Source organism: Dactylosporangium sp. CA-233914 (assembly GCF_050942935.1).
GTDB lineage: Bacteria > Actinomycetota > Actinomycetes > Mycobacteriales > Micromonosporaceae > Dactylosporangium.
This window is the reverse complement of sequence record NZ_CP192030.1, coordinates 6,263,855-6,375,309: the sequence shown is the minus strand read 5'-3', so window position 1 is coordinate 6,375,309 and position 111,455 is coordinate 6,263,855. Positions and strand designations below refer to the sequence as shown.

The 111,455-nt window shown below is 73.5% G+C and carries 111 protein-coding genes and 1 riboswitch (2 of these 112 running past the window's edge); of the genes, 38 read left to right on the top strand and 73 right to left on the bottom strand.

Annotated features, from left to right (window positions below; all coding sequences use genetic code 11):
- The 3 genes from ACQPY0_RS28490 to ACQPY0_RS28480 form a co-directional block, all read right to left on the bottom strand.
- Nucleotides 1–1,164: the 5' portion of a PrsW family intramembrane metalloprotease gene (locus ACQPY0_RS28490; protein WP_432994575.1), read on the bottom strand. The gene continues 6 nt to the left of window position 1, outside the view; only the first 1,164 of its 1,170 coding nucleotides appear in the window; its start codon is at nt 1,162–1,164; its stop codon lies off the left edge, out of view.
- Nucleotides 1,161–1,805: a hypothetical protein gene (locus ACQPY0_RS28485; protein WP_432994573.1), complete on the bottom strand. Its 645-nt coding sequence runs from the start codon at nt 1,803–1,805 to the stop codon at nt 1,161–1,163. Before ACQPY0_RS28485 ends, ACQPY0_RS28490 begins: the two co-directional genes overlap by 4 nt.
- 374 nt (nt 1,806–2,179) lie before the next feature.
- The gene (locus tag ACQPY0_RS28480; RefSeq protein ID WP_432994571.1) at nt 2,180–2,761 is read right to left on the bottom strand and encodes a DUF2231 domain-containing protein; all 582 of its coding nucleotides are present in this window, start codon (nt 2,759–2,761) and stop codon (nt 2,180–2,182) included.
- 71 nt (nt 2,762–2,832) lie between these two features.
- Between ACQPY0_RS28480 and ACQPY0_RS28475 the strand changes: the two genes are divergently transcribed.
- Nucleotides 2,833–3,306: a hypothetical protein gene (locus tag ACQPY0_RS28475; RefSeq protein WP_432994569.1), complete on the top strand. Its 474-nt coding sequence runs from the start codon at nt 2,833–2,835 to the stop codon at nt 3,304–3,306.
- Between the two features lie 76 nt (nt 3,307–3,382).
- Nucleotides 3,383–4,633: a PP2C family protein-serine/threonine phosphatase gene (locus ACQPY0_RS28470; RefSeq protein ID WP_432994567.1), complete on the top strand. Its 1,251-nt coding sequence runs from the start codon at nt 3,383–3,385 to the stop codon at nt 4,631–4,633.
- A 77-nt stretch (nt 4,634–4,710) separates the two neighbouring features.
- On the opposite strand, the gene ACQPY0_RS28465 is transcribed toward ACQPY0_RS28470, so the two are convergent.
- The 7 genes from ACQPY0_RS28465 to ACQPY0_RS28435 form a co-directional block, all read right to left on the bottom strand.
- Entirely contained in the window at nt 4,711–5,340 is a 630-nt protein-coding gene (locus ACQPY0_RS28465; protein ID WP_432994565.1) for an AAA family ATPase, read from the bottom strand.
- Nucleotides 5,321–5,467, bottom strand: a complete 147-nt coding sequence (locus ACQPY0_RS28460; RefSeq protein ID WP_432994563.1) for a hypothetical protein — start codon at nt 5,465–5,467, stop codon at nt 5,321–5,323. Before ACQPY0_RS28460 ends, ACQPY0_RS28465 begins: the two co-directional genes overlap by 20 nt.
- A gap of 229 nt (nt 5,468–5,696) precedes the next feature.
- Entirely contained in the window at nt 5,697–7,244 is a 1,548-nt protein-coding gene (locus ACQPY0_RS28455; RefSeq protein WP_432994561.1) for a sensor histidine kinase, read from the bottom strand.
- A gap of 88 nt (nt 7,245–7,332) precedes the next feature.
- Nucleotides 7,333–8,664, bottom strand: coding sequence for a histidine-type phosphatase (locus tag ACQPY0_RS28450; protein ID WP_432994559.1), 1,332 nt, complete (start codon nt 8,662–8,664; stop codon nt 7,333–7,335).
- Between the two features lie 200 nt (nt 8,665–8,864).
- Nucleotides 8,865–9,242 carry a hypothetical protein gene (locus ACQPY0_RS28445; protein ID WP_432994557.1) on the bottom strand — a complete coding sequence of 126 codons (378 nt, stop codon included), beginning with the start codon at nt 9,240–9,242 and terminating at the stop codon, nt 8,865–8,867.
- Nucleotides 9,239–10,729, bottom strand: coding sequence for a caspase, EACC1-associated type (locus ACQPY0_RS28440; RefSeq protein WP_432994555.1), 1,491 nt, complete (start codon nt 10,727–10,729; stop codon nt 9,239–9,241). The genes ACQPY0_RS28445 and ACQPY0_RS28440 overlap by 4 nt, the downstream gene beginning before the upstream one ends.
- A complete protein-coding gene (locus tag ACQPY0_RS28435) occupies nt 10,726–11,103 on the bottom strand; it encodes an effector-associated constant component EACC1 (protein ID WP_432994553.1) in 378 nt (125 codons plus the stop codon). The genes ACQPY0_RS28440 and ACQPY0_RS28435 overlap by 4 nt, the downstream gene beginning before the upstream one ends.
- Nucleotides 11,104–11,247: 144 nt before the next feature.
- Between ACQPY0_RS28435 and ACQPY0_RS28430 the strand changes: the two genes are divergently transcribed.
- The 3 genes from ACQPY0_RS28430 to ACQPY0_RS28420 are packed head-to-tail and all read left to right on the top strand — an operon-like array spanning nt 11,248 to nt 13,126.
- Nucleotides 11,248–11,940, top strand: a complete 693-nt coding sequence (locus ACQPY0_RS28430; RefSeq protein ID WP_432994551.1) for a helix-turn-helix domain-containing protein — start codon at nt 11,248–11,250, stop codon at nt 11,938–11,940.
- Between the two features lie 50 nt (nt 11,941–11,990).
- Nucleotides 11,991–12,722 carry an aquaporin gene (locus ACQPY0_RS28425; RefSeq protein ID WP_432994549.1) on the top strand — a complete coding sequence of 244 codons (732 nt, stop codon included), beginning with the start codon at nt 11,991–11,993 and terminating at the stop codon, nt 12,720–12,722.
- A complete protein-coding gene (locus tag ACQPY0_RS28420; protein WP_432994547.1) occupies nt 12,719–13,126 on the top strand; it encodes an arsenate reductase ArsC in 408 nt (135 codons plus the stop codon). Before ACQPY0_RS28425 ends, ACQPY0_RS28420 begins: the two co-directional genes overlap by 4 nt.
- Nucleotides 13,127–13,228: 102 nt before the next feature.
- On the opposite strand, the gene ACQPY0_RS28415 is transcribed toward ACQPY0_RS28420, so the two are convergent.
- A complete protein-coding gene (locus ACQPY0_RS28415; RefSeq protein ID WP_432994545.1) occupies nt 13,229–13,330 on the bottom strand; it encodes an RICIN domain-containing protein in 102 nt (33 codons plus the stop codon).
- A gap of 170 nt (nt 13,331–13,500) precedes the next feature.
- On the opposite strand from ACQPY0_RS28415, the gene ACQPY0_RS28410 reads away from it, so the two are divergent.
- A complete protein-coding gene (locus ACQPY0_RS28410) occupies nt 13,501–14,718 on the top strand; it encodes a ricin-type beta-trefoil lectin domain protein (RefSeq protein WP_432994543.1) in 1,218 nt (405 codons plus the stop codon).
- A 118-nt stretch (nt 14,719–14,836) separates the two neighbouring features.
- Here ACQPY0_RS28410 and ACQPY0_RS28405 read toward each other — a convergent pair whose 3' ends face one another.
- Together ACQPY0_RS28405 and ACQPY0_RS28400 are read right to left on the bottom strand one after the other, a co-directional pair.
- Nucleotides 14,837–15,103: a hypothetical protein gene (locus ACQPY0_RS28405; protein ID WP_432994541.1), complete on the bottom strand. Its 267-nt coding sequence runs from the start codon at nt 15,101–15,103 to the stop codon at nt 14,837–14,839.
- Between the two features lie 239 nt (nt 15,104–15,342).
- Nucleotides 15,343–15,762 carry a cellulose binding domain-containing protein gene (locus tag ACQPY0_RS28400; RefSeq protein WP_432994539.1) on the bottom strand — a complete coding sequence of 140 codons (420 nt, stop codon included), beginning with the start codon at nt 15,760–15,762 and terminating at the stop codon, nt 15,343–15,345.
- Between the two features lie 173 nt (nt 15,763–15,935).
- Between ACQPY0_RS28400 and ACQPY0_RS28395 the strand changes: the two genes are divergently transcribed.
- The 4 genes from ACQPY0_RS28395 to ACQPY0_RS28380 are packed head-to-tail and all read left to right on the top strand — an operon-like array spanning nt 15,936 to nt 21,935.
- Nucleotides 15,936–16,118 (top strand): hypothetical protein, encoded by a 183-nt coding sequence (locus ACQPY0_RS28395; RefSeq protein ID WP_432994538.1) that lies wholly within the window; start codon nt 15,936–15,938, stop codon nt 16,116–16,118.
- A gap of 11 nt (nt 16,119–16,129) precedes the next feature.
- On the top strand, nt 16,130–17,893 hold the full coding sequence (locus ACQPY0_RS28390; protein WP_432994536.1) for a thiamine pyrophosphate-dependent enzyme: 1,764 nt from the start codon (nt 16,130–16,132) through the stop codon (nt 17,891–17,893).
- Nucleotides 17,894–17,896: 3 nt separating this feature from the next.
- Entirely contained in the window at nt 17,897–20,866 is a 2,970-nt protein-coding gene (locus ACQPY0_RS28385) for an FAD-binding and (Fe-S)-binding domain-containing protein (protein ID WP_432994534.1), read from the top strand.
- A complete protein-coding gene (locus ACQPY0_RS28380; RefSeq protein WP_432994532.1) occupies nt 20,856–21,935 on the top strand; it encodes an enolase C-terminal domain-like protein in 1,080 nt (359 codons plus the stop codon). Before ACQPY0_RS28385 ends, ACQPY0_RS28380 begins: the two co-directional genes overlap by 11 nt.
- Before the next feature lie 148 nt (nt 21,936–22,083).
- On the opposite strand, the gene ACQPY0_RS28375 is transcribed toward ACQPY0_RS28380, so the two are convergent.
- Both ACQPY0_RS28375 and ACQPY0_RS28370 read right to left on the bottom strand, forming a co-directional pair.
- On the bottom strand, nt 22,084–22,521 hold the full coding sequence (locus ACQPY0_RS28375) for a TIGR03618 family F420-dependent PPOX class oxidoreductase (RefSeq protein WP_432994530.1): 438 nt from the start codon (nt 22,519–22,521) through the stop codon (nt 22,084–22,086).
- Nucleotides 22,522–23,027: 506 nt separating this feature from the next.
- Nucleotides 23,028–23,684, bottom strand: coding sequence for an NADPH-dependent F420 reductase (locus ACQPY0_RS28370; protein ID WP_432994528.1), 657 nt, complete (start codon nt 23,682–23,684; stop codon nt 23,028–23,030).
- A 238-nt stretch (nt 23,685–23,922) separates the two neighbouring features.
- A riboswitch (cyclic di-AMP (ydaO/yuaA leader) is annotated at nt 23,923–24,066 on the top strand.
- Between the two features lie 255 nt (nt 24,067–24,321).
- On the opposite strand from ACQPY0_RS28370, the gene ACQPY0_RS28365 reads away from it, so the two are divergent.
- A complete protein-coding gene (locus tag ACQPY0_RS28365) occupies nt 24,322–25,128 on the top strand; it encodes a hypothetical protein (RefSeq protein WP_432994526.1) in 807 nt (268 codons plus the stop codon).
- A gap of 34 nt (nt 25,129–25,162) precedes the next feature.
- Here ACQPY0_RS28365 and ACQPY0_RS28360 read toward each other — a convergent pair whose 3' ends face one another.
- Both ACQPY0_RS28360 and ACQPY0_RS28355 read right to left on the bottom strand, forming a co-directional pair.
- On the bottom strand, nt 25,163–25,303 hold the full coding sequence (locus ACQPY0_RS28360; protein ID WP_432994524.1) for a hypothetical protein: 141 nt from the start codon (nt 25,301–25,303) through the stop codon (nt 25,163–25,165).
- A 37-nt stretch (nt 25,304–25,340) separates the two neighbouring features.
- Entirely contained in the window at nt 25,341–27,260 is a 1,920-nt protein-coding gene (locus tag ACQPY0_RS28355; protein ID WP_432994522.1) for a GAF domain-containing protein, read from the bottom strand.
- Between the two features lie 94 nt (nt 27,261–27,354).
- Between ACQPY0_RS28355 and ACQPY0_RS28350 the strand changes: the two genes are divergently transcribed.
- A complete protein-coding gene (locus ACQPY0_RS28350; RefSeq protein WP_432994520.1) occupies nt 27,355–28,704 on the top strand; it encodes a condensation domain-containing protein in 1,350 nt (449 codons plus the stop codon).
- A 295-nt stretch (nt 28,705–28,999) separates the two neighbouring features.
- On the opposite strand, the gene ACQPY0_RS28345 is transcribed toward ACQPY0_RS28350, so the two are convergent.
- Nucleotides 29,000–29,950, bottom strand: a complete 951-nt coding sequence (locus ACQPY0_RS28345) for a quinone oxidoreductase family protein (RefSeq protein WP_432994518.1) — start codon at nt 29,948–29,950, stop codon at nt 29,000–29,002.
- Nucleotides 29,951–29,964: 14 nt separating this feature from the next.
- Nucleotides 29,965–31,071, bottom strand: a complete 1,107-nt coding sequence (locus tag ACQPY0_RS28340) for an LLM class flavin-dependent oxidoreductase (RefSeq protein WP_432994516.1) — start codon at nt 31,069–31,071, stop codon at nt 29,965–29,967.
- Between the two features lie 209 nt (nt 31,072–31,280).
- Here ACQPY0_RS28340 and ACQPY0_RS28335 point away from each other — a divergent pair, with 209 nt between their 5' ends.
- The 3 genes from ACQPY0_RS28335 to ACQPY0_RS28325 are packed head-to-tail and all read left to right on the top strand — an operon-like array spanning nt 31,281 to nt 33,195.
- Complete coding sequence (locus ACQPY0_RS28335; RefSeq protein WP_432994514.1) at nt 31,281–31,457, top strand: hypothetical protein; 177 nt, start codon at nt 31,281–31,283, stop codon at nt 31,455–31,457.
- The gene (locus tag ACQPY0_RS28330) at nt 31,454–31,900 is read left to right on the top strand and encodes a CBS domain-containing protein (protein WP_432994512.1); all 447 of its coding nucleotides are present in this window, start codon (nt 31,454–31,456) and stop codon (nt 31,898–31,900) included. The genes ACQPY0_RS28335 and ACQPY0_RS28330 overlap by 4 nt, the downstream gene beginning before the upstream one ends.
- Nucleotides 31,897–33,195, top strand: a complete 1,299-nt coding sequence (locus ACQPY0_RS28325; protein WP_432994510.1) for an ArsB/NhaD family transporter — start codon at nt 31,897–31,899, stop codon at nt 33,193–33,195. The genes ACQPY0_RS28330 and ACQPY0_RS28325 overlap by 4 nt, the downstream gene beginning before the upstream one ends.
- Here the strand turns inward: ACQPY0_RS28325 and nhaA are convergent.
- The 3 genes from nhaA to ACQPY0_RS28310 form a co-directional block, all read right to left on the bottom strand.
- Nucleotides 33,177–34,406, bottom strand: coding sequence for a Na+/H+ antiporter NhaA (gene nhaA / locus ACQPY0_RS28320; RefSeq protein ID WP_432994508.1), 1,230 nt, complete (start codon nt 34,404–34,406; stop codon nt 33,177–33,179). The genes ACQPY0_RS28325 and nhaA overlap by 19 nt on opposite strands.
- A 115-nt stretch (nt 34,407–34,521) precedes the next feature.
- Entirely contained in the window at nt 34,522–35,202 is a 681-nt protein-coding gene (locus tag ACQPY0_RS28315; RefSeq protein ID WP_432994506.1) for a response regulator, read from the bottom strand.
- Between the two features lie 21 nt (nt 35,203–35,223).
- A complete protein-coding gene (locus ACQPY0_RS28310) occupies nt 35,224–36,399 on the bottom strand; it encodes a sensor histidine kinase (RefSeq protein ID WP_432994504.1) in 1,176 nt (391 codons plus the stop codon).
- Nucleotides 36,400–36,532: 133 nt separating this feature from the next.
- On the opposite strand from ACQPY0_RS28310, the gene ACQPY0_RS28305 reads away from it, so the two are divergent.
- Complete coding sequence (locus ACQPY0_RS28305; protein ID WP_432994502.1) at nt 36,533–38,629, top strand: MMPL family transporter; 2,097 nt, start codon at nt 36,533–36,535, stop codon at nt 38,627–38,629.
- 11 nt (nt 38,630–38,640) lie between these two features.
- On the top strand, nt 38,641–38,871 hold the full coding sequence (locus tag ACQPY0_RS28300) for a hypothetical protein (RefSeq protein WP_432994500.1): 231 nt from the start codon (nt 38,641–38,643) through the stop codon (nt 38,869–38,871).
- A 158-nt stretch (nt 38,872–39,029) separates the two neighbouring features.
- Here the strand turns inward: ACQPY0_RS28300 and rox are convergent, their stop codons facing one another.
- From rox to ACQPY0_RS28285, 3 genes are all read right to left on the bottom strand, one after another.
- Nucleotides 39,030–40,457 (bottom strand): rifampin monooxygenase, encoded by a 1,428-nt coding sequence (rox, locus tag ACQPY0_RS28295; protein ID WP_432994498.1) that lies wholly within the window; start codon nt 40,455–40,457, stop codon nt 39,030–39,032.
- 148 nt (nt 40,458–40,605) lie between these two features.
- On the bottom strand, nt 40,606–41,142 hold the full coding sequence (locus ACQPY0_RS28290; RefSeq protein ID WP_432994496.1) for a putative immunity protein: 537 nt from the start codon (nt 41,140–41,142) through the stop codon (nt 40,606–40,608).
- Between the two features lie 121 nt (nt 41,143–41,263).
- A complete protein-coding gene (locus tag ACQPY0_RS28285) occupies nt 41,264–41,671 on the bottom strand; it encodes a four-helix bundle copper-binding protein (RefSeq protein ID WP_432994494.1) in 408 nt (135 codons plus the stop codon).
- 175 nt (nt 41,672–41,846) lie between these two features.
- On the opposite strand from ACQPY0_RS28285, the gene ACQPY0_RS28280 reads away from it, so the two are divergent.
- On the top strand, nt 41,847–43,298 hold the full coding sequence (locus ACQPY0_RS28280; protein WP_432994492.1) for a diguanylate cyclase: 1,452 nt from the start codon (nt 41,847–41,849) through the stop codon (nt 43,296–43,298).
- Nucleotides 43,299–43,316: 18 nt separating this feature from the next.
- On the opposite strand, the gene ctaD is transcribed toward ACQPY0_RS28280, so the two are convergent.
- The 5 genes from ctaD to ACQPY0_RS28255 form a co-directional block, all read right to left on the bottom strand.
- The gene (gene ctaD, locus ACQPY0_RS28275) at nt 43,317–44,975 is read right to left on the bottom strand and encodes an aa3-type cytochrome oxidase subunit I (protein WP_432994490.1); all 1,659 of its coding nucleotides are present in this window, start codon (nt 44,973–44,975) and stop codon (nt 43,317–43,319) included.
- Nucleotides 44,968–46,527: a cytochrome bc1 complex cytochrome b subunit gene (gene qcrB, locus ACQPY0_RS28270; protein ID WP_432994488.1), complete on the bottom strand. Its 1,560-nt coding sequence runs from the start codon at nt 46,525–46,527 to the stop codon at nt 44,968–44,970. The genes ctaD and qcrB overlap by 8 nt, the downstream gene beginning before the upstream one ends.
- Nucleotides 46,524–46,940 carry an aa3-type cytochrome oxidase subunit IV gene (ctaF, locus tag ACQPY0_RS28265; RefSeq protein WP_432994486.1) on the bottom strand — a complete coding sequence of 139 codons (417 nt, stop codon included), beginning with the start codon at nt 46,938–46,940 and terminating at the stop codon, nt 46,524–46,526. The genes qcrB and ctaF overlap by 4 nt, the downstream gene beginning before the upstream one ends.
- Entirely contained in the window at nt 46,930–47,484 is a 555-nt protein-coding gene (locus ACQPY0_RS28260; RefSeq protein ID WP_432994484.1) for a vitamin K epoxide reductase family protein, read from the bottom strand. Before ACQPY0_RS28260 ends, ctaF begins: the two co-directional genes overlap by 11 nt.
- A 118-nt stretch (nt 47,485–47,602) precedes the next feature.
- Entirely contained in the window at nt 47,603–47,971 is a 369-nt protein-coding gene (locus tag ACQPY0_RS28255) for a DUF3618 domain-containing protein (protein WP_432994482.1), read from the bottom strand.
- A 225-nt stretch (nt 47,972–48,196) separates the two neighbouring features.
- Here ACQPY0_RS28255 and ACQPY0_RS28250 point away from each other — a divergent pair, with 225 nt between their 5' ends.
- Nucleotides 48,197–49,222: an AI-2E family transporter gene (locus ACQPY0_RS28250; RefSeq protein WP_432994480.1), complete on the top strand. Its 1,026-nt coding sequence runs from the start codon at nt 48,197–48,199 to the stop codon at nt 49,220–49,222.
- 4 nt (nt 49,223–49,226) lie between these two features.
- Here ACQPY0_RS28250 and ACQPY0_RS28245 read toward each other — a convergent pair whose 3' ends face one another.
- The 5 genes from ACQPY0_RS28245 to ACQPY0_RS28225 form a co-directional block, all read right to left on the bottom strand.
- Nucleotides 49,227–49,649, bottom strand: coding sequence for an SHOCT domain-containing protein (locus ACQPY0_RS28245; protein WP_432994478.1), 423 nt, complete (start codon nt 49,647–49,649; stop codon nt 49,227–49,229).
- 28 nt (nt 49,650–49,677) lie between these two features.
- Complete coding sequence (locus ACQPY0_RS28240; RefSeq protein ID WP_432994476.1) at nt 49,678–50,229, bottom strand: DUF308 domain-containing protein; 552 nt, start codon at nt 50,227–50,229, stop codon at nt 49,678–49,680.
- An 84-nt stretch (nt 50,230–50,313) separates the two neighbouring features.
- The gene (locus ACQPY0_RS28235) at nt 50,314–50,892 is read right to left on the bottom strand and encodes a transcriptional regulator (protein WP_432994474.1); all 579 of its coding nucleotides are present in this window, start codon (nt 50,890–50,892) and stop codon (nt 50,314–50,316) included.
- Nucleotides 50,892–52,007 (bottom strand): PEP/pyruvate-binding domain-containing protein, encoded by a 1,116-nt coding sequence (locus ACQPY0_RS28230; protein WP_432994472.1) that lies wholly within the window; start codon nt 52,005–52,007, stop codon nt 50,892–50,894. The genes ACQPY0_RS28235 and ACQPY0_RS28230 overlap by 1 nt, the downstream gene beginning before the upstream one ends.
- Entirely contained in the window at nt 52,004–52,390 is a 387-nt protein-coding gene (locus tag ACQPY0_RS28225) for a DNA-binding protein (RefSeq protein ID WP_432994470.1), read from the bottom strand. Before ACQPY0_RS28225 ends, ACQPY0_RS28230 begins: the two co-directional genes overlap by 4 nt.
- 144 nt (nt 52,391–52,534) lie before the next feature.
- Here ACQPY0_RS28225 and ACQPY0_RS28220 point away from each other — a divergent pair, with 144 nt between their 5' ends.
- Complete coding sequence (locus ACQPY0_RS28220; RefSeq protein WP_432994468.1) at nt 52,535–52,762, top strand: hypothetical protein; 228 nt, start codon at nt 52,535–52,537, stop codon at nt 52,760–52,762.
- Here ACQPY0_RS28220 and ACQPY0_RS28215 read toward each other — a convergent pair.
- Nucleotides 52,755–52,979 carry a hypothetical protein gene (locus ACQPY0_RS28215; protein WP_432994466.1) on the bottom strand — a complete coding sequence of 75 codons (225 nt, stop codon included), beginning with the start codon at nt 52,977–52,979 and terminating at the stop codon, nt 52,755–52,757. The two genes, ACQPY0_RS28220 and ACQPY0_RS28215, sit on opposite strands and share 8 nt — an antisense overlap.
- A 125-nt stretch (nt 52,980–53,104) precedes the next feature.
- Between ACQPY0_RS28215 and ACQPY0_RS28210 the strand changes: the two genes are divergently transcribed.
- Both ACQPY0_RS28210 and dpgD read left to right on the top strand, forming a co-directional pair.
- Nucleotides 53,105–53,386 (top strand): hypothetical protein, encoded by a 282-nt coding sequence (locus ACQPY0_RS28210; RefSeq protein ID WP_432994464.1) that lies wholly within the window; start codon nt 53,105–53,107, stop codon nt 53,384–53,386.
- Between the two features lie 676 nt (nt 53,387–54,062).
- On the top strand, nt 54,063–54,875 hold the full coding sequence (gene dpgD / locus ACQPY0_RS28205; RefSeq protein WP_432994462.1) for an enoyl-CoA-hydratase DpgD: 813 nt from the start codon (nt 54,063–54,065) through the stop codon (nt 54,873–54,875).
- Nucleotides 54,876–54,909: 34 nt separating this feature from the next.
- Here the strand turns inward: dpgD and ACQPY0_RS28200 are convergent, their stop codons facing one another.
- Genes ACQPY0_RS28200 through ACQPY0_RS28180 form a run of 5 tightly spaced genes read right to left on the bottom strand, consistent with a single transcriptional unit; the run spans nt 54,910 to nt 59,901 of the window.
- Complete coding sequence (locus tag ACQPY0_RS28200) at nt 54,910–55,167, bottom strand: phosphopantetheine-binding protein (protein WP_432994460.1); 258 nt, start codon at nt 55,165–55,167, stop codon at nt 54,910–54,912.
- A gap of 13 nt (nt 55,168–55,180) precedes the next feature.
- Nucleotides 55,181–56,716, bottom strand: coding sequence for an amino acid adenylation domain-containing protein (locus ACQPY0_RS28195; RefSeq protein ID WP_432994458.1), 1,536 nt, complete (start codon nt 56,714–56,716; stop codon nt 55,181–55,183).
- Nucleotides 56,717–56,736: 20 nt separating this feature from the next.
- Complete coding sequence (locus ACQPY0_RS28190) at nt 56,737–58,059, bottom strand: peptide ligase PGM1-related protein (RefSeq protein WP_432994456.1); 1,323 nt, start codon at nt 58,057–58,059, stop codon at nt 56,737–56,739.
- The gene (locus ACQPY0_RS28185; RefSeq protein WP_432994454.1) at nt 58,004–58,864 is read right to left on the bottom strand and encodes an alpha/beta fold hydrolase; all 861 of its coding nucleotides are present in this window, start codon (nt 58,862–58,864) and stop codon (nt 58,004–58,006) included. The genes ACQPY0_RS28190 and ACQPY0_RS28185 overlap by 56 nt, the downstream gene beginning before the upstream one ends.
- Nucleotides 58,861–59,901 (bottom strand): methyltransferase, encoded by a 1,041-nt coding sequence (locus ACQPY0_RS28180; RefSeq protein ID WP_432994452.1) that lies wholly within the window; start codon nt 59,899–59,901, stop codon nt 58,861–58,863. Before ACQPY0_RS28180 ends, ACQPY0_RS28185 begins: the two co-directional genes overlap by 4 nt.
- 359 nt (nt 59,902–60,260) lie before the next feature.
- On the opposite strand from ACQPY0_RS28180, the gene ACQPY0_RS28175 reads away from it, so the two are divergent.
- Complete coding sequence (locus tag ACQPY0_RS28175; protein ID WP_432994450.1) at nt 60,261–62,264, top strand: KedN5 family methylcobalamin-dependent radical SAM C-methyltransferase; 2,004 nt, start codon at nt 60,261–60,263, stop codon at nt 62,262–62,264.
- Here ACQPY0_RS28175 and dpgC read toward each other — a convergent pair.
- From dpgC to ACQPY0_RS28065, 22 genes are all read right to left on the bottom strand, one after another.
- On the bottom strand, nt 62,248–63,528 hold the full coding sequence (dpgC, locus tag ACQPY0_RS28170) for a (3,5-dihydroxyphenyl)acetyl-CoA 1,2-dioxygenase DpgC (protein WP_432994448.1): 1,281 nt from the start codon (nt 63,526–63,528) through the stop codon (nt 62,248–62,250). The two genes, ACQPY0_RS28175 and dpgC, sit on opposite strands and share 17 nt — an antisense overlap.
- The gene (gene dpgB, locus ACQPY0_RS28165) at nt 63,525–64,226 is read right to left on the bottom strand and encodes an enoyl-CoA-hydratase DpgB (RefSeq protein ID WP_432994446.1); all 702 of its coding nucleotides are present in this window, start codon (nt 64,224–64,226) and stop codon (nt 63,525–63,527) included. The genes dpgC and dpgB overlap by 4 nt, the downstream gene beginning before the upstream one ends.
- A gap of 50 nt (nt 64,227–64,276) precedes the next feature.
- Nucleotides 64,277–65,296, bottom strand: coding sequence for an LD-carboxypeptidase (locus ACQPY0_RS28160; RefSeq protein ID WP_432994444.1), 1,020 nt, complete (start codon nt 65,294–65,296; stop codon nt 64,277–64,279).
- A gap of 3 nt (nt 65,297–65,299) precedes the next feature.
- On the bottom strand, nt 65,300–66,898 hold the full coding sequence (locus ACQPY0_RS28155) for a non-ribosomal peptide synthetase (RefSeq protein ID WP_432994442.1): 1,599 nt from the start codon (nt 66,896–66,898) through the stop codon (nt 65,300–65,302).
- The gene (locus ACQPY0_RS28150; RefSeq protein ID WP_432994440.1) at nt 66,895–67,635 is read right to left on the bottom strand and encodes a thioesterase II family protein; all 741 of its coding nucleotides are present in this window, start codon (nt 67,633–67,635) and stop codon (nt 66,895–66,897) included. The genes ACQPY0_RS28155 and ACQPY0_RS28150 overlap by 4 nt, the downstream gene beginning before the upstream one ends.
- A complete protein-coding gene (locus tag ACQPY0_RS28145; RefSeq protein WP_432994438.1) occupies nt 67,635–70,013 on the bottom strand; it encodes a non-ribosomal peptide synthetase in 2,379 nt (792 codons plus the stop codon). Before ACQPY0_RS28145 ends, ACQPY0_RS28150 begins: the two co-directional genes overlap by 1 nt.
- Nucleotides 70,010–71,551: an amino acid adenylation domain-containing protein gene (locus ACQPY0_RS28140; RefSeq protein ID WP_432994436.1), complete on the bottom strand. Its 1,542-nt coding sequence runs from the start codon at nt 71,549–71,551 to the stop codon at nt 70,010–70,012. The genes ACQPY0_RS28145 and ACQPY0_RS28140 overlap by 4 nt, the downstream gene beginning before the upstream one ends.
- A gap of 26 nt (nt 71,552–71,577) precedes the next feature.
- Nucleotides 71,578–72,957, bottom strand: a complete 1,380-nt coding sequence (locus ACQPY0_RS28135) for a class I adenylate-forming enzyme family protein (protein WP_432994434.1) — start codon at nt 72,955–72,957, stop codon at nt 71,578–71,580.
- Complete coding sequence (locus ACQPY0_RS28130) at nt 72,954–73,472, bottom strand: hypothetical protein (protein ID WP_432994432.1); 519 nt, start codon at nt 73,470–73,472, stop codon at nt 72,954–72,956. The genes ACQPY0_RS28135 and ACQPY0_RS28130 overlap by 4 nt, the downstream gene beginning before the upstream one ends.
- Nucleotides 73,469–74,596: a beta-ketoacyl synthase N-terminal-like domain-containing protein gene (locus ACQPY0_RS28125; protein ID WP_432994430.1), complete on the bottom strand. Its 1,128-nt coding sequence runs from the start codon at nt 74,594–74,596 to the stop codon at nt 73,469–73,471. The genes ACQPY0_RS28130 and ACQPY0_RS28125 overlap by 4 nt, the downstream gene beginning before the upstream one ends.
- Complete coding sequence (locus ACQPY0_RS28120) at nt 74,593–75,072, bottom strand: 3-hydroxyacyl-ACP dehydratase FabZ family protein (protein ID WP_432994428.1); 480 nt, start codon at nt 75,070–75,072, stop codon at nt 74,593–74,595. The genes ACQPY0_RS28125 and ACQPY0_RS28120 overlap by 4 nt, the downstream gene beginning before the upstream one ends.
- Nucleotides 75,032–75,556 (bottom strand): acyl-CoA thioesterase, encoded by a 525-nt coding sequence (locus ACQPY0_RS28115; RefSeq protein ID WP_432994426.1) that lies wholly within the window; start codon nt 75,554–75,556, stop codon nt 75,032–75,034. Before ACQPY0_RS28115 ends, ACQPY0_RS28120 begins: the two co-directional genes overlap by 41 nt.
- Complete coding sequence (locus tag ACQPY0_RS28110; RefSeq protein WP_432994424.1) at nt 75,553–76,974, bottom strand: aminotransferase class III-fold pyridoxal phosphate-dependent enzyme; 1,422 nt, start codon at nt 76,972–76,974, stop codon at nt 75,553–75,555. The genes ACQPY0_RS28115 and ACQPY0_RS28110 overlap by 4 nt, the downstream gene beginning before the upstream one ends.
- A 17-nt stretch (nt 76,975–76,991) precedes the next feature.
- The gene (locus ACQPY0_RS28105; RefSeq protein WP_432994422.1) at nt 76,992–77,258 is read right to left on the bottom strand and encodes an acyl carrier protein; all 267 of its coding nucleotides are present in this window, start codon (nt 77,256–77,258) and stop codon (nt 76,992–76,994) included.
- A gap of 176 nt (nt 77,259–77,434) precedes the next feature.
- Nucleotides 77,435–78,496 carry a 3,5-dihydroxyphenylacetyl-CoA synthase DpgA gene (gene dpgA, locus ACQPY0_RS28100; RefSeq protein ID WP_432994420.1) on the bottom strand — a complete coding sequence of 354 codons (1,062 nt, stop codon included), beginning with the start codon at nt 78,494–78,496 and terminating at the stop codon, nt 77,435–77,437.
- A gap of 23 nt (nt 78,497–78,519) precedes the next feature.
- Nucleotides 78,520–79,665 carry a glycine amidinotransferase gene (locus ACQPY0_RS28095; RefSeq protein ID WP_432994418.1) on the bottom strand — a complete coding sequence of 382 codons (1,146 nt, stop codon included), beginning with the start codon at nt 79,663–79,665 and terminating at the stop codon, nt 78,520–78,522.
- A 54-nt stretch (nt 79,666–79,719) separates the two neighbouring features.
- The gene (locus tag ACQPY0_RS28090) at nt 79,720–80,877 is read right to left on the bottom strand and encodes a cytochrome P450 (protein ID WP_432994416.1); all 1,158 of its coding nucleotides are present in this window, start codon (nt 80,875–80,877) and stop codon (nt 79,720–79,722) included.
- Nucleotides 80,874–81,869, bottom strand: a complete 996-nt coding sequence (locus tag ACQPY0_RS28085; protein WP_432994414.1) for a ParB N-terminal domain-containing protein — start codon at nt 81,867–81,869, stop codon at nt 80,874–80,876. The genes ACQPY0_RS28090 and ACQPY0_RS28085 overlap by 4 nt, the downstream gene beginning before the upstream one ends.
- Nucleotides 81,870–81,895: 26 nt before the next feature.
- Nucleotides 81,896–82,081: a hypothetical protein gene (locus ACQPY0_RS28080; RefSeq protein ID WP_432994412.1), complete on the bottom strand. Its 186-nt coding sequence runs from the start codon at nt 82,079–82,081 to the stop codon at nt 81,896–81,898.
- A gap of 33 nt (nt 82,082–82,114) precedes the next feature.
- The gene (locus ACQPY0_RS28075; RefSeq protein ID WP_432994410.1) at nt 82,115–83,371 is read right to left on the bottom strand and encodes an MFS transporter; all 1,257 of its coding nucleotides are present in this window, start codon (nt 83,369–83,371) and stop codon (nt 82,115–82,117) included.
- A gap of 1,106 nt (nt 83,372–84,477) precedes the next feature.
- Nucleotides 84,478–85,788 carry an LLM class flavin-dependent oxidoreductase gene (locus tag ACQPY0_RS28070; protein ID WP_432994408.1) on the bottom strand — a complete coding sequence of 437 codons (1,311 nt, stop codon included), beginning with the start codon at nt 85,786–85,788 and terminating at the stop codon, nt 84,478–84,480.
- A complete protein-coding gene (locus tag ACQPY0_RS28065) occupies nt 85,785–86,777 on the bottom strand; it encodes an LLM class flavin-dependent oxidoreductase (RefSeq protein ID WP_432994406.1) in 993 nt (330 codons plus the stop codon). Before ACQPY0_RS28065 ends, ACQPY0_RS28070 begins: the two co-directional genes overlap by 4 nt.
- A gap of 240 nt (nt 86,778–87,017) precedes the next feature.
- Here ACQPY0_RS28065 and ACQPY0_RS28060 point away from each other — a divergent pair, with 240 nt between their 5' ends.
- The gene (locus ACQPY0_RS28060; RefSeq protein WP_432994404.1) at nt 87,018–87,164 is read left to right on the top strand and encodes a hypothetical protein; all 147 of its coding nucleotides are present in this window, start codon (nt 87,018–87,020) and stop codon (nt 87,162–87,164) included.
- Nucleotides 87,164–87,718, top strand: coding sequence for a GrpB family protein (locus ACQPY0_RS28055; RefSeq protein ID WP_432994402.1), 555 nt, complete (start codon nt 87,164–87,166; stop codon nt 87,716–87,718). The genes ACQPY0_RS28060 and ACQPY0_RS28055 overlap by 1 nt, the downstream gene beginning before the upstream one ends.
- Here ACQPY0_RS28055 and ACQPY0_RS28050 read toward each other — a convergent pair.
- Together ACQPY0_RS28050 and ACQPY0_RS28045 are read right to left on the bottom strand one after the other, a co-directional pair.
- Complete coding sequence (locus ACQPY0_RS28050) at nt 87,666–88,739, bottom strand: SDR family NAD(P)-dependent oxidoreductase (protein ID WP_432994400.1); 1,074 nt, start codon at nt 88,737–88,739, stop codon at nt 87,666–87,668. The two genes, ACQPY0_RS28055 and ACQPY0_RS28050, sit on opposite strands and share 53 nt — an antisense overlap.
- Nucleotides 88,739–89,512 (bottom strand): SDR family NAD(P)-dependent oxidoreductase, encoded by a 774-nt coding sequence (locus ACQPY0_RS28045; protein ID WP_432994398.1) that lies wholly within the window; start codon nt 89,510–89,512, stop codon nt 88,739–88,741. The genes ACQPY0_RS28050 and ACQPY0_RS28045 overlap by 1 nt, the downstream gene beginning before the upstream one ends.
- A 91-nt stretch (nt 89,513–89,603) precedes the next feature.
- On the opposite strand from ACQPY0_RS28045, the gene ACQPY0_RS28040 reads away from it, so the two are divergent.
- The 12 genes from ACQPY0_RS28040 to ACQPY0_RS27985 all read left to right on the top strand — a co-directional run bounded on the left by ACQPY0_RS28040 (nt 89,604) and on the right by ACQPY0_RS27985 (nt 101,195).
- Nucleotides 89,604–90,539, top strand: a complete 936-nt coding sequence (locus tag ACQPY0_RS28040) for a MetQ/NlpA family ABC transporter substrate-binding protein (protein WP_432994396.1) — start codon at nt 89,604–89,606, stop codon at nt 90,537–90,539.
- Between the two features lie 2 nt (nt 90,540–90,541).
- The gene (locus tag ACQPY0_RS28035; RefSeq protein ID WP_432994394.1) at nt 90,542–91,564 is read left to right on the top strand and encodes a methionine ABC transporter ATP-binding protein; all 1,023 of its coding nucleotides are present in this window, start codon (nt 90,542–90,544) and stop codon (nt 91,562–91,564) included.
- A 1-nt stretch (nt 91,565) separates the two neighbouring features.
- Complete coding sequence (locus tag ACQPY0_RS28030) at nt 91,566–92,225, top strand: methionine ABC transporter permease (protein WP_432994392.1); 660 nt, start codon at nt 91,566–91,568, stop codon at nt 92,223–92,225.
- 593 nt (nt 92,226–92,818) lie between these two features.
- Nucleotides 92,819–93,196 (top strand): winged helix-turn-helix transcriptional regulator, encoded by a 378-nt coding sequence (locus tag ACQPY0_RS28025; protein ID WP_432994390.1) that lies wholly within the window; start codon nt 92,819–92,821, stop codon nt 93,194–93,196.
- A 7-nt stretch (nt 93,197–93,203) separates the two neighbouring features.
- Complete coding sequence (locus ACQPY0_RS28020) at nt 93,204–93,482, top strand: ATP-binding cassette domain-containing protein (protein WP_432995417.1); 279 nt, start codon at nt 93,204–93,206, stop codon at nt 93,480–93,482.
- A 267-nt stretch (nt 93,483–93,749) separates the two neighbouring features.
- Nucleotides 93,750–95,375: an ABC transporter substrate-binding protein gene (locus tag ACQPY0_RS28015; RefSeq protein WP_432994388.1), complete on the top strand. Its 1,626-nt coding sequence runs from the start codon at nt 93,750–93,752 to the stop codon at nt 95,373–95,375.
- 13 nt (nt 95,376–95,388) lie between these two features.
- The gene (locus ACQPY0_RS28010; RefSeq protein WP_432994386.1) at nt 95,389–96,411 is read left to right on the top strand and encodes an ABC transporter permease; all 1,023 of its coding nucleotides are present in this window, start codon (nt 95,389–95,391) and stop codon (nt 96,409–96,411) included.
- A complete protein-coding gene (locus tag ACQPY0_RS28005) occupies nt 96,411–97,322 on the top strand; it encodes an ABC transporter permease (protein ID WP_432994384.1) in 912 nt (303 codons plus the stop codon). Before ACQPY0_RS28010 ends, ACQPY0_RS28005 begins: the two co-directional genes overlap by 1 nt.
- On the top strand, nt 97,319–98,884 hold the full coding sequence (locus tag ACQPY0_RS28000; protein WP_432994382.1) for a dipeptide ABC transporter ATP-binding protein: 1,566 nt from the start codon (nt 97,319–97,321) through the stop codon (nt 98,882–98,884). The genes ACQPY0_RS28005 and ACQPY0_RS28000 overlap by 4 nt, the downstream gene beginning before the upstream one ends.
- A complete protein-coding gene (locus tag ACQPY0_RS27995; protein ID WP_432994380.1) occupies nt 98,881–100,089 on the top strand; it encodes a dipeptidase in 1,209 nt (402 codons plus the stop codon). Before ACQPY0_RS28000 ends, ACQPY0_RS27995 begins: the two co-directional genes overlap by 4 nt.
- Before the next feature lie 87 nt (nt 100,090–100,176).
- Entirely contained in the window at nt 100,177–100,878 is a 702-nt protein-coding gene (locus tag ACQPY0_RS27990) for an AzlC family ABC transporter permease (protein WP_432994378.1), read from the top strand.
- A complete protein-coding gene (locus tag ACQPY0_RS27985; protein ID WP_432994376.1) occupies nt 100,875–101,195 on the top strand; it encodes an AzlD domain-containing protein in 321 nt (106 codons plus the stop codon). Before ACQPY0_RS27990 ends, ACQPY0_RS27985 begins: the two co-directional genes overlap by 4 nt.
- Before the next feature lie 13 nt (nt 101,196–101,208).
- Here the strand turns inward: ACQPY0_RS27985 and ACQPY0_RS27980 are convergent, their stop codons facing one another.
- The 8 genes from ACQPY0_RS27980 to ACQPY0_RS27945 form a co-directional block, all read right to left on the bottom strand.
- Nucleotides 101,209–102,171 carry an ABC transporter substrate-binding protein gene (locus ACQPY0_RS27980; protein WP_432994374.1) on the bottom strand — a complete coding sequence of 321 codons (963 nt, stop codon included), beginning with the start codon at nt 102,169–102,171 and terminating at the stop codon, nt 101,209–101,211.
- A gap of 15 nt (nt 102,172–102,186) precedes the next feature.
- Nucleotides 102,187–102,951, bottom strand: a complete 765-nt coding sequence (locus tag ACQPY0_RS27975) for an amino acid ABC transporter ATP-binding protein (protein WP_432994372.1) — start codon at nt 102,949–102,951, stop codon at nt 102,187–102,189.
- Nucleotides 102,948–104,321, bottom strand: coding sequence for a GNAT family N-acetyltransferase (locus ACQPY0_RS27970; protein WP_432994370.1), 1,374 nt, complete (start codon nt 104,319–104,321; stop codon nt 102,948–102,950). The genes ACQPY0_RS27975 and ACQPY0_RS27970 overlap by 4 nt, the downstream gene beginning before the upstream one ends.
- An 84-nt stretch (nt 104,322–104,405) precedes the next feature.
- The gene (locus ACQPY0_RS27965) at nt 104,406–105,635 is read right to left on the bottom strand and encodes a sulfate adenylyltransferase subunit 1 (protein ID WP_432994368.1); all 1,230 of its coding nucleotides are present in this window, start codon (nt 105,633–105,635) and stop codon (nt 104,406–104,408) included.
- A gap of 2 nt (nt 105,636–105,637) precedes the next feature.
- Nucleotides 105,638–106,546: a sulfate adenylyltransferase subunit CysD gene (cysD, locus tag ACQPY0_RS27960; protein ID WP_432994366.1), complete on the bottom strand. Its 909-nt coding sequence runs from the start codon at nt 106,544–106,546 to the stop codon at nt 105,638–105,640.
- On the bottom strand, nt 106,543–107,289 hold the full coding sequence (locus ACQPY0_RS27955; RefSeq protein WP_432994364.1) for a hypothetical protein: 747 nt from the start codon (nt 107,287–107,289) through the stop codon (nt 106,543–106,545). The genes cysD and ACQPY0_RS27955 overlap by 4 nt, the downstream gene beginning before the upstream one ends.
- Nucleotides 107,286–108,272 (bottom strand): aldo/keto reductase, encoded by a 987-nt coding sequence (locus tag ACQPY0_RS27950; protein WP_432994362.1) that lies wholly within the window; start codon nt 108,270–108,272, stop codon nt 107,286–107,288. Before ACQPY0_RS27950 ends, ACQPY0_RS27955 begins: the two co-directional genes overlap by 4 nt.
- Before the next feature lie 17 nt (nt 108,273–108,289).
- Nucleotides 108,290–109,462, bottom strand: coding sequence for an argininosuccinate synthase domain-containing protein (locus tag ACQPY0_RS27945; RefSeq protein ID WP_432994360.1), 1,173 nt, complete (start codon nt 109,460–109,462; stop codon nt 108,290–108,292).
- Nucleotides 109,463–109,803: 341 nt separating this feature from the next.
- Here ACQPY0_RS27945 and ACQPY0_RS27940 point away from each other — a divergent pair, with 341 nt between their 5' ends.
- A protein-coding gene (locus ACQPY0_RS27940) for a non-ribosomal peptide synthetase (RefSeq protein WP_432994358.1) crosses the window boundary here: on the top strand, nt 109,804–111,455 show its 5' portion. The gene runs 1,501 nt beyond the window's last position; the window shows 1,652 of its 3,153 coding nt (coding positions 1–1,652); it begins with the start codon at nt 109,804–109,806; the stop codon falls past the right edge of the window.

Genomic DNA, 111,455 nt, shown 5'->3' with positions numbered 1-111,455 from the left:
GGGACCGGCGGCCTGCCGCTGCCGGAGCAGCTCGACGCGCGCACGGTTGACCCGCCGGGTCTCCTGCCCGCCCGCGTGCGCGATCTCGCGGGCCAGGGCGCCGGCGGCCCTGATGAGGCGGCGTGCCGCGCGGCGGCTGTGCACCCTGCGGCGGTACACCTTGCGCTCCCTGCGCAGGCCGGTGACCGCGTCGAGCAGTGCCGGGTCGAGGACCCCGGCCTCGGCCTCGGGGGCGAGCATGCTCCTGATCCAGGCGCGCTCCTGCCGCGCGGCGCGGCGCCGGACGTAGAACAGCACGACCAGTTCGACCGCCGCGAGGACGAACGGCAGCACCAGCGCCAGGAGCCCGTAGCCGACGAGACCGGACATGTCGTCCCAGGTGAAGTGGAACACCATCGCCACCAGCATCGTCAGCACGCCCCGCGGCACGTTGCGCTCCCCCGGCACGCGGCTGACGACCCACATCATCCCGGCGCAGAAGATCGCGCTGAACAGCGCGTGGGAGACGATCCCGGCGGCGCCCCGCACGAGCAGGATGTGCAGCGTCGAGCCGACCTGGTCGACGCCGAAGGCCTGGGTCGCGGCGTTGTACGTGTAGAGGACGTCCTCGAACACCTGGAAGCCCAGGCCGATGAACGCGCCGATGATGAACCCGTCGTAGGCGCCGCGGACCAGGCGCGGCGCCAGCCCGATGAGCAGCACGAGGCCGAGCGCCTTGGCCCACTCCTCGTTGATCGGGGCGGTCAGCCCGGCCGACCAGCCGGCCGCGAAGGCGGTGCCGCCGATCTTGGTCCACAGCTCCAGCAGCGCGGTGTTGGCCGGCAGCGCGATCCAGAAGGTCGCGGCGACGCCGCCCCAGACGAACCCGGTCGCGAGCAGGCCGGCCGGCTGGGCGGTGTACCGGTTGTTCCAGCGCAGGAGCAGCAGCCACGGCACGAGGTAGAGCCCGAACAGCAGCACGCCGCCGGCCAGCGCGGGCGTGTAGAAGCCGGCCCCGCGGCCGAAGAAGCGCAGCATGTTCACCGCGCCGACCACGACGCCGAACAGGTAGACCCAGAAGGCGGCGTTGCGCGGCTGGACGAGGCGGAACGGCTGCCCCCAGCCCGACTCCTCGATCGCGGCGAGCTGCGCCCGCCGGGCGTCGGGCGCGATGCCGCCGGTCATGGTCGCGGCCCCGGCGCGATGCTGTGCAGCAGGGCGGTCACGTCGCCGCGGTACTGCTCGAACTGGCCCGGCGCGGTGCGGACCCGCACCAGCAGCGCGGGCGCCGCCCGCGCGTCCTCGTCGTTGCCGACGGCCATCTTGAACGCGGCGTCGAGCCCGTCGCCGCCGGGTCCGCGGCCGGCCTGCACGACCCCGACCAGGCCCGCGCCGGTGGTCAGCGCGGCCCGCGGCCCCAGCACGCCCGGCCCGGCCACGCCCTCCGCGCGCTGCACCTGGGTCAGGAACTCCTCCGCCGTGCCCGAATACGCCGTGCCGCGCAGCTCGATCGTCGCACCGCCCTTGACGAGCACGACCTTCAGCGCCTCCGGGCTCGCGCCGGCGGTGCCGGTCAGCACCCCGTCCTCCAGCTGCCAGCCGACCGGCGGGACGGCCGTCGCGCTGTCGCCGAGGTCGAGCACGTCACCGGGCTTGATCTCGTTGTGCCACGGGACCACGGTGTTCAGCGCCGGCCATCCGTAGATCAGCAGGACGCCGACCAGCAGGACGACCAGGGCCGGCCCGAGCGTCCGGCGGTCGAGCCCGAACCACCGGCGCCGGGCCGGGCCCCAGTCCTGCGGATGCTCTCCCACCGGCGTTGTCACGCGACCGCCCCCGTAAACGAAAGCTACCCCGCGATGCCCGCGTCCGTGATGTACGGTATGTAGGAATACAGCGCCAATGCGTGATTTGTTATACCGCTGTCCACAGCTGTGGACAGCGACGGCCCCCATCTGTGGATAACCGTCTGAGCTGCTCGAACACCGGACCAGGCGGGGGTTCGTCCCCCGAGAAATACACAGGCACCGAGACTGCAACACGATGCCGGTTTCGGCGGGCTGCACGGCGGATTTCCGAACGATGAACGAGATCGGGCGAACGACCCCGGCACCCGATCCACTCAGCTCCGCCGCGTGACGGCCCGGCGGTTGCGCGTCGAGGAGATCTTCACGCCCGCCCGGGCGGACACCTGAGGCGATCAGTGGCGGGCGGCCGAGGTGGCCAGCTCCGCCGAGGTCGGTGCCGCTGACGGCCCCGCGTCCCGCTGCACCCCGGCGCCCTGCGCGAACGTGAGGTGGCCGCCGAGGTAGGCCCCGACGCCGGCCACGCCCAGCCCGGTGCGGCTCAGCGCGCGGCCCCACCCGTGGCGGCCGAGCACCCGGGCGAGCACCGACGCCGCGAACAGCCCCAGCGCGGTGGCGTTGGCCGCCGAGTGTACGACCGCCACCCGTCGCTGGGCCGGGTCCAGGGTCGTGTATTCGGCCGTGCCGGTGGCGACGGCGGGCAGCGCGCCCGCGCAGCCGGCGGCGACCAGGGCCGTCGCCGCGTGCCGGGCGCCGGGCGTGTCGCGGCCGGGCAGCGCGTCGAGGACGACGGCGCTCATCCAGGCACCGACCGGGAACTGCACCACGGCCGGGTGCAGCGGGTGGCCGAACCAGTCGCCGTGCAGCGCCGGCCTGAGCCGGTCCCGCCCGGCGGTGGCCCGCGCCAGCCGCCGCAGCACCCCGGCGGCCGGGTCGAGTGTTCGGGCACCTTCGAGCCTGTTCAGGAGTCTGCGCATGGCACCCGCGTGCCCCACCGGCGGCGGGCGAAACACCGTTTGCCCGTACCGCGGACGGGTACCGGTCCGCGATGACCTCCGGATTCTTGCGGGGCGCGCTCGCCGGCGCCGCCGGTACCACCGCGCTCAACGCCGCCGGCTACCTCGACATGGCCGCCCGGGGCCGGCCCGCCAGCTCCGCGCCGCAGGACCTGGTCGAGAAGGCCGCCGGAGACGTCGGGCTGGACGTGCCCGGGGCCGGTGAGACGCGCCAGAACCGGCTGCGGGGCCTCGGGCCGCTGGTCGGCACCGCGGTCGGCGTCGCCGTCGGCGCGCTCGCCGGCGCGGCGGACGCGGCGCTGGCCCGGCAGCGCCGGTCGGTGCCCGCCGCGGCGGGGGTTGCGCTCATCGGCGCGGCGGCGATGGCGCTGGCGGACGTGCCGCTCAGGCTGTTCGGCATCAGCGACCCGCGGACCTGGTCGGCCCAGGAGTGGGCCTCGGATGCCGTACCGCACGTGCTCTACGGCGCCGTGACGTACGCGACGCTGGCCGCCACGCGCGAGTGAGGGACCGTCGACGGGCGCGGGCCAGGTGCCGCCGGTACGATCGGCGCATCGCTCGACCCAGCGCGCAGGAGGACCTATGCCATTGCGGCGCTCCGGGTCCGCCGAGGCTCTCGCGGGCCGCGAGGATCAGCTGAGCCGCATCCAGCAGATCACCGACACGGCCCTGTCCCGGCTCGGGCTGGAGGACCTGCTCGACGAGCTGCTGGTGCGGGCGCGGGCGTTGCTGCAGGCCGACACCGCCACCGTGATGCTGCTCGACGCCACCGGCACCGAGCTGATCGCGACCGCCGCCAGCGGGCTGGAGCCGGAGGTGTACCAGGGCGTGCGCGTGCCGGTCGGGCGGGGTTTCGCCGGCCGGGTCGCCGCCGCGGCGGGCCCGGTCGTCATCGAGCACGTCGATGACACCAACGTGGTCAGCCCGGTCCTGCACGCCGAGCACATCGCCTCGCTGCTCGGCGTACCGATGATCACCGAGGGGCGGGTGATCGGGGTGTTGTACGTCGGCACCCGCACCCCGCGCCGGTTCTCCCCGCCCGACGTGGAGCTGCTGCAGCTCGTCGCCGACCGGATCGCCCCGGCCACCCAGGCCCGGCTGCACAGCCTCGACCGGGCCGCCGCCCGGGCCCTGCAGCGCAGCCTGTTGCCGAGCCGGCCGCCGAGCATCGCCGGGCTGGACGTCGCCGTGCGATACGTGCCCGGCGCCGAGGTCGGCGTCGGCGGCGACTGGTACGACGTGTTCGAGCTGCCCTCCGGCTGCATCGGCCTGGCCGTCGGCGACGTGGCCGGCAACGGGCTGCGCGCCGCGGTCGTCATGGGCCGGATCCGCTCCGCGCTGCGCGCCTACGCCCTGGAGACCGACGATCCCGCCGACGTCCTGGCCCGCCTGGACCGCAAGATCCAGCGGTTCGAGCCCGACGCGATGGCCACCGCCATCTACGCCGTGATCCCGCCCGGCCTCGACACGGTCACCATCTCCAACGCGGGCCACCTGCCGCCCGTCGCGGTACACCCCCACGGGCCGGGCGTGCTCACCACCGTGCGCCCGGATCTGCCGCTCGGGACGTACCCCGACATCGAGCGGCGCACCACCACGCTGCCGCTGCCGCCCGGCACCGGGCTGATGTTCTACACCGACGGGCTCGTCGAGCGCCGCGACCGGTCCATCGACGCCGGCCTGGCCCGGCTGACGGCGGCGGCCACCCTGGCCCCGGCCACGACCTTGCCCCCGGCGGAAACGCTGTGCAGCACCGTCATGGCGGCCATGCTCGGCGACCACGCGCCGACGGACGACATCGCGGTCCTGGCCCTGCGCCGCACCACCGGATAGTCAGTGGGGCCGCGCCGCCTTGCGCCCCCTGCGGTCCCCGCTCGGCGAGCGCGACGCGGGACGACACTCCATCAGTCTTACCCAACGCGGACCCCGCGCGCCTCGGCGAGCTCCGGTGTGGCCGGGCGGAACCGGATGGCGCTCAGATGCGCCGCGCCCGCCCGGTCGATGAGCGTGACGGTCGCGGCCTCGCGGTGCTCGCCGTGCACGACGTGTTGCCAGTTGCGGCAGTGGGTGGCGAACGCGGCCGGCCGGACCCGCCGGCCCCGGGCCTGCTGCCCCGCCAGCGCGTCGGCCGGGCTCACGTCGAGCAGCAGCAGGTGGACCCGGCGCCGGGAGCGGCGCGCGGCGGCGAAAATCAGGCGCCGGGCCCAGGGCCGGGTGGCGCACTCGTGCACGACGAGCGGCTCCGCGCGGCGCAGTGCGCGCAGCAGCCTCAGGTAGTGGGTGGTGTGGACGATCGGCCGCCAGTACCGGTACGGCAGCCGGCCGAGGTAACGCCGCCACCACGTCCGCGCGTGGTCGGAGTCCAGCACCCGCACGCCGGCGCCGCCGGACGGGAACAGGCGCCGCAGCAGCGTCGTCTTGCCCGCGCCCGGGACGCCGGCCACCACGAGGACGGCGTCGGCGCCGTAGTGCAGCTCGGCGACCAGGCTGCCGCGCAGGTCGTGGCCGGCGCCGGGGTGCTCAACCGCGGCGGCGTGCACGGGCCACGACCTGCTGCAGACGGCGGCGGTTGGCGGGCTTGCGCAGCTCGTCCTGTGCCCGGTTGATGAGCTGCTGTCCCTGCGGGCTGCGCAGGAACCGGCGGATACGCTCGGCGAGCGTCGGCATCGGGTGTCCTTCCCGCCGCTGACGAGAGTCGAACTCTCGCGCACAGCCGAGACCTCGACCCTGTCCGCGGCAACGTGTCGTCACCGGCTGGGTCGAAGGTCTCGTCCACCCCGGTGGCGGGGCCCGGCCACCGGGAACCACAAGGGCTCCGAACTGGCGATGAACCGGCGAAGGACTACTCCCCCTCAGCCGACAAGGGTACCCGACCTCCGCACCAGTGCCAACGTCGTCAGGCTCGGTCCAGCGGGAACTCGGCGTCCAGGCGGGTCCCCTCGCCGGGCGGACCGTCGAAGCTGAGCGTGCCGCCGAGGGCATCGACGCGGTCGGTCAGGCCGATGAGGCCCGTGCCGCGCCGTGGATCCACGCCGCCGACGCCGTCATCGCTGATCGACAGATGCAGGCGGCTACCTCGCACGTACGCGCTGACCGAGACCACGGTGGCCTCGGCGTGCTTGGCGGCGTTGGTCAGCGCCTCCGCCACGACGTAGTACGCCGCCACCTCGACCGGCTCCGGCAGCCGGCCGTCCACCTGCACGTCGAGTTCGACGGCGACCGCCGAGCGGCGCGCCAGCGCCCGCAACCCGGGCCGCAGGCCGCCCTCGGTGAGGATCGCCGGGTGCACGCCCCGGGAGAGCTCCCGCACCTCGTCGGCGGTGCCGTTCAGCCCGGCCACCACGCCGGAGAGCCGGTGGCGCACCCCGGTCAGCTCTGGCGGCACGTCCGCCTCGGCCCGGCGGATGTCCAGCGCCAGCGCGATGAGCCGCTGCTGGACACCATCGTGCAGGTTACGCTCGAGCTGCCGGCGGGCGTCGTCGGCGGCGAGCACGAGCCGCGTCCTGGACGCCACGAGGCCGGCGCTGCGCGCGAGGGTGACGGCCTGGCGGACGACCAGCAGCACAATCACGACGGTCGCGGCGAACCCGGCGACGCCGTCCGGGGCGATGCCGCGCGCCCGCTGCACAACCAGCGCCACGGCCATGGCGGCGACAGGAACGTACGGCAGCAGCAGCCAGCCCCAGCGGGGCTCCGGGCGCATCGTCCAGCCGGGCGGCTCCCCGGCCACCGTGCCCGCCGCGAGGGCGACGAGGCAGAACCCGGCGACGAACCCGGCGTCGGCGAGGGGCGGGATACCGTGCGCGCCCACCGACACCTGGTAGGCGAAGACGCTGTCGGACAGCGCCAGGGCGAACAGCCCGGCGCCGAGCAGGCTGAGCTGCGTGCGGGCCGCGGCCGACGAGGCGCCGATGAGCAGCACGACGATGACCGCCAGCAGCAGGTCGGTGACCGGGTAGGCGAGCGCGACCCCGTTGGTGAGCGGGCCGGCCCCGCCGGCGTTCACCACCGGCCCCAGCACGGTCAGCCAGCTGAGCACGAACAGCGCGCCCACGATGACGAACCCGTCGAGGACCGTCACCAGCTGCCCCGCCGGGTGCCGGGGCGGGTGCTGCACGGACGGGCCGGCGGCCAACGCGGCGAGCGCCGCGAGCGAGAACAGTGGCAGGACCAGGTATCCGGCGTCCGCGAGCGACGGTGACGGCAGCCCGACGCCGCGGACGAGCTGATACCAGGTCCAGGCGACCTGGCCGAGCGCCCAGCCGCACGCCGCGGCCCCCATCCACAGCCGCCACCACCGCTGCGCGCCACTGTGCCGCCCGGCGGTGAGCCAGCACGCCAGCGTCGCGGCGAGCGCGGCGAAGAACTGCGCCGCGTCGTCGACGACCACCGACCACCACGGACTCAGCAGGCCGGAACTGTCCAGCCCGACGACCGCGGCCACCAGGACGGCGACAACAATCCCCCGTCGCAGGTGCTCAGAGCTACACCTACGCAAAGGTACCGCCGGGCCGGCCTCATGCCACGGCTGATCAGCGGTGGAAGCAGCGCTCCAGTTCGTTCAGGCGGTAGAAGTAGCTGCCTTTGGCGATCGGGTGGCAGGACGGCGGGAAGGCGGTCTCGCGCTCGTTGTACAGCATCCGGACCAGGTATGCGTCGCCCTTGGCATACAGGTCCCACTGGATGTTCGCGGCCATCGGTGCCACGGTCGCGCCGCGCCACGGGTTGTTGTGGTACGTGTACGGCTGGTTCAGCGGCGCCTGCTTGGTGCTGCCCGGCAGCTGCAGCAGGACGGCGAGCGGCTCGATCTCCTCGGCGTGCGTGAACCGTAGCACCGCGCCCTTGCCGCTGGTGCCGTCGGCCTTCGCCTCGACCTGGGCGAACAGGTCGTCGAGGAGGACGCCGGCCATCTTGTACGTGATGTCGCGCCCGGCGAACGCGGGGCCGCTCTGATAGAACTCCTCGGCGTCGTCGAGGTACGCGAGCCACGCCGCGTCGCCGGCGGGCAGGAACGGGTCGAGGTCCACCCGGGGTGCCTCGACGCTCAGGTCCGGCGCCGAGCAGTACAGCTCGAACAGCGAGCGGGCGAACGAGATCTGCTCGTCGGCGGGCAGGCCGGCCGCGAAGCGCGGGGTGAACAGGCGGGACACGACGTGCCGGGCCACCTGGGCGGTGCGCGGCTGGCCGTCGATGCGGGCGAGCACCGCGGCCAGGTCCGGGTCGCCGTCCACGTATGCCCGATAGTCGGCGTTCTGCGGCTGCTTGTGGAAGTACAGCACATCCTTGTTCGTGACCGGGGCCTGGACGAGCCCGGTCAGGGCCGGGGCGGCGGAGGTCAGGCCGCCGGTGAACGCGTTGGCGCTGTCCACGGCCCGGGTGACGCCCGAGGTCTGGACCTCGATCGGCCGGCGCTGGGCGGCGATGTCGGCGAAGAGCCGGGGCAGGCGGGCCTGCATGCGCTGCGCGGTCTCGCGCTGCTCCCGCGCGCCGAGGCCGGACAGATTGCCGTATCCGACCGACGCTCCGGCGTCGAGCAGCGTCCGCACCTGCGGGACGAGCGCGGAGCCGAGCCCGGTCAGCCCGCCCTCGGCCTGGGCGCGCTGCAGGACGGCCAGCAGGGCGTCGCCGTCGTCGCTGTCGGACATGGCCCGCGAGCCGTGCCGCGCGACGTTCTCGGTGAAGACCGGCACGAAGCCGCGCGGAACCGGCTGGTAGTCCCGCAGCCGCTCCTGCGGCGAGTAGGGCGTCTTGGTCGTGTAGTTGTGTGAGACCGATCCCGCACCGTGCGCCTGCGCGGTCGAGGGGACGGCGAGCACCAGCAACGTGAGGGCCAGCGCGGCGCCGGCGCGAGCGGTTCGTTTCACCGCCGCACTGTGGCAACCGGGGCGGGCCCGCGGCCGTGGATGCGGTGAGCGGCCAATGAACTTCACGCGACGCTTCGCCGCGCCCTCGGCCCCTAAGCTAAGTAACTGCCTGGCGTCAGCGGCGCCGGCCGGGCCGCCCCGGCCCGGATGACCGCCGCCCACCGCGTCCCCCGGCTGCGGAACGTGCCGGCAATCTCCGCCTACGGCTGCGGGATGACACCGCGGCGGTCGCCCGGGGCCGGGCCGGCGGGCTGGTCCGTTTCCGGTGCGGCCCCGTCGCGAAATGCGGCCTGGAGGGCTTTGGTGTCAGCGTCCTGATCGGCGACCACGATGGCGATCTCCAGGTCGTTGATGCCGAACACGATGACCCGCCGCCCGTCGAGGTCCACCTCCATGACGGCACCGGGGTCGGCCCGGTCCTCGAACATCCTGCGCAGCGACTCGGCGAGATTGAACGCCGACGTGCCGGCGGCAGTGAACCGATCCCGCAGGTATGGGTCCACGTCCACGGTCCGCGAAGCGCGGACCTCGAGGCCGTCCACGCTGGCCACGACCCACGACAGCAGGCCGGCGGTCACGATGTCCCCTCCGTAGCGTAGGTCACGGCGCCCCAGTTGCCGTGACCGCCCGGGTAGAGGCGATCACGCAGGTCGGCGGCGTCGATCGGGCCGAGGACGGCCAGGTTGGCGGCTGCGCCGGCGATGAGCTGGCGGTCGAATTCGTGCGACCGGCCGGCCGGCACGAACGCGCAGAGGAGCAACTCGTCCCGGACCGGGTGCAGCACGACCGTGCCCGCGGTGAACCGAACCGATGCTGACGCCGACCGGCGGCCGTCGAGGATCGAGGCCAGCCCGCCGGCGGTGGACAACAGGGTCGCGGTCGCGGCGGAGAAGCGCTCGACGTCCTCCTCACGAAGCCGATCGTCGAACATCGCGCACGGCAGGCCGTCGGCGCAGACCAGGCCGATCACGGTCCGGTCGGGCAGGCCGCGCCGCAGGGACATCAGGATTCGCCTGATCTCGTCCGCGACGCCGCGTGGGGTGCCGATCCGGTTGAGCGGCGACTCGGGGCGCGGCCGGGTGCTGTTGAGGCGCACCAGGTATCGCACCATGCGCACGTCGCCGGAGCGCAGGTCGTGGATCTCGATGGTGGCCCGGTTGGCGCCGGGCTCGGGCCGGAACCGCAGCTCCACGAACGTGTCGCCGGGGCGCAGGTCGACCCACTCGGCCAGGGTTTCGGCGCGCCACTTGCCCGCGGGGATCTGTGCGTAAAGGCGCTCCGGCGGCAGGCTGTCGCCCGGCTCCAGGGTGCCGAGGTCGATGAGTTCCGTCTCGGTGATGGCCGGTGCCGGCCTCGTCAACCGTCGCGCGATCACCACGTCGCCGTCGCCGTCGAAGCGGCGCTGCGGGATGATGGTCGCGGCCCGGGTCAGTTCGCCGTGGACGTACTGGTACAGATCGCCGACGGTGATGTCGCCCGTCTGCGGCGCGCCGGCGATCTCGGTGCCGAGGCCCTTCACGAGGTACGACGTGAAGAGGCTCAGCCCGTCCTGCTCGGCGGCGTCGGGGCTGCGCTGGCGCGCCCGGGAGCTGGTGAGGACGTAGCGGCCCCGCCCGGCCAGCGGCCCGGCGCCGTCGCCGCTCTTGAACGCGCCGCTGTAGCAGCAGTCCAGGACGAGCACGACGTTGCGCACGACGCTGGCGTCGATCATCGCCGAGATCTGGGTCGAGCTGACCATCGTGGACACGGGCAGGTCGGTGCGGCTGTCGTGGCCGGCCAGGAACAGCGCCTCGCCGGTCAGGCTCGTCATGCCGTGCCCGCTGTAGTAGACGAGCAGCACGTCGTCGTGGCGCGCGGCGGAGAAGAACCGCTCGAGCGCCTCGACCAGCTCCCGCGCCGGCCGGTCGACGACCGTCGTCACCTGCGCCGGTTCGAAGATGCCCGACGCCCCGGTCAGGACCTGTGCGACCTGCACGACGTCGTTGCGGGGACCGTACAGCTCGGGCAGGTTGGCCTGGTCCATCGGAAACCGGCCGTTGCCGATCAGCAGCGCGCGGTGCGTCACCCTCGCGGGCCGTCCGGCCGGTGGGCATCGAGCGCCCGGGCCAGGCGCTCGAACGCCGGCCCGCTCAGGCCCGCGCTGTCGATCTCGATCTCCTGGACGGCGTCGCCGTCGCGCCAGGTGATCCGCACGCGGCGGGTGCGGTCCCGCTGCAGCCAGGCCCGGAAGCAGGCGACGGCGGCCCGGAACGCGCCCGCGGACCCGAGGGCCAGCACGACGGTGTCGAGCGCGCCCTTCTGCCCGGCGGCGGCCGTGCGCACGACGGAGACCTCACCGACCTCCTCGCGCAGGCTGCCGAGGAGATCAGCCTCGGCGGCGAGCCATCGCTCGTCGTCGGCGTCGAGTCGCTCGCTGACGAGCTCCAGCCCGATCTGCATGGCGCCCATCGTAGAGCGATCCGGCAACCGGAGGGGCCGCGGCAGTAGTACGCCGGGTCGGCGGTCCGGCGCGATCCGGGCCGCCTGACCCCGTGCCGTGCGGACGGCTTGACACTCGAAAATAGGTCAATAATCATTGAGTCAATGAACGGTGACCTTTCTTCGTTGCCGGCGCGGGCTCGGGTGCACGCCGCGCTCGGCGAGCCCGCGCGTCTTGCCATCGTCGACACGCTCGTGCTGGGTGACGCCTCGCCGGGCGAGGTCGGCCGGCAGCTGGGCCTGCCGACCAACCTCGTGGCCCACCACGTGAAGGTGCTCAGCGACGCGGGCCTGGTGACCCGTATCCGATCAGAGGGCGACCGGCGCCGCACCTACCTGCGGCTCGTCCCGGAGGTCTTCGCATCCCTCGCCCCGCCATTCCTGGACCGGGCGGAGCGGGTGGTGTTCGTGTGCACGCACAACTCGGCCCGCTCGCAGCTGGCCGCCGCGCTGTGGCGCGAGCGGGTCGGCGAGCCGGTCGCCTCGGCCGGGACGCACCCGGCCCCCCGGGTGCACCCGCGGGCGGTGAAGGTCGCACATCGACACGGCCTGACCCTCGACCCGGCCGGCACCGCGCACGTCGCCGACGTCGTGCACGACGGCGACCTCGTCATCGCGGTCTGCGACAACGCCCACGAGGACCTCGCCGCCCCGGACGCGCCGGTCCACCCGAGGCTGCACTGGTCGGTGCCGGACCCGGCCCGCGCGGACACCGACGACGCGTTCGAGGCCGCCTACGCCGATCTCTCCGACCGGATCACCCGACTCGCGCCGGCGGTCATGCCCGTCCCGCGCTGACACGACTCCGCCCGCTGATCCATCCCGACCCGCAGAAGGATCCCCACCTCGTGAACCCGACCCTGTGGCGGCGCCTGCTGGCCGAGTTCGCCGGCACCGCGCTGCTGGTCACCGCCGTCGTCGGCTCCGGCATCATGGCCACCACCCTCAGCCCGTACGACGCCGGCCTGCAACTCCTGGAGAACTCGGTCGCCACCGCGTTCGCCCTCGGTGCGCTCATCCTCACCTTCGGCCCGGTCTCCGGCGCGCACTTCAACCCGGTCGTCTCAGCCGCGGACTGGTTCCTCGGCCGCCGGAGCGGGTCCGGGCTGGCCGGCCGGGACGTCGGCGGCTACGTCCTCGCGCAGCTCGGCGGCGCGATCGCCGGCGCCGTCCTGGCCGACCTGATGTTCAACCTCCCGGCCGTGGACTTCGCCACCAAGGTCCGCACCGGCGGGCACCTGTGGCTCGGCGAGGTCGTCGCCACCGCCGGTCTGATCCTGCTCGTCTTCACGCTCGCCCGCTCCGGTCGCGCCACGGTCGCACCGGCCGCCGTCGGTGCCTACATCGGCGCGGCCTACTGGTTCACCTCCTCCACCAGCTTCGCCAACCCCGCCGTCACCATCGGCCGCGCGTTCACCGACACCTTCGCCGGCATCGCGCCCGCCTCCGTGCCCGGCTTCATCGCCGCCCAGCTCGCCGGTCTCGTCGTCGGCGTGGCGCTGGTGCTCGCCCTGTATCCATCCGCCGGCGAGTCCGTCCGCTCTCGAACGCCCGAACGCCTTGAAGGAACCCGCAGATGAGCGCCAGGCCCGCCGTCCTGTTCGTGTGTGTGCACAACGCCGGGCGCTCCCAGATGGCCGCCGGCTGGCTGCGCCACCTCGCCGGTGACACGGTCGAGGTCCGCTCCGCCGGCAGCGAGCCGGCCGACCGGATCAACCCGGTCGCGGTCGAGGCGATGCGCGAGGTCGGCATCGACATCACCGCGAACACCCCACGCAAGCTCGACTGGGACACCGCCGAGTCCTCCGACGTGCTCATCACCATGGGCTGCGGCGACGCCTGCCCGGTCTTCCCCGGCAAGCGCTACCTCGACTGGCAGCTCGACGACCCCGCCGGGCAGGACATCGAAGCCGTGCGCCCGATCCGCGACGAGATCCGCCGCCGCGTCGAGCGGCTGCTCACCGAACTGCGCGCCGCCCGCTGATACCCGCGCTCGGCCCAGGTGGGCGGGCGACGCCGGCAGCCAGGAGCCGTGGCGGGCGCGGGCAGGTCCAGGAACACGGTCAGCCATCGGATCGCGACGCCGTCACGATGCCAGCGATGTGGCGCCGGCGAAGCAGTCCCAGATCTGCAGCCGCGAGCCGTCGGCCGAGCCGTTGTCGGTCACGTCGAGGCACCTGCCCGACACCGGGTTGCGCAGGGTGGCCGGGTCGTCCGGGGCGCGGGTGCGTTGACAGGTGCTGCGACTTTGTCAATGTAGCTCTTGAATTAAGTCCTGTATTGACCGATCGCGTGGCTCGGCATAGCCTCCGATAAATCTGTTAAGTGGCCGAACAGTTCGGCAAGGGAGGTGTTCAGGTGCGGAGACTGAGGTCGTTGGCCTCCGCCGCGCTGGTCGCGTCGATGATGGCGACCGGTCTGGCGATCGTGTCGGCCCCGGGCGTCGCGCAGGCGGCGGTCGTGTGGAACGAGGACTTCAACGGCGCGTCGGGCCAGGGCGTCGACTCGTCCAAGTGGAACTTCGACACCGGCGGAGGCGGCTTCGGCAACTCGGAGCTCGAGTACTACAACAGCGGCACCAGCAACGTCTACCAGGACGGCCAGGGCCACCTGGTCATCGAGGCGCGGCGGGAGAGCGGCGGGCACAGCTGCTGGTACGGCACGTGCCAGTGGACGTCCGGGCGCATCCAGACCGCGGGCAAGTTCACCCAGCAGTACGGCCACATCGAGGCCCGTATCCAGGTGCCGAAGGGCAACGGGCTGTGGCCCGCGTTCTGGATGCTCGGCGGCGGCAACTGGCCGGGCGACGGCGAGATCGACATCATGGAGAACGTCGGCCGTGATCCGAACACCGTCTACGGCACCATCCACGGCCCCGGTTACTCCGGCGGCAACGCGGTCGGCGGCACCCGCAACATCGGGCAGGCGCTCGGCAACGCGTACCACACCTTCGCCGTCGACTGGTCCCCGAACCTCATCATCTGGACCATCGACGGATCGGAGTACTTCCGCGCCACGCCCGCCAGCGTCCGCGGCAACGCCTGGGTGTACGACCACCCGTTCTTCATCATCCTGAACCTGGCTGTCGGCGGGAACTTCCCGGGCAGCCCCGACGGCAGCACGCCGTCGGTCAACCGCATGCTCGTGGACTACATCCACGTCAGCACGTCGAGCACCACCCCGCCGACGGGCAGCACCGGCGCCCTGCGCGGCAACGAGAGCGGCCGCTGCATCGACATCCCGTCGGCCAACCCGGTCGACGGCGCCCGCCTGCAGGTCTACGACTGCAACGGCACCGGCGCGCAGCAGTGGACGATCGGCTCGGACAACACCGTCCGGGCGCTGGGCAAGTGCATGGACGTGGCCGCGGCCGGCACCGCCAACGGCACGGCGATTCAGCTGTACACCTGCAACGGCACCAACGCCCAGAAGTTCACCCTGTCGGCCGCCGGCGACCTGGTGAACCTCGGCGCGAACAAGTGCGTGGACGTGGCCGGCCACGGCACCGCCAACGGCTCGCAGCTGCAGCTGTGGGACTGCACCGGCGGCGGCAACCAGAAGTGGACCAGGGTCTGAGCGCAGCACGACCGGACGGCCCCTGACCCGCCCCGCGGCGTTCAGGGGCCGTGCGTTGTCCGGCCCGCACGCGGGGTCGGCCCGGGTTTCACCAAAGTTGGCCAGGTCAGGGCCGCCGTCACACCGGGCCGGGGCCGCCCCCGCAGCCCTCCACGATGTAGGTGGAGTAGCCGGCTTTGATGCCCCAGTCGAGGACGACACCTTCACAGTTCGTGGTGTGCCCGCCCTGCTGGTGGGTGCGCGCGGCATCGGAGAAGAAGAGCCAGCCGCACATCGTGTTGGCCGGACACGCACTGTATGCGGCAGCCGGCGTGACCGGCGCCAGCACAAGCGAACCTACGCCAACGGCGGATGCCAGCGCGAAGCGACGGAGCAATGAAGTCATGTAACGATGCTCGACAATGTAGTACCGAAGCGCAAGAGTTCGGGACCCTCGCACCTGCCTGCGCCGGTCCGGTCGCCAGCACCGTGCAATCACTGATGAACTCGCACTCCGGTGCGACCGCCGCCGCGCGGTGCTCACGCATTCCTCCGGCGCCGTCGATCACCGCAGGCCGGTACGGGCAGGGCCCCGCGTCGCGCGCGGAGCCCACATCCCGTCAGGTGTCAGAGATAGGTCGGCGGCTACTCACTGAAGGTGCACGGCGTGCCGCGGGTGACGCAGTTGAGCGGCCAGCTGAGACCGACGACGATGAGGCCGGTGTTGATGGAGTTGCCCGGGGCCAGCACGGCCGGGTTCTTGTTTTGCAGGACGAAGTGCTGGCCCGTCTGCGTGACCTGGATATCGAACGAGAACAGGCCCACAGCGTATTCACCCGGGGGCAGATCGAACTCCAACCGCCAGCCGTTTATCGGAGCGTTCGTGTCATTCGTGATCGTGAATCTTAGGTTGTACGACGCCGGCCCGAGTGGCCGCCGGCTCAGGGTCGCGGTGTCCGCCGACGCCGCGCCCGGTGCGAGCAGCGTCGCTCCCCCGATAAGCGTGGCGACCAGCGTGGCCAGTGTGGCAAGTCGCAGTCGCCACCGCTTTGTGTTGTTGTGCAACGTCTTCCTCCTGTGAGATGGGTACGGCGATTGTTCCGGCGGACAGTTCGCGCGAGCGGCACTTTGCCGTCGCCGCGTCCGTGCCCGACGGAGCGAGCCTTTCACGAACGTCGATGTTACCCGGAACTCGTACCCGCCACTGATGGGCCGTTCACCCGATTTCTTTACGACACATGGTGTTCGCCGTGCTCGCCCGCGAGGCCCGCCGCCGCTCCGACCACGCCACGATCGTCCAGGTCAGCTCGGCCCACACGAACTGGGCTGATACCCGCGACACCCCGGCCACCTACCGGCCCGCGAGCGGGTCGGACCGGCACGTGGCAAGGGGGCAGTTTGACCTGCTCCCGGGCGGGTAGCGGAAATTGTCATGGGTGCGATTACGGCTGAGGTACTGATCTCCCGGCTGGCCGAGTGGGGCGTCGACACGGTGTTCGGGCTGCCCGGCGACGGCATCAACGGAATCATGGAGGGGTTGCGGCGTAACGGGGACAAAGTGCGCTTCGTGCTGGTGCACCACGAGGAGGCGGCCGCGTTCATGGCGACCGCCCATGCCAAGACGACCGGGAGGATCGGCGTGTGCCTGGCCACGTCCGGGCCGGGCGGCATCCATCTCGCCAACGGGTTGTACGACGCGAAGCTCGACCACGTCCCGGTGCTCGCGATCACCGGGCTGCAGGAGTCCAGCGTGCTGGGCACCGGCTACCAGCAGGAGGTCAACCTCGACCGGCTCTACGAGGACGTGGCCGAGTACGACCAGATCATCATGAACCCGGCCCAGCTGCCGGCGCTCGTCGACGTCGCGATCCGCACCGCCTACGCCCGCCGCGGGGTGGCACACCTGACGATCCCGAACGACATCCAGGTCGCGCCCGCCGGGGAGGACCCCTACCAGACGGTGGCGCCGGTCAGCCCGCCCGAGACCGCCCCGATCTACCTCGCACCGGCGATCCGCCCCCGCGACGCGGACCTGCACGCCGCCGCGGACGTGCTCAACGCCGGCCGCAAGGTCGCCATCCTGGCCGGGATCGGCGCGCGCGGTGCCGGGCCGCTCGTCGAGCGGGTCGCGGACACCCTCGCCGCGCCGATCGTCAAGACGCTGCCCGGCAAGATGGTGGTGCCGGACGACTCGCCGTACGTCACCGGCGGACTCGGCCTGCTCGGCACCAAGCCGAGCGAGGATCTCATGGAGGAGGCCGACGTCCTGCTGATGCTGGGCACGAACTTCCCGTACACCAAGTTCCTGCCCAAGCCCGGCGCCGCCAAGGTGGTGCAGGTCGAGATCGACCCCACCCGGGCCGGCACCCGCATCGCCACCGACGTGCCGCTCGTCGGCGACGTCACCGCCACCCTCGAGGCGCTCCTGCCGCTGCTGAGGAGCAAGGACAAGGAGCATCTGCACCGGTACCAGGAGAAGGTCCGCGACTGGCACGAGCAGATGGCCACGCTGGAGTCGCCGGAGCGGGACCCGATCGCCCCGCAGTACCTGGCCGGTGAGCTGAACCGGCTGGGCGCCGACGACGCGATCCTCACCTGCGACTCGGGCACGATCGCGACCTGGGCCGCGCGGCACTGGCAGATCCGCGGCGCCCGGGAGTTCTACCTGTCCGGGACGCTCGCGACGATGGCGCCCGGCCTGCCCTATGCGGTCGCCGCGCAGCACGCCAACCCCGGCCGGCAGGTCATCGCCTTCGTCGGCGACGGCGGCTTCGCGATGCTCATGGCCGAGTTCCACACCGCCGTGCGGTACCACCTGCCGATCAAGGTGGTCGTGAACAACAACAACTCCCTCGGCCAGATCCTGTGGGAGCAGATGGTCCTGGGCTATCCGGAGCACGGGGTGCGCTTCGGCGAGCCGGTGCCCGACTACGGCGCGATCGCCCGCGCCTTCGGCGGCTTCGGCGCGCGCGTGGACAAGCCCGGCGACCTGGACACGGCGCTGCGGGAGGCGTTCGCCCACGACGGGCCGGCGCTGGTCGACGTCGCGGTGGACCCGAACGAGCCGCCGCTGCCGGCGAGCGTCACCTACGAGCAGGCGAAGAAGTTCGCGACCGCGTTCCTCAAGGGCCAGCCGCACCGCGCGGCGATCGCCACCACCCTGTTCAAGGACAAGATCCAGAAGCTGAAGGGCTGAGTGATGGCGGTCGTATCCCTGCCCACCCCGGCCGCCCGGCGCCAGGCGCCCGCCGTCGCGCCCCGCGACGCCGCCGAGCTCGAGGCGGCGCTGCGCCGGGCGGTCCGCGGCGACGTGCGCTTCGACGCCGGAGCCCGGGCCGCGTACTCCACCGACGCCTCCAACTACCGGCAGGTCCCGATCGCCGTGGTGTGCCCGCGCGACGTCGAGGACACCGTCGCCGCCGTGCGGGTCTGCGCCGAGCACGGCGTGCCGATCCTCGCTCGCGGCGGCGGCACCAGCCTCGGCGGGCAGTGCTGCAACGTCGCCGTGGTGCTGGACCTGTCGAAATACGTGCACGGCGTCGAGTCCGTCGACCCGCAGGCCCGCACCGCGGTGATCCTGCCCGGCACCCCGCTCGACGACGCCAACGCGGCGCTCGCGCCGTACGGCCTCGTGATCGGCCCCAAACCGGCGACCCACTCGCACTGCACGATCGGCGGCATGGTCGGCAACAACTCCTGCGGCGCCACCGCGCAGTGGGCCGGCACGACGGGCCAGAACATCGAGCGCCTCGAGGTGCTCACCTACGACGGCGTCCGGATGTGGGTCGGCCCGACCTCGGAGCACGACTTCGAGCAGATCCAGGCCGAGGGCGGCCGGAAGGCGGAGATCTACCGGGCGCTGCGCACGCTGCGGGACACCTACGCGGAGCAGATCGCCACCCGCTTCCCCGACATCCCGCGCCGGATCTCCGGCTACAACCTGCCCGATCTGCGCGACGACCACGGCTTCCACGTCGCCCGCGCCCTCGTCGGCACCGAGTCCACCTGCGTGATCGTGCTGCGCGCCGAGCTGCGCCTGCTGCCCAGGCCGGCCCACCAGGTCACCGTCCTGCTCGGCTTCCCGGACATCGCCGCCGCCGGCGACGCGGCCCCGCGCGTGGCCCGCCACGCCCCGATGCAGCTGGAGGGGCTGGACGAGAAGCTGCTGCGGTACGAGCGCGAGGAGCACCGCCCGACCGAGATCCTCGCGGCGCTGCCCGACGGCGGCGCCTGGCTGACGGCCGATCTCGCCGCGGACACCGAGGACGAGGCCCGCGCCAAGGCCCAGGCGGTCATCGACGACGTCGGTCACGGCACCATCCTCGAAGACGACGACATGCGGCAGCGCCTGACCAAGGTGCGGGAGGCGGCGCTGGCCACCACCGCGCGCACCCCGAACGGCCCCGACGCCTGGCCCGGCTGGGAGGACTCCGCCGTCGACCCGGAGCGGCTCGGCGACTACCTGCGGGCCCTCGGCGGCCTGCTCGACGAGTTCGGGTACGGCGCCACCAGCCTCTACGGGCACTTCGGCCACGGCTGCGTGCACTGCAGCATCCCGTTCGACCTCACCAGCGCCCCCGGCATCGCCAGGTATCGCGAGTTCGTCCAGCGCGCCGCCCGGATCTGCGTCGAGCACCGCGGCTCGCTGTCCGGCGAGCACGGCGACGGCCAGGCCCGCGGCGAGCTGCTGCGCATCATGTACGGCGACGACGTCGTGCGGGCCTTCGAGGAGTTCAAGGCGATCTTCGACCCGGACGGGATGATGAACCCCGGCAAGGTCGTGCACGCCCGCCCGCTCGACGTCGACCTGCGCCTCGGTGCCGACTACGCCCCCGCCCAGCCCGCCACCGCGTTCCGCTACGCCGAGGACGACGGCGCGTTCTCCCGGGCCGCGCTGCGCTGCGCCGGCGTGGGCGACTGCCGCCGCAGCGGCCCGGACGGCGGTGTCATGTGCCCCAGCTACCAGGTCACCCGCGAGGAGGAGCACTCCACCCGCGGCCGGGCCCGGCTGCTGTTCGAGATGGTCAGCGGCGGCGTGATCGACGACGGCTGGCGCAGCACCGCCGTGCGCGACTCCCTCGACCTGTGCCTGGCCTGCAAGGGCTGCCGCAGCGACTGCCCGGTCCAGGTCGACATGGCCACGTACAAGGCCGAGTTCCTGCATCACCACTACGCCCGCCGCATCCGCCCCCGCGACCACTACTCGCTGGGCTGGCTGCCGCTGATCGCCCGGGCGGCCGCCGTCGCGCCCGAGATCGCCAACGTCGCGACCCGGCTGCCCGGCGCGAAACGGCTCGCCGGCATCGACCGGCGGCGCGAGGTGCCCCGGTTCGCGCCCGCCCGCATCGACCGCTGGCTGCGCCGCCGCCGGCCGCGCGGGACCGGCGAACGCGGCAAGGTGCTGCTCTTCCTGGACTCGTTCACCACCGCGTTCGCGCCCGCCGTCGCCGCCGCGGCCGTCGGGGTGCTCGAGGCCGCCGGCTTCGAGGTGGTCGTGCCGCCCAAGACCGTCTGCTGTGCGCTGACGTGGATCTCGACCGGGCAGCTCGGCGTCGCCGAACGGGTGCTGCGGCGGACCGTGAGCACGCTCGCGCCGTACATCCGCGAGGGCCTGCCGATGGTGGGCCTGGAGCCGTCGTGCACCGCCGTGTTCCGCTCCGACCTCGGCGAGCTCTTCGGCCGCGACCAGGACGCCGACCGCCTGGCCCGGCAGACCGCCACCCTCGCCGAGCTGCTCACCGACCGGGCACCGGACTTCGCACCGCAGCTGCCCGGCGGGCCGGAGGCGATCGTGCAGCGCCACTGCCACCAGCACGCGGTCCTCGGCGCCGACGCCGACCGGCGGGTCATGGCGGCGATCGGCGTGCGGGCGGAGGACCTGGACTCGGGCTGCTGCGGCCTGGCCGGCAACTTCGGCATGACCGAGGGCCACCGCGAGGTGTCGCTCGCCTGCGCCGAGCAGGCCCTGCTGCCGGCCGTGCGCACCGCGGACACGGGCACGCTCGTGGTCGCCGACGGGTTCTCCTGCCGCACCCAGATCGAGGACGCGCACACCGGCCGCCGCGCCGTCCACCTCGCCGAGGTCCTCAACGCGGCGGTGCACGGCACGATCCTGGGCGCGTATCCGGAGCGGCGGATCTCCCACCGGCCCGGCGATCGTGTCCGCTGAGGTCCGGTCGCTGCGTTGGGCGGCGTACCGCATCCCGACCGACGGGCCCGAGGCCGACGGCACCCTGGAGTGGGACGCCACCACCATGGTCGTCGTCCACGTCGAGGCGGCCGGCGGCACCGGCCTGGGCTGGACCTACGCCCCGGCCGCCGCCGGCCGGCTCGTCGAGGAGCTGCTCGCCGCCCACGTGGTCGGCCGGTCCGCGTGGGACGTGCCGGCGGCGAACGCGGCCATGGCCCGGGCGGTGCGCAACGCCGGCCGCCCGGGCGTGGCCGCCACCGCGATCTCCGCGGTCGACGTCGCCCTGTGGGACCTCAAGGCCCGGCTGCTGGGTGTACGGCTGGCCGCGCTGCTCGGCCCCGCCCGCGACACGGTGCCGATCTACGCCAGCGGCGGCTTCACCACCTGGGACGACCGCCGCCTCACCAGGTGGCTCGACGAGCACGCGGACATCCCGCGCGCCAAAATCAAGATCGGGGGCGAGTCCGAGGCCGCGGACCTGCGCCGCATCCACGCCGCCCGCGAGGCGCTCGGTCCGCACCACGAGCTCTACGTCGACGCCAACGGCGCCTACACGGCCAAGCAGGCGATCCGCCTCGCCGCCCGGTTCCCGGACGTGCGCTGGTTCGAGGAGCCGGTCTCCTCCGACGACCTCGACGGCCTGCGCCGCGTCCGGGCCGCCGTCGCCGCGGACGTGGCGGCCGGGGAGTACGGCTACGACCTGCAGTACTTCGCCCGCATGGCCGGCGCTGTGGACTGCCTGCAGGCCGACGCGACCCGCTGCGGCGGCATCACCGAGTGGCAACGGGTCGCCGGGCTCGCCGCCGCGAACGGCCTGGAGCTGTCCGGCCACTGCGCCCCGGCCCTGCACCTCGACGCCGCCCTGGCCACGGCGAACCTGCGCCACCTGGAATACTTCCACGACCACGCCCGCATCGAGTCGATGCTCTTCGACGGCGTCACGGCCCCGCAGCCCGGCGGCGTCCTGCGCCCGGACCTCGACGCCCTCGGCCACGGCCTGACACTCAAGACCGCCGTCGCCGAACCGTATCTGGTCGCCGCGGGCTGAACCCCACGACCGCGCGCGACGCAGAACGTGGTCTACATCTCGTGGATGCGAAGTACACAACGCCGCTCGGTGATGAGGTCACCGTCCTGCGCGACGCCTCGCTTGCTCAACCGGGCTCGTCACCCCCGCCTCCGGTGCCGAGCCCGGCTCACGTGCCGTACACCCGGGCCGGGTCGAGCAGCACGACCGTGCGGCGCTGCTCGGCCATGACCCGGTCGTACTCCTCCCAGTCGTCGTGGTTGCCGCCGGCGGCGGTGAACACCTCGCGCAGCAGCAGCCGCAGCCGCTCGGCGTCGATGCCCGTGGCCGGGTCGTCCGGGCCGATGAGGGTGGCCGGCCCCTCGACGGTGGCCCACTCCCAGCCGGACCGGGCCGTCACCGTCAGCCGGGGCCGGGCCCGCAGGTTGGCCAGCTTGACCGGGCCGTAGGTGACGAACCCGAGCACCGTGCCACCGCCGGCGGGGTGCGGCAGGAGCCCCGCGTTGACCACGGAAGCCTGGACGGTGCCGTCGGCCCGGACCGTCGAGACGACGACGAGCCCGTGTTCCCGTGCGGCGAGCGAGGCGAATTCCTCCAGCGTCGTCATACACCCGAGTTTAGGCCCGCGCGGCGAAGCAGCGTCGCCGAGGCCGTCTGCCCGGTGTCGCGGACCGGCCGGTGCGTCAACGACACCGACGGCGACTTCGCGGCGGTGCTGCGACGGGCGCACGCAGCGGCGCGCGCGGCTCTCGAGGGCGGCGACCTCGGCCGCGCGCGACGGCGGGGGCCGGCTCGAGGCGACCCCGCTGCTGTTCCAGGTGGCCGCGCGGGGCGGCGCGTGCCCCAAGCGGAGCCGGCCGAAGACGCCGCTCGGCCGGGCGCAGTCGGCGCAGACGAAGGTTTACGACCGCCGCGACCTCGATCGCGTCCTGGCCGCGGCGGCCGCCGACCGCGGACCCGGACCCCGGCTCGACGTCAGCCTCAACGACCGCCGCTTCGGCCCGCAGCGCTCGTGGACTCGCCGCCGGGCGCGCTGCTCCTCAACGTCGACGGCTCCGACGAGGCCGTGGCCGAGGCGCTGCTGTGGACGATGGAGGAGATCTCGGTGAAGGCTCAGGAGCGCCGCGCCTCGGCGAGCCGCGCGCGGATGATCGCGGCCGTGGCCGGGGTGCTCTCGCCGTACGGCTTGACGTAGACGGGCTGGTCCCGCTCGGCGCGCCAGCTGTCGGCGAGCGGGCCCGCGTCGACGGTGTCGTAGCCGATGGCGTCGAAGAACGCGGTCACGGTCGCCTTCGCCGCGGCGTCGTCGCCGGCGATCGGCAGCGCCGTGCGGTCGGGCGTGCCGGCGGGGCGGCCCAGCTCGGCGAGGTGCTTGAACCAGATGTTGTTGAAGCCCTTGACGACTTTCGCGCCGGCCAGGTGCTGCTGCAGCAGCCCGCTGGTGGTCGCGGTCGCGTCGTCGAGCCGCGGGAACCGGCCGTCGCGGTCCGGGTAGTAGTTGTTGGTGTCGACGACGATCTTGCCGGCCAGCGGTTCGGCGGGCACGTCCCGGTACGCCTTGAGCGGCACGGTCACCACGACGATGTCCCCGGCCGCGGCGGCCTGCGCCGGCCGGGCGGCGCGCGCCTTGGGGCCCAGCTCGGCGACGAGGTCGGCGAGCGTTTCGGGGTCCCGGGAGTTGCTGAGCACCACGTCGTGGCCGGCGGCGACGGCCAGGCGGGCCACGGTGCTGCCGATGTTGCCGCTGCCGATGAATCCGATCACTGTCATACCCCTGCCCAACCCACCGGCTCGGTCGAGCATTCCGCGCCGCCGGCAGTGTGACGCGCAGCCCATCACTAACATCGAACAACATAACTTCGATCAACGGTACTGTCTGAGCGAAGTCGCAGGTCGCCGGGGTGCACGCCGCACTCCGGCAGTTCCGATCGAGGGGTTCACCTGCGTTTGAGAAGCGGCTATGGTCATGGGGCTCGCCGCGACTGATCGTCACCGTTCCGGGTGACGGCGCGGCGGCCCGCCGAGTCGTGCTCGAACGAGCCGGGGACCCAAGCACCACTGGGGTGAATCCGTGCGGCCACGCGCCGCACGGTAGGGCGATCCTCCCGCCCGAATCCGTCAGCTAACCCGGTAGGCGGCATCGGAAGGAGCAGCGCATGCACGCCCTCGCACGGCGCCACGCCTCGGCACACTACCCCGCGGATCCGCCGGCACGCCCGGATCGCCGCCCCATCGGCTGACCCTCCGGCCCGACCGCAAAGCCCCGACCAACACCGTCCCTAGTGGACGGTCGATGGCGCATTCCCCCGTTCCGTACCGGCCCCTGCGGGCCGGAGTCGAAGTCTGTCGAGGTTTCCCGTGCAGTACCCCGAGCAACCGAACCGTCCGTACCGACGGAGGCGCGCCCGTGCCGGCCGATGAGACCAGCGGGCCGCGGCACCTGCGGCGCAACCCGCACGGCCGGCACTTGGCCGTCCGCCGGGGCATCGGCCTGTACTCGGCGGCCGCCGTCATCGCCTTCGCCGTCGTCGGCGCGCTGCTGCTGTTCTCCTCGCACGGCCCCCGCACGCTGACCGTGGCGGAGTCCGGGCCGTCGACCCAGCGCGGAGACGACCGGTCGGCCGACTCCGACCGCCGCGCGTCCCGCGGCGAAGAACGCACCGGCGACGCGCCCAGCCGGCAACCGTCGCCAACGGCGAGCGCCGAGGCGAAGCCGTCACCGGCGCAAACCACGGCGCAGCCGCCGCCGAGCACGACCACCGCCGCGCCCTCGCCAAGGGTCATCGCCGCGGTCGGCGAGCTGACCCAGGCCGAGATGAACAACGCCGTCACGATCATCCGCACCGGACAGCAGCTGGGCCTGCCGAGCCGCGCGTACGTCGTGGCGATCTCCACCGCGCTGCAGGAGAGCCACCTGCACAACCTCGCGAACTCCAACGTTCCCGAGTCGCTCAACCTGCCCAACGAGGGCGTGGGCAGCGACCACGACTCCGTCGGGCTGTTCCAGCAGCGGCCGAACTGGGGCACCGTCGCGGAGCTGATGAACCCGGCGGAGGCCGCACGCCGCTTCTACAACGCGCTCGTCGGGGTCGACGGCTGGCAGCAGATGCAGGTCACCGTGGCGGCGCAGACGGTCCAGGTGTCGGCGTTCCCGGACGCCTACGCCAAGTGGCAGGCGCTCGCCGAGCAGGTCGTGACCGCCGCCGCGCCGTGAGCCGCCGACGGGCCCTGGACGACCGGTGCACCCGTCACAGGTCGCCCAGGGCCGTCAGCGACGACTCGACGCAGTCGGCGACGCTGCAGGGCATGCCCGAGATCACGTCGACCGAGACGGTGCTCATCTTCGACGAGCTCGCCACCACCCCGAGGCGGGGCTGAGCAGTCCCCACGCCGGCATCATGCCACCTTCGATCAGGGCGCCCCGGCTCAGCCGAGACGGGCCGCCGCGGCGGCGATCGTGGCGGAGTCCAGGGGCAGCGTGGCCTCGACGTGCGTGCCCTCGCCCGGCGGGCTGGTGATCGTGATCGACCCGCCGAGCGCCTGGACCCGGTCGGCCAGGCCGATGAGGCCTGCGCCCCGCGCCGGATCGGCGCCGCCCACACCGTCGTCGCTCACCGACAGGCGCAGCTCGCCGCCGTTGGTGTTCGCCTCGATCCGTACGTGCGAGGCGCGGGCGTGCTTGGCCGCGTTGTCGGCGGCCTCCACCGCGATACAGTACGCGGCGTACTCGACCGGCTCCGGCGGCCGCTCCCGCAGGTCCAGCCTCAGCTCGGCCGGCAGGCCGCCGCGGCGGGCGAGGACCTTGAGGGCCGGGCCCAGGCCACGGTCGGACAGGATCATCGGGTGGATGCCACGGGAGATCTCGCGGAGGTCGTCCACCACCGCGGCGAGCCGGTCGGTGACCGCGGCCAGCTCCCCGTGCGCGTGCGGCAGCTCGGGCGGGATCCGCTCGTCGGCGGCGCGCAGCCCCATCGCGACGGCGATGAGCTGCTGCAGGACGCCGTCGTGGAGGTTGCGTTCGATCCGCCGCCGGGCCTGGTCGGCGGCGACCACGACGCGGGCCCGGGAGGCGGCCAGGTCGGCGCGGGCCTGGGCGTTGGCGACGGTGGTGGCGATGAGCTCGGTGGAGTCGCCGAGGCGCTCAGCCGCCTCGGCGGCCAGGGGCCGGTCGCCCGTGACGGCCGCCGTGACGACGCCCCAGAGGCGGCCCTCCACGATGATCGGCGCGCCGACGGCGGCGCGGATGTTGCTCGCCCGGAGGCGGGCGGCGAGGGGGCCCACGGCGCTGTCGTAGTCGTCCATCCGGGCCGGCTGACCCGACCGGTGCACGCTCGCCGCGATGCTGTCACCCTCCAGCGGCACCAAGGCGCCGACCGGAATCCGGATGCCGTTGGGTCCCCACGCCGCGACCACGGTGCCCGCGCTGTCGTCGTAGCGCACGATGTGCACGTCGTCGGTGCCGATGAGCCGCCCGATCTCGGTGGCGACCGCGTCCAGCGCCTCGGCGGGTGAGGCGCCCTGGGCGACACGCACGGCGACGCGCCGCAGCGCGGCCTGCGTGCGGCCGTACCTGACCAGCTGCGCCACGCTGCGCTGCGTCGAGGCGCCCATGGCGTTGAGGGCGCGGGCGAGTCGGCGCGCCTCGCCCGCGCCGGTCGGCGGGACGCGGGCGTCCAGCTCGCCGTGTTCCAGGCGGCCGGCCATCGCCGCCGCCCGGCGGATCGGCTGGACGACGACCCAGTTGAGGTACGCCTGGACGCCCCCGCAGAACAACGCCGACGCGGCCACGCCGGCGACGACCCCGACCACGGCCGTGCGGGCCAGCGTGCCCGCGCGCCGGTCCTGCCGCGCGGCGAGCCGCTCCTCGGCCGCCGCCAGGTTGTCGAGGTCGGCGCGCAGCACGGCGACCCGGCGGTCGCCGTCGCGCAGGACCGGCCCGCCGTCGGAGCGGCCGTCGCGCGCCGCCTGCAGGGTCGGCAGGGCATGGTCCTGCACGTACGACCGGCTGTCCTCGCGAAGCCGCCTGATGAGTTCCGTCTGGTGCCGCTCCCGGGCCTGCTGCTGCAGGCCGCCGAGGCGGTCGGTGAACCGGCCGTGCTGGGCCGACCACGACGTCAGCAGGGCCGGCTCGTGGCTGACCAGGTAGCCGCGCTCGGTGCGGTCCAGGTCCAGCAGCTGCCTCTCGGCCTGCTGGGTGTCGGCCCGCAACCGGTCGGCGCGGGCGGCGAGCCGGGAGGCCTCGCGCTGCTCGACGACCGCGGCGAGGACGACCGCGGCCACGCCCGCCATGAGCACCAGGTACAGCACACACCAGGCGGCTGCCCGCGGAACCAGTCCCACCCGCATCACGCCACGTTTCCCCGTCCGGCGAGGAGTATGACGGGCGGGGCCGTACACTTCCCGGCGTCGATGCGTCGGGGGTGAGCCGGGGAGGGCCGTCGTGCCGGATTCGATCATGGTCCCGTTCCACGGGGCCGGCAGCGGCGTCGACGAGCTCAGCTGGGGCCAGCGCGAGCTGTGGGGCGGCATGCTCCGCCAGCGGACCTGGATGCCGATGGGCCTCGTGCTGCCGCTGCCCGCCGGCACGGGCGTCGAGGACGTGGCGGCCGAGCTGCGCTTCATCATGGAGCGCTTCCCGTCGATGCGGACCCGGCTTCTGCTGCGCCCGGACGGGCCGCCGCAGCAGAAACTTTCAGAGTCCGGCGCGGTGCCGCTGGAGGTGCTCGACGTGCCCGACGACGGGAACCCGGCCGAGGCCGCCGAGGAGGCGAGCCGGCGGCTGCACGAGACCGCGTTCGACTTCGAGCGGGACTGGCCGGTGCGCACCGCGGTCATCCGCCACCGGGGCGCGCTCACCCACCAGGTCACGGTCGTGTGCCACCTCGTCAACGACGGCTTCGGCGGGCTGGTCCTGGCCGAGGAGGTCGCGCGCTGGCACCGGGCCGGGCGGCGGGTGGACACCGTGCCGGAGGGAATGTCGCCGCTGGAGCAGGCGGCGTGGCAGCGCTCCCCCGCCGGGCAGCGGCAGTCGGCGGCAGCACTGCGGCACTGGGACAGGACCCTGCGGGCCATCGAGCCCCGCCGCTTCCCGGGCCCGCTCGACCCGCGGCGCCCCCGGCACTGGCAGGCCGGCTTCACGTCCCGGGCCATGCACCTCGCGGCGCGGGTCGTCGCGCGGCGGACCGGCACGGACCGCACGACGGTGCTGCTGACCGCCTTCGCCGTCGCCCTCGCCGACGCGACCGGCATCCACCCGGTGGTAGTACGGGTGGTGGTGAGCAACCGCTTCCGCAGTGCCCTCGCCGACACGGTCAGCCCGGTCAGCCAGCCCGCGCTGTGTGTCCTCGACGTCGCGGGCCTGCCCTTCGACGAGGCCGTGACCCGCACGGGGCGGCGGGCGATGGCCGCGTACAAGCACGCGTACTACGACCCCGGCGCCCTCGACGCCCTGCGCGAACGGGTGAACCGCGAACGCGGCGTGGAGGTCGACATCGCCTGCTACTTCAACGATCGCCGGCCCCCAAGCCCGGCGGCGGACCCGCTGCCGACGCCGGACGAGATACGGGACGCGCTGCCGGCCACGGCATTCCGCTGGATCTCCCAACAGGACAGACCGAACGAGCGCCTGTTCCTGACCATCAACGCCGACCCGGACACGGTCGACCTCGACATCTGCGGCGACACCGAGCACATCCCGCCGGCGGCGCTGGAGGCGTGCGTTCGCGGGATGGAGAGCGCCACCGTCGCCGCGGCCGTCACCGGCGACCCGGCGGCCTATCAGCGCCGATAGACGACCTCGCGCCGCCAGGCGTCGCACGGCTCACGGCTCACGGTGGCGAACTCCTGACCGTCATCAGCTGATAACGGTCCGCAGGGAGTGGCCCCGAGGACGTGCGCTACGACGGCGCGGCGGACAGGCTACGGCACGTGTGGGTCGCCATCCGTAGCGTCTTCGAGGCCGTGGCCCTCGACGACGTCACCGCCGGCCCGCTGCCCGAGCCTGTCCCCGGCTCCCGCCCCGCCCCCGCGCTCGCCGCGGGACAGGACCCAGGCGACGGCGAGCTACGAGGGCGAGGACGCCTGGGTCACGCACCGGAATCCGTGACCAGCGCTACCTTCCCGCCCGGGTGGCCGGTGCGCACCAGGTCGATCGCCGCCAGGGCCTGCGTGAGCGGGAAGGTCCGGGCGACCGGCACGACGAGCCGGCCCTCGGCGGCCAGGTCCAGCAGCCGGGCCCGGACCGAGTCCCGGTAGGCCGCGCTGGCCGGCAGGTTGCCGGCGATCGCGGTGATGCCGGCGGCCCGGGACCGCTCCGAGCCGACGATCGTCACCGCGCGGCTCAGATCCGCGAGCAGCCCCAGGGTCGAGTCGACGGCCTCGTCCGTGCCGACGCAGTCGATGACGGCGGCGATGCCCGCCGGGACCGCCGTGCGGACGCGGTCGGCGAGGCCGGGCCCGTACGGGATCGGGCTCGCGCCGGCCTGCCGCAGCAGGGCGAAGTTGTGCTCGCTCGCGGTGCCGATGACGTGGGCGCCCTTGAGCCGGGCCTGCTGCAGCACGCTGATGCCGACCGCGCCCGACGCCCCGTGCACGAGGACCGTCTCGCCCGCCGCGACCCGGGTGACGTGCAGCGCCTCGGCGGCGGTGGTCCCGGCGAGCAGGAGGTTGGCGGCGGCCGGGAAGTCCAGCGCCTCGGGCTTGGCGAACACGTCCTTCGCCGGGGCGGTGATCTGGGAGGAGTACCCGCCGCTGATGCGGAACGCCACCACCGCGTCGCCGACCGCCCCGCCGCCGGAGGCGATCTCGGTGCCGGGCCCGAGCGCGCTGAGCACGCCGGCGACCTCGTAGCCGATCTCCAGCGGCAGCGGCCGGTCAGAGCCGCGCTCGGCGGCCAGATGCTTGTAGTCGGCCGGGTTGACGCCCGCGGCCCGCACGTCGATCGTCACCTCGCCGGGGCCGGGCGGGCGGACGCCGACCTCGACGAGGGTGAGCACCTCGGGCCCGCCGAACTCGGGCGCGATCCACTTCACGGCCATCGTGGCTCCTTCGGTCAGGGCTCCAGCAGGCCGGCGCGGCGCAGGATCGGCAGGACTCCCTCGCCGAAGTGGTACGCCTCTTCCAGGTGCGGCTGGCCGGACAGGATGAAGTGGTCGACTCCGAGATCATGGTACTCGCGGATGCGCTCGGCGACCTCCGCATGGCTGCCCACCAGGGCGGTGCCGGCGCCGCCGCGGACGAGTCCGTAGCCGGCCCAGACGTTGGGGTACACCACCAACTGGTCCCGCCGCCCGCCGTGCAGCGCGGCCATCCGCTGCTGCCCCACCGACTCGCCGGCGGCGAACTGCCCCTGCACCAGCGTGACCCGCTCGTCGTCGATCCGGCCGAGAAGGCGCTCCGCCTCGGCCCACGCCGCCTCCGGCGTGTCGCGGCTGAGCACGTGGAACCGGATGCCGAAGGTGAGCGTCCGTCCCGCGTCGGCGGCGAGCTTGCGCATCCGCTCCAGCCGCTCGGCGATCTGTGGCGGCGTCTCACCCCACGCGAGGTACACATCGACGTGCCGGGCCGCGACCCGCTCGGCGGCCGGGCTGGCCCCGCCGAAGAAGACGGCCGGCGGGGCGTACGGCTCGAACGGGATCCGGGCCCGCTCGATCCGGTAATGCCGGCCGTCGAGGTCGAACGGCTCCGCCGCGTCGCTGACCCCGCGCAGTGCGGCCAGGAACTCGCCGGTGCGCTCGTAGCGCTGGTCGTGGTCGAGGTGGTCGCCGAAGCGCCGCTGCTCGACCGGGTCGCCGCCGGTGACGACGTTGAGCAGCAGCCGCCCGCCGGAGATCCGCTGGAAGGTGGCGGCCTGGTGCGCGGCGAGCGTCGGCGAGACCAGCCCCGGCCGGAACGCCACGAGGAACTTCAGCCGGGTCGTGACCTGGCTCAGCGCGGCGGTGGTGATCCAGGCGTCCTCGCACCAGGTGCCGGTCGGCGTGAGCACTGCCTCGAACCCGAGCTGCTCGGCGGCGCGGGCGATCTGCCCGAGATACTCGACCGTGGGCCGGCGGAACCCGTCGGCGACCGCGCCGAGCGTGTGCTGGGAGCCGTCGCCGGAGCCGACGATGTCGCGGCTGTCGCCGTTCGTCGGCAGGTACCAATGCAGATGGACGCTCATACCCACAAAGCATATCGGATTACTGGGTATCCGCCTCCGGCACGTGATCGGACGCTCACCGGCCCGGTGCCGGCGGCCGCGGCAATCGCCGGCCGCGGCTCGCCGGGCGTCAGGTTTCCGGCCGCGACGGTGATCGGGTACGGTCCTTGGCGGAGTGCCGGGAAGCCTGGTCGGCGTGTGTGTTCGCCGTGCCGACCGACAGGACCCGCATGACCCCGCTGCCGTGCTTCGCACCGCACTCCTCGACCGACATCGTCGCGCGAGGGTTCGACCCACAGCTCATGCCGGCCTGGCCGCAGCGGCTCGCCACGCGCGGCCGGCGGCTGCTGCGCCGCGCATCCGGACCGGACGGATCCGGTCCGCCGACGGAAGGGACCACCGCGTGAAGGCCCGTGACCTGGCCGCCGACTTCCCGGCGGTACGGCTCGACACTGCTGCCCTGGAGGCGGCCCGGCTGCTGGCGGGGCAGGACCTGCCCGGGCTGATCGTAGTCGACGAGCGCGGCTACCCGTTCACGATCCTGGCCGGGACACAGGTGCTGCGGATGGCGATCCCGCAGTACTGCCAGGACGACCCGGCGCTGGCCCGGGTGGTCGACGAGCCGGCGGCGGATCTGCTGCTGCGCGAGCTCGGCGACCGTACCGTCGCGCAGGCGCTGCCGCCGGACAAGCGTGAGCTCGCCGTTGTCGCCCCGGACGCGACGGTGCTGGAGATCGCGGCGGTGATGGCCCGCACCCGCACCCCGCTCGTCGCCGTGGTGGACCGGGACCGGCGGATGCTCGGGGCGATCACCCTCGACGCGCTGCTGGACCGGATGCTGGCCGCGTGAGCGTCACCGCCTGGATCGCGGTCGCGATCTTCGTCGCCGCCTACGTGCTCATCGCCACCGAGAAGATCCACCGGGTCACCGCCGCGCTCGGCGGCGCGGTGCTCATGCTGCTCGTCGGCGCCACCAACGGCGAGCACGCGTTCTTCTCCGCCACCGCCGGCATCGACTGGAACGTGCTGTTCCTGCTGCTGGGCATGATGCTCATCGTCGCGGTGCTCAAACGCACCGGCGCGTTCGAGTACCTGGCGATCTGGGCCGTCAAGCGTGCCCGCGGCCGGCCCTTCCCGGTGATGGTCATCCTCGTCACCGTCACCGCGGTCGCCTCGGCGATGCTCGACAACGTCACAACCGTGCTGCTCATCGCTCCGGTGACGTTCCTGGTCTGCCAGCGCCTCGCCGTCCCGGCCGCCCCGTACCTCATCGCCGAGGCGATGGCCAGCAACATCGGCGGCACCGCCACCCTGGTCGGCGACCCGCCGAACATCATCATCGGCAGCCGGGCCGGCCTGTCGTACAACGACTTCCTCAACCATCTCGCGCCGCTCATCGCCGTTCTCGTCGTCGTGTTCATCGGCCTGTGCCGGGTGCTGTTCCGCTCCGCGTTCCACGCCGACCCCGAGCGGGCCACGGCCGTGGCGCACCTGCGCGAGCGCGACGCGATCCGCGACCCCCGCCTGCTCGTCCTCAGTCTCGCCGTCCTCACCCTCGTCACCGCCGCGTTCGTGCTGCACCCGATCGTCCACCTGGAGCCCGCCGTCGTCGCGATCGCGGGCGGCCTGGCGCTGCTGGCGTTCTCCCGGCTGGACGCCGGCGAGGTCGTCCAGGACGTGGAGTGGCCGACCCTCGCCTTCTTCGCCGGTCTCTTCGTCATGGTCGGCGCCCTCGTGCACACCGGCACGATCGGCGCGCTGTCGCGCACGGTCGCCGCCGCGGTGGCCGGCGAGCCGCAGGTGGCCGTGATGGGGATGCTGTGGGGCTCCGCCGCGCTGTCCGCGATCGTCGACAACATCCCGTACGTGGCCACCATGAGCCCGATCGTCGCCGACCTCACCGCCGCCGACGGCGGCGCCGGCGGCCCGCACGTGCTGTGGTGGGCCCTCGCCCTCGGCGCGGACCTCGGCGGCAACGCCACCGCCGTCGGTGCCTCGGCCAACGTCGTCATCCTCGGCCTGGCCGAACGGGCCGGCCAGCGCATCAGCTTCTGGCAGTTCACCAGGTACGGCCTCGTCGCGGCCGCCGTCACCGTCAGCGTCTCGGCGCTGTACCTGTGGCTGCGCTACATCGCCCTGGCCTGAACGGCACCGGCCCGCGAGCCCGGTGCCGGCCTGCGCCGGACGCGCAGCAGCACGGTCGCACCGGCCGCCGAGACGCAGGAGGCGAGCAGGACCGCCAGCCGGGCATGGTCGTCGGCGGCGCTGCCGGCGCCGAACGCGAGCTCGGCGATGAGCAGCGCCACGGTGAACCCGATCCCGGACAGCACCCCGGCCGCGGCCAGGTCCCGCCGGGTGAGGCCCGCAGGGCGCCCGGACCCGGTCACGCGCCCCGCCAGCCAGGTCGCGGCCAGCACCCCGACCGGCTTGCCGACGGCCAGGCCGGCCAGCACACCGAGCGTGACCGGGTCTCGCAGCGCCGCCGCGAACGACGTGGCGCCGGCCAGCGGTACCCCCGCGGCGAAAAACGCGAAGACCGGCACGGCGAGCCCGGCCGACACGGGCCGCCACCGGTGCTCCAGCCGGGCCGCGGGGTCGGCCCCGCCGGTCCGGTCCACCGGCACCGCGAACGCCAGCAGCACCCCGGCCACCGTCGCGTGGACCCCGGACGCGTGCACCAGCAGCCACACGGCCACCGCGAGCGGCCCCAGCAGCCACCGGGTCCCGCGGCCGCCGCGGCGCACCAGCCAGGCGAACGCAGCCAGCGGTACGGCCGCGGCCAGCAGCGGCAGCACCGCCAGGCCGGTCGTGTAGAACACGGCGATGACGAGGATCGCCAGCAGGTCGTCGACCACGGCCAGGGTCAGCAGGAACGTCCGCAGCGCCGGCGGCACGCGGGGACCGGCGACGGCCAGCACCGCCAGCGCGAACGCGATGTCGGTCGCCGTGGGCACCGCCCACCCGCGCAGGTCACCCGCCGCCGAAGCGTTGACGGCGACGAAGAGCAGCGCCGGCACGAGCATGCCGCCGACGGCCGCGGCCACCGGCACCACCGCCCGCCGGGGGTCACGGAGGTCCCCGGCGACGAGCTCGCGCTTGAGCTCCAGCCCGGCGACGAAGAAGAACACCGCCAGCAGGCCGTCCGCCGCCCACGCGGCCAGGGTCAGATCCAGGTGCCAGGCCGCCGGCCCGACGCGCAGGCCGCCGAAACGGGCGTAACCGGCCGCCCACGGCGAGTTCGCCCAGCCGAGCGCGACCGCGGCGGCGACGAGCAGCAGCAGCCCACCGGCGGTCTCGGTGCGCAGGATCTCGGCGAGGCGGCGGGACTGCGCCCGTCGCGCGGACATGCCGGTCATGGGTCTCCTCGGGGTCGGTCGGCACCAACACGCCGACCAGACTTCCCGGCACACCGCCCACGAGCCTACGTGAACCCGGCTTCATCCGCCACGGGCACCCTCCGGCGGGCGGCCGTCACCCCGGAGGGGTCATCGCCCGGTCGCCGGGCCGTACGAGGCCCGTCTCATACGCCAGGATGACGGCGTGCACGCGGTCGCGCAGCTCCAGCTTGGCGAGGATCCGCTTGACGTGGGTCTTGACCGTCGACTCCTCGACCACGAGCGCGCTGGCGATCTCCACATTGGACAGTCCGTGGGCGATGAGGGTGAGGACCTCGCGTTCGCGGGGCGTCAGGTGCCGCAGCCGGCGGGCCGAGCGGGCGTCGGGCGCGGCCTGGCCGGCGAGCTGCTCGATGACGGTCCGGGCGACCTGGGGCGCCAGCAGGCTGTCGCCCTCGGCGACGACGTGGATGCCGGCGATGAGCTGCTCGGGCTCGATGCGTTTGAGGACGAAGCCGGCGGCGCCGGCGCGCAGCGCGCCCAGCACGTAGTCGTCGTCCTCGAACGTGGTGAGCACGAGGATGCGCACCCGCGGCGCCGCGGCGACGATCCGGCGGGTGGCCTCGATCCCGTCCACGTTCGGCATGCGGATGTCCATCAGCACGACGTCCGGGTCGAGCGCCGTCGCGCGCTCGACGGCCTCGGCGCCGTCGGCGGCCTCCCCCACGATCCGGATGGTCTCATCGGTGGAGAGCACGGCGCACAGACCGGCCCGCATCAGGTGGTCGTCGTCGACAACGAGGACGCGCACGCTCATGCAACCTCCGCTTCGCTTCGCTCATGCGTGGGGAAGGACGGCCGAGAGCTGGAACGTGCCGTCCGCGGCGCCGGCGTGGAGGGTGCCGCCCAGCAGCGTGGCCCGCTCGCGCATGCCGACGATGCCGTGCCCGCCCCGGTCGCCGCCCCGGGCGGCCCGCGCCGGCGTCGGGTTCGTCACGTCGATCTCCACCCGGTCCGGGCGGAACCGGACGGCGACCGCGGCGCTGCCGGTGCCGTGCCGCGCCGCGTTGGTCAGCGCCTCCTGCATGATGCGGTAGGCCGCCCAGGCGACGCTGCGCGGCAGCGGTGCCGCCCGCGCCGGCAGCTCGGCGGCGACGCTCAGCCCGTGCGCGCGGTATCGCCGGATCAGGTCGTCCAGCGCACCCGGATCGGCGGGAATGGGCTCATGGTCACGCTCGTCGCGCAGTGCCCGGACCATCCGGTCGATGTCGGCGACGGTGTCGCGGGCCACCGACTCGATGATGCCGATCGCCTCCCGCGTGCGGCCCGGATCGCGGTGCTGCAGCAGCCGGGCGGCGCCGGCCTGAACCAGGATCACGTTGATCGCGTGGCCCGCCGAGTCGTGCAGCTCCCGCGCGATCCGGGTGCGTTCGTCGGCGGCGGCGAGCCGGCGCTCGCGCTCCGCGTCGGCCTGCACCCGGCGGGCGTGCTCCTGCGCCTCGGCCAGCCGCAGCACGCGCAGCCGGCTGCGGTCCCCGGCGACCCAGAGCCCGGCGAAGACGGCCGCCCAGGAGAGCAGCTCGGTGGAGATGTCCCACACGCGCACCCCGCTCGAGGCGTACGCCAGCGCCACCGCGGGCACGAACGCGTTGACCGCGACGAGCGCCAGCGCCCGCGGCCCCGCCGGCGCGCCGCTGTACGCCAGGGCGAGCGCATACCCGGCGGCCGCCGTCGCCACCGGCGCGTCCAGCGGGTAACCCAGATGCAGCAGCGCCAGGGCGGCCGCGGCGCTGACGGTGTACGCCACCGCCGGTGCCCGGCGCCGGACGGCGAGCGGCGCCGCGGAGGCCACGGCGAGCACGACGCCGAGCGCGTCCAGGTGCCGGGCGTCCGGGCCGGGAGTGCCGAAGCCGCGGGCGGCGAGGATGGCCAGGGTCGCCGCCAGGGCCACGCCGGCGATCACGGCGTCGATCACGGCGTCGGCCGCCGCCCGCCGGGCCTGGGTGTCCACCATGACCCCAGCGTAGACGGGCCGTGAGCAGTGCGGATCCGGCCGCGGGAGGATCGCGCGTCCCCCCACGGGGGTACGGTGGCTTGATACCACGGGGTGTTACGGTGCGGCGGCCGTCCGCCATAGCGTCCGGCACATGTTCGAACGGACAGCTGGATGGGCGTACCGGCGACGCTGGTGGGCGCTGGCCGCATGGGTGCTCGTGCTCGGCGCGGTCACGGCCGCCGCGCAGGTCGTCGGCGCCCGATACCACAACGACTTCTCCCTGCCCGGTACCGAGTCGCAGCAGGCCCTGGACACGTTGCGGCGCCAGGCACCGGCGCAGGCGGGCGCCACCGTCCAGGTCGTGCTGCGCGCACCGGCGGGGCTGGCCGGGGCGCCGGAGCGGGGCCGCGTCGAGCCGATGCTCGACCGGCTCGCCGCGCTGCCGCACGTGGCCGACGTGCGCAGCCCGTACCAGACGCAGGGCGCCGTCTCCACGGACGGCACGATCGGCTACGCCACGGTGACCCTGGACGGCCAGTCGCAGGACGTGCCGGCCGGGGACGTACGCCGGATCATCGACACCGCGCGCGCGGCGGCCGGCGACGGACTGCAGGTGGAGCTCGGCGGCGACGCCGTCCGCGGGGCCGACGAGTCCGGCGGCGGCGCCTCGGAGGGTGCCGGGCTGCTCGCCGCCCTGGTCATCCTCGTGCTGATGTTCGGGTCGCTGCTGGCCGCGAGCCTGCCGATCATCATCGCGGTGTTCGCCGTCGGTGGCGCGATCGGCCTGGTCGTGGCGGCCACGCACGTGGCCAGCGTGGCGGACTTCACGACGCCGCTGATGATCCTGGTCGGACTGGGCGTCGGCATCGACTACGCGCTGCTGGTGTTCTCGCGCTTCCGCGCCGAGCTGGTCGCCGGGCTGGCCCGCGAGGACGCGGTACGCCGGGCCTTGGACACCGCTGGCCGGACGGTGTTCTTCGCCGGCTGCACGGTGATCATCGCGCTGCTCGGCCTGGTGGTGCTCGGACTCGGCTCGCTGCAGGGCGTGGCGGTCGCGGTGGCGCTGACCGTGCTCGTCACCATGCTCGCGGCGCTCACGCTGCTGCCGGCCCTGCTCGCCGTGTTCGGCGGCCGCATCGAACGGGCGGTACGCCGCCGCGCGGACCGGGTGGCCCGGCGAGCGGGCGGCGAGCGGCCCGAGGGGCGCGGATGGCGGCGCTGGTCGGCCGCGGTCCAGCGCCGCCCCGTGCTCGCCGCCGTCCTGCCCGTCGCGGCGCTGCTGGCGCTCAACGCCCCGCTGCTGGACCTGCGGCTGGGCTTCGCCGACGCGGGCACCGACGCGCCGGCCACCACCAGCCGCAAGGCGTACGACCTGCTCAGCGAGGGCTTCGGTCCGGGGTTCAACGGACCGCTGATCATCGTCGTCGACGGCGACGAGCGGGCCGCCGCCGAGGCGCAGCGGGCCGTGGACGCGGCCGACGGGGTCGCCACCGCCGTGGCCGGCGGCGCCGGTACCGTCATCGTCTTCCCCGATCAGGGACCGCAGTCGCGGCAGACCACCGACCTGGTGCAGCGGTTGCGGACCGACGTCCTGCCCCCGGTCGCCGCCCGAACCGGGGCCACGTTCCTGGTCGGCGGCGGCACGGCGGCCGTGGTCGACTTCGCCGGCGCGGTCGCCGCGCGGCTGCCGGCGTTCATCGGGGTGGTGGTCGGCGTCTCCGCCCTGCTGCTGCTCGTGGTGTTCCGCTCGGTGCTGATCCCGCTGAAGGCCGCGGCGCTCAACCTGCTCAGCGTCGGCGCCGCGCTCGGCGTACTGACCCTGGTCTTCCAGCACGGCGCGCTGGGCGAGCAGCCCGGGCCGGTCGAGGCGTACGTGCCGGTCATGATCTTCGCGATCGTCTTCGGGCTGTCGATGGACTACGAGGTCTTCCTGCTCGCCCGCATGCACGAGGCCTGGCGCCGCCGGCCCGACCCCGCCGCCGCGATCACCGAGGGGCTGGCCACGACCGGCCGGGTGGTGACCGCCGCGGCCGCCATCATGGTCGTCGTCTTCGCCGCCTTCCTGCTCAGCCCGGACCGGATGCTGCGCCAGTTCGGCCTCGGGCTGGCCACGGCGGTGCTGCTCGACGCGGTGGTCATCCGCTGCCTGATCCTGCCCGCCGTCATGCGCCTGTTCGGCCGCTGGGCGTGGTGGCTGCCCGCGCCGCTGGCCCGCCGCCTGCCGGCGCTCGCCCTGGAACACGAGTGAGGAGCCCAGAAATGCAGCAGTCGACACCGTACGGCAACATCGCCCTCGCCCTCGGCATCGCGTCCGTGCCGGCGCTGTTCGTCTCCTTCTTCGGTCCGCTGCTGGCCGTTGCGGCGATCGCCACCGGCGCGCTCGCGATGACCCGCGACCGGGCCCGGTCCGGGCGCGCCGTCGTCGGCATCGTGCTGGCCGCGGTCGCCCTGACCGGCGCCGTCCTGCTCGTCATCCGCCCCGACAGCTGACCGGCCGCTCCCCCGGCGCGACGCGCGCTGTCGGTGCGCCCGCGCGCACTGGCATCGGACGCCGCCGCACCAGCCGCACACCCGAAGTGACCTTCGCAGCTGGTACGGCGGCGTCATCCGCGCCAACGGCCTCGACTGAGGCCCCGTGCCCCCGCCGCTCAGCCCGCGGCCGGGCCGAACCACCGGGAAAGCCGGGCGAGCAGATCCTGCTGGTCGTCGCCGACCCACGCGACGTGTCCGTCCGGCCGCAGCAGCACCGCCGGGGCGTCCAGCTCCTCGCTGACGTCCACGGCGTGGTCGACCCGGTCCGCCCAGCCCGCGGCCGAGAGCCGGCCGGTCTGGTCGAGCAGCAGCCCGCGGCCGGCGCGCAGCAACTCGTACAGGCGGCCGTCCTTGAGCCGCACGTCCCGCAGCCGCCGGCCAAGCAGCGCGGGCCCCTCGCCGAGGTCGTAGCGGACGCCGATCGCCGTGATCTTCTCGACCAGGTGCCGGTTCACCTCGTCGAAGTCCATCACTTCCGACATCAGCCGGCGCACCGCCAGCGGCCCCGGGTCGGTGGACATCAGCAGCATCTGCGCGCGGGTGTTGTTGAGCACGTCGCCGGCGACCGGGCGCCGTTCGGTCTCGTAGCTGTCCAGCAGCCCCGCCGGCGCCCACCCGCCAACCGCGGCGGCGAGCTTCCAGCCGAGGTTGAACGCGTCCTGGATGCCGAGGTTGAGCCCCTGCCCGCCGGCCGGCGGGTGGACGTGCGCGGCGTCGCCGGCCAGCAGCACCCGGCCGACCCGGTACCGCTCGGCGAGCCGCGTGGCGTCGCCGAACCGCGACAGCCAGCGCGGCGAGTGCACGCCGAAGTCCGTGCCGGCGTACGCCCGCAGCTGGCCCCGGAACTCCTCCAGCGTCGGCGCGACCGCGCGGTCCTCGGCGACTCCGTCGGCGGGCACGACGACGCGGTACACCCCGTCGCCGACCGGCCCGAGGCCGAACCGCTTCTGCGTCTTGCGGACCTCGGCCACGACGGCGGCCACCGTCTCCGGCGCCACGCCCGCCTCCATCTCCCCCAGCAGCGTCTCGGCCTGGGCCGGCTCGCCGGGGAAGCCGACGCCGAGCAGCTTGCGCACGGTGCTGCGCCCGCCGTCGCACCCGACGAGGTACCGCGCCCGCAGCCGCGCCCCGCCGGCCAGCTCCACGCTCACCCCGTCGTCGTCCTGGCTGAGCCCGACGACCTCGCAGGAGCGCCGGATCTCGGCGCCGAGCTCGCCGGCCCACTCGGCCAGCAGCCGGTCGGTGACGGTCTGCGGGATGCCGAGCACGTAGCCGTGCGCGGTGTCCAGCCGCTCCGGCGCGGGCTTGTCGATCCCGGCGAAGAACCCGCCCACCGGGTGCTGCTTGCCGTTGGCGAGGAACCGGTCGAGCAGGCCGCGCTGATCCATGATCTCGATGCTGCGCACGTGCAGCCCGAGCGACCGGACCACCGGGATCGGCCCCGCCTCCTTCTCCAGCACGACGACCCGCACCCCGCGCAGCCGCAACTCACCGGCGAGCATCATGCCCGTCGGCCCACCACCGGCCACGATCACATCAATCACGAAGAGTCCCCCACGAATCGGCGTTTTCCCGGCAGAAGCCGGCCCCGGCCGACGATTCTGCACCCCGACCCGGGCCTTGCCACAAGACCATGGGCCTGGTATACGTTGGGGATGGCGAGGAGCGAAGCTCTCCTTGCCTTTTCGTTTGTCAGCACCCGCCCGCGACGCGCAGCGCTGCGTCCAGTTGCCGTAGCAGCTGCGCCGGGCGGCCGCCGCCGGTCGGGGCGTTCGGGTAGCGGGTCAGGACGCTCACCACGACCGGGCTCGCCAGGCCGGTCGCCCGCTCGAGGCAGGCGGTGCCGGCGGCGCGGTCGTCGCCGGCGTCGAGTTCGGCCGCGCGGGCCGCGTGGGCGGCCGAGCCGAGGATGTGCCAGACCTGGGTGGCCTTGGCCAGCGGGTGCAGGTACGCGGCCGCCGCCGCGTGGCCGGCGGCCCGCGCCGCGTCGGCGGCGGCCGGTCGACCCAGCTCCTGGGCCGTCCGCGCCGCCCGGTGCGCCGCCAGGGCGGTCACCCGCAGCGCCTTCGTCCGGTCGCCCCCGGCCGCGAAGCCGCGGGCCTCGTCCAGCGCGGCCCGTGCGCGCGGGTCGTCGGGGCAGTCGCGTTCGAAGATCGCCAGGGTGGGCTCCGCGCAGGCCACGGCGAAGCCCGCGACCTCACGCAGTTCAGCCAGGCTGAGCTCGATCATGCCATCGACCGTATCGCTGAACCGCCGGTTGAAACTTGGTCCGCGACGTCAGCGGAGAACGTACGGCCGACCCTCAAGACGAGGGTGGGGCGGGGCCTGCAGCACCGCCCCGCCCGCCCGATCAGCCCATCGCCGTCAGCAGGTCACGGCAGGCCGCCTCCCCCTCGGCGCAGGCCGCGGCGCACAGGCGGCAGTGCTCGTGCATGTCCGCGTGGCGGGCGCATTCGTCGCCGCTGCTGCGGCACGCCGTCGCGCAGGCGACCAGCAGCGCGCGGCTGACCGTGGCGTCGTAGCCGGTGCGCCGGGACAGCACGCGCGCCGTCGCGGCGCAGATGTCCGCGCAGTCGAGGTCGGTGCGGATGCACTTGGTCAGCTCGGAGACGGTGTCCTCGCTCAGGCACGCGTCGGCGCAGGCCGTGCACGCCTCGGCGCACGCCACGAGGGTGTCGATCGTCGCGGCGAGCCTGGCCCGGTCCAGGTTGATCGGCTGTGGGTACGTCTCCAGCATCGGCAGGGTCGTGGCCGTCATCGAGTTCCCCCTTCAGGTCGTGTCGGCTCGGCGCTACCCGCCTGGCGCACGTTCATGCGGCTGATCGGCGGGCGCCTGAACCGCGCTCGCTTCGCACCAGGGCCGCAACACAGCATCGCCCGGAGCTGCCGAACTGATCAGCGTCACCCGAACGTCCCAGCGCAGAGGAGTACCAGTGGTAAGCAGCCGGCTCACCCGGGGCTACCTCGCCGCGGCCGTGGTGGTGCTGCTCGGGTTCCTCGCCGTCCCCGACGGCAGCCTGGCTCAGGCGCTGTGGCAGGTCGGGGCCGGCTGGCTCGGCGCCGCGGCCCTCGTCGTCGGCGTCCGGCGGCACCGGCCCGCAGCGCCCGCGGCCTGGTGGCTCATCGCGGCCGGCGTCGCCGGCAACGCGAGCGGGATCGGCGTGGAGACGATCCTGACCCGCAGCCAGGCCGAGCCCGGGTTCCCGTCGTGGGCCGACGCCGCCTACCTGTCGCTGTACCCGTTCGCCGCGGCCGGCCTGCTCCTGCTCATCCGCCGGCGCACCCCGCGGCGCGACTGGCCCACCCTCGTCGACGCCGGCACGCTGACCACCGGCATCGGGCTGCTCGCCTGGATCTTCATGGTGAAGCCGGCCGCCGCCGACCCCGACATCGGCCTGCTCGGCCACCTGGTGAGCGTCGCCTACCCGGTCGGCGACCTCCTGCTGGTCGTCATGATGGTCCGCCTCCTGCTCGACGGCGCCGCCGGCAGCACCGCGTTCCGGATGCTGTGCACCGCCCTGGCCGCGTTCCTCGGCGGCGACACCGCCTGGGCCGTCGTCAACGCGATGCACTGGCAGCCCGGCCCGTTCGCCCACACGGTCCTCGCCGACGTGTTCCTGGTCGGGTACCTCGCCTTCGGCGCCGCGGCCCTGAACCCGGACGTGCGCACCCTCGCCCGCCCGGCCCCGCCGCGGCCGACCCGGCCCAGCCGCCGGATGCTGGCCGTGCTCACCGCGACCTCGCTGGTCGCCCCGGGACTGCTGTTCGCCGAGGCGCTGACCGGCCGGATCGACGACGCGATGGCCATCGCCATCGGCTGCGTCGCGCTGTTCCTGCTCGTCGTGGCCCGCATGTCGCAGGTGCTGACCCAGCTCGACCTGCAGTCGCGCATGGTCCGCGAGTTCGCCGTCACCGACGAGTTGACCGGGCTGCCGAACCGCCGGGCGTGGACCGCCGAGCTGCCCCGGGCCCTCGAACGCGCCCGCCGCGGCCGGGTGCCCCTCACCGTCGCGCTCCTCGACCTCGACCACTTCAAGGGCTTCAACGACACCCACGGCCACCCGGCCGGCGACCGGCTGCTCAAGGAGGCCGCCGCAGCCTGGCGCGGCTGCCTGCGCGCGGCCGACCTGCTGGCCCGCTACGGCGGCGAGGAGTTCATCGTCCTGCTGCCGGACGCGACCCCCGGCGAGGCCCGGCGCATCCTGGACCGGATGCGCGCGGCGACGCCGCACGAGCAGACGTTCTCGGCCGGGGTCGCCACCCTCGCCGCCGGTGAGGGCTCCGACGAGCTCGTCGCCCGCGCCGACGAGGCCCTCTACGCCGCCAAACGCGCCGGTCGCAACCGGGTCACGCTCGCCGCGGACTCCGGTGCGCTCGCCGCCTGAGCCGCGGAACCGGACGGGTCAATGCTCGCCGTGCACGTCGTCGAAGACCGGGCGGGTGGAGCGGATGCGGGGCAGGCGGGTGAAGTTGTGCCGGGGCGGCGGGCAGCTCGTGGCCCACTCCAGGGAGTTGGTGTAGCCCCACGGGTCGTTGACCTCGACGATGCGGCCGAAGCGCCAGGACGACCAGAGGTTGTACAGCAGCGGCAGCATCGACACGCCGAGGATGAACGCGCCGATGCTGGAGATGGTGTTCCACGTCGTGAACCCGTCGGTGGGCAGGTAGTCGGCGTAGCGGCGGGGCATGCCGCGGGTGCCGAGCCAGTGCTGCACCAGGAACGTGGTGTGGAACCCGACGAACGTCAGCCAGAAGTGGATCTTGCCGAGGCGCTCGTTGAGCATGCGGCCGGTGAACTTCGGGAACCAGAAGTACACGCCGGCGAACGCGGCGAAGACGATCGTGCCGAACAGCACGTAGTGCATGTGGGCGACGACGAAGTAGGTGTCGCTGACGTGGAAGTCCATCGGCGGCGAGGCGAGCAGGACCCCGGACAGGCCGCCGAACAGGAACGTCACCAGGAAGCCCAGCGACCACAGCATGGGCGTCTGGAACGTCAGCTGGCCGCGCCACATGCTGCCGATCCAGTTGAAGAACTTGATGCCGGTCGGGACGGCGATGAGGTACGACAGGAACGAGAAGAACGGCAGCAGCACCTGCCCGGTGACGAACATGTGGTGCGCCCAGACGCTCATCGACAGCAGGGCGATCGCGATCGTGGCGCCGACCAGTCCCTTGTAGCCGAAGACGGGGCGGCGGGAGAAGACCGGCAGGATCTCGGTGACGATGCCGAAGAACGGCAGCGCCACGATGTACACCTCGGGGTGGCCGAAGAACCAGAACAGGTGCTGCCACAGCATCGCCCCGCCGACGGAGGCGTCGAAGACGTGCGCGCCCAGCTTGCGGTCGGCCTCCAGGACCAGCAGCACGGCGGTGAGGACCGGGAACGCCAGGAGGATCATCACCGCGGTGACGAGGATGTTCCAGGTCAGGATCGGCATCCGGAACATGGTCATGCCGGGCGCGCGCAGCGTGATCACGGTGGTGATCATGTTGACGGCGCCGATCACCGTGCCGGCACCGGAGACGGCCAGGCCCATGGCCCACAGGTCGCCGCCGATGCCCGGGGACTGGGTGTGGCTGTTGAGCGGCGCGTAGGCGAACCAGCCGAAGTCGGCGGCGCCGTCCGGCGTGGCGAAACCGCCGATGGTGACCAGGCCGCCGGTGAGGTACAGCCAGTACGCGAGGGCGTTGAGCCGCGGGAAGGCGACGTCGGCGGAGCCGATCTGCAGCGGCACCAGGAAGTTGCCGAAGCCGAACAGCAACGGGGTGGCGAACAGCAGCAGCATGATCGTGCCGTGCATGGTGAACAGCTGGTTGTACTGCTCGGTGGACATCAACTGCAGCCCGGGGCGCATGAGCTCGGCCCGCATGAGCATGGCCAGAATGCCGCCGATGATGAAGAACCCGAACGACGTCACGAGGTACATGAGGCCGATCTGCTTGGCGTCGGTGGTCGACAGCAGCTCCACGAGGCGGTTGCCGGGCGTGGTGCGCCGCAGCGGGCCCGGCAGCCGCGGCGTGTGCACCGGGTCGACGGGCACGACCGCGCGGTCACTCATCGACGGCCTCCTTCTCCTTCCGCTCGATGGCCGGCCGCACGCCCCGCTCGATCGGGACCATGAAGCCCTTCGGGGCCGGCGGGAGCGCGCCGAGGCGCTTCATGCGTTTCGGAACCACCCATCCGGTGTACGGCAGCGGCAGCTCCCGCTCGGGGGCGAGGGGCTGCTCGATCCCGCGGTACTCCCCGTCGGGCATGCGGACGACCAGGCCGGTCTCCACGCCATGGGCGAGGCGCTTGCGGTCCTGCTGCTGGAAGCCCAGGCACAGCCGGCGGGCGAGGTAGAACGCCAGCGGCGGCAGCAGCACGGCGCCGATGCGGCCGGCCCAGACCATGGCGTCGAGGCTGATGCTGAATTTGTAGGCGATGAGGTCGTTGGCCGCCGACACCACCATGACCAGGAAGAAGGTGCCCGCCATGGCGGCGACCGCGGTGCGGGTCGGGGCGTCGCGGGGGCGCTGCAGCAGATTGTGGTACCCCTGGCCGCGGTGCCGCCACGAGCTGCCGAACGGGTACCCCACGGCGAGCAGCGTCAGCACGCCGGGCAGCACGACGCCGGGCCAGAACACCGGGGACAGCGTGTAGCCGAACGCGCGCAGCTCCCACGGCGGCATGAGCCGCAGGGCGCCGTCGAGGAACATGACGTACCAGTCGGGCTGGCTGGCCGAGGAGACGACCGCGGCCTGGTAGGGGCCGAACAGCCACAGCGGGTTGATCTGCACCAGGCCGCCGAGCGCGGCGAGGACCGCGGACAGCATGATCGCCAGGCCGGTCGAGCGGCCGGCGAACCCGGGCACCATCCGCTCGCCGACCACGTTGCCGTTCGTGTGCCCGGGCCGGGGCCACTGGGTGTGCTTCTGCTTGACGATGAGGCCCAGGTGCACGCTGATGAGCGCGACCAGGGCGCCCGGCACGAGCAGGACGTGGACGATGTAGAGGCGCCCGACGATCACCTCACCGGGGAACTCGCCGCCGAACAGCGCGGTCGACACCCACGTACCGATGATCGGCAGGGACTGCACGATGCTCGCGGCGATGCGCAGGCCGGTGCCGGACAGCCCGTCGTCGGGCAGCGAGTAGCCGGCGAAGCCCTCGATGAAGCCCAGCCAGAACATGATGATGCCGATGACCCAGTTCATCTCGCGCGGCTTGCGGAACGCGCCGGTGAGGAAGATCCGGGCCATGTGCACGACGATCGCGGCCATGAACAGGTTCGCGGCCCAGTGATGGATCTGGCGCAGGAACAGGCCGCCGCGGATGTCGAAGCTGATGCGCAGCGTCGAGTCGTAGGCGGCGGACATCGGCATCCCGCGCAACGGGGTGTACGAGCCGTCGTAGATGACCTCGCGCATCGACGGGTCGAAGAACAGCGACAGCACGGTGCCGGTCAGCACGAGCATGACGAACGAGTACAGCGCCAGCTCACCCAGCATGAACGACCAGTGGTCGGGGAACACCTTGTTGACCATCCCCCGCAGCGGCGTGGCCGCCTGGAACCGCTCGTCCAGGGCCAGGGCCGCCCGCGTCGACCGGGCCGCGCGCGCCTTCCTCACCGCGACTCCTGGCTGCCGGCGTAGAACTCCAGGGCGAGACCCGTGATGGCGATCAGGGCCGCCAGCACGCCGGCGCCGAGCAGCCACCACTGGCTGACCGCGAGACCGACCGCCGCGGCCGCCACGGACACCGCGATGCCCGCGGGCCAGAAGCCGGGCGGCGCGAAGAACCCGATGGTCCCCGCCCCGTCGGCGATCACCGCCCCCGGCCGGTCCTCGGGCCGCGGCGGGATGCGCCGGGCGACCAGCCAGAAGTACACCGTGCACAGCAGGCCCATGAGGCCGGACACGCCGAGCGCGAGCGTGCCCGCATACTCGGGGCGGCCCTCGATGCCGGTCCACACGAAGTACACGATGGCCGCCACGAACATGAACGCGGTGATCGCGCCGAACACCTTGGCCTCAGTGCGCATCCACGTCGCCCCCGCGGACGGCCCGGACCCACGACAGCCCGTACCGGCGGCCGCGGCGCACCTGCCGCCACGTCGCCGCCACCTCGTCGACGACGAACAACGGCACGCTGAGCGATATGGCGGCCGAGACGAGACACAGGGTGCAGAACGCCATGATGGCGAACGCCTGCAGCGCGACCAGGCCCAGCGCGGCCACCGCCATCGCGGCGGCGAGGAGCCCGAGCAGCAGCACCAGCCACGGCCGGCGCCGCCACCGGGTGACGCCGCCGGACAGCTCCAGCACCAGCTCGGCCAGGTAGGCGGCGGCACCGACCGCGGCGTCGCGCACCGGCAGGGACCGCGAGAACGCCGAGTCCAGCACCCGGACGCTGCCGTCCCCGAACCACGGCTCCCACACCGACGGCACCAGCCGGTACTGGAAGAAGGCCAGCTGCAGCGACACCACCAGCCCGCAGAACGCGAGTACGACGACCGCGGCCCGTCGCGGCCAGGCCGAGGGCCCCTCGAAAGCCCACCCGATGAAGTCCCAGCCGGCCAATACCATGCACGATCCTTCCCGCCGACGCGTCCGGGCAGGCGGCTACCCAACCGCGCTCGTTCCAACCACCTTCGTGCGGCACCGGCGGGGCGGCGCGCCGCGCGCCGGGACGGATCGGCGTGTGTCAGCCCCGCCGGCCGCCCATCACGTAAACGACCACGCCGGCGGCGGCCACGACGGCGCCGATCACCGCCCACGGCAGCGGCCGGCGGGCCCGCGCGGGCAGGTGCGTGTCGCGTACGGTGTCGCACACCGACGTCGCCGCGGCGGTGGCGTGCCGCTTCGCACCGTCCGTCACCACCACGACGCGCTGTCTGGCGTCGCCCGCCACCATCGCGACGCGCTGCCTGGCGTCGCCGGCCGTCTGCTTCGCCCGGCTCTTCACGTCGGTCCTTGCCGCCAGCCGCCCGGCGGTCTCGGCGAGGTCCGAGCGGGTCCGGGCGATCTCCTCGCGCAGCCGGTCCGGGTCCTCCGGCGTGCCCCGCGTACGCATGCCTGCCGTCCTTCCCGGATCGCGGCCTGCACCGCGTCCACGCCGGCGTCGGCCATGACGGCCACCTGCTTCGGTCGCCGGAGGGATTCCCCTACCACTCGCAATCAAACCGCTCAATCGGTATGAACCCGCGGCCGAGCCGCGCCACTCACCCGCTGGGTGAGCCAGGGGGGTGGACGGCGGGTCGGCCGGGCTGACGTGCGGTGGTTCGGGTAGACCCGGCGCATGGGCCGGCTGCGGCGCCTGGGCCGGATCGGCTGGGCGGTGATCGGGATGATCGGCGGCGCGGCCGCGGCCGCGGTGGCGATCGGGGTGCTCGCACCGCTGGTGATGCCCCTGCTGATGATGGTGGTCATCGCCGTCACGGCGCAGCCGCTCGTCGTCCGGCTGCGCCGGCTCGGATTGCCACCCGGGCCCGCCGCGCTGCTCGGCGCGCTGGTGGTGCCGCTGTGCCTGGCGATCGTCGGCGGGCTGCTGGCGTGGGTACTCGTGACGCAGGCAGCGCAGTGGCAGCCGGTCCTGGCCGCGGCGGGCCGCCGGGTGCACGACGCGATCGGCGCGGACCCGGTGCGGACGATCCTGAGCTCGGCGTCGTTGCGCACGGCGCTGCTCGGCGCCGCCGCCGCGCTGGCCAACAGCGCGCTCGTCGTCGCACAGGTGGCGATCGGCCTGCTCGCCGGCACGTACCTGCTGTTCTACCTGCTGCGCGACGGCCCGCGCTCGGTCGCGGCGATCGAGCGGCGGATACCGGCCCGGGTCGACCCCGGGCACCAGTTCGTGCCGCGGGCGGCGGTCCAGATGCGGCGGTACATCCTCGGCACGACCGTCGTGGCGGCCATGGACGCGGCCGTCATCACCGCCGGCGCGGCCGTGCTGCGGGTGCCCTTCCTGCTGACGATCGCCGCCGTCACGTTCGTCACCGCCTTCGTGCCGTACCTCGGCGCCTGGATCGCGGCGCTCTTCGCCGTCCTGCTGGCCCTCGGCTCGGGCGGGCCGACCGCGGCCGCGTGGATGACCTTGATCGTCCTCATCACGCAGAACGTCCTCGAGGGCATCCTGCGGCCGGTCGTGTTCGGCCGCGCGCTGAAGCTGCACCCGGTGGCGGTGCTGGTGGCGACGATCGTCGGCGCGGCGCTGGGCGGCCTGTTCGGGGTGTTCCTCGCCCCGCCCCTGGCCGCGATCGCCCGCTCGTGGTGGTCGGCGCGCCGCGCCGACCACCACGCGGATCAGCCGCCGCCCGGGCCGCCGTAGCCCGTCAGGCGGGATGCCGGGCCACGTTGCTGTCCGCGCCGAGCAGCGCGGACTTGGCCCGTTCGTACTCCGAGTCGTTCAGCACACCCCGCCGCCGCAGGTCGGCGAGCTTGGTCAGCTCGTCGGCCGGGCTCGGCGACGCCGGCGCGCCGGCCACCTCGCGCACGTACTGCCGCAGCTGCGCCTCCTGCTGCCGGGCCCGCTGCGCCGCCCGCTCGTTCATCGAGCGGCCCCGCGCGATCAGGTAGGTCAGCGCCCCGATCCACGGCAGCACGATCAGGAACAGCGTCCACGCTGCCTTGCCCCACCCGGACATCGACGGATCCCGGAACAGATCGGTCAGAATGTTGACCATCAGCCAGATCCAGGCGAACACGAGCATGAACCACACGGTCGAGAGGAGGATCTCGCCGATCGAAATGTCCATTGTGGACCTCCCAGGATCACTCCGTTGTCTATCCCACCGGCGCGGCCGCGGTTCGCCGCGCCTGCACGGCGATCGCGATCTCCGCCGCACCGAGCGCCACCGCGCTGATGCCGGTCAGCAGCACCGCCGCCCACAGCGACAGGCCGGGCCACGACACGAACACCACCCCGACCACGATCGCCACCACACCCAGCACCAGCAACCACACCCGCGGCCGGCCCGCCGCGAGCAGTCCCAGCAGCACCGCGGCCAACCCGATGAGCAGCCACGCCAGCCCGATCAGCACCGGCACTGTCACCAGCCCGGCCGTCGCGGAGCTCAGACACACGACGCCGAGCGCGCTCAGCAGGACCCCGAACAGCCCGTCGATCACCTGCCGCACCGACGCCCGGCGGCTCCCGGAGCCGCCGGACCTGGCCCGGAAGGCGCCGGAGACCCTCATCACCCCGATGACCAGCAGCCACACGCCCGCCAGCACCGCGAGCAACCGCAGCGTGGCGTGCGGCCATACGAGCACGGCGGCGCCGAACAGTACGGTGGCCGCGCCGACGCTCACCATCCGCCAGAACGGGAGCTCCACGGCGCACCTCCCCCACGCCCTCAACGTGGACCCGGCCCACCCCGCTGTCATCCCCCGCGCGGAGTGAAATGCCGCGGGAGCGGTCTACCGGGAGATGCCGAGCGTGGCGATCAGGTCCTCGTGCAGCTCGAACCAGACCCGGTGGCAGGAGTCGACCTCGACGCCGGTGATCCACGCCGGGTCGCGCCCGGCCCGGGCCAGCGCGGCCGCGAACCGGTCGTGGTAGCCGGCGAACCGGTCCAGCCCGGCGGACAGGGGCCGCTCGAGCTCGCGCAGCTCGGCGGCGAGGACGGCGAGCCGGTCGAGGGTGTCGCCGGCGCCGGCCGGGTCCAGCTGCCAGGCGGTGAACAGCTGCGACGCCCGGGCGTTGAGGGGCCGGAAGCGGTCGTGGACGGCATCGACGGTGCCGCGGGCCCCTGCGCGGTCGAGCTCGTCGCGCAGCTGGGCCTCGTTGTGCCGGCGCCCGGCGTCGGTGAGCGACCACCCGTCCAGCCCGGCGAAGCAGGCCCGGCTGACCTGGCCGTACGCCTGCGCGTCGAGCAGGTGCTCGCCGGTCTCGCCGGGGTCGAGGCCGAACCGGGCGGCGACGGCGCCGGTGGCGGCGAAGCCCTTGAGCCGCACCGCGTGCAGCACCAGCAGCCCCGTCGGGGACGAACGGTCCATCAGGCGGATCCTCCGGTGACGGTGCCGGCGGTGCCGTCGACGATGACGGATACGCCGTCGGTGAGGCTGGTCATCGCCGCGCCGGCGCCGGCGACGGCGGGGATGCCGTACTCCCGCGCGACGATCGCCGCGTGGCTGAGGACGCCGCCGGTCTCGGTGACCACGGCGGCGGCCAGGCGGAACAGCGGGGTCCAGGCCGGGTCGGTGGTCCGGCAGACGAGGACGTCGCCGGGCCGGACCCGGGCGAACTCGTCGACGCCGCGGACCAGGCGGACCGGCCCGCACGCCCGGCCGGGGCTGCTGGGCACGCCGGTGACCAGCGGGCGAGCGCCGCCGTCGGCGCCGGCCGCCGAAGTGGCCACGGCGGTGATCGGGCGGGACTGCAGCAGCCAGATCCGCCCGTCGCGGACCGCCCACTCGACGTCCTGGGCATGGCCGGCGACTTCCTCGCAGCGCCGGCCGAGTGCGACGAGCCGGGGCACCTCCTCGGGCGGCACGCACACGCGGGCCCGGTCGGCCGCCGGGACGCCCGAGCGGACCAGGCCGTCCGCGCCGAGGTCGAGCCGGGTCTGCTTGGCCCCGGCGGTGACCCGGACGGTGCCGGCCACGACGATCTCGTCGGGCACGACCGCGCCGGAGACGACGGACTCGCCGAGGCCCCAGGACGCGTTGATGACCACGGCCGGGGTGCCGTCGCGGGGGTCGCGGGTGAACAGCACCCCCGCGTGGTCGGCCTCGATCAGCTCCTGCACGATCACCGGCACCGCGGCCTCCGTGCCGAGGCCGAGCCGCTCCCGGTAGGCGCGGGCCCGCCCGGTGCCCGCCGACGCGGCGCAGCGGCGGATCGCGGCCAGGACGTCGTCGAGGCCCCGGGCGCCGAGCACGGTGTCCAACTGGCCGGCGAAGGACGCCGCCGCGGAGTCCTCGGCCCGGCCCGACGAGCGCACGGCGAACGCCCGGCCGCGCAGCCGGTCGGCGACCTGCCGCGGGTCGACCGCCGGGTCGGTGACCACGAACCCGTCCGGGACGGGCAGGCCGGCGCGCAGCATGACGGCGAGCCCGTGCGCCTTGCCGCCGCACTCGGGGCCGGCGTCGGCGAGCGGGACGATGCTCACGCGAGCCGGCCCAGGACGCGCTCGTGGCGCTGCTGGGCGGCCTGGGCCGTGCGCAGGCCCAGCGGCCGGGCCAGCTGGGCCCAGGTGAGGCCCTCGGCGCGGGCGGCGAACAGCAGCCCGGCCTCGAGCTGGTCGAGCTCGGCGCGGGCGGCGGCCAGCAGCGTGATCGCGGCGATCAGGTCGTCGGGCAGCTCCAGCGCGCCGCGGTCGGTGCCGGCCCGCCACAGCGCCTGGCGGATCAGCGTGACCGCGTCGTGCGGCTGCCCGTCGGCCAGCCACGGCAGCCGCGGCAGGTCGTTGCCGCCGCGCGCGCTCAGCCGGTCCCGCGCCCGCCGCTCGAGGTCGCCCGCGGCCTGGTCGTCCATGCCTTCGTACACGGTCATCAGCGTGGCCTTCAACAACTTGTTTGTCAACAACCTGTTGATGCCGCGTGCCGAAATCGGGTTGTGTGCGGATGAGCTGGGTGGGTAGCGGATTCCTACGCGCCCCGCAACCCCGCCGGGCGCCCGGGCGAAGGGATGAACGACATGTCCGAGACACACACCCCGGCCGACAACATCGTGTACGACCTCGTCAGCATCCAGTACCACGCCCTGAAGGGCGGCCAGGTGTGCGAGAAGTTCGCCGCCGACGCCGAGGGCCACGACGACGTCCGCGCGTTCATCGAGCAGGTCCGCCAGCAGGACGCCGAGCGCGCCGTACGCGCCCACGAACTGCTCGGCAAGCTCACCGCCAAGCACGGCGCCTTCACCTGACCGCGCCGGCGGCGACCTCCAGCGCCCCGCGATCCGTTGGCGACGCCCGCGGCGGCGCTACGGTGCTGACCGCGGCGGGCAGGGGCACCTGCCGAGCCGCGTCGATCATGGCCGGGCCGGTCCTCGCCGGGGTCGAGCCGCGCCGCACCTGACCCATCCGCCGTCGCCGGAGCAGCTGGAGGAGGCCCGGCGGCGGCCGGGTTCGAGCCGAGCTCATGGACGATCCGTGCTCCGGCGTCGCCGCCGGCCTGGAGGTCCCGGGCGCGGCCGGCGCGAGCCGCGGCGCCGAATGATCGTTCCCGCGGTCGCGGGCGGCGGCGGGCTGCCGTAGGCTCGCCGCTCGTGACCGTTGATTTCGCAGCTGAAACCTCCGGCGGCAGCACCGCCGAGACCCCCTTCGAGGCCGCCGACGAGCCGGCCGCCGCCCCGGCGGCCATCTACACCGCGTACTTCTCGGCCGTCGACGAGCTGGTCGAGCACATGCGCGCCGCGGACGTGCTCAACCTCGGCTTCCGGGTCGAGTCCTACCTGGTGACGCCCGAGGACGCGCCGGAGACCACCCAGGTCGAGTTCGAGTTCACGCTGCTCAGCGAGGTTCCCGTCCGCGACGAGGAACGCGACTGACGTTTCCGCAGCTCAATGCCGAGGTAGCCGGATCGGCATGCTTGTCGCCGTCGTCGGGCAGCTCGCCCGGGACCTCGTGCTCGTCATGGACGGGCCGTCCGGCGAGGGCGGCTCAGGTCGCGTACGGCAGCGGCGCGAGCCGCTCGGCGGCACGGGCGCCGACCAGGCCGTCGCGCTCGCGCGGCCGGCGCCGGTGGCGGTGGCCGGCGACGACCCGGTCGGCGACGCAGGGAGCAGGCCCGCGCCGACGGCATCGACGTGTCCGCCGTCGTGCGCCGCCCCGGCACGGAGACCGGGCTCATCGTCGAGGTGTTCGCGGGGTGCAACCACTGGCGCTACCTCGAGCACCTCCCCGGACCGGTCCTGCTGAGCGCCGCGGCCGCCGCTGCCGGTCCCCGGTCCGCACGGCTCGGGACGCCCTGCGGCATGACCGGGTGGGACCGCAACGCCGGTGCCAGGGTACGGATCGCGCTGCGGCCCGCCGCCACGAGCAGGCGTGGCCCGCGACGGACACGGCGGCATCCGGACGCCCCTGCACCGGCTCCGGTCCCCGTCCCGGCGAGTTCCGGCTGCTGCCGGTCGAGCCGGCATCGACGGTGCGCACCCGGCGGCCTGGTGGACGGGCACGGCGATGTGACACAAACGGTGGGACGTGCCGGCCCGTCAGGGAGGAACCGTGACGACAGCGGACGAACGGCCCCGAGTTCGCTACACCAAGCAAGGACCCGTCGCGACGATCATCATGGACCGCCCGCACGTGTTGAACGCGATGGACGTGCGGATGCACCACGAGCTGGCCGCCGCCTGGGATGACGTCGAGCGCGACGAGGAGGTCCTGGTGGCGGTGCTGACCGGCACCGGCGGCCGCGCGTTCTCGGTCGGGCAGGATCTCAAGGAGACGGCTCGCTTGGGCCGTGCCGGGAACCGCGCGCCGAGCAGCTTCGGCAGCCGCGGCCGACCCGGCTGGCCGCGGCTGACGGAGCGGTTCGAGCTCAGCAAGCCCGTGGTGGCACAGGTCGACGGCTTTGCGCTCGGCGGCGGGTTCGAGCTGGCGCTGGCGTGCGACATCATCGTCGCGTCCGACCGGTCGGTGTTCGGGCTGCCGGAGGCCCGGCTCGGGCTCATCGCCGGTGCCGGTGGCGTGTTCCGGCTGACCCGCCAGGCGCCGTACCGGGCCGCCATCGGCTACCTGATGACCGGCCGGCGCATGAGCGCGGCCCGCGCCTATGAGCTCGGGCTGGTCAATGAGGTGGTCGCCGCCGGCGAGCTGGCATCGTGCGTCTCCGGCTGGGTGAGCGACATCCTGCGCTGCGCTCCGCTGTCGGTCCGGGCGATCAAGCAGGTCGCCGCCGCGTCGGCCACGCTGCCGCTGGCGGAGGCGTTCGCCGCCGACTACGAGTGGGAGCGCCGGCGGATGTACAGCACGGACGCCGTCGAGGGTCCGCGCGCGTTCGCCGAGGGCCGCCCGCCACGCTGGCTCGGACGATGAGCCGGAGCCGTCCGCCCGTCCGCCCGCCCGGTGATCATGGCCGCGCCGGGCGCAGATGCGCGCTCAGCACGCCCCAGAGGGTACCGATCGTCTCGAACGTGTCCGTGGTGAGCGTCTCGTCGGGCAGGTCGATGCCGAGTGCCTCCTCGATGTGTACGACCAGCTGCACCAGCTGCAGCGAGTCGGTCAGCCCGAACGCCGCCAACCGGTCGTTCGGGCGCAGCGGCAGCGTGGCCGCGGGCAGTGCGGCGACGATCGCCCGTTCGAACCGGTCGAAGTCCGAGTCGGCCATGGCGGGGCTCCTTTCAGGCGGATGGCGCTTCTGCGGGGGGCCGGTCCGTCAGCTCAGCCCGGTCGACCTTGCCGTTCTCGGTCAGCGGCAACGCGGCGACGACGTCGATCCGGGCCGGGATCATCGCTGCGGGCAGCGCCTGCCGCAGCCGCGCCTCGACCGAGGGACGTACCGCGTCCGGGCCGGCCGCGCTCTCGACGAACAGGCGGAGCAGCGGCACACCGTCGGGCCGGCCCACCACCGCGACCGCGGCGCGAACGCCCTCGACCCCGGCGGCAACCGTCTCGATCTCGCCGAGCTCGACCCGGTGACCGTTGATCTTGACCTGAGTGTCGGTCCGGCGCCGGAACTCCAGCTCGCCGTCGACGAAGCGCCCGACATCGCCGGTGGCGTACATGCGCGCGCCGGGCTCGGCGGCGAACGGATCGGGTTGGAACCGCTCGGCGGTGAGGCCGGGCCGGCCGCGGTAGCCGACGGCGACCGCGGGCCCGCCGATGTACACCTCGCCCTCGGTGTCCGGTGGCACCCGGCGCAGGTCCTCGTCAAGCAGGTAGACACGGGCGTGACCGAGGGCCCGGCCGATGCGCACGACGCCCGGCCGGACCGGCCACGCGGTAGCCCAGATTGTGGCCTCGGTCGGCCCGTACACGTTGAGGGCGGCTGCCGGCAGCTCGCCGAGCCGGTCGGCCAGCGCCTGCGGCAGCACGTCACCGCCGCACAACAGCGTCTGATCGGCGGTGAATCGCGCGCCGGCGTCGAGCAGCAGCCGCAGTCCGACCGGGGTCGCCTGCACCAGTGACGGATGGACGTCGTTCACCAGCCGGGCCATGCGCCGGGCGCTCAGCACACCGGTCTCGGGAGCCACGACGCAGGTGCCGCCGCTCGTCAGCGGCAGCAGGAACTCAAGGGTCGCGATGTCGAACGACAGCCGGGTGCTGAACAGTGTGGAACGCGTCGCGCCGACCGGTAGCAGGGCCGCCATCGCGGCGAGGCACGCCAGGACGTTGCGATGTGTCACCTCCACGCCCTTGGGAACCCCCGTTGATCCCGAGGTGTACATCACGTAGGCGACGTCGTCCGCACCGGTCCGCAGTGTCGAGCGATCCGCCGGGCCGTTCAGCAGCGCGCCCGGGGCCAGCACAGGGGCGCCCGCGGGCGCCAGGGCCCGGCTGTGCCACGGATCGGCGACGACCGCCTCGACCCGCGCGTCGCGGACCATGAAGCCGAGCCGAGCGCGCGGGTAGCGCGGGTCGAGTGGCACATAGGCGGCGCCGATCCCCAGCAGGGCCAGGAGCACGGCCGGTAGGTCAGGGCCGCGATCGACGCTCACCCCAACCGTGCCGCCGCGTCGCACGCCCCGGCGGCGCAATCCGAACCGGATGCGCGCAACCGCGTCGGCGAGCTCCGCGTACGTCACCTGCGCCGCACCGCTCAAGACCGCGACCCGGCCCGGGTTCGCGGCGGCCACGGCGGCAAACCGGGCCGCCACCGAGCCGTGGCCGCGGCCGCGGCCGACGCGAGTGGGTGCCGGCGGGGCGGCCGGTGCCATCGGCTCAGTGGAGGGCCCGCTCATGACGCCGGCCCGGCGAACAGACCCTCGATCGCCGCCTGCGCGCGCAGTGCCTCGTGCAGCGACGCCGCGGCAAGGCAGTAGCGCACGGTTCCGTTGTCGCTGTTGTACGGCGTCACCACAACGGCGCCGAGCCGGCTGTCCGGCGAGTACGCCAGGCCGGCCTCCGTCAGCGCGGCGAGCGCGCCGGCGAATGACGGCACCCGCCAGCCGTCGCGGTCGAACAGCACGCGGTCCCGGCTGTATCCCGGCCCGATCACCCGCTCGCCGAAGACCGCGTACACCGGCGTCGAGCCGGTGATGCGCCCGTTGTACTCCGTGAACAGCAGCCGGCCGGCGGCGGTGAGGATGGCATCGGCGCTGAGCCTGCCCCGGTAGCCCATCGCCTGCAGCGGTTCGCACAGCGCGCGGCCGCCCTCGACCAGCGCCTCGACGACGTGCTCGGCGACGTCCGGGGCCGGGATGATCTCCGCGGCGGCGAGCGGCGCGGAGAGCAGCTCCCCCTGCCCGCCGAAGTCGACGCCCTTGTCGGTGACCGCGAATTCGGCGAACAGCGCCCGGCTGCCGGGATGGTACTGCTCGACGACCACCGGCGACTGCCCGTTGCTGGTAAGCCAGGCCCATCGGCGGGCGACGTACACCTCCAGCTCACCACGGTCCCGGACCACCACGACGTGCTGGGCGCCGACCGGCGTCCGGCCGCTCTCGCGGCTGAGGATCTCGTTGCCGCGGCCGCCCGCCCTGAACTCGTGCTTGAGGATCACGGGCTGATCGTCGCCGAGCAGCGCGTCCACCGTCTCGACCAACTGCGCCGGGTCGGTGCTGACGCCGCCCGCGGGGACGGGCACCCCCGTTCCCGCGGCGATGGCCCGGAAGGCGGCCTTGCTGTTCACCAGCCGGCCGCCGGCCTGGCTGAGGAAACCGAACCCGGACAGCGCCTGTACGGCCCCCAGCGCCCGTGCCAGCACGGCGACGGACACGTCGGGATGCAGGCTGATGATGGCGTCCGGAGGCTCACCGGCCAGGGCATCGCGCAGCCGGGCGAGCAGCTGCGGCGCGGCGAGCCGGTCGGCGGTGAGCACCCCGACGCCGAGACTGCCGGGCGGGGGCACCACGATCCGCAGCGTCTCCCGGGCCGTCCCGGTCACCCCGGTCACATGCCGCAGGAACGCCTCGTCGGGTGCGACCGCCATCACCAGGACGTCGTGGTCCTCGGCGAACCATACGAGCCGCTGGGTCCACCACGCATCCTTCTTCCGTTTGGCGTCAACGAGCCCGGCTCGGTCCTCGTTGAACTCGTTGCCGATCAGGATTCTGGCCATGCTCAGGCCCCTCCCTGCGCAGGTCGGCGAAGTGGGCGTGGACAGCCGCCAGCCATCCCGCCGGGTCGTCCTCGTGCGGCGCGTGCCCCGCCCCCGGCACGATCCGCACGACGGTGCGGGGCATCGTCCGTTCCAGATGCCCGGCCCGTGAGCGCGCCGCAGGATCGTCACCGCAGATCACCGACGTCGCGACGTCCAATGCGCGCAGTGCGTCGTCCATGGCCGGCAGGCTCTCCAGCGCGGCGGTCAGTCCGGCGAAGGCGGCCGGGTCCATCCGGGCGACGCTGTCGCGCAAGCGCCGGCGGCGCGCGGGCGAGCGGGGCCGCGGGGCGAAGTCGGCGATCCGGTCGAGCAGGGCGGCGATGCCCGCCATGCCCTCGGTGCCGGCCCGGGCGAGGAGTCGATCGGCCACCGCCCGGGGCAGGTCGCCCGGGGCTCGCGTGACCGGCTCAACCAAGATGAGCGAGCGCACCAGTTCCGGGCGGCGCAGCGTGAACCGCAGGGCCACCGTCCCGCCGAGCGAGTGGCCGGCCAGGTCCACCCGGGTCATCCCCCGCGCCTGGAGCAGCCCGGCGAGATCGGCGCCCAGCGCGTCGAGCGTGTAGGCATCGGCCCGGCCGAGGTGCGGACTGTCGCCGTGGCCACGATGGTCGTAGGCGAGGACCACCCGGTCGGCGGCCAGTGCCGGCAGGACCTCACGCCACACCGCCCGGCTGTTGGCCAGGCCGTGCAGCAGCACGAGCGGCGGCCCGCCCCGCCCGTGCTGCTCGAAGGCCGGCTCGACGCGCCCGGAGAGCGAGCTCATCCCACGGTGCCCACGACGAGTCCGTGCTCGTACGGCAGGCCGGGGTACGCCTTCACGGTCGTCGCGCCCGCCTCCGACAGCCAGCGCTCGTAGTCGGCCACCGGGTGGGCGAGTCCACCGACGGCGACGAGGACGTTGAGGTACAACGAGAGCCGCGCCGCGAGCAGGCCACCGTCCTCGTCGTCCGGCGCGGTCATCCCATAGGCGAAGATCCGCCCGCCGGGTGGCAGCGCCCGGACCGCCTTGCTCAGCAGTCCTACGCTGCGCTGCTCGTCAAACGGTTCGAGCACATGACTGAACAGCACGGCGTCGACGTCGCCGGGAAACTCGTCGCGGAACAGATCGCCCGGATGCAGCCGGATCCGGGCGGCCAGATCCTCCGGCACGACCAGCTCGGCCCGCTCGGCGACCGCCGGCATGTCGAAGATGGTGACCCTCGCGCCGGGGAAGCGGCGCGCGAAGCTGATCGCGGTGGTGCCATCGCCGCCGCCGACGTCCAGCAGATGGCCCACGGTCGACAACTCCGGGTGATCCAGCAGGCCGGCGACGAAGAGGTGCGTAAAGGGCGCGATCGAGTCGTGGTACGCGGCGACCAGGGCCGGGTCGTGCGCGAGCCGGGCGTACAGCGTCTCACCGGGGCCGTCGTAGGCCTCCAGCGCGACGTTGCGGCCCTCGCGCAGCGCCTCGGTGGCGCGCGGGAAGGCCGGGTACTGGAAGCGACGCCAGCCGATCAGCGTCTCCCGCCAGCTGTGGGGCCGATCGGCGGCCAGGGCATCATCGGCGAAGGCCGAGTTGCGGTAGCGGCCGTCCTGTTTGGACACCAGCTCGGTCGCGGTCAGGCCCAGCAGCAGCACCCGCAGCGAGTGCGGCCGCAGCGCGGTGAATCGTTCCAGGTCCTCGAAGCCGGCATCCGGGTGCTCCCGCAGGTACTCGAAGACGTTCAGCTCCAGGCCGGCCACGATGGCGTTGAAGAGCGCCGGCCCGTTGACGATGAGCTGGAACCGTTCGTAGACACGGTCCTTCGATGATTCGGTCATGTGAGATCGCGCCCTTCACTCAAGGCGGTCGGCACGGTCGGCCGCGGCATGCCGCGCCCTCGGGAGTACGGCCCGTCACCGCATCCTGACAGAGCCCGCCCGCGGTGTCATCGGCGTCCAAGACCGGCGATGAACCGCCCGCCGGCAGCGATTTCCTTGCATACCTTGACCTTCTCGCCCTGACCGATGGGATTGGCATAGCCTGCGCTGAGCGCCGGTAGCCGGACGAGCCCGCGCTCTGTTCACCGCCGTGCCACCGCCAGGCGGGCACGAGGACATCCACGTCTCACAGGTTCGCCGCACCGCGGCGCGGTCCCGGCATGCGCCGGCGCGCCCGCATGCCGGCCAGGGAGGACTCGATGGACTTCACCAACCGCAGCGCCGCCAGATCCACCGTGTACCTGGTCCAGCAGGGCGTCTGGGACATGCCGCTGGAGTCAATGCCGCTGGCCGCGGGTTACCTCAAGGCCACCGCCCTGGCGGACGAACGCATCCGGGCCGGCACCGACATCGCCATCCACAACTTCCGCGGCGGCGTCACGCACGTCGCGATGGCCAACGCCATGTTCACCCAGGGCGCGCCCGACGTCCTCGCGTTCTCGGTGATGGGCTGGAACATGCGGTCGTTCGGCTCGCTCGCCGCCACCTTCAAGCAGCTCAATCCGCAGGGCTGGGTGGTGTTCGGCGGAACGCACGTCGCCAACCAGGCCGAGCGGGTCTTTCGGTTGTTCCCCGAGGTCGACATCGTGGTCAACGGCGAGGGCGAGTTCACGTTCCGCGACATCCTGCTGGCCCGGCTCGCCGGCGCCGGCCCGCACCGGCTGCACGACGTCGCCGGTCTGTCGTTCCGGGACGCGTCCGGCGAACTGGTGACCACACCGGAGCGGGAACGCATCAACGACCTGGACGAGATCCCGTCGCCGTTCCTGACCGGGGCTCTGGAGCTCACCGACGCCGACGGCAACTTCCGCTACGACGTGGCGCTGATGGAGACCAACCGGGGCTGCCCGTACAAGTGCGCGTTCTGCTATTGGGGCGGAGCGGTCGGGCAGAAGGTCCGGGCCTTCTCCATCGACCGCCTGCGCGCGGAGCTGGAGATCTTCGGGCGGCTCAAGGTGCACACCGTCGTGGCCTGCGACGCCAATTTCGGCCTGTTGCCCGGTGACGTCGCGTTCGTCGAGGCACTCATCGAGACCCGCGAACGGCTGGGATTCCCACGCGCGCTGGAGACCTCCTGGGCGAAAAACAAGTCCAAGACCTTCTACCGCATCGTGAAGATGATGAAGGACGCCGGCATGCGCAGCTCGTTCACGCTGGCGTTGCAGACGCTCAGCGACACGGCGCTGGAGAACATGCACCGGCGCAACATGAAGGTGAACGAGTGGGAGGACCTGGCCGCGTGGCTGGACCGGGAGGGTCTGGACTGCTACGCGGAGCTGATCTGGGGCGCTCCCGGCGAGACGGTGGCCTCGTTCATGGACGGCTATGACCGGCTGGCCCGGCGAGTCTCGCGCATCGCGGTCTATCCGATGCTGCTGCTGCCCAACACCGAGTACATGGACAAGAAGGAGCAGTTCGGGATCAGGTCCGTGCGGGGCGACAGCGACGACTTCGAGTACGTCCTGGCCCACGACAGCATTACGTTCGCCGAGAACCAGCAGATGCAGCGTTTCCTGTTCTGGGCCCGGGTGGTCGCGGAGAACGCGGTGCTGCGCCACACCTGGCTCCCGCTGCGCCTGCTGGGCGAGGTGACCCAGTCGCAGGCTCTGCTGAACCTCGACCGCTGGATCGCCGAGGTCGACGACCCGGCCGCGGCGCCGCTGCGGGCGTACGTCGGCGCCGCGGCCGGCGGGACCGACGCGTACGGCGCGGCGATCACCTACTTCTACACCGAGCCCGAGGCCAAACGCCTGCTGCGGCGCTGGTGGACGGAGTCGGTGCGGCCCCTGGTGCCGGCGGCGGCCGCCCCGCTGCTCGACGAGGTCTTCCGCTACGACCTGCTCACCCAACCCGCGTATCGGCCGGCCGAGTCCGGTGACCCGCTGCCGATCGTGACGGTGGGCGGCGAGGAGTACTACGTGCGTGACGGCGTCCAGCTCGCCTACGACGTGCCCGGCATCGTGGCCCGGCTGCGCAAGGACCTCGCCGTAAGCCCGGCACCGTCGCCGCGAACGCTGGATCTGTACTACCGCACCGGGTCCGACTCGGCGGTGACCTCCACCAACCACGAGATCGTCATGCATTTCATGGGTCTCACGCGGCAGGACATCGAGCCGGAACCGATGAACGTCACGACGGAGCCGCCGCCGCAGGGCGGTTCGGGCGGGCACCTGCCGATCCTGCCGATCATTGCGACATCGTAGAACGGCGCTGCCGGGCACGTTCCCGCTCCTCCAGCCGGCTGTGCACGTCGGCGCTGTACAGCCGCTCGGCCTGGAGCACCGCGAACTCGGCGAGATACCGGCGGAGCAGATCCGGGGGCTCCTCGGCCACGCGCAGCATGCGGCGGTTCGCACCCACCGCCGGCGCGTCGAGCAGCCGGGCCGCCGATGCCACCGCGCCGTCCATGGCATCGGCGGGCACGACCTCGTCGCACAGTAGCGCGGCGGCCGGCTCCGTGGCCGCGATCCGGCGCCCGGCCAGCAGCAGCTGCCGGGCGAGCCGCCCGCCGACGGCCCGGGTCAGCCGGAGGTTGGCCGCCCCGGGCACGATGCCCTCCTGCGCGGCGGGCAGACTGAAGTAGGCGTCGTCCGCGGCGACGACCCGGTCGAAGACCAGCAGCAGCTGCATTCCCCCGCCGATGGCGAAGCCGTCCACCGCCGCCAGCCACGGCTTCTCCGCCGTCCCGCCCCCGTCGGTCAGCGCGCCGTGCAGAATCTTGCACACGTACGTGAGCTCGCGCCGTAGCAGGAACCCGACGAGTGAGATCCGGCCCGCTCGCAGGGCGGTGAGGTTGAGACCGGCGCTGAACACCCGGCGCCCGCGGTAGCGCGGATGGCGCATCACGCCCCCGCGCAGGACGCCGACCCGGCTGAGCGGGTCCGTGAGGACCAGGTCGACCGCGGTCTCCATGTCGTCGGCCAGCTGCTCGTCCTCGGCGTTCAGGCAGCCCTCGTTGTGGATCGTCAGGTGCGCGATGCCGTCGGCGCGCGCGACGGTGACGGTGCTCAGATCGGCGACGCCGGTGGCGCGGAAGCCCTCGATCAGCTCGACCGCCCGCGGGCACGGGGCCCGCATGGTGGCGATGAGGTGCTCGCCCGCCGCAGGACTGCCGAGGATCGCGCCGAAGAACCCGCCGAGGTCGACCTCCCAGCCGTCGCGCTCCGACAACGGCAGGGAGCGCTCGGCCGCCAGCGCCGGCGCGGCGGGGACCACGCCCGGGAGGTGCCGTTGCGCGGCGGCGACCAGCTCCGGCAGCCGCAGGCGGCGCGTGCGCCCGTCGGTGAGCCGGTCGTAGACCGCCTCGGCGTGCCGGTCGAGGAACCGCCGCCGCGCCGCGCGCAGTTCGGCGACGGCCGCCTCCGCCGCCCGGCGCTCACCGTCGCTACGCAACCGCCGGGCGGGCAGCGCCGCCACGAGCCCCTCCAGGTCGGCCGCCAACGCCCGCAACCGCACGGCGCCGGTCACCGGTCGCCCGCCCCGGCGCGCAGCCGCCGCAGTTCGCGGTCGCAGGCCGCCAAGTGGGTGCCCAGGGCCTCGTCGGGCCCGACGTCAAGGGCCTCGTGCAGCAGCGCGCGCCGCACGGCGAGCTCGGCGCCGTTCGTACGCCCCAACCAGACCACCGCCACCGTCACCGCATCGTCCAGATCGGCGGCGACCTCGTCGACGAGACCGTCCCGCAGTGCCTGAGCCGCCGTGAGATCGCTTCCCCACAGCACGATCTGGCGCGCCCGGGCGAGCCCGACCTGCCGGGCGAGCCGGTACACCGCCATCCCCGGCCACATCTGACCGTCGTTCACGGGCAACAGCAGCCGCAGATCGCCGGTGCACAGCCGGTAGTCGGCCGTGAGCAGCAGATCCAGGGCCGGGCCGGCGCAGTTACCGCCGGCCGCCGCGAGCGTCACGGCGGCGCACCGTTCCAGGCGGCGCAGCGCACGCTCCCAGCGGTTGACGTCCTGCACGCCGACCGGGCCAGGCCACGCGCGCCCGTCCGGGCCCGTCGTGGCCAGCCGCAGCACGAGGACCGGCGCAGCGGGATGCCGCTCGGCCCGCCGGCACAGGCCGTTCACCGCCGCCGTGAGGTCGGGCAGGGTCTGCGCACCCGTCAGGTCGAGCCGCAGGTCGAGCACGCCGGACAGTTCGTCCGCCCGTGGACCGGTATCCATGATGTCTCCTTCGCTGCGACGCCGGATCGCGCCGCCGTCATCGGCGGGTCTCAGAGCGTCTGCTGACGCGGGAATACGATCCCGGCCGCCGAGTCGATGACCACTTCTTCGCCGTACGGCACCGTCCACGTCGGACTGAGATGGCTGATGTCGGCGTTGACGACCACCGGGTACGCGGCCTGCGGAACCAGCTCGTCGAGCAGGTCCCCGACGGTGGCCGCCCACCGCAGGGGGGCGATGCGCGGATGCGGGCCGACGATCATGCCCGCCAGTCCGCCCAGGTCGGTGCGGTCCGCCAGGCGTCGCAGGGAACGCTGCGGATCCGGCCCGTTGAACGCGTTGTGCCAGAACAGCACCGCCGATGACAGCCGCAGCCCGAAGTCGGCGATGAGGTCCGGCAGCAGGGTGATCTCACCGCCGAGCAGCGGCCCCCGGGCCCGGCCCGGCACGAGCCAGGTCCAGCCGCCGGCAACGCCCCGATACCGCGGCGGCGTGTCCGCCGTCTCCGTGTACCAGTTGACCCGCTCTCCGGTCCGGCTCGCCACGGGCGTGCACACCAGCGGGCGGGCGCTGTCCAGGGCCTCGGCGAGACCTCGCGAGGTCTCCGGAAACGCGCCAGGCGCATCGCCCAGCGACGGGATCAGGGCGCAGCCGTACAGCGAGCCGAGCCCGGCCGCCGATGCCAGGAACTGGTTGAGGAACACGTTGTCGCAGAAGCCGACGAAGGGCTTGGGATTCCTCGCGAACACCTCGGGTTCGAGATGTTCGACGATGTCGCGGCTGAAGGCGCCGGCGTCGGCGGCCAGGACGAAGTCCACGCCGGGGTCCGCGAAGGCCTCGGTGAGGTCCGCAGCCCGGCGGCGCGGGTCGCCGGCGCGCGTGCCGTCGTCGGGGAGCTCACGCGCGTGGCGGCCGTACGTGACGGTGAATCCGAGGGCGTGCAGTGCATCCTCGCCATGGCGTGCGCGACGGGGCAGATCGACGACGCTCGGCCCGGTGGGGCTCACGATCCGCACGGCCGCCCCGGCGCGGACCGGCCCGGGGATGACGAGTGCCCGTTCGGCGGTCATCGGCTACCGGCCGCCGTCCGGGCCCGCGGCCACGATGTGGCCGCTCAGGCTCGCAATCGTCGGATGTGCGTACAGGTCGTCGATGCCCACCCGGGCCGAGGGCAGTCGCAACCGAAGCTGCGCGCGCACCTCGAGCAGATGTACGGACGTGCCGCCGACGTCGAAGAACTCGTCGTCGCGGCCGAAGTCGTCGTGGCCGAGCGCCTTCTGCCAGGCCGCTCGTACGACCCGCTCCGCATGCTCCGCCCCGAGCGGGTCGCCGGCGTCGGGCTCGCCGGTTCGATCCGGGCCGGTGCCTGCCGGCGCGGGCCCGCGCCGGCCCCGGGCCAGGCGCCGGACCGGATCAGCGGCGGTGGCAAGGTCCACCAGCCGCTCGGTGTCGACGGAGCCGGTCACCGTGCGGGGCACCGCGTCCACCGCCACCCACAGCTCCGGCACCGCTTCCGGAGGCAGCCGCTCGGCGAGGAACTCCCGCAGGGCCGCGACGGCGAACGCCGGTTCGGCGAGCACGACCGCGGCGAGCAGGCGGCCGCCCGGGGCGGGCGTCACGGCGGCGTCGCGCACGAGCGGATGCGTGCCCAGGACCACGGCGACGTAGGAGCGGTGCACGACCCGGTCGTGCACCACCACCCGGTCCGCGTCGGCGACGGGTGGCGGGTCGGCGACGTCGTCGGCGTGATGCGCGTGCCCGATCACCACCGCCCCGCCCGGCTCGTCCAGCCCCGCCACGGTGGTGACGCAGAGCCCCGGCGCCGCACGCAGCAGGCGCCGCACCGCCTCGCGCGGCACCGGGCCGCCTCCGGTGATGGCCTGGCGTGCGCTGCGCAGCGCGTCGGGACGGAACTCGCCGATCTGCCGCAGCAGCCCGGCCGGCAGCCACAGGGCGTTGATGCGCCGCTGCGCGACGAACCGGGCCACCGTCTCCGGGTCGCGTGGAGCGCCGGGGAACACCTCGACGGTGCCGCCGGCCAGCAGCGGGGCGAGGATCTCCACGGCCGCGGCGGGCTCGGCCAGCCCGCTGAGCCGTGCGACCCGCGCGATTCCCAGGTGCAGCAGCCCGCCCGGGCCCGCCAGCCGGGTGATGCTCGCGCGGTCGATCCGGACCGCCTCGACCGGGCCGAGCGCCCCGGAGGTGAACACGACACAGGCGGCCGCGTGCGGCGATACGGCGGCTACCGGACCGGCCTCGCCGATGCCGTCACCGATGCGTACGACGCGCCGGGGCCCGAAAAGCTCTGCGAAGGCGGCGAGCCGCGGTCCGTCGCCGAGGACCACCCGGACCCCGGCCCGATCGAGCGCGTCGGCCGCCAGGACCCTCGGCAGGTCGGGGTCGATGCCGGAATACGCGGCCCCGAGGCGAAGCACGGCGAGGACCGCGATGACCTCACGCGGCGACCGGCGGGCCGTGACCGCGACAACGTCTCCGCTCGTCACGCCCGCGGCCGACAGCGCCGCGGACTGCGCCGCGGCGGCCGTGAACAGTTCGCGGTACGTCATCGTGCGCGCGGTATCGGCGTCGCGCACCGCCACGGCGTCGGCGTTCGTCCGAGCGGCCGCCTCCAGCGAGGCCCACAGCTCGGCCGGCGCGTTCAGGGCGCTCACGCCGGCACCAGCCCGCGCCACGCCGCCCGGATCGTGCGCAGGACGCGATTCGCCTCGTCCGGTGACAGGATGTGCGCCCCGTCGATGGTCTCCAGGCGGAACACCGATGACGTGTGCCGCCGCCACTGCTCGACGCCGCCGGGGTCGGTCAGCACGTCGCCGCGAGCGGCGAAGGCGGTGATGGGCACGTCGAGCGGTTCGTCGCCAAGGTGGGCGTAGCTGTCGCAGACGGTCAGGTCCGCCCGGATCGCGGCGAGCACCAGGGCGGCCAGTTCGGGCTCGTCGCGGGCCGCGGCCGGCAGCATGTCGTGCGCGGCCAGGAACCCGGCCAGCGCCGTGTCGTCCATCGTCTCGGCCCGAAAGGGCCGGCGCACATGCGGCGCCACCTGCCCGGAGACGAACAGCCCGGCCGGCCGCGGCCCGCCGGTGCGTGCGAGGTGCACGGCGAGCGCGTGCGCGCACAGGGCGCCCATGCTGTGGCCGTACAGCGCGAACGGGTGATCGAGGGCCGGTGCCAGGGCGTCGGCCACGTCGCGTACCAGGTCCGCCATGCCGGTGTAGGACGGCTCGCGGACCCGCCTTCCGCGGCCGGGCAACGACACCACGTGGACTGCGGGCTCGGCGGCGGTCCGGTACCAGGACCGCAGACTCCAGTACGATGCGCCGGCCACCGGAAAACAGATCAGCACCGGGCCGGGGCCGGTGAGTCGCGGATGCAACCACTGCACGTCGGGCATTAATGACTCCTGTCGCCGAGCCGGGAGTGCACGACCGCGGCCAACTCGCCGAGCGTCGGTGCACCGAACAGGTCGAGCGGCCCGACATCGACGCCGAGCCGGTCGATGAGCAGTCGCTGAACCTCCGTCAGGCGCAGCGAGTCGCCGCCGAGGTCGAAGAAGTCGTCCTCGCCGCGCGGCGGATCGATGTCCAACACCTCCGACCAGATCTCGGCGACCCGGCGCAGCGTCGGACGGGCCTCGTCCGTACCGTCACGCGACACGTCGGCGGACGGGGCCGGCGGCGGCGCCGTGCCGGCGACCAGGTCCGCGACCGCCCTACGGTCGATCTTGCCGGTGCTTGTCGCCGGGATCTCGGGCACCACCACGATGCGCAGCGGCACCATCGCGGTCGGCAGCTCAGCGGCCAGCTCCCGGCGCAGGGCCGCGGCCCGGGCCGCGCCGAGCGCCGGTTCCTGCGGCGCGGCCCGGTCGAGCTGGACCACCGCGACCAGCCGTGGCGCGGGGGCCGGCAGCACCGCGGCGGCCGCCGCGAGCACGCCCGGCCGCGCCATGATACGGGCATCGACCTCCGCGAGATCCACGCGGACGCCGTGCACCTTCACCTGGGCGTCGCGCCGACCCAGATGCTCGACCAGCCCGGCGAGATTGACCACGCCAACATCACCGGTCGGGAACGGCCGGTGCGACTCGGGCATCATCACCGTCGCGCCCGGGCCCGGCAGATACCCGTGACCGCGCAACGGCGTGTCGATGACGATCTCGCCGACCTCGCCGGGCGCGCACGTGTGGTCCCGGTCGCGGACGAGCCTGACCGCGGCTCCTGGCATCGGCCGCCCGACCGGGACCGGTCCCGGCTCGTCGCCGACAACGTGGAACAGCTTCGCCAGCGTCGTCTCCGACGGGCCGTAGAGGTTGACGAACTCGGCCCGCGGCGCCACGGCCCGCCACCGCGACACCAGCGCGGACGCGAGCGGCTCCCCCGCGAAGAGGACCGCTCGCAGGTCCGGCAGGACGTCCGGACCGGCCGAGGCCCAGTGCGCGGCCCGTGACGGCACGGCGTGCAGGATCGTCACGGCGTGCCGGGCGAGCCAGCCGAGGACCGCTGCGGGAGCGGCGGCATCGCCGTCGGGCAGGCACAGCGTTGCGCCGGTGGTGAGGGGCAGCAGGATGTCGCGGAAGGCCACGTCGAAGTGCGGCGGCGTGAGCAGGGGGCACCGGTCGCCGGGTCCCGCGCCGAGCAGCCGGGCCTCCCAGTCCAGGAATGCCGTCAGGCCCCGCCCGCTGCCGAGGATCGCCCTGGGCGAGCCGGTGCTGCCGGAGGTCGTGACGATGTACGCGGCGTCCCGGGCGACCGCGCCGGGAACGCGGAGGCCGGCGGGTCCGGCCGCGGCCATCACCCGCCAGCCGTCGTCGCCGAGCGGCCGGTCGCTGCCCCACATCCCCGGCCCGGGCGGCAGGGCGAGCGAGCGCGCGACGGCGTGCGTGACGCGCGCCGCCGCAGCCAGCTCGGCCACGCGCGGCGCGGGCAGCTCCGGGCCCAGCGGCACCACGACCGCATCGAGGCGCCACGCCGCCAGCATGGCCACCACCCACTGGGGCACCGGACGGCCGAGCAGCGCGACCCGCGCGCCGGGGCCCACGCCGCCGGTGCGCAACGCCGCCGCCGCGGACGCGATCCGGTCGGCCAGTTCGGCGTAGGTGATCGTCCGCCGTCCGGTGCACAGCGCGGGCTCGCCGGGGAACGCGGCGCCGTTGGCCAGAACGGTGTCCACCACGGGCCGGGTGGCGGGCGGCAGCGCGCGCGAGCCGATCGACACGCCGCGGTGCCCGCCGAGCGCCGCGACGGTTCCGCCGCCGCGGCCGGCATCCAGGCCGGCCACGTCGGCGACCAGATCGGCCATCCGCGCGGCCAGCAACCGGGCCCGTCCCTCGGTGTACCGGCCGGGGTCGTACTCGACAACCAGCTCGGGCGCGGGGCCCGGCCGCAGACGCAGCACCAGGGCGGCTGCCGCGAACCGCCCGCCGAGCGAGGCGTCGACCTCGACGACGGTCGTGCACGGGTCCGTCGTCCGGGGCGCGGTCATCCGGCAGCGCTCGACGTCCTCCAGCCACGACCGTGCCGGCACGGTGCCGTCGACGCGGATCGCGAACGCCTGCGCCCCCGCCGCGTCCGCGATGCCGAATCCGACCTGGTCGCGCCGCGTCGTCCGGGCCAGCAGCAGCGCCCAGGCGGCCACCGTCAGCGTCTCGAGCCGGCGCGCGCGCAGGCCGGCCGCCCCCGGCATCGACAGGACGAACCGGTCCCGGGAACCGGACCACTCGGCCCGGTCCGCCAGCGGCGCCTCGTCGTCGGCACCGGGCGCCGCCGCGCTCATCGCCGCGCCTCCTCCAGCGTGGCCACAGCGCGGCGGTCGACCTTGCCGCTCAGCGTCCGGGGCAGCCGCTCGGCCAGCACGATCCGGGACGGCACAAGATAGTGCGGCAGGGTCCGCCGCAGCGCCGCCAGCAGCTGCGGACCGCGCACCCGCGCCGACGCGGGCACAACGTACGCCTGCAGGTACCGCGTCGCCGGGTCGTCGCCCATGACCACGACCACGGACTCCACGACGTCCGGCAGCGCGTTGAGCGCGGCCTCCGCCTCGCCCGGCTCGACTCGGAATCCGCGCACCTTGACCTGCGCATCCATCCGCCCGAGGAACTCCAGGTCGCGGCCGGGCCGGACCCGGCCCAGGTCGCCGGTGCGATAGGCCGGCACGTGCGGGGCGAGGGGATCCGGCACGAACCCCGAATCGGCGGGCGGATCCAGGTAGCCGCGCCCGACGCAGGCACCGGTCACCCACAGCTCACCGGTCTCCCCGTCCGGCAGGACCCGGCCCTGTTCATCGCGAACGGTCACGGCGGAGTTGGCGATGGCCGTGCCGACGGACGGCAGCAGGGGCCAGTCCGCGACCCGCTCCGGTAGGGTGTGACTGGTCGTGACGTGCGTCTCCGTCGTGCCCCACTGGTTGACCAGGCGGCACCGGCCGAGCCGCTCGAACAGCGCCCGGATGTGCTCGCCACACTGGACCTGCTCGCCCGCGGTGATGATCTCCAGCAGCGGATGCCGCTGCGGCGTCACGTCACCGGCGTAGCGAGCCAGTGCCTGGATGGCGACGAAGGGCATGAACAGACGGTTGATCCGCTCCCGGGCGACCACGTCGAGCAGCAGCTCGGGGTCCAGACGCTCCCCCTCCGTCAGGCACACCACCGTGCCACCCGCGCCGAACGTGCTGAACAGCTCCTGGAAGATGATGTCGAACGACGCCGGGCAGAACTGGCCGGTGACGGCTCCACGCCCGCAGCGGCTGTCGGCGATCTGCCAGGCGATCAGGTTGGCCAGGTTGCGGTGCTCGTACATGACGCCCTTCGGCCGCCCGGTCGAGCCGGAGGTGAAGACGATGTACGCCAGGCTGCCGGCCTCGACCCGCGCCGGCCGGCCCCCGGGGCGGCCCGGTTGCCGGGCGTCGTGCCGAGCGACGACGAGGCCGCCGGCCTCGGCCACCACCGGCGGATCGCCGACCCGCCGCAGCAACCCCGCGTCGCCCAGCCAGCCGCCCACGCCGGCGGCGTCGCACATGTACCGCAGCCGATCCACCGGATATCCGGCGTCGAGCGGTACACAGGCGGCGCCGGAGCGGAAGATGCCGAGAATGCCCGCGACGAGCCGCTCGGAGCGCGGCGCCAGCAGGCCGACCGCGGCGCCCGGGCCCAGGCCCTGGGCGGCGAGCGCCTCGGCGATGTCCAGCGAGTGGGCCCGCAGCTCGTCGTAGGTCGTCGACCGCCCGGCCGCCCGGACCGCGACCCGCTGCGGCTCCGCCGCGGCCTGGGCGTCGAACAGGGCCAGTACCGTGCCCGCCGCACGCTGCTCAACCATCGGTCACCTTCCTGCGCCGCCTGAGTTCACTTGTGCCATCCCGCCGCGGACACGGCATGGACGTCGATGCGGTCCGGTTGTTCGGCGCGCAGCAGCACCCGGCGCAGCTGCCGGCGCACCTCGCCGGGCGTCGGCACGGCCCGCCCGGCCACCACCACCGTGAGATCGAAGGCGGCGCTGTCGCCGGCGGGGCGCACCCGGGTCGTGGCCCCCACGACGCCGGGCAGCCGCTCAGCGGCCGCGCGCACCGAGGCGAGCGCCACCTTCTCGCCGTGCACGACGATGAAGTCGCTCAGCCGCCCGCGGAAATACAGGTAGCCCGCGGGATCGATCTCGAACAGGTCGCCGGTGCGGATGCCGCCCGGCACCGGTTCGCCTCGGCCGCCCGAGCCGGCTCCGACCCGCCGCAGCAGCGCGGTGTCGGTCTCCACGACCAGCTCACCGGTCGCATCACCGGGGCGCTCGCGGTGCAACGTCACGCCGACGCCGGGCAGCGGCCGCCCGACGGACGCGAGCCGGTCGGGCTCGCGGTGGGCGGCGAGCGTCGACACCCGGGGTCCGGCCTCGGTGAGGCCGTAGGTGAGGTACAGCTCCAGCTCGGGATTCCCGGCCAGCAGCCGCTCGGCGTGCACGGGCGGCAGCGCATCGCCGCCGACCGCGAGGGTCCGCAGCACCCGCGGCAGCCGCAGCTCGCCGTCCGCGGCCAGCAGCCTGACCGATGACGGCGTCAGCGACGACAGCGTGACGCCGTGCGCTCGGATGGTGTCGCGGTAGGCCCGCGCGGTGAACGGCGGACCGCTGATCACCAGCGTGGACTCCTGCAGCAGGGCGGCGAAGGCCTGCGCGACCAGCGCGTAGGAATAGTGCAGGGGCAGGGTGACCAGGACCCGGTCGCCGGGCCGGTGCCCGATCGCCGCGCAGTGCCGGGCCGCATTGCGCAGCAGGGCGTCGACCGAGTGCAGGCAGCCGCTGGCGATGCCGGACGTTCCCGATGTCATGAGGATGAGCTGTCCGGGACCGTATCGGACCGATCGGTCGGGCAGCGTGAGCAGTTGCGCATGCGGGCCGAGGGTGCGCACGCGGGCGCCCGGCGGCGCGGCGACCAGCGGCGCGATGCGGGCCACGGCGCCGAGGCGTCCGGCGATGTCGTCGATGCGCGCGGCCGGTGCCGACGGCGAGATCGGCACGGGCACGGCGCCGACGCGCAGCAGCGCGAACAGCGCGGCGAGCAGGTCCGGGCCGTTCGGCAGCGCCAGCAGCACCGCGCCGCCGACCGGCAGGCCGCGCAGCCGGCGGGCCAGGTCGGCGAGCGGGAGCTGGGCCGGCCCGCCGGTCCGGCCGGCGGCGACGACGCGGCCGAGCAGGCGCTCCACGGCGCCGAAGTCCAGCGACGGTGCGGGTGTCATCCGGCGGCGCTCCCCGGCGCTCGCAGCAGCACGGCACGGACCGCGTGCACGCCCGAGTCGACGGTGTGTCCGGCGACGGCGGCGAAGTCGGCATCGCCGTCCTGCAGCCATGAGCGGGCCACGGTCACCGCGACGGGGAGCCCCTCGTCCGGCGCCATCGGCAGCGTGAGACTCGGGCCGCGGAACCCGAACAGCACACCGGGGAGCCCGCCGACGGAGCCCGGGCTCGCGCCGGCGAACCGCAGCGGCGAGAGCCGTCCGGCGGGCAGGCCGGCGGCGATCGTGCGGATCGTGTCGAGCGTGCACCGCTCGCTCACGGTGATCACCGCGACGGCGTCTGGCTTCACCTCGGCCCCGGCCCGCGTCCGGGCGTCGGCGACGGCTTCGCCGACCGCTTCGGCGACCAGCCAGGAGGCCAGGTCGGCAAAGAACGACGGCCGGCCGCCCCGCGTCCGCACCCGGTCGGCGCGAGCCGTGCCACGGCCGACGATCTCGACGCCGGCGGGCGCGTTCACCGCTGCGCCCCGGCGAACGCCAGGCAGGTCGTGAAGCCACCGAAGCCCAGCGTCACGCTGAGTCCGATGCCGGCCCCCACGGCGGCCGGCTCCGCCGCCGCGACCGGCAGGGACAGCTGTGGCATGACCCGGGCCAAGCCGGGCACCGCCGGAACCTGGCGGCGGCGCAGGGCCTGCAGCGTGGCGATCGCCTCCAGGGCTCCGGTCGCGCCGAGCGTGTGCCCGAACGCTCCCTTCGTGGCGAAGACGACCGGTCGCGCGGCGGCGCCGCCGAACAGGTTCGAGTAGGTGAGCGCCTCGACCATGTCGTTGAGCGGAGTACCGGAGCCATGGGCATTGATCACCGCGACTTCATTCGGCTCCGCACCGCCGCGCAGGGCGCGCTCGACGGCCAGCCGCAGGCTGGCCCCGCTCGGGTCCGGGGCCACCGCCCCGGCGGCCTCGTTCGCCGAGCCGGCCCCCACAACATAGCCGTACGGCCGCACACCGCGCCGGTCGGCCGATTCGAGCGACTCCAGGAGCAGGAAGCCCGCTCCCTCGCCGAGCAGGGTGCCGTTGTGGTCCTGGTCGAAGGCCCGTAGCCCGTCGGGTGACATGGTGCCGAGCGTGGAGTGGCCGAGCCGCTTGCCCGCGGTCAGCACATCCACGCCCCCGCACAGGCAGAGCTCCGCGGCCCCGCAGCGGATCAGCGAACGGGCGATCAGCACGGCGTCGGAGCCGGACGAGCAGGCCGTGGTCACCACGACCGGCCGCTGCACCAGACCGGCCCGGGAGGCCGCGTCCACCGCCCAGGCCGACAGCGAGCCGGCCGGCGGGTCGTCGAGATCCGCACCGAAGCTGGTGCCGAGCACGGGACGGATACGGGGGTCGTCCGCGCCCAGGTCCGCGTCGGCGAGGCAGCGCAGCATCGTCGTCACGGCCAGGACCCGCTGTCTGAGCGCCGGGGCGGCGTCCAGCGGCACCTCCGCGATGACGGCGGCGAGATCGCTGCGCAGGGCCAGCGCCGACGGGACCCGCCGCAGCGCCGAACGCCCCGCCGTCAGGGCCTGCCACACCGGCTCGAGGCCGGCGCCGAGACCGGTCGTCCAGGCCATGCCGGTGACCGCGACGGCCCCGGTGCTCACCACAGCTGCCGGCCGAGGTCGGCGACCCCCACCCGCACGAGGGTGCCACGGAAGCGGGCCACGACGGTGCCCTCGACGCTCGCCGTCGCCGAGAAGCCGAACAGATTGCGCCGCAGCGACTCCGCCGTGACGTTGAAGTGCACCGCGTCTCCGGCCACCACGATCTTGACGAATCTGGACTGGACGGCCCCGATCAGCGTGAGTTCGTCCTCGGCCAGCGGCGTCGTGCTCAGCTGGAACAGCACGATGCCGGACTGCGCGAACGCCTGGGTGAGGTGGCTGGCAGGATAGATCGCCCGCTCGGGGAAGTGCCCGGCGATCGCATCGCTCTGCCCGGACACGAGCAGCAGGCTGTGCAGGAACTCGCCCGGCTCGTAGTCCAGTACCCGGTCGAGGAGGAGCATCGGGTGCCGGTGCCGCAGCCACTGCTTGAGCTCAGTGAAGCCCAGCGTCCTCGGCGTACGCTGCTGGGTCACCGCGGCGGCCACCGCCGCGCCGTTGGCCGAACTCACCGTGCGCACCTCCGTCGTTTGTGATGGTCGTGAGAATCCGGCTGATCGCGTCCGGCCACGGCGCGGGCCGCCGGTCGGCGCTCGACACGACGCCGAGCACCAGTTCCACCCGGCTCAGTCCGGTCGGCGGGCCGGCGGCGCCCACGAGCGCCACGGCTCCCTCGACGTGACTGCGGTAGACGCCCAGGCGCCGCAGGCGCGCTGTCACCTGGAGCCGGTCGAGGTGGCGAGCCGGCGCGGCGAACCAGGCCCGCGACTGCGCGACTACGAGGTCGCCACCCGCCGCCCGCAGCGCGGACAGGCCCGCGCCCACGGCGGCCAGCCCGCGCAGCAGCGCCGTCTCCACCAGCGAGTGATGCCGGCTGAAGTGCATGACTCCGGAGTCGTCGACGTCGATGTGCTCCACGACGTGCACGAACCGGAAGGGATCGGCCGTGTCCTCGCTCACCGCGCCGCTCCGGTACGGGCCGAGCCCGCGGCGATCCGCTCCACGATCCGCTCGGCGTCCTTCGGCCCGGCGGTCAGCGGCGGCGCAACCCGCAGCGTCGGATGCACATACCGCTCACCGTTCGAGCGCCGGCCGGCGCCGGCCATGAACTCGACGTACACGCCCGAGCGGATGAGGGCCGAGCGCAGCTGCGGCAGGCGGGCCGCGGCCGCCTCGGTCAGCTCGACCCCCTGCAGCAGGCCGATGCCGCGCGCTTCGCGGTACAGCCCCGGGAAGGCCTCGACCAGCTCGCGCCGCAGGAGATCATGGAGCGCCCGCCCGGTTGCGCGGGACTGCTCAAGCAGCCCCTCGGCGACGATGTGCCGCAGGCCGTCGCCGATGACGGCGCAGGTGAGCGGCCGCAGATCCGATGTCGAGACCGCGCCGGTCGGCCGGAGCGCCAGCTCCCGCCGGGCGATCACCATCGCCGTCGACAGCGCACCCATGCCGAGGCTCTTGCCGATGACCGTGATGTCCGTGGGAATCGGCCCCTCGTCGTCGGCCATGGCGAAGAATCCACCGGTCTTGGCGAAGGTGAGCACCTCGTCGGCCACGAGCAGGGCGCCGGCACGGCGGACCGCCCGCGCGAGCCCACGCAGATAGCCGCGCGGCGGCACCTGGATGCCGGCGTCGCCCTGCACCGGCTCCACGATGACGGCGGCCAGTTGTTCGCCGTGCGCGGCGAGGTAGGTGCTGACGGCGTCGGCGTCACCGAAGGAGATGTGATCGATGCGCAGTCCGTAGGCACCCTCCGGCTCCGGGCCGGGCAGGCCGAAGCGGTAGTGGCGGCGATTGAGCAGGGGAACCAGTCCCCCGGTCCAGCCGTGCCACGCTCCCTCGAAGGCGAGGATCCGGTCACGGCCGCCGAGCCGGGCCGAGGGCCGAAGCCGCCGATGGTCGACCCTCGCCTCGAGGACCAGCCGCAGCGCCAACTCCATGCCCTCCGAGCCGGAGTTGCGCCCGCTGACGTGATACTCGCCGGCGGGAAAATGCCCGGCCCACAGGCCGTCCGGGCCGAACAGCGTCACCAGCAGCCGGGAACGCTCCAGCGAGGCCAGCTCGTCGGTCGCATGCCCGCCGGTACGCACCGCACGAACCAGGGCGCGCTCCGACACCTCGCTGGCCGCGCCGAGACAGGCGCTGGCGTATCCACCGCTCGCATCGAGCACGTCCAGCACCCGGCCCCGGTCCGGGCCGTCGAGCTCGACGAACTGGTGCACCAGCCCGGTGGCGCCGATGGCGGCGAAGGGCAGCCGGCCACCGCCGTAGTGGTCGAGGTGCAGGTCGCGACCGCGCCGCAGCACGTCCAGGTCGTGCTCGGGCACGAAGTCGCCGTCGAAGTCCAACGCTGCCTCCAGCGCGTCGATGTCGGTGGCCACGATGACGGCCCGGGCGCTCAGGCGTCGCTGACGAGCGCCGCGCCGCGCAGCCGGTGCACCAGGCCGACGAGCCGGCCGACGGTGGCGAAGTTCTCGGGTGTGAAGTCGTCGGCGTCGATCGTCACGTCGAACCGGTTCTCGCACTGCACTCGCAGCTCGAGAAAGCCCAGCGAATCCAGCCCCAGCAGATCGCGCAGGCTGTCGTCAGGACCGATGCGCTCCGGCGGCACCTCCACGAAGAGTTCGGTCACGAGAATCCGCCTGATCTCGGATGCGACATCCATGTGCGCCTCGCCTTCAACCGGATGATGCGTACAGAACCCACAACCATCCCTTGTGGACAGATGGGTGGGGAAGGATGGACGTCGGACGGATCTTCGGGCGGCCGGCCCCGCAACGTCGGCATCGACGCTACTGCATTCACCCGCGGCAGGCGAGCGATGCCGCCGTCCGCGGCTGCTCACCAGCGGACGAGCGCCGTCTCGATCGTCGAGCCGGGCCCCATCGTCATCAGCACGCCGTGGTCACCGGCGGCCGGGCGCTGTTCCAGCACGAGGTTGCGGTAGGAGAACAAGAACGAGCCGCTGGAGAGGTTGCCGTACTCGCGCAGCACGTCGAGCGTGTGGCGAACGTCGTGCCGGGTGAGCCCGAGGTTCACCCGGACCGCGTCGATGACCTTCCGCCCTCCCGAATGCACGACCCAGTGGACGATGTCCGAGCGGTGCAGCCCGGTGCCGTGCAGCAGGGCGTCCACCGCCCGCCCGGCGTGGGCGCCGACCACGTAGGGCACGTCGGGGTCGAGGAAGAAGCTGAAGCGCCCGAGCCGCTCATCCCAGTCGTAACGCATCGCATCCACCGCCTCCGGGATGATCCGGCTGGTGGCGCGCAGCACCGCGGGCCCGGCCGGAGGATCACCGGCCACGACCGTCAGCGCGGCGGCGCCGTCGCCGAAGAGGCTGTTGACCACCGCCGAGCGCATGGTGCCGTCGAACACGTACGCAGCCGAGCACACCTCGACGCACAGCAGCAGGGCGACCTCGCCCGGGTGCGCCGCAGCCCAGCCGGTGACGGCGGCCAGGCCGTTGAGCCCCGCGTTGCATCCCATGCCGACCACGTCCAGGCGCGCGCAGTCGGTCGCCAGCCCCAGCTCCTTGATGAGCAGCGCGCTGAGGCCAGGGGTGATGAACCCGGTCGAGGACACGCAGCACAGGTACCGCACGTCGGATCGCCCGACCCCGGCGTCGGCGAGGCTCGCGTCGAGGGCCTCCCCGCCGATGGCGGTGCCGATGGTGACGTGCTTGCGCAGCAGGTCGCCCTGGCTCTCGCCGGCCGGGCGCCCGTCGGGACCCGCGGGCGGGAGGCTGAGGTGGCGGCGCTGGATGCCGCTGTTGGTGAACACGCCCCGGACCTTCGGGTCGGTGATGGCGAACATGTCGAGCAACTCGGCCTGGGTGTACGAGGCCGGCGGCACCGCCACTCCGACACCGGCCAGCCGGGGCAGGAAGGTCGCGGTCGGTGTCATGGCGTTCCTCCGTCGGCGGGCGCTCAGTCGAGGTAGTTCTCGGGGCCGCCCTCGCGGACGGTGTCCAGCGTGAAGCAGTGGAACCCGCCGCCGAACAGCCGCCGGTGGCGATGCCGAACGGGCACCACGGTGAACCGGTGCCGCTCCAGCGTGCGGACCAACTCCGGGCACGCCTCGTTGACCAGTACCGTGTCCGGCCCGACGGACAGCACGTTGAGGTCGATGAAGAGGCTGGTGAGCACCAGGTCGTCGTCCTCGTACTGCGGGAAGTTGTTGCGCTCGGGCGGCGGGGGGACGATCAGGTCCCAACTGCGCAGGCCGACCGGCAGCTTCTCGGCGACCTCGGGAGAGCGGACGAGCAGCGTGCCGGGGCGCAGGGCGAGCACCATGCTGTCGATGTGGCTGTCGCTGAGGCGGTGCACGCGGTGGATCCGGAACCGGCCCTCGAGGTGGCGTTCGAGCCAGTTCACGGCGAGGGCGTGATTCTCGGTGGAGATGTTCGCGACGAGGTCACGGCCGAGGCGCAGCACCTGTGCGCCGTCGAAGAGCATCTCGAAGCCGACGTCGTACGGCGAGGACTCAGGCTCGGAGATCGGCTCGGTCGGCCCGCCGGCCGACGCGGAGGACCGGGCGTAGGACAGATCGAACGATGCGTCGGTCATGAACGGGCGCGGCATCACGGTCCACCGCGCACCGGCCCGGAAGTACTCCGCGAACACGGGTTTGAGCAGCTGCGTCTCGAAGTACCGCGAGCGGATCATCGGCGGCGTCTCGATGATCTCGTCGCCGACGATGAGCGTGTTGTCGCGGACGTTGAGCGGCGGCACCACCGAGGCCGTCCAGGCCGGCGTGCGGACCTCGGTCGTGGACGGGTCGACGTCGAGCGGCCGGTGCACCTTCACCGACAGCGACTCCAGGGTCTTGGCGATGCCCTCGACGTCCTCGATGAGCTCCTCGACGTAGCGCTGCTTGATCGGCGTCCGGGTGGTGCCGGGCAGCCGCGGCGCGCCGGGCGTGGTCAGCCGCGGGTAGTACCACTCCGAGCGCACGATGTTGTCGTGGAAGAACAGCTCGAAGGACAGCTCCCGCTCGTGCGAGGTGTAGTTGAGCGCCGATCCGACGATCACCTCTTTGAGGGGTGACCATTCGTCGTAGCTGTTCAGGCGCATGGCTGCGACACTCCTTGCTGGTCGGGGCGAAGCGGATGGGGCGAGCGGGTCGCGTCACCACGCGACGGGCAGTCGTGCGGCGCCGTACACCGCGCCGTGGCGGGTGATCGGCACCTGGTCGGCACCGACGGCCAGCCGCAGCGTGGGGAATCGCCGGAAGATCGCGGGATAGGCGACGCCGAGCTGGACCCGGGCGAGGTTGGCGCCGACGCACTGGTGGACGCCGAAGCCGAAGGCGAGGTGGCCGGCGGCGCCCCGCGCCGGGTCGCAGACGCCGGGGCGGGCGAAGCGGGCCGGGTCGCGGTTCGCCGCCGGCAGCGACACCGTGAGGCTGTCACCGGCGCGGATGAGCCGCCCGCCGAGGATCGTGTCTCGCCCGGCGCCGCGGGGTACGCCCAGGTGCAGGATCGACAGGTGGCGCAGCAGCTCCTCGACCAGTGCCTCCACGGCACCGGGCCGCAGCGCGGCCCGGTGCGCCGGCGCGTCGAGCAGGGTCAGGATGCCCAGCCCAAGCATGCTGGCCACGGTTTCGTGGCCGGCGGTGAGCAGCAGCACCCCGGCACCGGCGGCCTCGTCGCGGCTGAATTCGGCGGCGAGCGCGCTGAGCACGTCGTCGCCGGGCCTGCGGCGCTTGTGCGCCACGAGCTCCCGGAAGAGGCTCGTCAGCTCGCCCATCGCGGCCTCGCCCTCGGCCGCCGTCGACTCGAGGCTGAACAGTGCCGTGCTGTGGCGGCGCAGGAGCTCGCGGCTCGCGTACGGCACGCCGAGCAGCTGGCAGATGACCAGCAGCGGCACCGGGAACGCGAAGGTCTCGACCAGGTCGACCGGCTGCGGCCGGCCGGCGACGATCTCGAGGTGCTCGGCGACGATCCGCTCGATGCGCGGCCGGAGCCGTTCGATGCGGTGCATGTTGAACCACCGCGCGAGCACGCGGCGGTAGCGGGTGTGCTCCGGCGGGTCGAGGTCGATGAACCACCCGGGCGGGGCGGCCTGCCCGATGAACGGCTCCGCGCCCGGGCGGTCGACGGGCACCCGCTTTCCCTCGGCCCGCGAGCTGAAGCCGGGTTCGCCCAGCACCGCCCGAGCCTGGGCGTATCCGGTGACGATCCAGCCCTCATGCCGGTCGGGGTACCGGTACGGCCGCACCGGTTCACCGGGTTCGCCGCCGCCGAGGCCGTCCAGCGGCGCGAACCGCGCGCCGCCGGCCGTCATGCGGTGGCCTCGACGCGCTGGCGGATGAGGTCCGCGACGTGCTGCCAGGCGCCGGCGTAGCCGGCGGCGATGTCGGCGACGAGCCCGGCGCAGTGCGGCGGGACCGCGTCGACGAACGCCTCCGGGCCGGTGGCGATGACCGCGTGCGCACCGAGCACGCGCAGCACGGCCCGGCCGGACTCCTTGAGCCGCAACGAGGGGTCCTGGCGCAGGCTGTGCAGGACGGACACGATACGCGCACCCTGCTGGGCCGCCGAGGGCGGCTCGGCCGTCGCAGCCGGCCGGGCTGTTGTCCGCTGCCGGTCGGGCACCGGGTCCTCGCCGCGGGCGAGCCGGTCGCGAACATCGCGCGCGGTTCCCGGGGCGATGCCGGCGATCCGCGCGACCTTGCGCAGTGAGGCCGACGGATCGTTGCGCAACAGGTCACCGGCGATCTGGCGGCCCTTGCTGCTGTCCAGCGGCCGGATTCGCCCGTCGCGGCCCACCCGGGCGCGCAACTGGTCGTCTTCTCCAGTTGCCCGCCCTCTGAGGTGACCCACCGTCTGGTGCGACAGGCCGGTCGCCGCAGCGATCGCCCGATCGGACCACTCCGGGTGTGAGTGCATGATGCGCTCGGCGGAGGCGGTCCGGTCGGCCAGCGACAGCGGCAGGCCGTGGGCGACATTGGCGTGCACGGCCAGGACGAACGCGTCTTTGGCGGAGCCTGAGAAGTACCGCACCTGGATCTCCCGCTGCCCGTTCAGGCCGGCCGCCCGCAGCCGGTGCATGCCGTCGATGACCCGCATCGTGGGGCGGTGCACGAGGATGGGCGGCAGCTGGACCGCCGACTCGGCCAGACCTCGCGCGTGCTCGTTGTTCACCCCGCCGATCCGGGGCGAATCGGAATCGACCAGCCGATCGATCGGTACCAGATGCGGCCCATCGTCATCCAGATCGAATGCGAGCGATGCGGCGAACCCGTCACCGGCACGCAGCTCATCGAGTTCCCCCATTAGTTCCCCTCAATTCCGCGCCGCTTTCAGCGCGCCGCTCCGAACGCCGCCGGCCGCGCCGAAACGCCCTGCGAGACCACGGAAGCATAGCTTTCGGGCTGCCCAGATGACCAGGATAATTGACGCTGTTCAACTTCCTTCGCGCCCGAAACAGCAAATTCCGCGCATTCGAAAATGAGCGCGCGGAAATACGGGAAAGCGGCGTCGAACAAATGCGGTCGCGCCGGATTGAGGTGCGCGGAGGATCAGTCCACGCGTTCAGGTTCGGCCGGCTCGCCGACCGCCGCCGCCCGGGCGGCCAGCAGCCCGGGCGTCGTCACCGCAATCAATCCGACGGCGGCGAGACTGGTCAGGCCGCCGAGGAGCAGCGCGGCCCCGCCGGACGTGCCGGCCGCGACCAGGCCGGCCCGCAGGCCGCCGATCTGCGGGCCCGCCACGCCGACGATGTGTTCCGCGGCCGAGATCCGGCCGCGAAGGGACTCCGGCGTGGCGGACTGCACCAGGGTTCCGCGACACACCACTGCCCAGGTGTCGGCGGCGCCCGCCACGGCGAGCATCACCAGCACGACCGCCAACTGCGGGACCGCGCCCGCCAGCGCCAGCGCGACGGCCCACACCGCGCCACAGGCCACCATGGCGCGACCGGGCCGGGACAGGCCGGTGACCACGCCGGAGAACGCCGAGGCGGCAACGCCACCCACGGCGACGGCGGTGGTGAGCAGTCCGAGCACCTGCGGCGATCCCCCGTATCGCTCGTCGCTGATGACAGGAAAGACCGCCATGGGCATCGCCAGGACGGTGGCGGCCAGATCGGCCAGCAACGCCCCCCGGACCACGGGGGTGCCCGCCGCGAACCGGAGCCCGTCGCGGATCGCCGGGAATCCACGCCGGCCGGATGCCGGCGCCGCCCCGGCGCGGGGCAGGCCGGCGATGCCGGCCAGGGCCGCCAGGAAGCTGGCCGCGTCGATCACGAAGCACCACGTCGTGCCCCAGGCTGCCGTCACCGCACCGGCCAGCACCGGGCCCAGCAGCAGGGTCACCTGGAACGACAGGTGATTCAGGGCCAGGCCGGCCGCCAGGCGGTCGGCGGGCAGCAGGCCCGGCACGACGCTGCGCAGGACCGGATTACCCAGGCCGGACAGGGCCGAGGCGACCGAGGTGAGGCCGAGCATCAGCCAGATGCCGTTGCGCCCGGCCGACGCCGCGACCAGCACCATGAGCAGGCTCGTGACCGCCTGCCCGGCGGTGACCGTGAGGGCGAGCCGGCGGCGGTCGATGTGATCGATGACCGCACTTCCGACCAGTGCGATGGTGACGAGGGGCACTGCCGAGGCCAGCCCTACGAGCCCGACGAGCGCAGGGTTGTGCGACTGTGTCCAGACGTAGTACACAACGGCGAAGGACGTGAAGTGGCTGCCCAGGCCGGAGGCCGTCGAGCCGAGCCAGAGCCTGCGAAAGAGGGGGAACTCACGGATGGGACGCAGGTCGACCAGCGACTTCACCGCCGACCACCCAGTATCGACCGGGACGAGCGACTCATGCGTGCTCTCACGCGTTAATCCTACTATGTCTATCTGTAAGACCAACAATCTTTCGCGACGGGGCGGCTACCGAGCGGCTCCGCCGAGCGACCGCCACCGAGGTGCTCGCGCAGCGCCGCGCCGGTGCACCCGCTGCGCTGAACCCGCGCCCCGCAGCGCCGGGACGAGCGGGTTCACGATGAAGCCGCGGGGCGCCTTGTGCGGCACGAAGCGGCCGAACTTCTCGGCCAGGACCGCGGGAAACCCACGTGGCCGCCGGCGCGCGCCGGTCCGGATGGATGACCGTCTCGCGCAGCGAGCAGCCGCCGGCGTCCGCGGCCTCGCGCCAATGGCGGATCGCGACCCGGGCGTCGAAGACGCGGGCGGCCCTGAAAGCGCCGCTGGTGTCCTGCGGGCCCAGGCCGTCCTCGGGTAGCGGGCCGGTCGGGGCCGGCCCACTGAGGTCCGGATTCCACGGCAGGCCCGCCGCACCCGGTCGGGTCGGCCGCGGCGGTGTCCAGCACGTCGATCTCAGTGAACGTCCGGCGTCCCGGTGCCACGCGGACGGCATCGAGGGACTTCTACGCGCAAACCGTGGGCGCCGGGTCGAGGCGGCGCTGCGCGGCACACCTCGTCGGGAGGGTCGAGCACGTGGGCAGCACCGCGCTCCCCGGCCGGCCCGGAAGGCCGATCATCGCCGCCCGCCCGTCGATCTCCCCCCGGTGTCCAGGTCGAGGTCGAGCGCGGCGACCGCGTCGTCGATCCGGCCCGCGGATCCGGCGCCGGCCAGCGGGGCGGTCACGACCGGCTCGCAGCGCGGCCACGCCGGGGCCATCCGGGCGGGGCGCACCCCGCGGTCCCGCGCGATCCGGCCGGCCTCGTCGGCGTTGGCGCGGTGGCCGGGGTACGGAGCAGCCGCTCACTGGCCGGGGCATCCGGTTCCCAGCCGGCGGAACCGGCATCACCGCGGGAGCCGCGGCGCAGCACGAGATCGTGTCGGCGCACCAGGCCCGGCGCCGGTGCGAGCGTGCCCGGGCAGGTACCGGCTGAGCTGGAACAGCGCGAAGGCCGACGGGCGACTTCACCGCCTAGGGCCGGGGGCGCAGGCCGAGGTGCTCGCGCAGGGTCGTGCCGGTGTACTCGGTGCGGTACACCCCGCGCTCCTGCAGCGCGGGCACGAGCAGGTTCACGATGTCGTCCAGCCCGTGCGGGATCAGGTGCGGCGAGATGTTGAACCCGTCCAGCGCCCCGTGCCGGACGAAGTGCGCGAACTTGTCGGCGAGGGCCTGCGGGGTGCCGACGTGGCCGCGGGCGCGCTGACCCAGGTGGATGACGGTCTCGCGCAGCGACCAGCCGTTGGCGTCCGCCGCCTCGCGCCACTGGCGGATCACGGCCTGGGCGTCGGCGATACGGGCCGCGCCGAACGCGCCGCTGGTGTCCTGGGGCCGGGGATCGTCCTTGGGCAGGGGGCCGTCGGGGTCGTACCCGCGCAGGTCCAGGTTCCACAGCAGCCCGGCCTGGGCCAGGGCCGTGGCGGGGGTGATCTGCTCCCGCCGGACCCACGCCGCCTTCTCCTGCGCCTCTGTCTCCGTCTCGCCGACGACGATCGAGGAGCCCGGCAGGATGCGCAGGTCGTCCTCGGGGCGGCCGGCGGCCCGCAACCGGGCGCGGATGTCGTCGGCGAACGCGAGGGCGTCGTCGAAGTCGCCGCCGTGGGCGGAGAAGATGACGTCGGCGTTGCGGGCGGCGAAGTCGCGGCCCTCGCTGGAGTCGCCGGCCTGGAAGATGACCGGGTGGCCCTGGCGGCTGCGGGGCAGGCTCGGCGTCACGTCGATGGTGAACTGCTCGCTGCGGATGCGCACCGGGTCGGGCCAGCCGTCCCAGATGGCCCGGGCGGCGCTGAGGAACTGCTCGGCGCGCTTGTACCGGTCGGCGTGGTCGAGGTATCCGCCGCGGCGGAAGTTCTCGCCCGTCCACGCGTTGTCGGTGGTGACCACGTTCCACCCGGCCCGGCCGTCGCTGAGCAGGTCGAGGCCGGACAGGCGGCGGGCCAGGTCGGCGGGCTCGTTGAACGTGGTGTTGGTCGTCGACACCAGGCCGATGCGCTCGGTGACGGCGGCGAGCGCCGACAGCTGGGTGATCGCGTCGGGCCGCCCGGCCACGTCGAGGTCGTGGATACGCCCGTCGACCTCGCGCAGCCGCAGCCCCTCGCCGAGGAAGAACGCGTCGAAGAGGCCGCGCTCGGCGGTCCGGGCGACGCGCTGATATGACTCCGGGGAGATCTGCGACCCGCTGGCGGGGTCCGACCAGATCGTCCAGTAGTTCACGCCCTGGAAGAACACGCCGAAGTGCACCTGCGCGTGCGGGCGGGGCACGTCGGCGGGGTCGGTGCGGGTCATGCGACGCCTCCCGGGATCGCGAAGCGGTTCTGCGGGCGCGGCAGGCCGAGCGTCTGGCGCAGCGCGACGCCGGGCAGCGGCCGCGTGGCGAGCCGCTCCTTGACCAGTGCCGGAACGACGAGCTGCGACAGCACGGCGAGATCCTCGTCCAGCGCCAGCGGGTGCAGCCGCACGCCGTCGACCCATGGGTCCAGTTCCCGCAGCAGTCGCACGAGTCCTTCGGCGCTTCCGGTGTACCGCAGGTGCTCCGCCGAGGCCCAAGGTGCGCTGCGGACCCGGTCGGCGCCGTCGGCCTCGGCGGTGTCCAGCGCGACCTCGACCTCGGCGAAGGTCCGCGGCGTGGCGGTGGCGCCGGCGGCTCGGCGTACGGCATCCAGATCCGCCCCGCCGACCAGGGCGACGTCGACCTCGTCGTCGGGCACGAGCCCGGGCCGGGCGAGGACGACGAGCTGGCCCTGCGGCGGGCGGGGCACGATCGCCGGGCCCTTCACCGTGTACGCGGCGCCGGCGAAGTCCACGTAGTGCAGCCGGTCCCGGTCGAGGTAGCGGCCGGTCGCCACGTCGCGGATGACGGCGTCGTCCTCCCACGAGTCCCACAGGGCGCGCACCACGCGTACGGCATCCAGGGCCTCCTGCCGGGGATCCGCTTGTGGTCGCCCCCAGGCGGCGGCCGCCTCGGGCTGCGGGCTGGCGGCGACGACCCAGCCGGCCCGCCCGGCGGCGATATGGTCGACGGAGGCGAGCTGGGAGGAGACGTGGAACGGCTCGGTGTAGGTGGTGGACACCACCGGCGCCACCGAGAGCACGGTGGTCGAGGCGGCGATGAACGCCGCCCGCTCGACGGCGCCGATCCGGCCGGGCCGCAGCAGGTCGTCCTCGATGGTGACGAGCGCGAACCCGGCCCGTTCGGCGACCTCGGCGACGTGCCGGACCCGCCGCGGCGCGTGGGCGCCGCCGCCGTCGACCTCGACGGCAAGCACAAGAGACATGACGCGAACCTTCCGCCGCGCGGGGTTGTCCGCAAAACCTATCGCCTAAGTAGCAATTAGTCCATCCTTCGTGACGATCGCGACGCCCCGGTTGACAGGACCGGCCCCGGCAGGCTGCACTCGCAGGCATGGCACTGCTGTGGACCCGGGACCACATCGACTTCGGTCGCGTGTGGTCCGCTTCCTGTCCGGCCTGACGCACGACCCCGTCTCCCCCACCCCACGACCCGAGGACTCGTGATGTCAGTGCCGAAGACCCGCAAGCGTCCCTCCACAGTGCACAGTCACCGCTACGACACGGCGTACGTCGTCGTCGCCCTCCCGATCACCGGCGCCCGGCCGGACGACCTGGCGCCGCCGGTGGTGTACCGGACCCGGCGCCCCTGATGCCCGGCCGGCCGGCCGAGCGCCAGGACCCCATCAAGGTGGTCTCGTACGACGACCGCTGGCCCGTCAGCTTCGCCCGCGAACAGGTCCGGGTCGAGGCGGCGCTGGCGCACTACCTCGTCGGCCGGGTCGAGCACGTGGGCAGCACCGCGATCCCCGGTCTGCCCGCCAAGCCGATCATCGACATGCTCGCCCGCATCGGCGACTACGACGGCTCCGCCGGGATCGCGGCGGAGCTCGCCCGCATCCGCTGGGTGCACGCGCCCGAGCCGGGCGACCCCGAGCGCCGCAAGTGGTCGTTCTGCTTCCCGAGCGTCACCTGGCGGACCCATCACCTGCACGTATGGGAGGCCGCGTCCCCCAACCCGGGGCAGCTGCTGCGGTTCCGCGACCACCTGCGGGCCAACCCCGGCGTGGCCGCCGAGTACGCCCGCCTGAAGTCGGCGCTGGCCGCGGCGGACGACGGCGACCGCCCTCGGTACCGCGCCGGCAAGGCCCCCTTCATCGAGGACGTCCTTCGTGCGGCGCAAGGGAGCCCAGCCGGTCCTTCGTGAGCGCCCACAGCCGCGCCGCCGCGCCGGGGTCGAAGTCCGGGCCGTCGACGGCGATGCGCCGGCCCTCGACGAGGGCGGTCAGCGGCTCGGCCGGCGGCGCGTCGATCGCCGCGAGGATCGGCGGCACCGCGGCGGCCGCCGGCTTCGCGGTGCGCCGCATGGTCTCGACGTGGGCGAGCGTCTCGGCGTCGTAGGTGCCGCAGAAGCCGGTCGCGGTCACGCCGGGGTGCACGAGGACGTAGGCGATGCCGGCGTAGCGCTGGGCGAACGCGACGCCGAGCAGGTCGTTGAGCTTGCCGCCCTGGCCCAGCGCCGCGCCGCCGTGGTAGTCGCGGCGCAGCTCGAGGTCGCGCCACCGCACGACGTCCAGCGGGGCACCGGGGCCCGCCACGTTGACCACGACCGGGTCCGGCGCGCGGGCCAGCGCCGGGGCGAGGCCGTGCCCGAGCAGGTACCGGCTCAGGTAGAACAGCGCGAAGTTCTCCTCGACGCCCTCGGCCGTCTCCGTCCGTGCGCTGCGGTATCGCCGCGCGCACAGCACGAGGGCGTCGACCGCGCCGGCCTCGGCCATGACCGCGGTCCCGGCCCGGTTCGCCTCGGTCACGAGGCTGAGGTCGGCCGCGACGAACCGGGCCCGGTCCCCCGCGCCGGTCGCGGCGGCCCGCTCGAGCCAGGCCCGGCCCTTGCGCGGATCGCGGGCGATCGCCACGACCCGGTCGCCCCGGCGCAGCAGCGTGTCGGCGAGCGCCCGGCCGATGCCGTCCGTCCCGCCGGTGATCACGACCGTCCTCACGCGCTCACCGGCATGACCTCGGGGGGGCGGGCCGTAGCGCGCGACGACACCCCAGGGTGCGGCGAGCAGGTCGTGGCGCAGCGACGCGGGTGCCAGCACCTCGGCGTCCGGGCCGAAGGCGAGCAGCCGGCGCCGGGCGGCATCGAGGGAGTCGAACGGCAGCACGAGGATCTGGCGGCCCTCGGCGTCGGGCTCGCCTGCGACCGGGCGGCCGGGGTGCCCGAGCATCAGCTGGACTGCAGGGACTGAGGGTGGAAGATGCCGGTGCCCGCGCTCAGGCCGCCGTCGCTGACGAGGACCTCGCCGGTGATGTACGAGGCCGCCGGGGACGCCAGGAACCAGATGACCTCCGCCTGCTCCCGCGGGTCCGCCCAGCGGCCCAGCGGGATGCGCCGGGTCAGCTCGGCGGCCCGCTCGGCGGCCTCGTGCACCGCGGCCGTGCGGGCGGTGAGGGTGAGGCCGGGGGCGATCGCGTTGATCCGGATTCCCTGGTACCCGTAGTCGAGCGCCGCCGAGCGCACGAGGTTCACGGCCGCGGCCTTGGTGGTGTTGTACGCCCACGTGTAGGGATCCCCGCGCAGCCCGGCCACGGAGGCGGTCACCACGATCGCGCCCCCGCCGGCCGCGCGCAGGGCGGGGACCGCCACCCGGATGCCGAGGGCGGCGCCGCGGACGTTGACGGCGTGCATCGCGTCGAGCGCCGCGATCGCGCCGTCGTCCTCCAGCGGCGGCGCCCCGCCGATGCCGGCGTTGAGCACGGCGGCGTCGAGGCGGCCGAAGCGCTCCACCGCCAGCTGCACCATCCTGCGGTTGGTCCGCTCCTGGGCGACATCGCCGAGCAGCGGCACGACACCATCCACTTCGGACAGCTCGGCGAGGCGCCGCGGGTCGGTGTCGACCGCGACGACACCATACCCGCGCTCGGCGAACAGCTCCGCGGCCGCGCGGCCGATGCCGCTGCCGGCGGCGGTCACCACCGCGGCCCCGCGTGGTCCGGACACCCGGCCTCCCGCCCCCAGCGCAACTCGCATCACATTTTCCCCATCGGAATAGTAGGTTACTATAGCGTCTCCCTCATCCCGGAGAAATGTGATGTCTGAGCTCATTGACGAGCCGCAGCTGCCCGCCCGCCGGCCCCGCCGCCGGCCCTGGATCGCCGCCGCCGCGGCCGTGGTGGTCGTCGCGGCCGTCGTCGTCTTCGTGGTCACCCGCCCCGACGACGACAAGGGCGGCGCACAGACCGTGCGCATCGGCGTCACCGACGCGTCGCAGCCCTACTGGAAGACCTACGCGGACCTGGCCAGGCAGCGGTTGAACGTGACCGTGACGCTCGTCAACTTCAACGACTACAGCCAGCCGAACCCGGCACTGAAGGAGAAGCAGCTGGAGCTCAACGAGTTCCAGCACATCCAGTATCTGGCCAACTACAACGTCACGGCGCACGACGACCTGCAGCCGATCGGCGCGACGGCCGTCTACCCGCTTCCGTTGTACTCGCTGAGCGCCACCTCCCCGGCCGCGCTCCCCGCCGGGGCGAAGGTCGCCATCCCCAACGACGCCATCAATCAGGCTCGCGGCCTGCTGGTGCTGCAGGCGGCCGGCCTGGTGACGCTCAAGAACGGCGGCACCGCCTTCTCCAGCACGTCGGACATCAGCTCGAAGAAGGTCGACGTGGTGACGCTGGACGCGTCTCAGACCGCGGGTGCGCTCAAGAGCGGCTCGGTCGCCGCGGCGATCGTGAACAACAACTACGCCACCAGCGCCGGCCTGCCCCGCTCGGCCGCCATCTTCCAGGACGACCCGGCCGGCGCGAGCGCGGCGCCGTACGTCAACATCTTCGTCGCGCGCGCGGCGGACAAGGACAACCCGACGTACCGCAAGCTGGCCGAGCTCTACCACGACCCCGCGGTGGAGCAGGGCGTGCAGCAGTCCAACGGCGGCACCGCGGTCTTCCGCCAGGTGGCCCCGGGCGAGCTGCAGTCGCTGCTCAAGACGGTGCAGGACCAGGCCACCGCGGCCGGCAAGTAGCAGTGGCGGCACCGCACGTCCGCCTCAGCCGGGTCACCAAGACCTTCCCGCGCGGGCCGAAGGCGCTCGACGACGTGAGCCTCGAGGTCGCACGCGGGGAGGTGTACGGCATCATCGGGCAGTCCGGCGCCGGCAAGAGCACCCTGATCCGGACGGTCAACGGGCTGGAGACCCCGACTTCCGGCCGGGTGTTCGTCGGCGAGCACGAGGTCTCCGCGCTGCCCGAGCGGGACCGGCGCGGCGTGCGCCGGGACATCGGCATGATCTTCCAGCAGTTCAACCTGTTCCGGTCCCGCACGGTCGCCGGCAACGTCGCCTACCCCCTCAAGGTGGCCGGCGTCCCCCGCGCCGAGCGGGACCGGCGGGTCGCCCGGCTGCTGGACTTCGTGGGGCTGCTCGACCGCGCGCACGACCACCCCGAACGGCTCTCCGGCGGGCAGAAGCAGCGGGTCGGCATCGCCCGGGCGCTGGCCACCGAGCCGTCCCTGCTGCTGGCCGACGAGGCGACCAGCGCGCTCGACCCGCGGACCACGGCCGAGGTGCTGGCCCTGCTGCGCCGGGTCAACCGCGAGCTGGGCGTCACCATCGTGCTCATCACCCACGAGCTCGACGTGATCCGGGCCGTCGCCGACCGGGTCGCGGTCATGGAGGGCGGCCGGGTCGTGGAGAGCGGGAGCGTGTACGACGTGTTCGCGCACCCGAGCAGCCCCGCGGCCGCCGACTTCGTGCGCGGCGCCCTGCGCGACCGCCCGTCGCCGCAGACCCTGGCCCGGCTGCGCCACACGCACCCCGGCCGGCTCGTCACCGTCGCCATCCGCGACCGCGGCGGCATCCAGACCACCCTGGCCCGCACCTTCCTGGAGCACGGCGTGGTCGCCGACATCGTCTTCGGCGGCATCAGCGAGCTGCAGGAGCGCCCGGTCGGCAGCCTGACGTTCGCGCTGAGCGGCCCCGACGGCGCGGTCGACGCCGCACTGGCCGCGCTGCGCACCGACGGCGTCGAGGCGAGCGAGGAGGACGCCTGACGTGGACGAGTTCCTGACCAACCTGCCGGTCTTCCGGGAGGCGATCTGGCAGACGTTCTACATCGTCGTCATCTCGGTCGTGGTCGGCGGCCTGCTGGGCCTGGGGCTCGGGCTGGTGCTGTACGCGACCCGCCCCGGCAGCCTGCTGTCCAACCGCGCCGTGTTCATCGCGGTGAACGTGCTCGTCAACGTCGTACGACCGATCCCGTTCGTGATCTTCCTGACCGCCATCCAGCCGCTCATGCTGGTCACGATCGGCACCACCATCGGCACCGACGCGGTCACCTTCGCCCTGTCGCTGGCGGCCGCGTTCGCCGTGAGCCGCATCATCGAGCAGAACCTGCTCGCCGTCGAACCGGGTGTCATCGAGGCGGCCCGCGCCACCGGCGCCCGCCCGCTGAGCATCCTGCTCACCGTGGTCGTCCCGGAGGCGCTCGGCCCGGTGATCCTGGGCTACACGTTCATCTTCGTCGGCGTCGTGGACATGTCGGCTCAGGCGGGCCTGTTCGGCGGCGGCGGCCTGGGCGACTTCGCGGTCACGTACGGCTCGCAGCGCTACAACTGGCCGGTCGTGTACATCTCCGTGGCCACCATCATCGTCATCGTCCAGGCCGGCCAGTTCCTCGGCAACGCCCTGGCCCGCCGCGCCCTGCGCCGCTGATGGGGCCGCCCACGGCCAGGGCCCGGTGGCGCCCGCGCGGGGAGACGCGCGACCGCCACCGGGCCGGGCGCTCACGGGCGCGGCGTGGCCAACGCCTTCGACCAGGCCACGACCTGGTCCAGGGTGGCGCGCAGCGCGTCGAACTGGTGCGGGCCGGGCCGCGGCGTGGTGAAGTTCTCGAAGTCGGTGTAGCACGACAGCGCGACCTGCGAGCGGACCGTGGCCAGGTGCAGCTCCGCCGCGATCAGCCGCAGGTGCTCGACCGCCCGGGCGGTCGAGCACCACGCCGTAGCCGACGAAGCCGGCGATGACCTGCGACCACGCCTTGGTGTGCCCGTTGGCGTACTGCCCGCCGGAGGGCGGGACGGGCTCGTTGAGGTGCGGCAGCGGGTGGTCGACGAGCTCGAGCTCGGCGTCGGTGCGGCCGGACGCTGGCGACGATGATGGCGATCCTGGTCATGTTGATGTGACTCCTCACGGTGTTGGTAGGTCTCGACAGGCCGAGCGATCCGGTGGCAGCCTGGATTCCCGGTCGGGAAGAGGCACTATTTCCGCGTCAGGCACCTCGAGGTGCGTCTTGGAAGGGAGCAGCGGTGACGACTCCGAGCTCGGAAACGACGTTGTCCACATGCCGGGACGACGATCTGCGGCAGCTGCTGCGCGGCCTGCTGACCACGATCGGCGACAAGTGGACGCTTGCCGTCGTCGCCGCCCTCGTCGACGGGGAGCAGCGGTTCACCGTGATCCAGCGGCGGGTCGCGGGCATCTCGCACCGCATGCTCACCAAGACGCTGCGCGACCTGGAGCGTGACGGGCTCGTCGCGCGCAGCGTGCACGCGGAGGTGCCGCCGCGGGTGGAATACGCGCTGACCCCGCTCGGGCGCACACTGCTCGAGCCGGTCGACGGCCTCGCCCGGTGGGTGGAAGAGCACGGCCACACCGTGCTGCGCCGCCGCGCCACGCACATGTGACGGCCGCATCCAGCTCATCCAGCAGGACCCGCCGGGCTCGTTCGGCCTGCGGTTCACCGCAGGGCAAGTGGTCGGCGAGGCCCTGCCGGCGCTCTGCGATCCCGCCACCCGGCGCCGCCGGGTCGCCGAGCTGCTGGAGACGGTGGGGCTGCCGGCCTCGCCGGCCGAGCGCCGCCCGGCCGAGATGTCCGGCGGGCAACGGCAGCGGGTCGCGATCGCCCAGGCCCTCGCTCCCGGGCCGGAGCTGCCGGTGCGCGACGAGCCGGTGTCGGCTCCGGACGTGTAGATCCTCGAGCTGCTCGCCCGGCTACCGGCCGACCACGGCGTTCATCTCCCACGACCTGGCCGCGATCCGGCACCTCAGCGACGAGGTCCTGGTGATGCGGGACGGCGAGGTCGTCGAGCGCGGCCCGGCGGACGACGTTCTCGAACACCCGAGCCACCCGTACACCCGCCGCCGTGCCGGCCCGCGTTCTGAACGGCACTCGTGAATGTAAATCTCCCTTATTCAGATAGGAAGGATAGTTTAATCCGCGATCCGTAGCGTCGGCTCATGCCCCGAACCTCACCGCCCGTCGCGGGCGTCGCGGCGCTCGCCGCGCTGCTGACCCTGGCCGCCTGCACCACGGACACCTCCGGCGCCGACCCGTCGGCCGCCGGCGGCAAGAGCATCACGATCGGCACCACCGACCAGGTCTCCAGCATCGACCCGGCGGGCTCCTGGGACGCGGGCTCCGGCACCGTCGAGACCGAGGTGTACGCGACCCTGCTCAGCGCCCCCAACGGCGCCACCGACGCCAAGCCCGACCTCGCCGCCTCGATCGCGCTGAGCGCGCCCACGAAGTACACCGTGCGCCTGAAACCCGGGCTCAAGTTCGCCAACGGCCACGACCTGACCGCCTCGGACGTCAAGTTCAGCTTCGACCGGCAGCTGAGGATCGCCGACAAGAACGGGCCCTCGTCGCTGCTGTACAACCTCGAGTCGGTCGCCGCGCCCGCCCCGGACACCGTCGAGTTCACGCTCAAGTCGGCCAACGACAGCCTCTTCCCGCAGGTGCTCACGACCGCCGCCGGCCTCGTCGTCGACGAGCAGGTGTTCCCGGCCGACAAGATCCTCGACGACGACGCCGTGGTCGCCGCCAAGCCGTGGTCCGGCCCGTACGTCATCGACAGCTACACCAAGAACTCCGTCGTGTCCTTCAGCGTCAACCCGGCCTACGGCGGCAGCCTCGGCGCCCCGCGGAACACCGGCGTCGTGCTGAAGTACTACACGGCCGCGAGCAACCTCAAGCTCGACATCCAGCAGGGCAACATCGACGTCGCCTACCGTACCCTGACCATCCCCGACCTGCAGGACCTCGGCACCCGGCCCGAGGTCGTGGTGCACACCGGCTCCGGCAACGGCATCCGCTTCATCGTGTTCAACCTCAAGACCCAGCCCTACGGCTCGGCCACCCCGCAGGCCGACCCGGCCAAGGCGCTCGCCGTGCGCCAGGCCGTCGCCTCGCTGATCGACCGCGGACAGCTCGCCGAACAGGTCTACAAGGGCACGCTCCAGCCGCTGTACTCCTCCGTGCCGCAGGGCATCACCGGCGCCACGGAGTCGCTCAAGGCCCTGTACGGCGACAAGAACGGCGGGCCGGACAAGACCGCGGCCGCCGGGCTGCTCGGCGCCGCCGGCGTCACGACACCGGTGAGCCTCAACCTGCAGTACAACACCGACCACTACGGCTCCTCGTCGGAGGACGAGTACGCGCTCATCAAGACCCAGCTGGAGGCGAGCGGGCTGTTCAAGGTCACCCTGCAGTCGACCGAGTGGGCACAGTACGGCAAGCAGCGCGTCGCCGACCAGTACCCCGCCTACCAGCTCGGCTGGTACGCCGACTACCTCGACGCCGACAACTACGTCGGCTCGTTCTTCGCCGCCGGCAACTGGGTCAACAACGGCTACGACGACCCGGCCGTGCGGGAGCTCATCAAGCAGGAGCAGACCGAGGCCGACCCGGCCAGGCGCACCGCGGTGCTCAAGCAGATCCAGGACGGCGTGGCCAAGGCCGTGCCGATCGTGCCGCTGTTGCAGGGCTCCACCGCGATCGTCACCCGCGCCACGATCGACGGCGTGCCGCCAAAACTCGACAGCGCGTACCAGTTCCGCTGGGCCGAGCTCGCGAAGCGCTGAGCGGCGGCCACCCGTGCCCGGCCTGGCCCGCTACCTGCTGGTGCGCTTCGCGCTCATCTTCCCGACCGTCTTCGCCCTGGTGACCGCGGTGTTCTTCCTCATGCGGCTCACCGGGGACCCGGTCAGCAACGCCTTCGGCGACCGGTTGCCGCCCGCCCAGCTGCAGCAGCGGCTGCACCAGGCGGGCTACGACCGGCCGCTGCTGGTGCAGTACCTGGAGTACCTCAAGGGCGTGGCCACCGGCGACCTGGGCCGCACGGCGACCGACAACCGCTCCATCGGCGACCTGCTCGGCAGCTACGGCACGGCCACGCTGGAGCTGGCCGCATACGCGCTGCTGATCGCGATCCTCGTCGGGCTGCCGCTGGGCCGGCTCGCCGCCTACTACCGCGACCGCGCGCCGGACGTCGCCCTGCGGGTGTTCGCGATCCTCGCCTACGCCACCCCGGTGTTCTTCGTCGGGCTGCTGCTGAAGCTGGTCTTCTCCGTGTGGCTGGGCTGGTTCCCGGTCGCCGGGCGGGCCGGCACCGACGTGCAGCTGGAGCTCGCCCAGCGCTCCAGCGTGACCGGCATCTACCTCGTCGACGCGCTGCGCAGCGGCGACGGCGGCGCGGTGCTCGACGTGCTGCACCACGCCGTCCTGCCCGCCGTCGCCCTGGGCCTGCTCGTCGCCGGCGTCTTCCTGCGGCTCGTGCGGGCCAACGTCGTCGCCACGCTCGCCACCGGGTACGTCACCGCCGCCCGCTCCCGCGGTGTCCCCGAGCGCCGCCTGCGCAACCGGCACGCCACCCGCCCGGCGCTGGTACCGGTCATCACCGTCCTGGGCCTGCAGATCGCCGGGCTGCTCGGCGGCGCGGTGCTGACGGAGACGACGTTCGAGTGGAAGGGGCTGGGCTTCGAGCTCGCGCACTACCTGACCGCCCGGGACTTCGTCGCCGTGCAGGCGCTCGTCGCCGTCTTCGCCGTCGTCGTCGCGGTGACGAACTTCCTCGTCGACGCGGTGGCGGCCCTCATCGACCCGAGAGTGCGGTACTGATGGGGGCGCAGCGCGCGATGATGCTGGCCGGTGGCGGGCTCGCCGGCGGGTTCGTCCTGGCCGCACTGCTGGCACCGGTCCTCGCGCCGCACGGCTTCGCCCAGCTGCAGGACGGCGGGGTGCTGTTCGGCGCTCAGCGCCACCCCGGCGGCGGCCACCTCCTCGGGACCACGGTCACCGGCTACGACGTGCTCTCGCGGACCGTGTGGGGCGCCCGGACGGCGCTGCTGGTCATCCTCGCGGCGGTCACGCTGCCCCTCGTCGGCGGCGTCCTGCTCGGCCTCGTCGCCGGCTACGTCGGCGGCCGGCTCGACCGGCTGCTGGCCGGGGCGGCCGACGCCGTCTACGCCTTCCCGTCCCTGCTGCTGGCCATCCTCGTCGCGATCGTGGTCAGCCACGGCCGCTCCAGCCTCGCCGGGGGCCTGGCCGCGGCCGCGGTGTCGGTCACGGTCGTGTTCGTGCCGCAGTACCTGCGGGTCGTGCGGGCCGAGGTGGTCCGGGTCAAGGGCGAGGCGTTCGTCGACGCGGCCCGGGTCATCGGGGCCGGCCACGGCCGCATCATGCTCCGCCACGTTCTGCGCAACTCCCTGCGCAGCCTGCCGGTGCTCGTCACCGTCAACGCCTCGGAGGCGATCCTCACCCTGGCCGGGCTGGGCTTCCTGGGCTTCGGCGTCGAGCCGAACTCGGCCGCCGAGTGGGGCTACGACCTGAACAAGTCGGTGCCGGACGTGACCGCCGGGATCTGGTGGACCGCCGTGCCGCCCGGCGTCGCGATCGTGCTCACGGTCCTCGGCCTCACGCTGATCGGCGAGAGCCTCAACGACCTGACCGACCCCCGGCTGCGGCGCCTGGTCCGGGTCGATCGCCGCGCAGCACCATCGAGCCAGACCAGGCGGAGGCGGTCGCCATGAGCGAGGCACTGGTGCGCATCGAGGGCCTGCGGGTCCGTTTCGCGGTGGGCCGCGGCCACGTGACCGCGGTCGACGGGCTCGACCTGGCGGTCGGCGCCGGCGAGATCGTCGCGCTGGTCGGCGAGAGCGGCAGCGGCAAGACCGCCACCGCGAACGCCGTCCTCGGCCTGCTCCCCCGCACCGCCACGGTCACCGGCAGCGTCGAGCTCGGCGGCACCCAGGTCGTCGGCGCCGACGCGCGGACCCTGCGCCGGCTGCGCGGGGCCGCTGCCGCCATGGTGTTCCAGGAGCCGTCGACGGCCCTCAACCCGGTGTATCCGGTCGGCTGGCAGATCGCCGAGGGGCTGCGCGCGCACGGCGTCGGCGGGCGGGCGGCCCGGCGCGCCCGCGCGGTCGAGCTCCTCGATGCGGTCGGCATCCCCGAGCCGCACCGGCGCGTGGCGCACTACCCGCACCAGTTCTCCGGCGGCCAGCGGCAGCGGGTCGTCATCGCGGCGGCCCTCGCCCTCAACGCCCGGCTCATCGTGGCCGACGAGCCGACGAGCGCGCTCGACGCGACGGTACAGGCGGAGATCCTGGACCTGCTGCGGCGCTGCCGCGACGACTTCGGCACCGGCATCCTGCTGATCACCCACGACATGGGCGTCGTGGCGGCCGTCGCCGACCGGGTGGCGGTCATGCGCCGGGGGCGGATCGTCGAGTCGGCCCCGGCCGGCGCCCTGTTCACCGAGCCCGCCCACGACTACACGCGGGAACTGCTGGCCGCGATCCCGGCGCCCGGCGCGGCGGCGGCCCGGACCGGCCCGGCGGCCGGCGGCGAACCGGTTGTCGTGGCCGAGGGGCTGGCGGTGCAGTACCCACGGCAGCTCGGGCGGGGCGGCGCCCGCGCCGTCGACGGGGTGGACCTGCGAATCGTGGCCGGCGAGGTGCTCGGCCTGGTCGGGGAGAGCGGGTCCGGCAAGACCACCATCGCGCGGGCCGTCGCCGGGCTCGTCCCCGTCACCGCCGGCACCCTGGACGTGCGGGCGCCGGCCGGGCGGGTCGGGTACGTCTTCCAGGACCCCGCCACCAGCTTCAACCCGTTGCTGACCATCGGCGCGAGCATCGCCGAGCCGCTGCGGGTGCACCGCCGGGACCTCGACCGCACCGCGGTCCGCGCCCGGGTCGGCGAGCTGCTGGAGCTCGTCGAGCTGCCCGCCGGGCACGCCGGGCGGTATCCCCACGAGCTCAGCGGCGGCCAGCGCCAGCGCGCCGGCCTCGCCCGCGCCCTCGCGCTGGAGCCGCGGCTGCTCATCGCCGACGAACCGACCTCGGCCCTGGACGTCTCCGTCCAGGCCAGAATCCTGGAGCTGCTCATGCGCCTGCACCGCGAACTCGGCTTCGCCGCCCTGTTCATCAGCCACGACCTCGCCGTCGTGGAGACCGTCGCCGACCGGGTCATGGTCCTGCATCACGGCCGCGCCGTCGAGACCGGCGAGACCCATCAGGTCTTCCACGACCCGCGGCATCCGTACACCCGCCGGCTGGTCGCCGCCGCGCAGCCCCGGACGGCGGCCCGATGAACGCCGCCGCTCTCGTCGAACGGGTGCTCGCCGCGATGCCGGTCATCGACGGGCACAACGACCTGCCGACCGCACTGCGGGCCCGGACCGGCTACGGCGTCGACGGCCTGCGAGACGGCCGCCCGGAGCTGCACACCGACATCCCCCGCCTGCGCGCCGGCGGTGTCGGCGGGCAGTTCTGGTCGGTGTACGTGCCGTCGAACCTGCCCGAACCGGACGCCGTGGTCGCCACCCTGGAGCAGATCGACGCCGTGTACCGCCTCGCCGCCGCCTACCCCGAGACGTTCGCGATCGCGCGCACCGCCGCCGAGGTCAGGCGCGCCATCCAGAGCGGACAGATAGCGTCGCTGATCGGCGTCGAGGGCGGCCACAGCCTGGCCCGCTCGCTGGGTGTGCTGCGTTCCTACGCCCGCCTCGGCGTGCGGTACGTGACGCTGACCCACAACGACAACACCGCCTGGGCCGACTCGGCCACGGACGAGCCTACCGTCGGCGGCCTGAGCGACGAGGGCCGCGCAATCGTCGCCGAGCTCAACCGCCTCGGGATCCTGGTCGACCTGTCCCACGTGGCCGCGACCACCCAGCGCGCCGCGCTCGAGGCGTCGAACGCCCCGGTCATCTTCAGCCACTCCTCGGCCCGCGCGGTCAACGACCACCCGCGCAACGTCGCCGACGCGGAGCTGCACCTGCTCAAGGCCAACGGCGGCGTTGTCCAGATCACCTTCGTGCCGGCCTTCGTCTCCGCCGACGTCGCCACCTGGACCGCCGCGGCCGGCGCCGAACGCCGGCGCCTGGGCCTGCCGGCCGAGCCGTGGACCTGGCCCCGGGCGCCCCGCCCCGGCGAGCCGTCGTCCTCCCTGGCCGCGGAGCAGGCGGCCGCTTCGTACCCGCTCGACGCGCGCTTCGCCCGGTGGCTGGCCGCGAATCCGCGCCCGGAGGTGACCCTGGCCCAGGTCGCCGACCACGTCGAACACGCCCGCGACGTCGCCGGGATCGACCACATCGGCCTGGGCGGCGACTACGACGGCGTGGACCGGCAGCCGGCCGAGCTGTCGGACGTCTCCGGCTACCCGCGCCTGCTCGCCGAACTGGCAGCCCGCGGCTGGAGCGCCGCCGACCTGGAGGCACTGACGGGCCGCAACATCCTGCGCGTCCTGCGCGACGCGGAGGACGCGGCCGAGAACCCGCTCTGGCCGGCGCTGTGATGCGCGCGGGCGCCCGCTGGAACGAGACCCAGCTGACCGTCGGCAGCGACCGGCAGTACGTCGACGTCGGCTGGACGAGGTGACGCCATGGCCGTGGAGCATGAGCGGCATATGGCCGTCCGGGCCGGTTGGGCGCGGGGGTTGCGGGTCGGGATCGGCCTGGCCGCCGGGGCCTTCCTGCTCGCCGTGGGCTTCGGCGCGTTCGCGGTGACCCACGGCTGGCCCCCGCTGCTGGCCATCGTGACCTCCGCCGTCGTGTTCTCCGGGTCGGCCCAGTTCGCGCTCGTGACCGCGCTGGCCGGCGGCGGGCTCGGCCCGGCGCTCACCAGCGCGGCGCTGATGAACCTGCGCTTCGTGCCGATGGCCGCGGCCACCGCCCGCTTCCTGCCGGGCGGGCCGCTGCGCCGGGCCGCGCAGGGTCAGGCCGTCGTCGACGGCTCGTGGGTCGCCGCCCAGCGCCCGGGCGGCGGCCTGGACCGGCACCTGATGTTCGGCGCGACCCTGGTGCAGTGGCCGGCCTGGATCCTCGGCACCGCCCTCGGCGCGCTGCTCGTGCCGGGCGGCGAGGCGCTCTGGATCACGGGCCTGGACGTCATCTTCCCGGGCTTCTTCGGCCTGCTGCTCTACGACTCGCTGCGGGCCCGTCCCCGGCTGGCGCCGGCCGGCCTGGCGGCGGCCGTGATCGCCGCCACCTGCCGGTTCCTGCCGCCCGGGATCGCGCTGACGCTCGCGGCGGTCGCCGCGGCCCTCGCCCTGCACCCGTCGGCCCGGACCGAGGAGCGGCCGTGACCACCCTGATCATCGCCACGGTCGCCCTCGCCGGCATCAACGCCCTGTTCAAGGCCATCGGCCCGGCGATGCTCGGCGGCCGGGCGTTCCCGCCTCGGCTGCAGACCGTGGCCGACGCCCTGCCGGTGGTCCTGCTCGCCGCCCTGCTGACGGTCGATCTGCTCGGGCCGGGCTGGCGGGGGTTCGACTGGACCGTGCTGCCGGGGCTGGGTGTCGCCATCGCCCTGCGGGCACTGCGCCGCTCGCACCTGACGTGCATCGCGGCGGCCATCGCCGGCACCGCCGCGCTGCGCGTCCTGCTGCACGCCCTCGGCTGAGGGCCTGCCGGCCTCAGGTGTTCTCGCGGGGCAGGCCCGGCGGGTTGACCAGGGCCTGCGGGATGGCCTCGTTCGACAGCCCCCAGCGCCCGAGCACCTCGGTGTACTTGCCGTCCTTGATGACCGCGTTCAGCGCCGCCGCCACCGGTTCGACCAGACCGCTGCCCTTCACCGTCATCGCCGCGATCCGCCCGTCGATGCTGGCGCCGCCGGAGTACGTGCCCGCGATCCGGGTCTCACCGGCGACCGCCACGTGGTAGGCGACCGTCGGATTCGGGCCGAAGTGGGCGTCGGTGCGGCCCGAGCGCAGCGCCAGCTGGTAGTCGGAGGACTCGAAGTACGAGATGTTGACGGGCTTGCGGCCGGCCTTCCTGTTCTCCTCGTCCCAGGCCAGCAGGATCTTCTCCTGGTTGGTGCCGGAGGCCACCGACACGTTGAGGCCGGCGATGTCGGCCGGGCCCGTGATCTTGGTGATCTTGCCGTCCTTGCGGACCTCCCAGGCCAGCTGGTCGACGCGGTACGTCGCGAAGTCGTAGAGGTCCTTGCGCTCCTCGGTCACGGTGATGTTGGAGAAGCCGAGGTGGTACTTGCCGGAGCGCACCGACAGGAACAGGTTCTCCCAGGACGTGTTCTCCAGCACCAGCTTCAGGCCGAGCACGTCGGCGACGAGCTGGGCGATGTCGGGCTCGGACCCGATGAGCGTGCGGTCGTCGGTGGCCAGGAACTCAAGCGGCGGAGCGCCGTCCGGGTTCACGCCCACGACGAGCTCACCCTTGTCGCGGATGGCGGCGGGCACCTGGGCGGCGATGGCGTCGATCTTCTCGGCCCGGACGCGATGCTGCTGCGGGCTCAGGTTCACCAGGAGCGGGCCGGCCGATGGGGTCGAGCCGCCGGCAGCGATGTCGCTGGGGGTGCCGCACGCGGCGAGCAACAGCAGGGCCAGCACGGCCGGGGCGAGGCGCGGGAAGCGGGGCAAGGCTCCTCCAAATGCTTACAGCACCCGGCCCAGGAAGGCGCGGGTGCGCTCGTGGCGGGGGTGGTCGAGCACCGCGGACGGCGGGCCCTGCTCGACGATGCGGCCGGCGTCCATGAAGACCACGGTGTCGGCGACCTCGCGGGCGAAGCCGATCTCGTGGGTGACGACGATCATCGTCGTGCCGCCGCGGGCGAGGTCACGCATGACGTCGAGGACCTCGCCGACGAGCTCCGGGTCGAGGGCGGAGGTCGGCTCGTCGAAGAGCACGACCTTCGGGCGCAGGGCGAGGGCCCGGGCGATGGCGACGCGCTGCTGCTGGCCGCCGGAGAGCTGCCGAGGGTACACCTGCGCCTTCTCCAGCAGCCCGACGCGCCGCAACAGCGCCTCGGCCTCGGCGTGGGCCTGCGCCCGGGGCCGCCGTTGCGCCGAGATCGGCGCCTCGGCGATGTTCTCCAGCGCGGTGAGGTGCGGGAACAGGTTGAAGTTCTGGAACACGAACCCGATCCGGGTCCGCTGCTTGAGGATCTGCCGCTCCTTGAGCTCGTGCAGCCGATTTCCGGCCCGGCGGTAGCCCATGAGCTGCCCGTCGACGCTGACGTAGCCGCGGTCGACCCGTTCCAGGTGGTTGATGCTGCGCAGCAGGGTCGACTTGCCCGAGCCGGAGGGGCCGAGCACGACCGTGACCTCGCCGGTACGGACCCGCAGGTCGATGCCGCGCAGCACGTGCAGCGCGCCGAAGCTCTTGTGCACGCCACGGACGTCGACCATCACCGCGCTCATCGGCGCCGTCCGGCGCTTCGGGCCGCGACGGCGGCGCGCAGGCGCTGCAGCGGCGTCGGCGGGAGCACGCGGGTGCTGCCCCGGGCGTAGTACCGCTCGACGTAGAACTGCGCGATCGACAGGATCGACGTGATGATCATGTACCAGATGGTCGCCACGAGCAGCAGCGCGATCACCCGGCCGTTGCGGTTGTAGATGACCTGAACCTGGTAGAAGAGCTCGGGCAGGGCCATGATGTACACCACCGAGGTCCCTTTGACCAGCCCGACGATCTCATTGGCGGCGGTCGGGACGATGGCGCGCATCGCCTGCGGCAGCACGATCCGGCGGACCTGGCGCCACCGCGGGATCCCCAGCGCGGATGCGGCCTCCAGCTGGCCCTGGTCGACCGAGAGCACGCCGGCCCGCACGATCTCGGCCGCGTAGGCGCCCTGGTGCAGCGCGAGGCCGAGGCTCGCGGCGGTCAGCGGCCCGATCAGGTCCATGGTGGCGACCTCGGCGAACGCCGGGCCGAACGGGATGCCGAAGGACAGCGTGCGGTACAGGATCGCGAGGTTGTACCAGAACAGCAGCTGCAGGATCAGCGGGACGGACCGGAAGATCCACACGTAGGTCCAGGCGACCGAGGTCAGCAGCGGCACCCGGGACAGCCGCATGAGCGCGAGCACGGTGCCGATGGCGAAGCCGAACCCGATGCCGAGCGCGGTGAGCTTCAGCGTCAGCCAGACGGCGCGCAGGATGGTCTCGTAGAACAGGTACTCCCCGACGACCTTCCAGTCCCACGCCGGGTTGGTGACGAGGGCGTGCCCGGCCATGGCGAGCAGCACCGCGACGACGGCGGTGGCGATCCACCGCCACGGGTAGCGGGCCGGGACGACCTTGAGGTCCCCGGGGTCGTCGAGGCGCTTCTCGAACGCCAGGTCGTCCTGCGGCGGGTCGGCCGGATCGAAGAGCGGGCGGTAGCCGGCGCGCTGGTAGAGCGCGATCGCCTCCGGCTGCCGCGGCCCGGTGGTCAGGTAGATCCGCCGGTACCCGCGCCGGGCCGCCTCGGCCTCCAGCTCGCGCAGCACCGCGGAGGCGAGCCCGGTTCGCCGCAGCGGCCGGTGTGTCCACACCCGCTTGAGCTCTGCGGTGTCGGCGTCGTAGCGGCGGAACGCCCCGCCGGCCACGGCCCGCCCGTCGTCGAGCACGAGCAGGAATGCCCCGTCGGGGCCGGCGAACTCGTCGGGCGAATGCCGCCGCATCTCCTCGTTGGGCCCGTATCGAGTGTGGTATTCCTCGTCGAGCTCGTGCAACAGCGGCTCGGCCAGCGGGTCGAGCGGCGTGCTGTATCGAATCGCGAGGCCGCGGTCGGCCAGCACGTCGACCATACCGTTTCCTATTCTTGTTATCAACCATCGAGTGAGTAGGAGTTACCCCAAATTTGGACCATCTGAAAAATGCGAATAGATCCGTCAGGCGCTTTTCACGATCATGCCGGCGCCGACCGTGCGGTTGGTGCTCTCGTCGATGATGATGAACCCGCCGGTGGTGCGGTTGCGGCGGTACTCGTCGGCGAGCAGCGGCACGGTGGTGCGCAGCTTGACGCGGCCGATCTCGTTCAGTGCGAGATCGGCGGCAGACTCGTCGCGGTGCAGGGTGTTGACGTCGAGGCGGTACTGCAGTCCCCGGATCTCGGTGCGGACCGAGCGGGTGGTGTGCTTGATCGCATACTTCCCGCCGACCGTCAGCGGCCGGGTCTCGTCCATCCAGCAGACCATCGCCTCGAGGTCCTGGGCCACGACCGGGGCGTTGTGCGGCCGGCAGATCAGGTCGCCGCGGGCGATGTCGATCTCGTCGGCGAGCCGGATGGTCACCGACATCGGCGGATACGCCTCGGCGAGCACCCCGTCCGCCGTCTCGATATGCGTGACGGTCGTGGTGAGGCCGGACGGCAGCACCATGACCTCGTCGCCGGCTTTGATCACGCCGCCGGCGAGCTGGCCGGCGTAGCGGCCGGGCTCGATGACGTACTGCACCGGGAACCGCACGTCGAGCAGGTTGCGGTCGGAGGCGATGTGGACGTGCTCGAGATGGTGCAGCAGGGACGGCCCCTCGTACCACGACATGTTCTCACTGCGGGTGACCAGGTTGTCGCCGTGCAGCGCCGAGATCGGGATCACCGTCAGGTCGGGCGCCTCGAGCTTCGCGGCGAACGACGTGAACTCGTCCGCGATGCGCTCGAACACCTCCTGGCTGTAGTCGACCAGGTCCATCTTGTTCACGCACAGCACCAGGTGCGGCACCCGCAGCAGCGAGCACAGGAACGCATGCCGCCGGGACTGCTCGACCAGGCCCTTACGGGCGTCGACCAGGATCAGGGCCAGATCAGCGGTCGAGGCGCCGGTCACCATGTTCCGGGTGTACTGAATGTGCCCGGGTGTATCCGCGATGATGAACTTACGCCGGGGCGTGGCGAAGTAGCGATACGCCACATCGATCGTGATCCCCTGCTCCCGCTCGGCCCGCAAGCCGTCGGTCAGCAACGCCAGGTTCGTGTACTCGTCACCACGCGAACGCGAGGTCGCCTCCACCGCCTCCAACTGGTCGGTGAAGATCGCCTTCGAGTCGTACAGCAGCCGCCCGATCAGCGTCGACTTGCCGTCGTCGACCGACCCGGCGGTGGCGAACCGCAACAGATCCATGCTCAGAAGTACCCCTCGCGCTTGCGGTCCTCCATCGCGGCCTCGCTCACCCGGTCGTCCCCGCGGGTGGCGCCCCGCTCGGTGATGCGGGTGGCCGCGACCTCGTCGATGACCTTGTCGATGGTGTCCGCGTCGCTGCGCACAGCGGCCGTGCACGAGGCGTCACCGACAGTGCGGTAGCGCACCCGTTCCACGAAGGACGTCTCCCCCGCCCGCAGCGGCAGGAACTCGTTGACGGCGTAGAGCATCCCGCCTCGATCCACGACCTCCCGGTCATGGGCGTAGTAGATGCCCGGCAGCTCGATCCCCTCGCGGGCGATGTAGTGCCAGATGTCCAGCTCGGTCCAGTTCGACAGCGGAAACACCCGGATCGACTCACCCGGGGCGATCCGGGCGTTGTAGAGCGCCCACAGCTCCGGCCGCTGGTTACGCGGGTCCCACTGGCCGAAGTCATCACGGAAGCTGAACACCCGCTCCTTGGCCCGCGCCTTCTCCTCATCCCGGCGCGCCCCGCCGAACAGCGAATCGAAACGGTACTTCTCCACCGCATCCAGCAGCACCGGCGTCTGAATCCGGTTCCGCATCCCATCCGCGGACTCCCGCACCATGCCGGCGTCGATCGCCTCCTGCACACTCGCGACGATCAACTGCACGTTGAGCTCCGTAACCCGGCGGTCACGGTAGGCCAGCACCTCGGAGAAGTTGTGACCGGTGTCCACATGCATGACCGGGAACGGAATCCGGGCCGGCGCGAACGCCTTCTCGGCCAGCCGCAGCATCACGATCGAGTCCTTGCCACCCGAGAACAGCAGCACCGGCCGCTCGAACTCAGCGACCACCTCGCGCATGACGAACAGACTCTCCGCCTCCAGGGCATCCAGGTGCGAGACGCGATACGGCGGGCGGCTCATCGCGCGGACGCCCCCGCGATCCGGTGCTCGCGCAGCCGCTCGTAGAACGGCCGGTGGTGGGCGATGAGCGCCTCGACCCGCTCGGCGTCGGCCGGGTCGACCGGATGCTCGTTCGACGCCGTGGTGAAGCCGCTGCTGCGCTCCACGTCCAGGTGCCAGTGCTCGGTCCGGGCCCACTCCGGCCGGGCGCCCCGGTCCCAGGTCAGGGCCTCGCGCCGGAACGGCAGACCGGTCAGCTCGCAGAAGCGGGCGATCACCGCCGGCGGGTCGGCGACCAGGTCGTCGCCGTCGACGACGATCGCCGGGGCGCCGGCCGCCCGGACGGCGCCGAACAGTTCGTGCACCCGCTCGAAGCCGATCTCGTCGCGCTCGACATCGCGGTTCATGGCGTAGTGCGAGCGTACGACCGCGCCGGGCTCGCGGATCATGAACGTGTTCGTCAGCTCCGTGTGCAGCCGGGGGTCGGCCAGCAGGGCGTCGTAGCGGTAGTCGGCGGTCTCCTTGACGAACAGCCGCCGCTCGCCGGTGCGGGCCCGGTCCAGCAGCAGCTCGAAGAGCTCCTCGATCGAGCCGGCGGTGTGCTCGCCGAGCTCGAACCGGCCGGTGGCGGCCAGGTTGGAGAACGGCTCGTGCACCACGTCGAGGTCGCCGCGCTCGATGATCATACGAAGGAAGGCGGTGGAGCGGGAGCGCGGCACCGCCCACATCACGATGATGCGCGCGTCGGAGGGGTGGCGGCTCACTGCGACCACTCCGTGGGCTCGCGGTCCCAGCGGTGCCGGCGCAGCTCCTCCAGCAGGGACGGGTCGAGCGGCGGGGCGTCGCTGGTGGCGACGTTGGCCCGGACATGGGCGGGCGTGCGCATGCCGGGAATCACGGTGCTGACCTGCGGGTTGGCCAGGATGAACCGCAGGGCGACCTCGGGCAGGGTCACGCTGCCGGGCAGGACGGCCTTGAGCGCGTCGGCCCGCGCGACGCTCGCCTCGAGGTTCTCCGGCACGAAGTAGCTGCTGCGCCAGTCGCCCGCGGGCCAGGTGGTGTCGCGGGTCAGGGTGCCGGTGAGCGTCCCCTCGTCGAACGGGACGCGGGCGATGACGGCGATGTCCAGCTCGGCGCAGACGCCGAAGAGCTTGTCCTCGGGGGCCTGGTCGAAGATGTTGTAGATGACCTGGATCGCGTCGATGAGGCCGGTGCCGAGGGTGTCCAGGACGTTCCAGGGCTCCCAGCGGTTGACGCTGATCCCGATACCCTCGACCAGGCCCTGCTCGCGCAGGTCGGCGACGACCCGCTGCCAGCCGGGCTCGCGGACCCAGGCGTCCTCCCACACGTGGAACTGCAGCAGGTCGATGCGCTCGACGCCGAGGTTGTCGAGGCTGCGGTCGACGTACTCGCGGATGTGGTCCTCGGGGAAGACGTCCTCGATCCGCGAGTCGCGGGTGGAGGGCCAGTTGCGGTCCTTGGGCGGGATCTTGGTGGCGATCCTCAGCCCGGGGCCGGGGCCGGACGCGCGCAGCAGGCCGCCGAGGAGCTTCTCGCTGTGGCCGCGGCCGTAGATCCAGGCGGTGTCGAAGAAGTTGCAGCCGAGCCGGACGGACTCCAGCAGCGCCTCCTCGCCGGTGGTGTCGTCGGCGCCGGTCCAGCCGCCCTCGCCGCCGCCGATGCCCCACATGCCGTAGCCGATCTCGCTGACCGACCAGCCGAGCCGGCCGAACGTGCGGTACCGCATATCACTCCTTCATGAATTCAGACGGCGACGGGTTCGCGCCAGCGGTTGCCGCCGGTGCCGAACCGGGTCTGTTGCGGGGCGCCGGACGCGGTGACGTCCACGGCGGCGGCGCGGGCGGTGCCGCGGTGCAGGGTGAGCGTGACGGTGGCCGAGGCCCGGACGAGCAGCGCGTCGAGAGCGTCGCGGGCGGACCGGGCCGCCGCTTCGGCGTACCAGGCCTCGTAGACGGCCGCCCCGAGGGTGGCGCTGAGCTGGTCGTAGAGCGCGCGGGAGCGCTGGTCGAGGCTGGTCTGCAGCACGCGTAGCCAGGCGGCGCCGAGCACCTCGAGGGCGGGCGCCTCGTAGACGCCGCGGCAGACGGTGCCGATGATGCGCCGCTCGACCACGTCGCGCAGCCACACGCCGTGGCGGGCGCCGAGCTCGCCGGCGCGCCCGACGATCGCGACCGGGTCGGGGCCGCTGCCGTCGATGTCGGTGATGCGGCCCGCGGCGACCGTGACGGTCACGGTCTGCGGCTCGTCGGGGGCGCCGGCCGGCCAGCGGCTCCAGCGGGGCCGCAGGCTGCGGGCGTCGACCGGCACCGCGAGGTCCTCCAGCGACGCGGACTCGTGGGAGGCGCCGGCGAGGGAGGCGTCGGTGGACCAGTCGGCGCCGCTGCCCTCGTCCAGGGGCAGGCCGGCGTCCTGGACGGCGTCGAGCATCGCCGCGCGGCCCGGGAAGCGGCGCAGCGCCCCGGGGTCGGTCCAGGGTGCGTACACGTCCAGACCCGGCGCGAACCGTGCGGTGTAGCGGGCGAAGCGGCGCTGGTCGTTGCCGCCGCCGACGCAGCCATGAGCGAGCACGGTGCGGCCCTCGGCGAGCAGCCGCGGCGCGAGGTGCTCGACGAGCACCAGGCGGCCGGCGCCGGTGGTGTTCCAGTAGCCGCCGTCGTGGCGGGCCTGATAGCGCACGAGGTCGAGGGCGAGTTCGGCCATCGGGGTGCGCAGGTCCACGAGCGTGGCCGGCACGCCGCGGGCACGCCAGGCGGAGACTGTCGCCTCGAGCTCCGCGGCCGGTGCCTGGCCTATGTCGGCGACCAGGTGGTGGGCGTCGACGCCGTGCTCGGCCAGCCAGATGCCCAGGGCGGTGCTGGACAGACCGCCGCCCTGGAGCACTCCGACCGGACGCCCCGCGACATTTTCAACATACATGATCAGTATGATATAGGTCGATCATGAAAAAAGCGCAATGTCATTTGTAGATTGTCGGGAAACTCTCCCGAAGCCGCTTGACTTGTTGATCCCAGACAATGCGGGGTAACGTCATTCGCCGCACCCCCATCGGCGAAGGCCGACGCCTATCCATGCCACCACCAGGCATTGTTAACGGACCGCGTCGCACGTCCCTCTAATTGATCGCAACGAATGAAACCGAACGTTAACGAACCAACTCCCGTTCATCATTCGGTCATAACTCCAGGTCACCAGCCCGATCTTGTCTGACGCCGGCACGACCCGTGCCGGCGGCGATCCAGCGCGTCCGGAGCCGTGTCATGACGAGCAACCCCACGACCGACGACCATCATCAAGCCGGCCCCGGCGCCGTGCCCCACGGCATCGGCGAGGTCCGAGACTTCCCTCGCACCAGGTCGGTGCTCGACCTGTTCGAGGCCGTGGCGCGCGACGCGCCGCAGCGCACGGCCGTGCAGTACGGCGACACCGGCCTGACCTACGCGCAGCTCGACGCGGCGGCCGGCGCCGTCGCCGCCGCGCTGCACGGGCACGGCGTGGCCAAGGGTGACCTGGTGCCGCTGCTGATCCGCAACAGCCTGCACTTCCCGGTCGCCGTGCTCGGCGCGATGAAGGCCGGCGCCTTCTACGTGCCCGTCGACCCGGACTGGCCGGCCTCGCGCATCGAGGACGTGCTGCGCCAGTTGAACCCCACCGTCGTCATCGGCCTCGGCGCGACCCTGGCACCGGTGCCGCTCGTCGCCGTCGACGACCTGCCGCCCGCGGACCGGGAGGTACCCGAGGCGGTCCGGCCCGGACCCGAGGACCTCATCTACGGGTACTTCACCTCCGGCTCCACCGGCAGCCCGAAGTGCACGCTCAACCGGCACCGCGGCCTGGTCAACCGGCTCACCGCGATGTCCGGACACTTCGGCGACGGCGCCGGCCAGGTCGTGCTGCAGAACAGCCGCCCCACCTTCGACTCCTCGATGTGGCAGGTGCTGTGGCCGCTCACCACCGGAGGGCGGGTCGTCATCCCGGACCGGCGCGGCTTTCTCGACCTCGAGGAGACCTGCCGCATCTTCGGCCGCTACGGCATCACCATCACCGACTTCGTGCCCTCGGTGCTCAGCGCGCTCGTCGGCCTGCTGGAGCTGCGCCCGGACCTGGTCACCGCGCTGTCGGGGCTGCGTCGCATGCTCATCGGGGGCGAGGCCGCCAACGGCCGCGTCCTGCAACGGCTGCACGCGCTGCTGCCGCACCTGCGGGTCACCAACACGTACGGGCCGACCGAGTGCTCGATCGGCTCGGTGTTCCACGACATCGACCTCGACGCCGACCCGAACGAGGGCACCGGACCCGACGCCGGGGTCCCGCTGGGCAGGGCGATCCCGAACACCGCCGCGCTCGTGCTCGACGAGGACCTGCGCCCGCTGCCGCCGGGCCGCATCGGCGAGATCTTCATCGGCGGCGAGTGCGTCGGCGCCGGCTACCTCGACAATCCCGAGCGCACCGCGAAGGTCTTCCTCGACAACCCTTTTCCGGCCGTACCCGGCCCGAAGCTGTACGGCACCGGCGACCTCGGCCACGTCGGCGCGGACGGCCTGCTGTACTTCGACGGCCGCCGCGACGACCAGGTCAAGGTCGGCGGGGTCCGCGTCGAGCTGGCCGAGATCGAGCGCGCGCTGCTGGAGGTCGCGGGGGTCCGTGACGCGGCCGTGGTCGCCGTCGGCGAGGGCGCGGCCCGGGCCCTGGTCGGCTTCTTCACCGCCGCCGGCGGCCAGCGCGCCCCCGAACTGGACCCGATCACCGCGCACCTGCGCCACCGGCTGCCCGCCGAGGTCGTCCCGCGCCGCCTGGTCCGCCTCGACGAGCTGCCGCTGACCCCGAACGGCAAGCTCGACCGGCGCGGCCTGGAGCGCATCGCCGCCGAGCGGATCGTCGAGGCCGCCGCGGCCGCCCGCGTCGTCGCCCC

What these genes read in the sequence shown, in the direction of transcription:
- ACQPY0_RS28190 (WP_432994456.1), bottom strand. Translation starts at nt 58,059, where the DNA reads ATGGCCAGAATCCTGATCGGCAACGAGTTCAACGAGGACCGAGCCGGG.
- ACQPY0_RS28355 (WP_432994522.1), bottom strand. Translation starts at nt 27,260, where the DNA reads ATGCGGGTGGGACTGGTTCCGCGGGCAGCCGCCTGGTGTGTGCTGTAC.
- ACQPY0_RS27965 (WP_432994368.1), bottom strand. Translation starts at nt 105,635, where the DNA reads ATGGATCTGTTGCGGTTCGCCACCGCCGGGTCGGTCGACGACGGCAAG.
- ACQPY0_RS28070 (WP_432994408.1), bottom strand. Translation starts at nt 85,788, where the DNA reads ATGACCCGCACCGACCCCGCCGACGTGCCCCGCCCGCACGCGCAGGTG.
- ACQPY0_RS28150 (WP_432994440.1), bottom strand. Translation starts at nt 67,635, where the DNA reads ATGCCCGACGTGCAGTGGTTGCATCCGCGACTCACCGGCCCCGGCCCG.
- ACQPY0_RS28435 (WP_432994553.1), bottom strand. Translation starts at nt 11,103, where the DNA reads ATGCAGATCGGGCTGGAGCTCGTCAGCGAGCGACTCGACGCCGACGAC.
- ACQPY0_RS27970 (WP_432994370.1), bottom strand. Translation starts at nt 104,321, where the DNA reads ATGGTCGACGTGCTGGCCGACCGCGGCCTCGCGATTCGATACAGCACG.
- ACQPY0_RS28085 (WP_432994414.1), bottom strand. Translation starts at nt 81,869, where the DNA reads ATGGGGGAACTCGATGAGCTGCGTGCCGGTGACGGGTTCGCCGCATCG.
- ctaD (WP_432994490.1), bottom strand. Translation starts at nt 44,975, where the DNA reads ATGAGTGACCGCGCGGTCGTGCCCGTCGACCCGGTGCACACGCCGCGG.
- nhaA (WP_432994508.1), bottom strand. Translation starts at nt 34,406, where the DNA reads ATGACCGGCATGTCCGCGCGACGGGCGCAGTCCCGCCGCCTCGCCGAG.
- ACQPY0_RS28000 (WP_432994382.1), top strand. Translation starts at nt 97,319, where the DNA reads ATGAGCGAGGCACTGGTGCGCATCGAGGGCCTGCGGGTCCGTTTCGCG.
- ACQPY0_RS28335 (WP_432994514.1), top strand. Translation starts at nt 31,281, where the DNA reads ATGACCCCGCTGCCGTGCTTCGCACCGCACTCCTCGACCGACATCGTC.
- ACQPY0_RS28065 (WP_432994406.1), bottom strand. Translation starts at nt 86,777, where the DNA reads ATGTCTCTTGTGCTTGCCGTCGAGGTCGACGGCGGCGGCGCCCACGCG.
- ACQPY0_RS27990 (WP_432994378.1), top strand. Translation starts at nt 100,177, where the DNA reads ATGGCCGTGGAGCATGAGCGGCATATGGCCGTCCGGGCCGGTTGGGCG.
- ACQPY0_RS28185 (WP_432994454.1), bottom strand. Translation starts at nt 58,864, where the DNA reads ATGAGCTCGCTCTCCGGGCGCGTCGAGCCGGCCTTCGAGCAGCACGGG.
- ACQPY0_RS28200 (WP_432994460.1), bottom strand. Translation starts at nt 55,167, where the DNA reads ATGGCCGACTCGGACTTCGACCGGTTCGAACGGGCGATCGTCGCCGCA.
- ctaF (WP_432994486.1), bottom strand. Translation starts at nt 46,940, where the DNA reads ATGCGCACTGAGGCCAAGGTGTTCGGCGCGATCACCGCGTTCATGTTC.
- ACQPY0_RS27995 (WP_432994380.1), top strand. Translation starts at nt 98,881, where the DNA reads ATGAACGCCGCCGCTCTCGTCGAACGGGTGCTCGCCGCGATGCCGGTC.
- ACQPY0_RS28315 (WP_432994506.1), bottom strand. Translation starts at nt 35,202, where the DNA reads ATGAGCGTGCGCGTCCTCGTTGTCGACGACGACCACCTGATGCGGGCC.
- ACQPY0_RS27975 (WP_432994372.1), bottom strand. Translation starts at nt 102,951, where the DNA reads ATGAGCGCGGTGATGGTCGACGTCCGTGGCGTGCACAAGAGCTTCGGC.
- ACQPY0_RS27950 (WP_432994362.1), bottom strand. Translation starts at nt 108,272, where the DNA reads ATGCGGTACCGCACGTTCGGCCGGCTCGGCTGGTCGGTCAGCGAGATC.
- ACQPY0_RS28300 (WP_432994500.1), top strand. Translation starts at nt 38,641, where the DNA reads ATGCAGCAGTCGACACCGTACGGCAACATCGCCCTCGCCCTCGGCATC.
- ACQPY0_RS28220 (WP_432994468.1), top strand. Translation starts at nt 52,535, where the DNA reads ATGTCCGAGACACACACCCCGGCCGACAACATCGTGTACGACCTCGTC.
- ACQPY0_RS28225 (WP_432994470.1), bottom strand. Translation starts at nt 52,390, where the DNA reads ATGACCGTGTACGAAGGCATGGACGACCAGGCCGCGGGCGACCTCGAG.
- ACQPY0_RS28290 (WP_432994496.1), bottom strand. Translation starts at nt 41,142, where the DNA reads ATGATCGAGCTCAGCCTGGCTGAACTGCGTGAGGTCGCGGGCTTCGCC.
- ACQPY0_RS28375 (WP_432994530.1), bottom strand. Translation starts at nt 22,521, where the DNA reads ATGACGACGCTGGAGGAATTCGCCTCGCTCGCCGCACGGGAACACGGG.
- ACQPY0_RS28255 (WP_432994482.1), bottom strand. Translation starts at nt 47,971, where the DNA reads ATGCGTACGCGGGGCACGCCGGAGGACCCGGACCGGCTGCGCGAGGAG.
- ACQPY0_RS28470 (WP_432994567.1), top strand. Translation starts at nt 3,383, where the DNA reads ATGCCATTGCGGCGCTCCGGGTCCGCCGAGGCTCTCGCGGGCCGCGAG.
- ACQPY0_RS28060 (WP_432994404.1), top strand. Translation starts at nt 87,018, where the DNA reads ATGTCAGTGCCGAAGACCCGCAAGCGTCCCTCCACAGTGCACAGTCAC.
- ACQPY0_RS28215 (WP_432994466.1), bottom strand. Translation starts at nt 52,979, where the DNA reads ATGAGCTCGGCTCGAACCCGGCCGCCGCCGGGCCTCCTCCAGCTGCTC.
- ACQPY0_RS28135 (WP_432994434.1), bottom strand. Translation starts at nt 72,957, where the DNA reads ATGACACCCGCACCGTCGCTGGACTTCGGCGCCGTGGAGCGCCTGCTC.
- ACQPY0_RS28430 (WP_432994551.1), top strand. Translation starts at nt 11,248, where the DNA reads ATGAACGGTGACCTTTCTTCGTTGCCGGCGCGGGCTCGGGTGCACGCC.
- ACQPY0_RS28180 (WP_432994452.1), bottom strand. Translation starts at nt 59,901, where the DNA reads ATGACCGAATCATCGAAGGACCGTGTCTACGAACGGTTCCAGCTCATC.
- ACQPY0_RS28175 (WP_432994450.1), top strand. Translation starts at nt 60,261, where the DNA reads ATGGACTTCACCAACCGCAGCGCCGCCAGATCCACCGTGTACCTGGTC.
- ACQPY0_RS28370 (WP_432994528.1), bottom strand. Translation starts at nt 23,684, where the DNA reads ATGACAGTGATCGGATTCATCGGCAGCGGCAACATCGGCAGCACCGTG.
- dpgB (WP_432994446.1), bottom strand. Translation starts at nt 64,226, where the DNA reads ATGGATACCGGTCCACGGGCGGACGAACTGTCCGGCGTGCTCGACCTG.
- ACQPY0_RS28235 (WP_432994474.1), bottom strand. Translation starts at nt 50,892, where the DNA reads ATGGACCGTTCGTCCCCGACGGGGCTGCTGGTGCTGCACGCGGTGCGG.
- ACQPY0_RS28310 (WP_432994504.1), bottom strand. Translation starts at nt 36,399, where the DNA reads ATGGTGGACACCCAGGCCCGGCGGGCGGCGGCCGACGCCGTGATCGAC.
- ACQPY0_RS28160 (WP_432994444.1), bottom strand. Translation starts at nt 65,296, where the DNA reads ATGACCGCCGAACGGGCACTCGTCATCCCCGGGCCGGTCCGCGCCGGG.
- ACQPY0_RS28195 (WP_432994458.1), bottom strand. Translation starts at nt 56,716, where the DNA reads ATGGCACCGGCCGCCCCGCCGGCACCCACTCGCGTCGGCCGCGGCCGC.
- ACQPY0_RS28050 (WP_432994400.1), bottom strand. Translation starts at nt 88,739, where the DNA reads ATGCTCGGGCACCCCGGCCGCCCGGTCGCAGGCGAGCCCGACGCCGAG.
- ACQPY0_RS28460 (WP_432994563.1), bottom strand. Translation starts at nt 5,467, where the DNA reads ATGCCGACGCTCGCCGAGCGTATCCGCCGGTTCCTGCGCAGCCCGCAG.
- ACQPY0_RS28040 (WP_432994396.1), top strand. Translation starts at nt 89,604, where the DNA reads ATGTCTGAGCTCATTGACGAGCCGCAGCTGCCCGCCCGCCGGCCCCGC.
- ACQPY0_RS28005 (WP_432994384.1), top strand. Translation starts at nt 96,411, where the DNA reads ATGGGGGCGCAGCGCGCGATGATGCTGGCCGGTGGCGGGCTCGCCGGC.
- ACQPY0_RS28055 (WP_432994402.1), top strand. Translation starts at nt 87,164, where the DNA reads ATGCCCGGCCGGCCGGCCGAGCGCCAGGACCCCATCAAGGTGGTCTCG.
- ACQPY0_RS27945 (WP_432994360.1), bottom strand. Translation starts at nt 109,462, where the DNA reads ATGTATGTTGAAAATGTCGCGGGGCGTCCGGTCGGAGTGCTCCAGGGC.
- ACQPY0_RS28140 (WP_432994436.1), bottom strand. Translation starts at nt 71,551, where the DNA reads ATGGTTGAGCAGCGTGCGGCGGGCACGGTACTGGCCCTGTTCGACGCC.
- ACQPY0_RS28390 (WP_432994536.1), top strand. Translation starts at nt 16,130, where the DNA reads ATGGGTGCGATTACGGCTGAGGTACTGATCTCCCGGCTGGCCGAGTGG.
- ACQPY0_RS28340 (WP_432994516.1), bottom strand. Translation starts at nt 31,071, where the DNA reads ATGAGCGTCCATCTGCATTGGTACCTGCCGACGAACGGCGACAGCCGC.
- ACQPY0_RS28475 (WP_432994569.1), top strand. Translation starts at nt 2,833, where the DNA reads ATGACCTCCGGATTCTTGCGGGGCGCGCTCGCCGGCGCCGCCGGTACC.
- ACQPY0_RS28090 (WP_432994416.1), bottom strand. Translation starts at nt 80,877, where the DNA reads ATGACGGCCGGCGGCGCGCGGTTCGCGCCGCTGGACGGCCTCGGCGGC.
- ACQPY0_RS28305 (WP_432994502.1), top strand. Translation starts at nt 36,533, where the DNA reads ATGTTCGAACGGACAGCTGGATGGGCGTACCGGCGACGCTGGTGGGCG.
- ACQPY0_RS28285 (WP_432994494.1), bottom strand. Translation starts at nt 41,671, where the DNA reads ATGACGGCCACGACCCTGCCGATGCTGGAGACGTACCCACAGCCGATC.
- ACQPY0_RS28260 (WP_432994484.1), bottom strand. Translation starts at nt 47,484, where the DNA reads ATGGTATTGGCCGGCTGGGACTTCATCGGGTGGGCTTTCGAGGGGCCC.
- ACQPY0_RS28145 (WP_432994438.1), bottom strand. Translation starts at nt 70,013, where the DNA reads ATGAGCGCGGCGGCGCCCGGTGCCGACGACGAGGCGCCGCTGGCGGAC.
- ACQPY0_RS28015 (WP_432994388.1), top strand. Translation starts at nt 93,750, where the DNA reads ATGCCCCGAACCTCACCGCCCGTCGCGGGCGTCGCGGCGCTCGCCGCG.
- ACQPY0_RS28480 (WP_432994571.1), bottom strand. Translation starts at nt 2,761, where the DNA reads ATGCGCAGACTCCTGAACAGGCTCGAAGGTGCCCGAACACTCGACCCG.
- ACQPY0_RS28405 (WP_432994541.1), bottom strand. Translation starts at nt 15,103, where the DNA reads ATGACTTCATTGCTCCGTCGCTTCGCGCTGGCATCCGCCGTTGGCGTA.
- ACQPY0_RS28095 (WP_432994418.1), bottom strand. Translation starts at nt 79,665, where the DNA reads ATGCGCCTGAACAGCTACGACGAATGGTCACCCCTCAAAGAGGTGATC.
- ACQPY0_RS28345 (WP_432994518.1), bottom strand. Translation starts at nt 29,950, where the DNA reads ATGGCCGTGAAGTGGATCGCGCCCGAGTTCGGCGGGCCCGAGGTGCTC.
- ACQPY0_RS28250 (WP_432994480.1), top strand. Translation starts at nt 48,197, where the DNA reads ATGGGCCGGCTGCGGCGCCTGGGCCGGATCGGCTGGGCGGTGATCGGG.
- cysD (WP_432994366.1), bottom strand. Translation starts at nt 106,546, where the DNA reads ATGAGCCGCCCGCCGTATCGCGTCTCGCACCTGGATGCCCTGGAGGCG.
- ACQPY0_RS28245 (WP_432994478.1), bottom strand. Translation starts at nt 49,649, where the DNA reads ATGGACATTTCGATCGGCGAGATCCTCCTCTCGACCGTGTGGTTCATG.
- ACQPY0_RS28105 (WP_432994422.1), bottom strand. Translation starts at nt 77,258, where the DNA reads ATGGATGTCGCATCCGAGATCAGGCGGATTCTCGTGACCGAACTCTTC.
- ACQPY0_RS28420 (WP_432994547.1), top strand. Translation starts at nt 12,719, where the DNA reads ATGAGCGCCAGGCCCGCCGTCCTGTTCGTGTGTGTGCACAACGCCGGG.
- ACQPY0_RS28395 (WP_432994538.1), top strand. Translation starts at nt 15,936, where the DNA reads ATGGTGTTCGCCGTGCTCGCCCGCGAGGCCCGCCGCCGCTCCGACCAC.
- dpgA (WP_432994420.1), bottom strand. Translation starts at nt 78,496, where the DNA reads ATGACACCGACCGCGACCTTCCTGCCCCGGCTGGCCGGTGTCGGAGTG.
- ACQPY0_RS28385 (WP_432994534.1), top strand. Translation starts at nt 17,897, where the DNA reads ATGGCGGTCGTATCCCTGCCCACCCCGGCCGCCCGGCGCCAGGCGCCC.